138 protein-coding genes, 2 tRNA genes and 5 pseudogenes (2 of these 145 running past the window's edge) are annotated in these 113,980 nt (G+C 34.2%); 73 read left to right on the plus strand and 72 right to left on the minus strand.

What is annotated here, in order from left to right:
* The 3 genes in view from lsrF to NKOR_RS06430 are tightly spaced (at most 40 nt apart) and all read right to left on the minus strand, a layout consistent with a single transcriptional unit that may run on beyond the window.
* Positions 1-60, minus strand: partial view of a 3-hydroxy-5-phosphonooxypentane-2,4-dione thiolase gene (gene lsrF, locus NKOR_RS06420; RefSeq protein WP_014963553.1) — the start only. 885 nt of this gene lie to the left of the window's left edge; 60 of the gene's 945 nt are visible here — the first part of the coding sequence; the start codon lies at positions 58-60; its stop codon lies beyond the left edge, outside the window.
* Positions 61-98: 38 nt separating this feature from the next.
* Positions 99-1,127: a zinc-dependent dehydrogenase gene (locus NKOR_RS06425; RefSeq protein WP_014963554.1), complete on the minus strand. Its 1,029-nt coding sequence runs from the start codon at positions 1,125-1,127 to the stop codon at positions 99-101.
* Between the two features lie 40 nt (positions 1,128-1,167).
* Positions 1,168-1,461 carry a V-type ATP synthase subunit F gene (locus NKOR_RS06430; protein ID WP_014963555.1) on the minus strand — a complete coding sequence of 98 codons (294 nt, stop codon included), beginning with the start codon at positions 1,459-1,461 and terminating at the stop codon, positions 1,168-1,170.
* An 89-nt stretch (positions 1,462-1,550) separates the two neighbouring features.
* Between NKOR_RS06430 and NKOR_RS06435 the strand changes: the two genes are divergently transcribed.
* A complete protein-coding gene (locus NKOR_RS06435; RefSeq protein WP_014963556.1) occupies positions 1,551-1,850 on the plus strand; it encodes a hypothetical protein in 300 nt (99 codons plus the stop codon).
* A gap of 2 nt (positions 1,851-1,852) precedes the next feature.
* Here NKOR_RS06435 and NKOR_RS06440 read toward each other — a convergent pair whose 3' ends face one another.
* Positions 1,853-2,104, minus strand: coding sequence for a hypothetical protein (locus NKOR_RS06440; protein ID WP_014963557.1), 252 nt, complete (start codon positions 2,102-2,104; stop codon positions 1,853-1,855).
* Between the two features lie 48 nt (positions 2,105-2,152).
* Entirely contained in the window at positions 2,153-2,455 is a 303-nt protein-coding gene (locus NKOR_RS06445; protein WP_014963558.1) for a hypothetical protein, read from the minus strand.
* A gap of 34 nt (positions 2,456-2,489) precedes the next feature.
* On the opposite strand from NKOR_RS06445, the pseudogene NKOR_RS06450 reads away from it, so the two are divergent.
* Positions 2,490-3,238 (plus strand): annotated as a pseudogene (locus tag NKOR_RS06450) (metallophosphoesterase).
* A 3-nt stretch (positions 3,239-3,241) separates the two neighbouring features.
* Here the strand turns inward: NKOR_RS06450 and carB are convergent.
* From carB to NKOR_RS06475, 5 genes are all read right to left on the minus strand, one after another.
* Positions 3,242-6,484, minus strand: a complete 3,243-nt coding sequence (gene carB, locus NKOR_RS06455; RefSeq protein WP_014963560.1) for a carbamoyl-phosphate synthase (glutamine-hydrolyzing) large subunit — start codon at positions 6,482-6,484, stop codon at positions 3,242-3,244.
* Positions 6,485-6,488: 4 nt separating this feature from the next.
* Positions 6,489-7,649: a glutamine-hydrolyzing carbamoyl-phosphate synthase small subunit gene (gene carA, locus NKOR_RS06460; RefSeq protein WP_014963561.1), complete on the minus strand. Its 1,161-nt coding sequence runs from the start codon at positions 7,647-7,649 to the stop codon at positions 6,489-6,491.
* A gap of 62 nt (positions 7,650-7,711) precedes the next feature.
* Positions 7,712-8,905, minus strand: a complete 1,194-nt coding sequence (locus NKOR_RS06465) for an AAA family ATPase (RefSeq protein ID WP_016939276.1) — start codon at positions 8,903-8,905, stop codon at positions 7,712-7,714.
* A 10-nt stretch (positions 8,906-8,915) separates the two neighbouring features.
* Complete coding sequence (locus NKOR_RS06470; RefSeq protein WP_014963563.1) at positions 8,916-9,407, minus strand: hypothetical protein; 492 nt, start codon at positions 9,405-9,407, stop codon at positions 8,916-8,918.
* Positions 9,404-9,940, minus strand: a complete 537-nt coding sequence (locus NKOR_RS06475) for a hypothetical protein (RefSeq protein WP_014963564.1) — start codon at positions 9,938-9,940, stop codon at positions 9,404-9,406. The genes NKOR_RS06470 and NKOR_RS06475 overlap by 4 nt, the downstream gene beginning before the upstream one ends.
* A gap of 177 nt (positions 9,941-10,117) precedes the next feature.
* Here NKOR_RS06475 and NKOR_RS06480 point away from each other — a divergent pair, with 177 nt between their 5' ends.
* The 4 genes from NKOR_RS06480 (at position 10,118) to NKOR_RS06495 (ending at position 12,526) form a co-directional block, all read left to right on the plus strand.
* The gene (locus tag NKOR_RS06480; protein ID WP_014963565.1) at positions 10,118-11,278 is read left to right on the plus strand and encodes a TrmB family transcriptional regulator; all 1,161 of its coding nucleotides are present in this window, start codon (positions 10,118-10,120) and stop codon (positions 11,276-11,278) included.
* A 27-nt stretch (positions 11,279-11,305) separates the two neighbouring features.
* Complete coding sequence (locus NKOR_RS06485) at positions 11,306-11,761, plus strand: RidA family protein (protein ID WP_014963566.1); 456 nt, start codon at positions 11,306-11,308, stop codon at positions 11,759-11,761.
* Positions 11,762-11,802: 41 nt separating this feature from the next.
* On the plus strand, positions 11,803-12,000 hold the full coding sequence (locus NKOR_RS06490; protein WP_014963567.1) for a hypothetical protein: 198 nt from the start codon (positions 11,803-11,805) through the stop codon (positions 11,998-12,000).
* 157 nt (positions 12,001-12,157) lie between these two features.
* Complete coding sequence (locus NKOR_RS06495) at positions 12,158-12,526, plus strand: PPOX class F420-dependent oxidoreductase (RefSeq protein ID WP_014963568.1); 369 nt, start codon at positions 12,158-12,160, stop codon at positions 12,524-12,526.
* A gap of 33 nt (positions 12,527-12,559) precedes the next feature.
* Here NKOR_RS06495 and NKOR_RS06500 read toward each other — a convergent pair.
* Positions 12,560-13,740, minus strand: a pseudogene (locus NKOR_RS06500) (DHHA1 domain-containing protein).
* Between the two features lie 47 nt (positions 13,741-13,787).
* Positions 13,788-13,979, minus strand: a complete 192-nt coding sequence (locus NKOR_RS06505; RefSeq protein ID WP_014963570.1) for a hypothetical protein — start codon at positions 13,977-13,979, stop codon at positions 13,788-13,790.
* Between the two features lie 119 nt (positions 13,980-14,098).
* Here NKOR_RS06505 and NKOR_RS06510 point away from each other — a divergent pair, with 119 nt between their 5' ends.
* Complete coding sequence (locus tag NKOR_RS06510) at positions 14,099-15,262, plus strand: citrate synthase (protein ID WP_014963571.1); 1,164 nt, start codon at positions 14,099-14,101, stop codon at positions 15,260-15,262.
* A gap of 2 nt (positions 15,263-15,264) precedes the next feature.
* Here the strand turns inward: NKOR_RS06510 and NKOR_RS06515 are convergent, their stop codons facing one another.
* Positions 15,265-15,471 (minus strand): hypothetical protein, encoded by a 207-nt coding sequence (locus tag NKOR_RS06515; protein ID WP_012215483.1) that lies wholly within the window; start codon positions 15,469-15,471, stop codon positions 15,265-15,267.
* Between the two features lie 76 nt (positions 15,472-15,547).
* On the opposite strand from NKOR_RS06515, the gene NKOR_RS06520 reads away from it, so the two are divergent.
* Positions 15,548-15,895 carry a hypothetical protein gene (locus NKOR_RS06520; RefSeq protein ID WP_014963573.1) on the plus strand — a complete coding sequence of 116 codons (348 nt, stop codon included), beginning with the start codon at positions 15,548-15,550 and terminating at the stop codon, positions 15,893-15,895.
* 296 nt (positions 15,896-16,191) lie between these two features.
* A complete protein-coding gene (locus tag NKOR_RS06525) occupies positions 16,192-16,824 on the plus strand; it encodes a plastocyanin/azurin family copper-binding protein (RefSeq protein ID WP_014963574.1) in 633 nt (210 codons plus the stop codon).
* A 19-nt stretch (positions 16,825-16,843) separates the two neighbouring features.
* Here the strand turns inward: NKOR_RS06525 and uvrC are convergent, their stop codons facing one another.
* The 5 genes and pseudogenes from uvrC to NKOR_RS06545 form a co-directional block, all read right to left on the minus strand.
* Complete coding sequence (uvrC, locus tag NKOR_RS06530; RefSeq protein WP_014963575.1) at positions 16,844-18,430, minus strand: excinuclease ABC subunit UvrC; 1,587 nt, start codon at positions 18,428-18,430, stop codon at positions 16,844-16,846.
* A pseudogene (gene uvrA, locus NKOR_RS06535) lies at positions 18,427-21,245 on the minus strand (excinuclease ABC subunit UvrA). The gene uvrC and the pseudogene uvrA overlap by 4 nt, the downstream one beginning before the upstream one ends.
* Positions 21,232-22,464, minus strand: coding sequence for a helicase-related protein (locus NKOR_RS10595; RefSeq protein ID WP_274513107.1), 1,233 nt, complete (start codon positions 22,462-22,464; stop codon positions 21,232-21,234). Before NKOR_RS10595 ends, uvrA begins: the two are co-directional and overlap by 14 nt.
* Entirely contained in the window at positions 22,461-23,186 is a 726-nt protein-coding gene (locus NKOR_RS10600; RefSeq protein ID WP_274513108.1) for a DEAD/DEAH box helicase family protein, read from the minus strand. The genes NKOR_RS10595 and NKOR_RS10600 overlap by 4 nt, the downstream gene beginning before the upstream one ends.
* A gap of 46 nt (positions 23,187-23,232) precedes the next feature.
* Positions 23,233-23,856, minus strand: a complete 624-nt coding sequence (locus tag NKOR_RS06545; RefSeq protein ID WP_232202952.1) for a pyridoxamine 5'-phosphate oxidase family protein — start codon at positions 23,854-23,856, stop codon at positions 23,233-23,235.
* A gap of 69 nt (positions 23,857-23,925) precedes the next feature.
* Here NKOR_RS06545 and NKOR_RS06550 point away from each other — a divergent pair, with 69 nt between their 5' ends.
* Together NKOR_RS06550 and NKOR_RS06555 are read left to right on the plus strand one after the other, a co-directional pair.
* Entirely contained in the window at positions 23,926-24,144 is a 219-nt protein-coding gene (locus tag NKOR_RS06550) for a hypothetical protein (RefSeq protein ID WP_014963577.1), read from the plus strand.
* A gap of 206 nt (positions 24,145-24,350) precedes the next feature.
* Positions 24,351-24,860: a hypothetical protein gene (locus NKOR_RS06555; protein WP_014963578.1), complete on the plus strand. Its 510-nt coding sequence runs from the start codon at positions 24,351-24,353 to the stop codon at positions 24,858-24,860.
* Here the strand turns inward: NKOR_RS06555 and NKOR_RS06560 are convergent.
* The 3 genes from NKOR_RS06560 to NKOR_RS06570 form a co-directional block, all read right to left on the minus strand.
* On the minus strand, positions 24,764-24,994 hold the full coding sequence (locus NKOR_RS06560; protein WP_014963579.1) for a hypothetical protein: 231 nt from the start codon (positions 24,992-24,994) through the stop codon (positions 24,764-24,766). The genes NKOR_RS06555 and NKOR_RS06560 overlap by 97 nt on opposite strands.
* Positions 24,995-25,052: 58 nt before the next feature.
* Positions 25,053-26,159, minus strand: a complete 1,107-nt coding sequence (locus NKOR_RS06565) for an LLM class flavin-dependent oxidoreductase (RefSeq protein WP_014963580.1) — start codon at positions 26,157-26,159, stop codon at positions 25,053-25,055.
* Between the two features lie 94 nt (positions 26,160-26,253).
* Positions 26,254-27,198, minus strand: coding sequence for an iron-containing alcohol dehydrogenase (locus NKOR_RS06570; protein ID WP_014963581.1), 945 nt, complete (start codon positions 27,196-27,198; stop codon positions 26,254-26,256).
* 52 nt (positions 27,199-27,250) lie between these two features.
* Between NKOR_RS06570 and NKOR_RS06575 the strand changes: the two genes are divergently transcribed.
* The 3 genes from NKOR_RS06575 to NKOR_RS06580 all read left to right on the plus strand — a co-directional run bounded on the left by NKOR_RS06575 (position 27,251) and on the right by NKOR_RS06580 (position 28,825).
* Positions 27,251-28,246 (plus strand): glycerate-2-kinase family protein, encoded by a 996-nt coding sequence (locus NKOR_RS06575; RefSeq protein WP_232212278.1) that lies wholly within the window; start codon positions 27,251-27,253, stop codon positions 28,244-28,246.
* Between the two features lie 8 nt (positions 28,247-28,254).
* Positions 28,255-28,527 carry an MOFRL family protein gene (locus NKOR_RS10385; protein WP_232212279.1) on the plus strand — a complete coding sequence of 91 codons (273 nt, stop codon included), beginning with the start codon at positions 28,255-28,257 and terminating at the stop codon, positions 28,525-28,527.
* A 61-nt stretch (positions 28,528-28,588) separates the two neighbouring features.
* Entirely contained in the window at positions 28,589-28,825 is a 237-nt protein-coding gene (locus tag NKOR_RS06580; RefSeq protein WP_016939283.1) for a hypothetical protein, read from the plus strand.
* On the opposite strand, the gene NKOR_RS06585 is transcribed toward NKOR_RS06580, so the two are convergent.
* Positions 28,818-29,783: an MBL fold metallo-hydrolase gene (locus NKOR_RS06585; protein ID WP_026089976.1), complete on the minus strand. Its 966-nt coding sequence runs from the start codon at positions 29,781-29,783 to the stop codon at positions 28,818-28,820. The two genes, NKOR_RS06580 and NKOR_RS06585, sit on opposite strands and share 8 nt — an antisense overlap.
* 76 nt (positions 29,784-29,859) lie before the next feature.
* On the opposite strand from NKOR_RS06585, the gene purN reads away from it, so the two are divergent.
* Positions 29,860-30,477, plus strand: a complete 618-nt coding sequence (gene purN / locus NKOR_RS06590) for a phosphoribosylglycinamide formyltransferase (protein ID WP_014963584.1) — start codon at positions 29,860-29,862, stop codon at positions 30,475-30,477.
* Here purN and NKOR_RS06595 read toward each other — a convergent pair.
* Positions 30,474-30,794: a cupin domain-containing protein gene (locus tag NKOR_RS06595; protein ID WP_014963585.1), complete on the minus strand. Its 321-nt coding sequence runs from the start codon at positions 30,792-30,794 to the stop codon at positions 30,474-30,476. The two genes, purN and NKOR_RS06595, sit on opposite strands and share 4 nt — an antisense overlap.
* Before the next feature lies 1 nt (position 30,795).
* A complete protein-coding gene (locus NKOR_RS06600) occupies positions 30,796-31,071 on the minus strand; it encodes an antibiotic biosynthesis monooxygenase family protein (protein ID WP_232202938.1) in 276 nt (91 codons plus the stop codon).
* Positions 31,072-31,172: 101 nt separating this feature from the next.
* On the opposite strand from NKOR_RS06600, the gene NKOR_RS06605 reads away from it, so the two are divergent.
* Both NKOR_RS06605 and NKOR_RS06610 read left to right on the plus strand, forming a co-directional pair.
* Positions 31,173-32,042, plus strand: a complete 870-nt coding sequence (locus tag NKOR_RS06605; RefSeq protein WP_014963587.1) for a bifunctional 5,10-methylenetetrahydrofolate dehydrogenase/5,10-methenyltetrahydrofolate cyclohydrolase — start codon at positions 31,173-31,175, stop codon at positions 32,040-32,042.
* On the plus strand, positions 32,026-32,589 hold the full coding sequence (locus tag NKOR_RS06610; protein ID WP_014963588.1) for a 5-formyltetrahydrofolate cyclo-ligase: 564 nt from the start codon (positions 32,026-32,028) through the stop codon (positions 32,587-32,589). Before NKOR_RS06605 ends, NKOR_RS06610 begins: the two co-directional genes overlap by 17 nt.
* On the opposite strand, the gene purD is transcribed toward NKOR_RS06610, so the two are convergent.
* On the minus strand, positions 32,580-33,842 hold the full coding sequence (purD, locus tag NKOR_RS06615) for a phosphoribosylamine--glycine ligase (protein ID WP_016939284.1): 1,263 nt from the start codon (positions 33,840-33,842) through the stop codon (positions 32,580-32,582). The genes NKOR_RS06610 and purD overlap by 10 nt on opposite strands.
* Before the next feature lie 86 nt (positions 33,843-33,928).
* On the opposite strand from purD, the gene ileS reads away from it, so the two are divergent.
* The 6 genes from ileS (at position 33,929) to NKOR_RS06645 (ending at position 40,580) form a co-directional block, all read left to right on the plus strand.
* Positions 33,929-37,126, plus strand: coding sequence for an isoleucine--tRNA ligase (ileS, locus tag NKOR_RS06620; RefSeq protein WP_014963590.1), 3,198 nt, complete (start codon positions 33,929-33,931; stop codon positions 37,124-37,126).
* A gap of 168 nt (positions 37,127-37,294) precedes the next feature.
* Positions 37,295-37,882, plus strand: coding sequence for a DNA protection during starvation protein (gene dps / locus NKOR_RS06625; protein ID WP_014963591.1), 588 nt, complete (start codon positions 37,295-37,297; stop codon positions 37,880-37,882).
* A 108-nt stretch (positions 37,883-37,990) separates the two neighbouring features.
* Complete coding sequence (locus NKOR_RS06630; RefSeq protein ID WP_014963592.1) at positions 37,991-38,320, plus strand: hypothetical protein; 330 nt, start codon at positions 37,991-37,993, stop codon at positions 38,318-38,320.
* 40 nt (positions 38,321-38,360) lie between these two features.
* On the plus strand, positions 38,361-39,467 hold the full coding sequence (locus NKOR_RS06635; RefSeq protein WP_014963593.1) for a succinate--CoA ligase subunit beta: 1,107 nt from the start codon (positions 38,361-38,363) through the stop codon (positions 39,465-39,467).
* Positions 39,464-40,381, plus strand: coding sequence for a succinate--CoA ligase subunit alpha (locus NKOR_RS06640; protein ID WP_014963594.1), 918 nt, complete (start codon positions 39,464-39,466; stop codon positions 40,379-40,381). Before NKOR_RS06635 ends, NKOR_RS06640 begins: the two co-directional genes overlap by 4 nt.
* A gap of 31 nt (positions 40,382-40,412) precedes the next feature.
* Complete coding sequence (locus NKOR_RS06645) at positions 40,413-40,580, plus strand: 50S ribosomal protein L40e (RefSeq protein WP_014963595.1); 168 nt, start codon at positions 40,413-40,415, stop codon at positions 40,578-40,580.
* 2 nt (positions 40,581-40,582) lie between these two features.
* On the opposite strand, the gene NKOR_RS06650 is transcribed toward NKOR_RS06645, so the two are convergent.
* Entirely contained in the window at positions 40,583-40,831 is a 249-nt protein-coding gene (locus tag NKOR_RS06650; RefSeq protein ID WP_014963596.1) for a hypothetical protein, read from the minus strand.
* Positions 40,832-40,925: 94 nt separating this feature from the next.
* Between NKOR_RS06650 and NKOR_RS06655 the strand changes: the two genes are divergently transcribed.
* Positions 40,926-41,020 (plus strand) — tRNA-Val (locus NKOR_RS06655).
* 33 nt (positions 41,021-41,053) lie between these two features.
* Here the strand turns inward: NKOR_RS06655 and NKOR_RS10605 are convergent.
* A complete protein-coding gene (locus tag NKOR_RS10605; protein ID WP_255348564.1) occupies positions 41,054-41,188 on the minus strand; it encodes a hypothetical protein in 135 nt (44 codons plus the stop codon).
* A 386-nt stretch (positions 41,189-41,574) separates the two neighbouring features.
* Positions 41,575-44,322, minus strand: a complete 2,748-nt coding sequence (locus NKOR_RS06660; protein WP_014963597.1) for a fibronectin type III domain-containing protein — start codon at positions 44,320-44,322, stop codon at positions 41,575-41,577.
* A gap of 468 nt (positions 44,323-44,790) precedes the next feature.
* On the opposite strand from NKOR_RS06660, the gene NKOR_RS10610 reads away from it, so the two are divergent.
* From NKOR_RS10610 to NKOR_RS06680, 5 genes are read left to right on the plus strand one after another with little or no spacing between them, the layout of a single operon-like run.
* The gene (locus NKOR_RS10610; RefSeq protein ID WP_012215556.1) at positions 44,791-44,922 is read left to right on the plus strand and encodes a hypothetical protein; all 132 of its coding nucleotides are present in this window, start codon (positions 44,791-44,793) and stop codon (positions 44,920-44,922) included.
* A gap of 49 nt (positions 44,923-44,971) precedes the next feature.
* Complete coding sequence (locus NKOR_RS06665) at positions 44,972-45,391, plus strand: hypothetical protein (protein WP_014963598.1); 420 nt, start codon at positions 44,972-44,974, stop codon at positions 45,389-45,391.
* 57 nt (positions 45,392-45,448) lie between these two features.
* Positions 45,449-45,988 (plus strand): inorganic diphosphatase, encoded by a 540-nt coding sequence (locus NKOR_RS06670; protein ID WP_014963599.1) that lies wholly within the window; start codon positions 45,449-45,451, stop codon positions 45,986-45,988.
* A gap of 1 nt (position 45,989) precedes the next feature.
* Positions 45,990-46,247, plus strand: coding sequence for a UBP-type zinc finger domain-containing protein (locus tag NKOR_RS06675; protein ID WP_014963600.1), 258 nt, complete (start codon positions 45,990-45,992; stop codon positions 46,245-46,247).
* Between the two features lie 32 nt (positions 46,248-46,279).
* Positions 46,280-48,052, plus strand: coding sequence for a M3 family oligoendopeptidase (locus NKOR_RS06680; RefSeq protein WP_014963601.1), 1,773 nt, complete (start codon positions 46,280-46,282; stop codon positions 48,050-48,052).
* 115 nt (positions 48,053-48,167) lie between these two features.
* On the opposite strand, the gene NKOR_RS06685 is transcribed toward NKOR_RS06680, so the two are convergent.
* Positions 48,168-48,740, minus strand: a complete 573-nt coding sequence (locus NKOR_RS06685; protein WP_014963602.1) for a hypothetical protein — start codon at positions 48,738-48,740, stop codon at positions 48,168-48,170.
* 146 nt (positions 48,741-48,886) lie between these two features.
* Between NKOR_RS06685 and NKOR_RS06690 the strand changes: the two genes are divergently transcribed.
* The gene (locus NKOR_RS06690) at positions 48,887-50,029 is read left to right on the plus strand and encodes a hypothetical protein (protein WP_014963603.1); all 1,143 of its coding nucleotides are present in this window, start codon (positions 48,887-48,889) and stop codon (positions 50,027-50,029) included.
* Here NKOR_RS06690 and NKOR_RS06695 read toward each other — a convergent pair whose 3' ends face one another.
* Together NKOR_RS06695 and NKOR_RS06700 are read right to left on the minus strand one after the other, a co-directional pair.
* Positions 50,030-50,581 (minus strand): pyruvoyl-dependent arginine decarboxylase, encoded by a 552-nt coding sequence (locus NKOR_RS06695; RefSeq protein WP_014963604.1) that lies wholly within the window; start codon positions 50,579-50,581, stop codon positions 50,030-50,032. It abuts the gene before it with no gap.
* Between the two features lie 106 nt (positions 50,582-50,687).
* Positions 50,688-50,918 (minus strand): hypothetical protein, encoded by a 231-nt coding sequence (locus tag NKOR_RS06700; RefSeq protein WP_014963605.1) that lies wholly within the window; start codon positions 50,916-50,918, stop codon positions 50,688-50,690.
* 117 nt (positions 50,919-51,035) lie between these two features.
* Between NKOR_RS06700 and NKOR_RS06705 the strand changes: the two genes are divergently transcribed.
* The 4 genes from NKOR_RS06705 (at position 51,036) to NKOR_RS06720 (ending at position 53,667) form a co-directional block, all read left to right on the plus strand.
* Positions 51,036-51,110 (plus strand) — tRNA-Thr (locus NKOR_RS06705).
* 63 nt (positions 51,111-51,173) lie between these two features.
* The gene (locus NKOR_RS06710) at positions 51,174-51,968 is read left to right on the plus strand and encodes a DsbA family protein (protein ID WP_014963606.1); all 795 of its coding nucleotides are present in this window, start codon (positions 51,174-51,176) and stop codon (positions 51,966-51,968) included.
* 100 nt (positions 51,969-52,068) lie between these two features.
* A complete protein-coding gene (locus NKOR_RS06715; protein ID WP_014963607.1) occupies positions 52,069-53,385 on the plus strand; it encodes a DEAD/DEAH box helicase in 1,317 nt (438 codons plus the stop codon).
* Between the two features lie 48 nt (positions 53,386-53,433).
* On the plus strand, positions 53,434-53,667 hold the full coding sequence (locus tag NKOR_RS06720) for an Lrp/AsnC ligand binding domain-containing protein (protein ID WP_014963608.1): 234 nt from the start codon (positions 53,434-53,436) through the stop codon (positions 53,665-53,667).
* Positions 53,668-53,744: 77 nt separating this feature from the next.
* Here NKOR_RS06720 and NKOR_RS06725 read toward each other — a convergent pair whose 3' ends face one another.
* The gene (locus NKOR_RS06725; protein WP_016939286.1) at positions 53,745-54,230 is read right to left on the minus strand and encodes a cupredoxin domain-containing protein; all 486 of its coding nucleotides are present in this window, start codon (positions 54,228-54,230) and stop codon (positions 53,745-53,747) included.
* 82 nt (positions 54,231-54,312) lie between these two features.
* On the opposite strand from NKOR_RS06725, the gene NKOR_RS06730 reads away from it, so the two are divergent.
* From NKOR_RS06730 to NKOR_RS06745, 4 genes are all read left to right on the plus strand, one after another.
* Positions 54,313-54,597: a hypothetical protein gene (locus NKOR_RS06730; RefSeq protein ID WP_014963610.1), complete on the plus strand. Its 285-nt coding sequence runs from the start codon at positions 54,313-54,315 to the stop codon at positions 54,595-54,597.
* An 84-nt stretch (positions 54,598-54,681) separates the two neighbouring features.
* Complete coding sequence (locus tag NKOR_RS06735) at positions 54,682-54,972, plus strand: hypothetical protein (RefSeq protein ID WP_012215567.1); 291 nt, start codon at positions 54,682-54,684, stop codon at positions 54,970-54,972.
* Positions 54,969-55,658 (plus strand): hypothetical protein, encoded by a 690-nt coding sequence (locus tag NKOR_RS06740; RefSeq protein WP_014963611.1) that lies wholly within the window; start codon positions 54,969-54,971, stop codon positions 55,656-55,658. The genes NKOR_RS06735 and NKOR_RS06740 overlap by 4 nt, the downstream gene beginning before the upstream one ends.
* Before the next feature lie 46 nt (positions 55,659-55,704).
* A complete protein-coding gene (locus NKOR_RS06745) occupies positions 55,705-56,469 on the plus strand; it encodes a DUF3426 domain-containing protein (protein WP_016939287.1) in 765 nt (254 codons plus the stop codon).
* On the opposite strand, the gene NKOR_RS06750 is transcribed toward NKOR_RS06745, so the two are convergent.
* Entirely contained in the window at positions 56,432-56,890 is a 459-nt protein-coding gene (locus tag NKOR_RS06750) for a hypothetical protein (protein WP_014963612.1), read from the minus strand. The two genes, NKOR_RS06745 and NKOR_RS06750, sit on opposite strands and share 38 nt — an antisense overlap.
* Before the next feature lie 71 nt (positions 56,891-56,961).
* Here NKOR_RS06750 and NKOR_RS06755 point away from each other — a divergent pair, with 71 nt between their 5' ends.
* On the plus strand, positions 56,962-57,297 hold the full coding sequence (locus tag NKOR_RS06755) for a hypothetical protein (protein WP_014963613.1): 336 nt from the start codon (positions 56,962-56,964) through the stop codon (positions 57,295-57,297).
* A gap of 193 nt (positions 57,298-57,490) precedes the next feature.
* Positions 57,491-57,811 carry a hypothetical protein gene (locus tag NKOR_RS06760; RefSeq protein WP_014963614.1) on the plus strand — a complete coding sequence of 107 codons (321 nt, stop codon included), beginning with the start codon at positions 57,491-57,493 and terminating at the stop codon, positions 57,809-57,811.
* On the opposite strand, the gene NKOR_RS06765 is transcribed toward NKOR_RS06760, so the two are convergent.
* Positions 57,808-59,835 (minus strand): thioredoxin domain-containing protein, encoded by a 2,028-nt coding sequence (locus NKOR_RS06765; RefSeq protein ID WP_014963615.1) that lies wholly within the window; start codon positions 59,833-59,835, stop codon positions 57,808-57,810. The genes NKOR_RS06760 and NKOR_RS06765 overlap by 4 nt on opposite strands.
* A gap of 39 nt (positions 59,836-59,874) precedes the next feature.
* Complete coding sequence (locus tag NKOR_RS06770; protein ID WP_014963616.1) at positions 59,875-60,108, minus strand: hypothetical protein; 234 nt, start codon at positions 60,106-60,108, stop codon at positions 59,875-59,877.
* Positions 60,109-60,188: 80 nt separating this feature from the next.
* Here NKOR_RS06770 and NKOR_RS06775 point away from each other — a divergent pair, with 80 nt between their 5' ends.
* Genes NKOR_RS06775 through NKOR_RS06780 form a run of 3 tightly spaced genes read left to right on the plus strand, consistent with a single transcriptional unit; the run spans position 60,189 to position 61,663 of the window.
* Positions 60,189-61,223 (plus strand): alcohol dehydrogenase catalytic domain-containing protein, encoded by a 1,035-nt coding sequence (locus NKOR_RS06775; protein WP_014963617.1) that lies wholly within the window; start codon positions 60,189-60,191, stop codon positions 61,221-61,223.
* 21 nt (positions 61,224-61,244) lie between these two features.
* Complete coding sequence (locus NKOR_RS10060; protein WP_016939289.1) at positions 61,245-61,397, plus strand: hypothetical protein; 153 nt, start codon at positions 61,245-61,247, stop codon at positions 61,395-61,397.
* 32 nt (positions 61,398-61,429) lie between these two features.
* The gene (locus tag NKOR_RS06780) at positions 61,430-61,663 is read left to right on the plus strand and encodes a hypothetical protein (protein ID WP_014963618.1); all 234 of its coding nucleotides are present in this window, start codon (positions 61,430-61,432) and stop codon (positions 61,661-61,663) included.
* Here the strand turns inward: NKOR_RS06780 and NKOR_RS06785 are convergent.
* A complete protein-coding gene (locus NKOR_RS06785) occupies positions 61,653-62,144 on the minus strand; it encodes a hypothetical protein (RefSeq protein ID WP_014963619.1) in 492 nt (163 codons plus the stop codon). The genes NKOR_RS06780 and NKOR_RS06785 overlap by 11 nt on opposite strands.
* Positions 62,145-62,263: 119 nt before the next feature.
* Here NKOR_RS06785 and NKOR_RS06790 point away from each other — a divergent pair, with 119 nt between their 5' ends.
* Positions 62,264-62,512 carry a hypothetical protein gene (locus NKOR_RS06790; RefSeq protein WP_014963620.1) on the plus strand — a complete coding sequence of 83 codons (249 nt, stop codon included), beginning with the start codon at positions 62,264-62,266 and terminating at the stop codon, positions 62,510-62,512.
* A gap of 3 nt (positions 62,513-62,515) precedes the next feature.
* Here NKOR_RS06790 and NKOR_RS06795 read toward each other — a convergent pair whose 3' ends face one another.
* On the minus strand, positions 62,516-63,202 hold the full coding sequence (locus NKOR_RS06795) for a hypothetical protein (protein ID WP_014963621.1): 687 nt from the start codon (positions 63,200-63,202) through the stop codon (positions 62,516-62,518).
* A gap of 245 nt (positions 63,203-63,447) precedes the next feature.
* Here NKOR_RS06795 and NKOR_RS06800 point away from each other — a divergent pair, with 245 nt between their 5' ends.
* Positions 63,448-64,926 (plus strand): hypothetical protein, encoded by a 1,479-nt coding sequence (locus tag NKOR_RS06800; protein ID WP_232202939.1) that lies wholly within the window; start codon positions 63,448-63,450, stop codon positions 64,924-64,926.
* Positions 64,927-64,963: 37 nt separating this feature from the next.
* Entirely contained in the window at positions 64,964-65,173 is a 210-nt protein-coding gene (locus tag NKOR_RS06805) for a hypothetical protein (RefSeq protein ID WP_014963623.1), read from the plus strand.
* On the opposite strand, the gene NKOR_RS06810 is transcribed toward NKOR_RS06805, so the two are convergent.
* The 4 genes and pseudogenes from NKOR_RS06810 to pth2 all read right to left on the minus strand — a co-directional run bounded on the left by NKOR_RS06810 (position 65,170) and on the right by pth2 (position 68,664).
* The gene (locus NKOR_RS06810; protein ID WP_014963624.1) at positions 65,170-65,400 is read right to left on the minus strand and encodes an Lrp/AsnC ligand binding domain-containing protein; all 231 of its coding nucleotides are present in this window, start codon (positions 65,398-65,400) and stop codon (positions 65,170-65,172) included. The genes NKOR_RS06805 and NKOR_RS06810 overlap by 4 nt on opposite strands.
* Positions 65,401-65,466: 66 nt before the next feature.
* Positions 65,467-66,661 (minus strand): annotated as a pseudogene (gene truD, locus NKOR_RS06815) (tRNA pseudouridine(13) synthase TruD).
* Complete coding sequence (locus NKOR_RS06820; protein WP_014963626.1) at positions 66,658-68,265, minus strand: NHL repeat-containing protein; 1,608 nt, start codon at positions 68,263-68,265, stop codon at positions 66,658-66,660. Before NKOR_RS06820 ends, truD begins: the two are co-directional and overlap by 4 nt.
* A 45-nt stretch (positions 68,266-68,310) precedes the next feature.
* Positions 68,311-68,664 carry a peptidyl-tRNA hydrolase Pth2 gene (gene pth2, locus NKOR_RS06825; protein ID WP_016939291.1) on the minus strand — a complete coding sequence of 118 codons (354 nt, stop codon included), beginning with the start codon at positions 68,662-68,664 and terminating at the stop codon, positions 68,311-68,313.
* A gap of 66 nt (positions 68,665-68,730) precedes the next feature.
* On the opposite strand from pth2, the gene NKOR_RS06830 reads away from it, so the two are divergent.
* The 5 genes from NKOR_RS06830 to NKOR_RS06850 are packed head-to-tail and all read left to right on the plus strand — an operon-like array spanning position 68,731 to position 72,865.
* Complete coding sequence (locus NKOR_RS06830) at positions 68,731-69,867, plus strand: NAD(P)/FAD-dependent oxidoreductase (protein ID WP_014963628.1); 1,137 nt, start codon at positions 68,731-68,733, stop codon at positions 69,865-69,867.
* A gap of 53 nt (positions 69,868-69,920) precedes the next feature.
* Positions 69,921-70,103, plus strand: coding sequence for a zinc finger domain-containing protein (locus NKOR_RS06835; protein ID WP_014963629.1), 183 nt, complete (start codon positions 69,921-69,923; stop codon positions 70,101-70,103).
* Between the two features lie 4 nt (positions 70,104-70,107).
* Positions 70,108-70,389, plus strand: coding sequence for an elongation factor 1-beta (locus NKOR_RS06840; RefSeq protein WP_014963630.1), 282 nt, complete (start codon positions 70,108-70,110; stop codon positions 70,387-70,389).
* A gap of 8 nt (positions 70,390-70,397) precedes the next feature.
* Positions 70,398-72,566 (plus strand): CDC48 family AAA ATPase, encoded by a 2,169-nt coding sequence (locus NKOR_RS06845; RefSeq protein WP_014963631.1) that lies wholly within the window; start codon positions 70,398-70,400, stop codon positions 72,564-72,566.
* A gap of 2 nt (positions 72,567-72,568) precedes the next feature.
* On the plus strand, positions 72,569-72,865 hold the full coding sequence (locus tag NKOR_RS06850) for a hypothetical protein (RefSeq protein WP_014963632.1): 297 nt from the start codon (positions 72,569-72,571) through the stop codon (positions 72,863-72,865).
* A gap of 2 nt (positions 72,866-72,867) precedes the next feature.
* Here NKOR_RS06850 and NKOR_RS06855 read toward each other — a convergent pair whose 3' ends face one another.
* Positions 72,868-73,755, minus strand: a complete 888-nt coding sequence (locus tag NKOR_RS06855) for a heme o synthase (protein WP_016939292.1) — start codon at positions 73,753-73,755, stop codon at positions 72,868-72,870.
* 98 nt (positions 73,756-73,853) lie between these two features.
* Here NKOR_RS06855 and NKOR_RS06860 point away from each other — a divergent pair, with 98 nt between their 5' ends.
* A complete protein-coding gene (locus NKOR_RS06860) occupies positions 73,854-74,948 on the plus strand; it encodes a cupredoxin domain-containing protein (protein ID WP_016939293.1) in 1,095 nt (364 codons plus the stop codon).
* 2 nt (positions 74,949-74,950) lie between these two features.
* Positions 74,951-75,343: a M67 family metallopeptidase gene (locus NKOR_RS06865; RefSeq protein WP_014963635.1), complete on the plus strand. Its 393-nt coding sequence runs from the start codon at positions 74,951-74,953 to the stop codon at positions 75,341-75,343.
* Here the strand turns inward: NKOR_RS06865 and NKOR_RS06870 are convergent, their stop codons facing one another.
* The 3 genes from NKOR_RS06870 to NKOR_RS06880 form a co-directional block, all read right to left on the minus strand.
* Positions 75,344-75,727, minus strand: coding sequence for a cyclophilin-like fold protein (locus NKOR_RS06870; RefSeq protein WP_014963636.1), 384 nt, complete (start codon positions 75,725-75,727; stop codon positions 75,344-75,346).
* 146 nt (positions 75,728-75,873) lie between these two features.
* Entirely contained in the window at positions 75,874-76,095 is a 222-nt protein-coding gene (locus NKOR_RS06875) for a hypothetical protein (protein ID WP_014963637.1), read from the minus strand.
* Positions 76,096-76,101: 6 nt separating this feature from the next.
* Positions 76,102-76,563 carry a CBS domain-containing protein gene (locus NKOR_RS06880; protein WP_014963638.1) on the minus strand — a complete coding sequence of 154 codons (462 nt, stop codon included), beginning with the start codon at positions 76,561-76,563 and terminating at the stop codon, positions 76,102-76,104.
* 114 nt (positions 76,564-76,677) lie between these two features.
* Here NKOR_RS06880 and NKOR_RS06885 point away from each other — a divergent pair, with 114 nt between their 5' ends.
* The 5 genes from NKOR_RS06885 to NKOR_RS06905 are packed head-to-tail and all read left to right on the plus strand — an operon-like array spanning position 76,678 to position 78,790.
* Positions 76,678-77,103, plus strand: a complete 426-nt coding sequence (locus NKOR_RS06885; protein ID WP_014963639.1) for a universal stress protein — start codon at positions 76,678-76,680, stop codon at positions 77,101-77,103.
* A gap of 28 nt (positions 77,104-77,131) precedes the next feature.
* Positions 77,132-77,845: a proteasome assembly chaperone family protein gene (locus NKOR_RS06890; protein WP_016939294.1), complete on the plus strand. Its 714-nt coding sequence runs from the start codon at positions 77,132-77,134 to the stop codon at positions 77,843-77,845.
* 4 nt (positions 77,846-77,849) lie between these two features.
* A complete protein-coding gene (locus tag NKOR_RS06895) occupies positions 77,850-78,230 on the plus strand; it encodes an Hsp20/alpha crystallin family protein (protein ID WP_014963641.1) in 381 nt (126 codons plus the stop codon).
* Between the two features lie 50 nt (positions 78,231-78,280).
* Positions 78,281-78,538: a DUF2024 family protein gene (locus NKOR_RS06900; protein ID WP_014963642.1), complete on the plus strand. Its 258-nt coding sequence runs from the start codon at positions 78,281-78,283 to the stop codon at positions 78,536-78,538.
* A gap of 57 nt (positions 78,539-78,595) precedes the next feature.
* Positions 78,596-78,790, plus strand: a complete 195-nt coding sequence (locus NKOR_RS06905; protein WP_014963643.1) for a hypothetical protein — start codon at positions 78,596-78,598, stop codon at positions 78,788-78,790.
* On the opposite strand, the gene NKOR_RS06910 is transcribed toward NKOR_RS06905, so the two are convergent.
* The 3 genes from NKOR_RS06910 to NKOR_RS06920 all read right to left on the minus strand — a co-directional run bounded on the left by NKOR_RS06910 (position 78,777) and on the right by NKOR_RS06920 (position 82,574).
* Positions 78,777-80,816: a sodium-translocating pyrophosphatase gene (locus NKOR_RS06910; RefSeq protein ID WP_014963644.1), complete on the minus strand. Its 2,040-nt coding sequence runs from the start codon at positions 80,814-80,816 to the stop codon at positions 78,777-78,779. The two genes, NKOR_RS06905 and NKOR_RS06910, sit on opposite strands and share 14 nt — an antisense overlap.
* Before the next feature lie 35 nt (positions 80,817-80,851).
* Positions 80,852-81,229, minus strand: a complete 378-nt coding sequence (locus tag NKOR_RS06915; protein WP_026089977.1) for a hypothetical protein — start codon at positions 81,227-81,229, stop codon at positions 80,852-80,854.
* Positions 81,230-81,362: 133 nt separating this feature from the next.
* On the minus strand, positions 81,363-82,574 hold the full coding sequence (locus NKOR_RS06920; protein WP_014963646.1) for a hypothetical protein: 1,212 nt from the start codon (positions 82,572-82,574) through the stop codon (positions 81,363-81,365).
* 152 nt (positions 82,575-82,726) lie between these two features.
* Here NKOR_RS06920 and NKOR_RS06925 point away from each other — a divergent pair, with 152 nt between their 5' ends.
* A complete protein-coding gene (locus tag NKOR_RS06925) occupies positions 82,727-83,830 on the plus strand; it encodes a hypothetical protein (RefSeq protein ID WP_014963647.1) in 1,104 nt (367 codons plus the stop codon).
* Positions 83,831-84,790: 960 nt separating this feature from the next.
* Here NKOR_RS06925 and NKOR_RS06940 read toward each other — a convergent pair.
* The 4 genes from NKOR_RS06940 to NKOR_RS06955 form a co-directional block, all read right to left on the minus strand.
* Positions 84,791-86,707: a hypothetical protein gene (locus tag NKOR_RS06940; protein ID WP_014963650.1), complete on the minus strand. Its 1,917-nt coding sequence runs from the start codon at positions 86,705-86,707 to the stop codon at positions 84,791-84,793.
* 63 nt (positions 86,708-86,770) lie between these two features.
* Positions 86,771-87,010, minus strand: a complete 240-nt coding sequence (locus tag NKOR_RS06945; RefSeq protein ID WP_014963651.1) for a hypothetical protein — start codon at positions 87,008-87,010, stop codon at positions 86,771-86,773.
* A gap of 178 nt (positions 87,011-87,188) precedes the next feature.
* Entirely contained in the window at positions 87,189-87,653 is a 465-nt protein-coding gene (locus tag NKOR_RS06950; protein WP_026089978.1) for a GTP-dependent dephospho-CoA kinase family protein, read from the minus strand.
* A 41-nt stretch (positions 87,654-87,694) separates the two neighbouring features.
* Positions 87,695-88,804 carry an Mrp/NBP35 family ATP-binding protein gene (locus NKOR_RS06955; protein ID WP_014963653.1) on the minus strand — a complete coding sequence of 370 codons (1,110 nt, stop codon included), beginning with the start codon at positions 88,802-88,804 and terminating at the stop codon, positions 87,695-87,697.
* A 149-nt stretch (positions 88,805-88,953) separates the two neighbouring features.
* Here NKOR_RS06955 and NKOR_RS06960 point away from each other — a divergent pair, with 149 nt between their 5' ends.
* The 3 genes from NKOR_RS06960 to nadC are packed head-to-tail and all read left to right on the plus strand — an operon-like array spanning position 88,954 to position 90,596.
* Positions 88,954-89,550 carry a DNA-directed RNA polymerase gene (locus NKOR_RS06960; protein WP_014963654.1) on the plus strand — a complete coding sequence of 199 codons (597 nt, stop codon included), beginning with the start codon at positions 88,954-88,956 and terminating at the stop codon, positions 89,548-89,550.
* Between the two features lies 1 nt (position 89,551).
* Positions 89,552-89,740, plus strand: a complete 189-nt coding sequence (spt4, locus tag NKOR_RS06965) for a transcription elongation factor subunit Spt4 (protein WP_012215619.1) — start codon at positions 89,552-89,554, stop codon at positions 89,738-89,740.
* A gap of 40 nt (positions 89,741-89,780) precedes the next feature.
* A complete protein-coding gene (gene nadC / locus NKOR_RS06970; RefSeq protein ID WP_014963655.1) occupies positions 89,781-90,596 on the plus strand; it encodes a carboxylating nicotinate-nucleotide diphosphorylase in 816 nt (271 codons plus the stop codon).
* Here the strand turns inward: nadC and NKOR_RS06975 are convergent.
* The 7 genes from NKOR_RS06975 to NKOR_RS07000 all read right to left on the minus strand — a co-directional run bounded on the left by NKOR_RS06975 (position 90,593) and on the right by NKOR_RS07000 (position 95,018).
* A complete protein-coding gene (locus NKOR_RS06975) occupies positions 90,593-91,195 on the minus strand; it encodes a hypothetical protein (RefSeq protein ID WP_232202941.1) in 603 nt (200 codons plus the stop codon). The two genes, nadC and NKOR_RS06975, sit on opposite strands and share 4 nt — an antisense overlap.
* 93 nt (positions 91,196-91,288) lie before the next feature.
* Positions 91,289-91,693: a tetratricopeptide repeat protein gene (locus tag NKOR_RS06980; protein WP_014963657.1), complete on the minus strand. Its 405-nt coding sequence runs from the start codon at positions 91,691-91,693 to the stop codon at positions 91,289-91,291.
* A gap of 5 nt (positions 91,694-91,698) precedes the next feature.
* Positions 91,699-92,076, minus strand: a complete 378-nt coding sequence (gene nadA, locus NKOR_RS10615; RefSeq protein ID WP_274513109.1) for a quinolinate synthase NadA — start codon at positions 92,074-92,076, stop codon at positions 91,699-91,701.
* Positions 92,077-92,081: 5 nt separating this feature from the next.
* Positions 92,082-92,654: a quinolinate synthase NadA gene (locus NKOR_RS10620; protein ID WP_274513110.1), complete on the minus strand. Its 573-nt coding sequence runs from the start codon at positions 92,652-92,654 to the stop codon at positions 92,082-92,084.
* 93 nt (positions 92,655-92,747) lie between these two features.
* Complete coding sequence (locus tag NKOR_RS06990; RefSeq protein WP_014963658.1) at positions 92,748-93,566, minus strand: aspartate dehydrogenase; 819 nt, start codon at positions 93,564-93,566, stop codon at positions 92,748-92,750.
* Positions 93,567-93,725: 159 nt separating this feature from the next.
* Complete coding sequence (locus NKOR_RS06995; protein WP_014963659.1) at positions 93,726-94,268, minus strand: DM13 domain-containing protein; 543 nt, start codon at positions 94,266-94,268, stop codon at positions 93,726-93,728.
* A 159-nt stretch (positions 94,269-94,427) separates the two neighbouring features.
* Positions 94,428-95,018, minus strand: coding sequence for a PEFG-CTERM sorting domain-containing protein (locus NKOR_RS07000; protein ID WP_014963660.1), 591 nt, complete (start codon positions 95,016-95,018; stop codon positions 94,428-94,430).
* 123 nt (positions 95,019-95,141) lie between these two features.
* Between NKOR_RS07000 and NKOR_RS07005 the strand changes: the two genes are divergently transcribed.
* The 7 genes and pseudogenes from NKOR_RS07005 to NKOR_RS10405 all read left to right on the plus strand — a co-directional run.
* Positions 95,142-96,089 (plus strand): hypothetical protein, encoded by a 948-nt coding sequence (locus NKOR_RS07005; RefSeq protein WP_014963661.1) that lies wholly within the window; start codon positions 95,142-95,144, stop codon positions 96,087-96,089.
* Between the two features lie 65 nt (positions 96,090-96,154).
* On the plus strand, positions 96,155-96,595 hold the full coding sequence (locus NKOR_RS10395; RefSeq protein WP_014963662.1) for a hypothetical protein: 441 nt from the start codon (positions 96,155-96,157) through the stop codon (positions 96,593-96,595).
* A 5-nt stretch (positions 96,596-96,600) separates the two neighbouring features.
* Positions 96,601-96,990, plus strand: coding sequence for a DNA double-strand break repair nuclease NurA (locus NKOR_RS10400; RefSeq protein ID WP_232212284.1), 390 nt, complete (start codon positions 96,601-96,603; stop codon positions 96,988-96,990).
* Positions 96,987-98,519 (plus strand): ATP-binding protein, encoded by a 1,533-nt coding sequence (locus NKOR_RS07015; protein ID WP_014963663.1) that lies wholly within the window; start codon positions 96,987-96,989, stop codon positions 98,517-98,519. Before NKOR_RS10400 ends, NKOR_RS07015 begins: the two co-directional genes overlap by 4 nt.
* Positions 98,519-99,661 carry a metallophosphoesterase family protein gene (locus tag NKOR_RS07020; RefSeq protein ID WP_014963664.1) on the plus strand — a complete coding sequence of 381 codons (1,143 nt, stop codon included), beginning with the start codon at positions 98,519-98,521 and terminating at the stop codon, positions 99,659-99,661. Before NKOR_RS07015 ends, NKOR_RS07020 begins: the two co-directional genes overlap by 1 nt.
* Complete coding sequence (locus tag NKOR_RS07025) at positions 99,658-101,415, plus strand: AAA family ATPase (protein WP_238535960.1); 1,758 nt, start codon at positions 99,658-99,660, stop codon at positions 101,413-101,415. The genes NKOR_RS07020 and NKOR_RS07025 overlap by 4 nt, the downstream gene beginning before the upstream one ends.
* Before the next feature lie 52 nt (positions 101,416-101,467).
* Positions 101,468-101,767, plus strand: a pseudogene (locus NKOR_RS10405) (AAA family ATPase); the annotation flags it as partial.
* Between the two features lie 9 nt (positions 101,768-101,776).
* Here the strand turns inward: NKOR_RS10405 and NKOR_RS07030 are convergent.
* The gene (locus NKOR_RS07030) at positions 101,777-103,033 is read right to left on the minus strand and encodes a cupredoxin domain-containing protein (protein ID WP_232202942.1); all 1,257 of its coding nucleotides are present in this window, start codon (positions 103,031-103,033) and stop codon (positions 101,777-101,779) included.
* A gap of 1 nt (position 103,034) precedes the next feature.
* Positions 103,035-103,523, minus strand: a complete 489-nt coding sequence (locus tag NKOR_RS07035; RefSeq protein WP_014963666.1) for a HEAT repeat domain-containing protein — start codon at positions 103,521-103,523, stop codon at positions 103,035-103,037.
* Between the two features lie 97 nt (positions 103,524-103,620).
* Between NKOR_RS07035 and NKOR_RS07040 the strand changes: the two genes are divergently transcribed.
* On the plus strand, positions 103,621-104,286 hold the full coding sequence (locus NKOR_RS07040) for a TlpA family protein disulfide reductase (RefSeq protein WP_014963667.1): 666 nt from the start codon (positions 103,621-103,623) through the stop codon (positions 104,284-104,286).
* Positions 104,287-104,524: 238 nt separating this feature from the next.
* On the opposite strand, the gene NKOR_RS07045 is transcribed toward NKOR_RS07040, so the two are convergent.
* The 9 genes from NKOR_RS07045 to NKOR_RS07080 all read right to left on the minus strand — a co-directional run bounded on the left by NKOR_RS07045 (position 104,525) and on the right by NKOR_RS07080 (position 110,806).
* The gene (locus NKOR_RS07045) at positions 104,525-105,313 is read right to left on the minus strand and encodes a CFI-box-CTERM domain-containing protein (protein WP_014963668.1); all 789 of its coding nucleotides are present in this window, start codon (positions 105,311-105,313) and stop codon (positions 104,525-104,527) included.
* Between the two features lie 31 nt (positions 105,314-105,344).
* Positions 105,345-105,800: a 50S ribosomal protein L15e gene (locus NKOR_RS07050; RefSeq protein WP_016939303.1), complete on the minus strand. Its 456-nt coding sequence runs from the start codon at positions 105,798-105,800 to the stop codon at positions 105,345-105,347.
* Positions 105,801-106,065: 265 nt separating this feature from the next.
* Positions 106,066-106,200: a hypothetical protein gene (locus tag NKOR_RS10625; RefSeq protein WP_016939304.1), complete on the minus strand. Its 135-nt coding sequence runs from the start codon at positions 106,198-106,200 to the stop codon at positions 106,066-106,068.
* Between the two features lie 107 nt (positions 106,201-106,307).
* Entirely contained in the window at positions 106,308-106,754 is a 447-nt protein-coding gene (locus tag NKOR_RS07055; protein ID WP_014963670.1) for a GNAT family N-acetyltransferase, read from the minus strand.
* A 251-nt stretch (positions 106,755-107,005) separates the two neighbouring features.
* Positions 107,006-108,535, minus strand: a complete 1,530-nt coding sequence (locus NKOR_RS07060) for a thrombospondin type 3 repeat-containing protein (protein ID WP_238535963.1) — start codon at positions 108,533-108,535, stop codon at positions 107,006-107,008.
* Between the two features lie 502 nt (positions 108,536-109,037).
* Positions 109,038-109,505: a universal stress protein gene (locus NKOR_RS07065; protein WP_014963672.1), complete on the minus strand. Its 468-nt coding sequence runs from the start codon at positions 109,503-109,505 to the stop codon at positions 109,038-109,040.
* A 4-nt stretch (positions 109,506-109,509) separates the two neighbouring features.
* Positions 109,510-109,656 carry a hypothetical protein gene (locus NKOR_RS07070; protein ID WP_232202944.1) on the minus strand — a complete coding sequence of 49 codons (147 nt, stop codon included), beginning with the start codon at positions 109,654-109,656 and terminating at the stop codon, positions 109,510-109,512.
* Positions 109,657-109,783: 127 nt separating this feature from the next.
* Positions 109,784-110,506, minus strand: a complete 723-nt coding sequence (locus NKOR_RS07075; RefSeq protein ID WP_014963674.1) for a hypothetical protein — start codon at positions 110,504-110,506, stop codon at positions 109,784-109,786.
* A 96-nt stretch (positions 110,507-110,602) separates the two neighbouring features.
* On the minus strand, positions 110,603-110,806 hold the full coding sequence (locus tag NKOR_RS07080; RefSeq protein WP_014963675.1) for a hypothetical protein: 204 nt from the start codon (positions 110,804-110,806) through the stop codon (positions 110,603-110,605).
* Positions 110,807-110,987: 181 nt separating this feature from the next.
* On the opposite strand from NKOR_RS07080, the gene hsp20 reads away from it, so the two are divergent.
* On the plus strand, positions 110,988-111,425 hold the full coding sequence (gene hsp20, locus NKOR_RS07085) for an archaeal heat shock protein Hsp20 (RefSeq protein WP_014963676.1): 438 nt from the start codon (positions 110,988-110,990) through the stop codon (positions 111,423-111,425).
* 150 nt (positions 111,426-111,575) lie between these two features.
* On the plus strand, positions 111,576-111,758 hold the full coding sequence (locus tag NKOR_RS10065; protein WP_187146194.1) for a hypothetical protein: 183 nt from the start codon (positions 111,576-111,578) through the stop codon (positions 111,756-111,758).
* 511 nt (positions 111,759-112,269) lie between these two features.
* On the opposite strand, the gene NKOR_RS07090 is transcribed toward NKOR_RS10065, so the two are convergent.
* Positions 112,270-112,797, minus strand: coding sequence for an Lrp/AsnC ligand binding domain-containing protein (locus tag NKOR_RS07090; RefSeq protein ID WP_014963677.1), 528 nt, complete (start codon positions 112,795-112,797; stop codon positions 112,270-112,272).
* Between the two features lie 621 nt (positions 112,798-113,418).
* Between NKOR_RS07090 and NKOR_RS07095 the strand changes: the two genes are divergently transcribed.
* Positions 113,419-113,751 carry a winged helix-turn-helix domain-containing protein gene (locus tag NKOR_RS07095; protein WP_014963678.1) on the plus strand — a complete coding sequence of 111 codons (333 nt, stop codon included), beginning with the start codon at positions 113,419-113,421 and terminating at the stop codon, positions 113,749-113,751.
* Here NKOR_RS07095 and NKOR_RS07100 read toward each other — a convergent pair.
* Positions 113,737-113,980 carry the 3' portion of a hypothetical protein gene (locus tag NKOR_RS07100; protein WP_016939309.1) on the minus strand. Its footprint extends 92 nt past the window's final position, so the window shows 244 of its 336 coding nt (coding positions 93-336); its start codon lies beyond the right edge, outside the window; its stop codon occupies positions 113,737-113,739. The two genes, NKOR_RS07095 and NKOR_RS07100, sit on opposite strands and share 15 nt — an antisense overlap.

Genomic DNA, 113,980 nt, shown 5'->3' on the forward strand with positions numbered 1-113,980 from the left:
TGCACGATTATTATGTGGTTTAATTATTCTTGATAACCTATTTTTTAATCCCCAATCCATATCTTTTCGAATCTGAAAATGCCTTTCTTAAGCCTTTCTCATTTTGTTATGATTATTTTCATAGCATTTTCACCACTTCGTGCATGATCAAATGCCTTTTGTGTATCAGTGATTGGATATGTATGTGTGATTAATTGTTTAACATCGATTTGAGATGATTCTATAAGACGTAGTGCTTCTTTGGTGTCGTTATCAGATGCTGCATAACTAGTAACAAGCATAATTTCTTTTGAATATATTTTACTCATATCCAAATCCATTTTTGCTCCTTTTGAAGGAACACCAAACATCATTACAGCACCACCCTTTCTGACCATATCAATGGCATCTTCAAGAGCCTTAAGACTACTAGTTGCAACTATTGCGACATCAACACCTCTCCCATCAGTGTGATCCAAAATTTTTTGTTTACGTGAATCATCTGCAGAATGTATAGATTCAGTAATATTGAATTTTTTTGCAAAATCTAATCTAAAATCATTTACATCAAAACAGAAAATTTTTGAGAATTTTTTTGCTTGAGCTAACATAACGTGCATCATTCCAGTAGGGCCAACACCAAAGATTGCAGCACTGTCACCTTCCTGATGATTGTATTTTGTCCAAGCCCTAACACAACATGCGAGGGGTTCAATCATTGCAGCTTCTTCAAAACTTAAGGAATCAGATATTTTTAAGACTCCACCATGAGAAACATTCCATGCAGGAACAACAAATTGTTCAGATAGACCACAAGGAGACAGATTAGTTTCATAGTATTTTTTACACATTGTTTCATTACCATGATTGCAAAAATGACAGTCATAGCAAGGAACATGATGGTGAGTAAACACTCTGTCGCCTTTTTTGAATTCAGTTACATCAGAACCAACATCAACAATTACACCAGAAGGTTCATGTCCTAAACGCATAGAAGGTTGCCCATATTGGCCAAATACCTTTTCCAAATCAGAGCCACAGATTCCACATGCATGCATTTGAACTAATATATCGCCAGACTCTAAAGAAGGATTTTCTGTCTCAGTAACAGAAATTATTGCAGGTTCTTTAACAGATGCAGTTTTCATGATTTGACTTTAGGAAAATGAGTATAAGTAGATTAAAAAATTAAACACCAAGAATCTTTTTCAGCATTACCCGGTAATCAACTTCAGATTTTTCACTGCCAGTTGCAGGTAGTGCAAATACCAAAGTATCTTTTTCAGCTCTTAATGCAGTTAATTCGTCATTAATTGATTCTGTAATATCATCACTTACCAAAACTAGCCCTACATCAGAATCATCAGTTAGTTTCTTAATGTCATCTAAAGCCTTTTGAGGAGATTCTGAAATAATACCTGGAACGCCAGCTAATTGAAAACTAGTTACAAACGATTTGCTTCCTACAGTGAATATTTTCACAGATTCAATTCTTGCCCATTCTAATTTAACCCTTTTTGGAAGAGATTAGATCAGGAAAGATTGATTTAGTTTAAAAAATTAGTAATTTCATGGCAGAAATCGATGCTCAAAAAGATGTCTATCTGTTCTTACATGGAAAAATGGATCTTAGAGAAAAGGCAACAAATGCACTTACTGCAAAAGGATTTGCAGCTGAAAAAATAACAATGGCCTCACCAAACAAAGTAGGAAATGTAGGGGATTACATGGCAATGTTATGGAGACCACCCACACCGGATCAAATCAAGATTCAACAAATAACCAAGGTTGAAGAAGTAGAGCCAGAGGGAATGATAGGACTTTGGAAAGGGGTTTCACAAGAAGATATCGAGTCTATTCCATTAGAATAAACTCAACTAAATCCAGCACCAAAATCGGAACCTTTGTCTAATAGGTCTCCAGAATCTGAACTTTTTAGTTTTCTAAACAACAGAGTCTCATAAACCAATTTCATTGCATCGTCATCATTTAGATTGCAATCTTCTTTAATTTGGTTCTTGTATTTCTCTAGTTTTACAGGATCTTGTTCATCAAGGGAGACACCGTCATGAACCATTAGATTAGCAATTTTTTCAATTTCAGAATTTTGTTGCTCCTCATCCATGATTGTCAATAAATTTTCTGCTTATTAATACATTCTAGCAAAAGATCATTACAGATCTGAAAGTAATCCTGAAAGAAAATCAGAAAACTCATCGTCAGAAAAAATGATTTCTTCTACTTTTTTTTGATTTTGAGCAAGTTTTACAGAATCCAAATGATAGCATGTCTCTTTTCCATTTAATTTTCCAAAATAAAACCCAGGACAAGAACAATAAACACCATCAGGATCAACCCAATGTTCTTCTCCCTTACCGACAACAGTCCAAATTTTCCTTTGACTGGGTTCAAAAACATGGAGTTTTACTCGCTTTTCAGAAACCAGAGATTCTATTCTATCATGTTCTTTGTTCACAAGGGTTTAATCACATATCTGCAGTATAACTTTGATGCTGCAAATGAGAATCATACCATCAAAACCAGCATTACTTTTGGAAGGAGAAAAAAACAACTAGTAATTACAGATTTACACATAGGATTTGAAAGTAGTATGGCATCAAATGAAATTTTTATTGGCAAAAATTCAACAACTAAACAAACAATTCAAGAATTAACAGAGATAATAGAGTCTGAAAAGCCTGACTCTCTGATTTTGCTAGGAGATGTAAAGTCAAGTGTTAAAGTTATCTCAAAAAACGAATGGGATGAGGTTCCATTATTTTTTGAAAAAATTAAGGAAAAATGTGACGTGATATTAATTCCTGGAAATCATGACGCAAATATTCAGAAATTAGTCCCAGAGGGAATAACAATGATAAGTTCAACTGGAATGGTTGAAGAAAACACATTACTAACTCACGGGCACACAATGCCATCTAAGAATTTCTCTCATGTGGATAGAATAATTATGGGGCATGTTCATCCAGTTTTTTTTCAAGAAGGTTCCATAATAAATGGACAAAGAGTTTGGATTTCAATGAAAATAGAAAAAGAGATGATGTTTCCAAATAAATCCGGAGAATTAGAAATTACAATAATTCCCTCATTTAACAAGTACTTTTATGCAACTCATAGAAAAAAATACAAAAAATCAATTTCTCCAATAATTGACAGAATAAAATCAGTTGCAAAAGCAAGGATTGTTACACTTGATGGAACTATTATCGGAAATGAATCAATTATTGATCAAGTCTTATGATAATCATTCAACAGGATCATATGGTTCTATAGGATCTTTTGTTGTTTCATTATGTTGTAACCACTCCAGTGTCTTGACAAAAGAATCCGCTAATTCTAGAGTAGTAAGAACAGGTATTCCTAACTCCAAAGCCTTTCTTCTAATCTGATATTCATCATCAAGCATTCCAACATATTTTTCTAAAGACAGGGTGCTTGGAATGTTAATAATAAAATCAATTTTTTTCTCATAGAGTAGATCAGATATGTTTGGTTTTCGTTCCGGTTCCGATATCTTGTGTACTATCTCAACGTCACCAACTTTTTCTTCAAAGAATTCTGCAGTATGTTCTGTTGCTAAAATTTTGAATTTTAACTGTTTGAGTTTTGCAATAGTTGGCAAAAGTTTTTCCTTGTTTGTAGTACCACCAACAGTAACAAGGGCAGTTCCTTTTTCAGGGAGATTATATCCAACCGAAGTCAGGCCTTTTGATAGTGCATCATAAAAGCTGTTACCAAAACATGCAGCCTCACCAGTTGACTGCATTTCAACTCCTAGAGTAATATCTGCACCATCCAATTGCATAAATGAAAACTGCGGTACCTTAATTCCATAGTTGTGGATCTTTTGCCATTTGTTTTCAGGAATTTTGGGAAGAGGTTTTCCTAAAATAGCCTTGGATGCAAGTGAAATCAGGTTGGTTTTTACCAATTTCGATACAAAAGGCATTGAACGAGATGCCCTAATATTGAGTTCAATCACATAAACATGGTCATCATGAATCAGAAATTGTAGATTAAATGGACCTTTGATATTAAATGTCAATGCAATCTTTTTTGTGTATTCATTAATGGTTTCGATAATTTTGTTGTTTAAACGCCATGGCGGAATACACATCATTGCATCACCAGAATGAACTCCAGCTGAATCAATATGTTCAACTATAGCGCCAATTACAACTTCTTTTCCGTTACTTACTCCATCAACATCTACTTCAAGTGAATTTAACATGAATTTAGATATAACAACTGGATGATCAGGAGAAACGTCTGTTGCGTCTTTAACATATGTTTTTAGTTCATCTTGAGACCAAACAACTTTCATCGCAGCACCAGATAAAACATAGGAGGGTCTAACAATTACAGGAAATCCAACTTCTTGTGCAAAGTTTTTTGCTTCATTGAGATTGGAAAATGCTTGCCATTTTGGTTGCTGTATGTGAAGTTTATCAAGTTCTGCACTAAATTTTGAGCGGTCTTCAGCTCTGTCAACATCTATTGCACTTGTTCCCATAATGTTGATTCCTTTTTGTGCAAGACCAGGAGTTAAATTGTTTGCAGTCTGACCACCAACACAAGTAATGATACCTTTGGGATTTTCAAATTCTATAATGTCAAGAATCCTTTCTTGAGTCAGTTCTTCAAAGTACAATCTTGTACAGATATCATAATCGGTAGAAACAGTTTCAGGATTACAGTTTACAACTGAAACATTTTTCTCGCCATTTTCTTGCAGACCCCATACCATATTGACAGTTCCCCAATCAAACTCCACACTACTTCCAATTCTATATGGACCTGCACCTAGCACGATGATTCCTTTCTCGTCTTTAGGCACATCAATATCATTAGAATTTCCACCATAAGTCAGATAGAGGTAATTTGTAACTGCAGGCCACTCAGCAGCAAGTGTATCAATCTGTTTTACGGCAGGAATCACGCCTAGTTTTTTGCGTATTTCACGTATTTCATCAGGAGTCTTTTCTTTGACCCTAGCAATCTGCTTGTCTGAGAAGCCCATCTTTTTTGCTTCCCACATCATAGATTCATCAAGTTCTGATTCTTTGAGATGAGATTCAGTGTTAACAATATTTTGTATTTTTTCAATAAACCAAGGATCAATTGCAGATAGGTCATAGATTTTATCAACAGAGAGTCCCATCTTCAGAGCAATTGCAACATTATACAGGATTTGATCATCATGATGTGAAAGTTTGTTTTCAATTTCTTCTTCGGTGTATGTTTTTCCATTTGCACGATTCAAAACAAGTCCATCATTTCCAATATCAAGCATTCTGATTGCTTTTTGTAATGATTCTTCAAAGGTTCGGCCAACTGCCATTACTTCTCCAACAGATTTCATTGTAACTCCCAGTCTTCGATTTACTAATTCAAACTTTGAAAAATCCCATCTTGGATGTTTGCAAACAACATAATCAAGCGATGGTTCAAAGCATGCAGTTGTATTTTTGGTAATTCGGTTTACAAGTTCAGATAAATTGTAACCTAGACCAATCTTTGCAGACATGTATGCAAGTGGATATCCTGTTGCTTTACTTGCAAGAGCTGATGAACGTGAAAGGCGCGGGTTTATTTCAATTGCAACGTATCTGTCTGAATCAGAATCTAATGCATACTGTATGTTACATTCACCAACAATACCAACATGTTTTGTTGCACGCAGTGCTGCTGAACGTAACATATGATATTCGTGATTATCAATTGTTTGTGACGGTGCAACTACAATATTATCACCAGTATGCACCTTCATAGAAAGAACATTTTCCATATTACACACAATTACATTATTGCCATCATAGTCTTGCATTACTTCATATTCGATTTGTTTCCAATGGCCAATGTATTCTTCAATTAGTACTTGACCGACTAGGCTTGCTTTTAGACCCCGTTCAACAATCTCATGTAATTCAATCTCGTTGTGGGCAATACCACCACCACGTCCACCAAGAGTATAGGCTACTCGAATTATAACAGGGTATGATAGTTCTTCTGCTATCTTTTTTGCATCATCAAAGTTTGTTACAGTCTTACTTTTGAGCACAGGAACACCTGCCTCAGTCATTTGGTCTTTGAAAAGTTGCCTATCCTCAGTATTTTTGATGCCTTGTACCTGAGTTCCAAGAACATTTACCCCATATTTTTGGAGGATGCCAGCTTCTTCTAGTTTGACACCACAGTTTAGAGCAGTTTGTCCACCATATGCCAACATGATTCCATCAGGTCTTTCTTTTTCAATTATAGATTCAACATACTTGGGGGTTACAGGTAAAAGATACACTTGATCTGCAAATCTTGTATCTGTTTGAATTGTTGCAATATTTGGGTTGATTAATACACTTTTGAGTCCATCTTCACGAATTGCTTTGAGGCATTGACTTCCAGAGTAATCAAATTCTCCAGCTTCGCCAATTTTGATTGCTCCACTACCAAGTACAAGAATTTTCTTCAAAGATTCATTTATTGGCATTTTTTTATTTCTCCATTAATTTTTTGAGTTCTTCAAAAACATACTTGCAATCAAAGGGTCCAGGTGCAGCTTCAGGATGAAATTGTACTGCGATACAATTTTTTGTTTTGTGTTTGATTCCTTCAACTGTTTTATCATCTGCGTTTGTAAACCATAAATTAAATTCTGATTTTTCCAAAGATTCAGGTGTTATTCCATATCCATGATTTTGACTAGTAACATAAACTTGATTTGTTTCCAAGTTCACACATGGTTTGTTTTGACCACGGTGCCCATACTTTAGTTTGTAAGTTTCAGTGTTTCCTGCAAGTCCAATTATTTGAGCACCTAAACAAATTCCCAGTGTTGGAATATTGTTTGAAATTAATTGTTTGGCAGTATCAATTGTTGCAGGACAATTTTGTGGATCACCAGGACCACTACTAAGAACAACACCTTTTGGATTGTAAGACATTATTTTTTCATAAGATGTGTTCCATGGTACAACAATTGCTTTGTATCCAAGTTCTCGAATATTTCTAACAATTGCATTTTTTGCGCCAGTGTCAATTACAACAACTGTGTCATTTTCATCACCATAGATTTTTTCAGTTTTTGTTGAAACAGAATCCATGAATTGCTCTGTATTGTAATCAGCAGCTGCTGCCAACTCTTTTTTGACTTTATCAACATCAATCTCTTCATCTGAAACTACAAGAGCAGCCATCATGACACCGCTGCTTCGAAGTTTCTTTGTGATATCTCTTGTATCGACACCAGATATTCCAGGTACTTTTTCATTATACATCCATTCATCAAGAGTCAGGGATAGATTCCAATGACTTGCAGTAAGGGATAGTTCATGTACCACCAAGCCTCTAATTTGCATTTTGTCAGATTCAAAGAATTTGGGTATACCATCTTCATCAGCAATAGTTGGATCGGGAACACCGTAATTTCCAACTAGAGGGTAAGTTAGTGTCAAAATTTGTCCATTGTAAGAAGGATCAGTTAACGCTTCAGTATATCCAACCATTCCAGTGTTAAAGACAATTTCACCAAAAACAGTTGTAGAATAGCCAAAGCCTTCGCCATCAAAAACAGTCCCATCATCAAAGATCAGCTTTCCATACTTGTTTGCGTGGATTGATTTCTTTGTAGTAATTGTGACCCTCGTAAAGTCCACAAGAAAGCGAATTTAAGTTTTATGTGGATTTGAAAATAGAATTTTTGATCGCAAAAATTTGATTATAGTGCTTGGAACTCTTCGCTCCATTTGTGATATGCACGAATCATTTCAGTTGAAACACTTGGTTTTCTTCTTGCCATGATATCTTTGAAATCAGCTGTAGTGAGTTCTCTTGGTTGAACTGGTTCTTCACCCTCAATTGGTTCATGATAATCAGGAGCATTGAAAATCTCATGGACTGTTTTAATCTGAGCAGCTTGACATATGTCTTTGATGTCACTAGCGCTGTAACCATCAAATAGTTTTGCTAATTCAGAGGGATTAACTTTGTAGTCTTTATTTAGTTTAGCAGTGTATTGTTTGAATAGATTTTCTCGTGCTGCTTGTGTTGGTAATGATACATAAATTCTCTTTTGGAATCTTCTGAGGAAAGGCCAATCAAGACTCCAGGGTTTGTTTGTGGCACCAATTACATACATCATCAAATCTTTCCCTTTACCATTTACACCATCCATCTCAGTTAGGAATTGATTTTTGGTTCTAACTTCTCCGCCAACTTCGCTGTTTCTAGAACCCAACAGAGAGTCAACTTCATCTACAAACAAAATAACAGGCTTGCCTTCTTTTTCAGCATATTGTCTTGCCATAGAGAATAATTTTGAAACATTTTTCTCTGCCTCACCTAACCATTTGCTCATCATAGAAGATGCATCAACATTGATGAAATACCCATCCATTTCGTTTGCCGTGGCAGCTGCAAGCATTGTTTTACCAGTTCCAGGTGGCCCATAAAGTAACATTCCTTTAGGCCATCCCAATGGGAACAAATCAGGCCTTTTAGTTGGATAAACAATAGATTCACGTAATGCGCTTTTAGCATCATCCAAACCAATAACTTGGTCCCAAGTTACATCTGGTTTTTCTTTCATGATTAATTCTTCAAAATCATTTTCGTTTTCTTGTCTTTGAACAGATTTCTTTTGTTCTTCTTCAGAAGCTTTAGGATCCACTGCAGGCTCAACACCATGTGCCTGTTGTAATGCATTGATTCTATTATGATAAGAGTTACATCTTTCTTTGTAAATTTGGTTTAGTTTACTGGTAGGATATAATTGCAGTAATTTTACCAAAGCATCAATTGCATGTTGGTAATGAGCAATTGCCATGCCACGAGCGCCTTGAGAATCGAACTTGATAGCCTCAGAGGCATATTTGCTTGCAGTATTTTCTAATTCTTGGGGAGCCATACTCATCTCATATTACCTACGCAGTATTCTCTAGAGAATTTTGTTGGTATCCTACAGTGTTAATCTCTGTAGCAAAATTGGTTAAATTAATTGCACTTGTTTCATGTTCATTATATTCAGGACCGTCATGATATTTGCTCTTAAAATCAGATTTTTCTGAGATATCCACATGGATTCCCTTTACCTTGCTAATAGAATCCTCAGCGGACATTATCAGTTCAGAGATTTCATCATCCAAGTCTTCAATAGAACCAGCTGCATCTGAAATTACAGACACAAAATACTTGAGAATCGAACGCATCTCTTTTTTATCAGCATGTTTGACTAACAAGAAATCTGCAATTCCTACAATCTTGTTTAAATCTTGTAGTTCTTCTAGGGTTAATTTTTCAATGTTTTTGTCATCAGAAGATTTGGCTTCAGAAATTTTCTTATCAATTTTAGATGAAAGTGATTTTATACGTTCTAAGTCTCTTGTAAAATCACGTTTAGAGTTTAATACATTCAAGTATTACATAATTTAAAAAAATCAACATTAGGATACTGCTTACTTATTTTAGAGTCCACCATCAATTTTACTTTATCAAGCAATGTTGAAGATTCAGTGTTTGATTGACTAAAATCAAAGCTAGCGTGAGTAAGAGCTGCGGAATCAAGTACAATACTACCTAAATGGACAGAAAGTTCTGAGAGTTTTTGGCTAGAATCAGGAACCAATTCATAGAGTTGGGCACTAATTGTTCGAATAAGAGGTATAGAAGAAGGCAAAACCTTAGGGATGGATTGAATGTTTGTAATGCTTTTAGTCTTTCTTTTTGCAATAGTTAAAATCTCAAGTGAAAACGCCATTATTCGTTCAATCTCAATTGCTTGAAGATGCGTCTTGTTTGTCTCATCAAAATCAAAAACCAAATCTTTGTTTGATTGTTTCAAAGCATCTCTTTTTTGAGAAATAACAGACACAATCTCATCAAGTAAAGAAGTAGAATAATCCAATCTAGGAGTCAATGTAACAGAATGAGAAATATTTTCATTATCCATCCTCACACACTTAACCGACATGATGGTTTTCTCTAGATTTTGTATTTGAGGACGATGTCACAATTAATTTAGTAACCACAGTTACACCTGTCTGTAGATACAATTTTGATTTTTTTTGAGTATTTGTGTAAAGGAATTTAGCTCTCAATTTTACCTAATAACAAATTAACCATAATCATGGTCAATGAGCACGCATTAACAGTTAGCCTTGAAGAATTTGGCTTGAGTAAATATGAAGCACAAGCATATGTAGCATTAATTGCTAAAGGTACAATTTCAGCAGGAGAATTAGCATATTATTCAGAAATACCAAGAACCAAGATTTATCCAACTTTACTCAAACTTGAAAACAAGAAGCTGGCAATAATCTCAAAAAGTAAGCCAATAATGTGTACAGCTATTGCTCCTGAAGATGCATTTGATGGAATTATTCATGAGCAAATTAACAAAGTAAATGCAATGAACTCACTAGTATCAAACCTCAAAAAGGCAAGTGAAGAAAGTAGAAAATCAAGAGGATCAGAAGAGAAGAGATATTTTCACATTAGTGCAAATAACGTATTAGAGCAACTTCAAACCATGATTGAAGGAAGTAAATCATCAATCAAAATTATGGCAGATCAATGGGGTTTTGGATTATTGGCAGAATGTAAAGAACAGCTAGTGTCAGTCTTACGTCGAAACTTAGACGTTAAGGTATTAGTTTCACCAGCACAAATCTGCTCAGAATCATACAGAGCAATTCCAGATGGAATAGAAATCAGAGCTTCAGATACTACACAGAATTGTTTTATTTTTGATGAAACAGAATTACTAATGATAAACAATGACAATGGCAAAGCAGCAGTATTTTCATCAACAGATATTCTTGGAGTGAATCAGGAGAAAGTGTTTTCACAGGTTTGGAAAAATGCAACAAAAACAAAAGCACTTGCAGACATGACAAAAGTAGAGGCACAAGAAATTTACAAAATTATCAAAACAATAAACGAGATAGGGTTGACACATATTCTAAACTCTACAATGTTTTCAAAAAAACCAGAATTTGATTTATTCAAACTATTAGAAAAAAATGGTGTTTCTTTAAAATCAAAGTCACTAGATGATATTATTGAAATGATGGATGCAGTATTACAGATTACATGTTCAGGACATGTGAATTTTGAGGCAAACACAAAAAACATCACAGTTGAATCAAAGCTAAATAGTGGTCATTCTTTGCCATGGGTTTCAGTTTTGGATAATTGTCTACAAAAACAAGGATACAAAACAAGAAAAATTTTCCAAAACAACTCAAACAAAGGCGAAAAAGTACACATCAAAATAAGTAAAAACTAAAATCAGACTAAAAAACGCAAAATCGTATTGTCTGAAGAAAAACTCAAAGAATTAGGAATAGAGTTACCAGAAGCACCAGTTCCTGCAGGAAATTATATTCCAGCCATCAAAACAGGAAATTTACTTTTCATATCAGGTCAAATTCCACTAGAAAACGGCAAAGTAGCATATACAGGAAAAGTTTCTGATGACAATCTAGAAACTGCTCAGAAATCAGCAAAAAGTTGTGCCATAAACATACTAGCCCAAATCAAAAGAGAGGTTGGAAGTTTGGATAAAGTAACAAGAGTTGTAAGGCTGTCAGGATTTGTAAATTCAGTTCCAGAATTTTCCCAACAACCAAAAGTGATTAATCCTGCATCAGACTTGATGTTTGAAGTTTTTGGAGACAATGGAAAACATTCAAGAATTGCAGTAGGAGTTGCAAGTTTACCACTTGACTCAATGACTGAGATTGATGCAATAGTTGAGATTTCTGAATGATTTGGAAATTTTCTTAAATACATTTTCAAAGAAAATTCATCATGGTTCAGATGTGTAAAGGATTATGCGAGAGAGCAAAATCAACTTCATTTAGAAATAACCTTCGTTACAAAATCGGACAAAAATGGTGCTCTCTGTGTGCAATATTTTTTCTTACAGAAGAACACACATGTCCATGTTGCAAAACAAGATTAAGATCAAGGGCCAGAAGTAAGAAACATGACTTGCCAAGAATGTAGTCATGAAAAAGGAAAATGTCAATGTTACTGCTGCTGTTCAATTTCCCAAATAGGATGTCCCTATTGCATACCTCCAGTTCTAGCATACAGACAGATAAAAAAATTGATGAGATGACTCAGGAATAAACCTAAATGATTCAAATACCAAGACCGCCTATTGAAGTATTTAGAAGAAATAGAATCTGAAAAATATATCTCAGTTGAGACATATAAGAAAAATGGAACCCCTGTCAGAACTCCAGTATGGTTTACAATTAAGGACAATCAAATTTTTGTGGTGACTCGGGTTCAAACAGGAAAGGTAAAGCGACTTAAAAACAACACTCAAGTTAAAATTGCAACATATACAATCAAGGGCGACATTAAAGGAAAGTGGTTTTCAGGAACTGTAGAAATTTTAGATGCTGAAAAAACCAAAGATGCAATAAAGAGAAGAGACAAAAAATATGGGTTTTTTTCTAAAATGGCAAAATTCTTGACTAAAAGCAAAGGAGAACTGTTGGCATTTTCAATTAAAATAAAATGAATGGTATTTAGTTTTATCAGACACGCAAGAATTTCAAAATACTAAAAAAATCCCAGATATTTTACAATAATTATTTAATTTTTTATTTAATTCTGTAACGAATTTTTTATTTTTGGTTTTGGTATCACTGCACCACATGCTTTATCATGTCCACCACCAGAGCCGCCAAGATCGGTAGCTAACACATTAACAATTTTTCCCAAATGAACTTTACAATTTTTAGAACCACGAACTGAAACTGCATAGATTCCATGATCAACTCTTTCTTTGTATGCAACACCTACATCTTTGCCAGATAAGCCCATTACAAAATTCACAGCACCACTAGCACCAGCATCAGTAATCTCCATGTATCCAAGATTTTTCATGGTTTTCATACCTGCTTTTACTTTGGCAATCATTTGAGAAAGTTTCTCGACTTGAATTTGTGCAAACTCAAAGGTGTTGGGAATATCATGAGGGAATTTAGATTCGGCTAATTCCTCTACCAAGTATAATAGATAATCAGGTTCCTTTTGATGACCTACAATATTGTAGGTTAAAACAGTAGCACTGATGAGTGCAAATTGTCTGTCATACATTTGAAGTAATTTTGCACCCAATGGTCTATCTTCCATATAATCAGTAATGGCAGCACATGTTGCAACAAAAGTTGCATGTTCATTTAATTTTGATTTAAAGGCATTGTAAACTTGAACAGTAGTACATTCATTTATGTCATGGATCACTTTGACTTTGATTTTTTGTAGCGATTTTACAACATCAGGATCAATATCATGATGATCAATATAGGTAATGGAGACCTTATTTTTTCTCAAAGATTTCATAATATCAATAAATTCATCTTGAGTCTTTTTACTTAGACCCAAATCACAAATGTATAATGATTTTAGTTTTTCATCGTTAACTACTTGTTGTAATGCTTCCATTTGTCCTGGATAGTCTACTAATATTGCATCACCACCAAATGCTTGTCGAATTAATGCTGCAGAGCTAATACCGTCAGCATCTTCTTTATGAGAAATACAAATTACTTTAGTACGCTTTAATGTTTTTTTTGTAGTTGTTTTTTTAGGTGTTTTTTTTGCAGTTTTGTTTTTTAGGTTGTTTTTTTGTCAGTTGTTTTTTTAGGTGTTTTTTTTGTCAGTTGTTTTTTTAGGTGTTTTTTTTGCAGTTGTTTTTTTGGTAACAGATTTCTTTGTTTTTTGATGCAGCCAACATCAAGAAAAATTACAATCCCTCATTTAAATGAAGAATGATGCTAAGATTTTCTAGATGGTTTTTTGATACTTTGATTTATCAGAGAACTTGAATCAAGATATACTTCATAAAGGGAAAGACCTTCCATCTGGTTTTGATGATCAATTTCTTGAATTTTTTTCAATTCATCATCAGATGCATTAAGTACTAGATCATCAAGTTTTTGCAAATTTTTACGCTCATCAGGAGTCATTTAATTTTTGATTAAAAATTCTCATTTAGGGTCAAAAGTTGGTATATTAGACTAATTACTAAATTTCATAGACACCGTTTTAGCTAAAATATAATAGAAGAATTTTTGCTAGGCTTAGTATGGAGACAAAAAACATAGGTTTGAGAGGAATAGAGGTTGCAGATACAAGAATTTCAAACATTGATGGTGAAAAAGGCAAGTTAATTTACAGAGGATTTGATATTTTAGATCTTACAAAAAATTCAACATTTGAGGAAACAGCGTATTTACTGCTGTATGACAACCTACCAACAAAAGCTCAACTAGACGAATTTAATTCAAAACTTGTTGAGGCAAGGTACATTCCAAAACAGATGCAAAAAAACATGGGAAATTGGAGAAAAGATGCCGATCCTATGGACATGCTTCAGGCATTTGTTTCAGCACTTGCAGGATATTATGATGAAGAGTTTTCAAATAAAGAAGCAAGTTATGAAAAGGCAATCAATCTAATTGCCAAGGTACCTACAATAATCGCAAGTTGGCAGAGGATTAGAAACGGATTACCAATTGTAGACCCTGATTCATCTCTAAGCCATGCAGCAAATTTCCTGTATATGATGTCAGGAGAAAAACCAGATCCTGAAGTAGAGAAGATTTTTGATGTATGTTTAATTTTGCATGCAGACCACACATTCAATGCATCAACATTTACAGCTAGACAGGTTGCATCAACAAGGGCTCACATGTATTCAGCAGCCAGTGCCGCAATAGGAGCATTAAGTGGAGAATTACACGGAGGAGCTAACACAGAAGTCATGAAGATGTTATTGGAAATTCAAGAAATTGAAAAAGTTGAGCCTTGGATTAAAGAAAAAATGAGAGCAGGTGAAAGAATCATGGGAATGGGTCATGCAGTGTATAGAACATATGATCCTAGAGCACAAGTACTAAAAGAATTATCAAGAAAACTTGCTGAAAAAACTAAAGAGCCATGGTTTGACATGACAGAAAAAATTGAAACAACAACTATTTCTGAAATGAAATTACAAAAAGGAAAAGATATCTATCCAAATGTGGATTTGTATAGTGCATCAATTTACTATATGCTAAAAATTCCAGTTGATTTGAATACACCGATTTTTGCAATATCCAGAGTTGTCGGATGGGCAGCCCATATTATAGAAGAAAAGTTTGCAGAAGCTGCACCAAAACCAGCACTATACAGACCAAAAGCAACGTATGTTGGAAAATATTGCGGTCCAGAGGGTTGTGAATACAAAACACTAGACTTGAGAAAATAATTTTAGTTTCTTGTACTAAGCCAATCTTTAGCTTTAGAATTTACATCATGTTTGTACAACACTTCAAAAACCATATCATAAAATGTGATTCCTTTTTTTTGTGCCTGTTCATCAAGCCACTTTATTCCATCTGCTAATTCAGGATCATATTCAGAAAATTCTACTAATTCATCGACCATTTTTGAAAAGAAGGCGTGAGATTCAAGCATAACTACACCTTTCAATCTTTGATCATAAGTGGGGGATTCAAAATATATTGACAAAGAACCACTTTTTGGATGACAATTGAACCATATTTTTTATTTTGATGGAAATAGCGAAAAAATTTCATGGACTGTAGAAACTAGTGATTCTGTTGTTAAACAAGATAGAGAACATGTTCAAATGTACAAAAACAAAGTGACAGATTTACAATCAAAATACATTGCATTTCATGTGGGTTTGTTTTGGGCAATTGGAACATTCATCATAAAAAATGAAGACAGTATCAAAGTAAAATGTAACGAAAAAATATTGATTGATCATTTTGAATCTAATCAAGAACCAGATGATAATTTTATCAAAAAGAGAATGCAATTCATAAAACAATTAATTTCGCAAAGAAAATTAAAAATAAAATTTGAATTAATGTAATCAGAAAAAATGCAAAAGAGCTTAAGACCAAAAACGAGTAGTTACTTGGTGACAGCTCAATTGCGTTGTATGATGTTATTACATTATAGAATCATAAAAGAAATAATTGTTCAACTTCATTGACAATAGTCAATGTTGCATTAGAGCGATCATGTGGAATTTTCAATGAATTTTCAGAAAATTTGAAAAAATTTGAACAAAAATCAAATATCAAATTTTGAAAACGGAAAATAAAAAATATTTCAGTAATAATGAAGACTAGATTTATTTAGTATACATCGAATTTGAGATCAATTATGGCAGGTATAGACAAAGCTGCAATTGGATGGTCAATTGCGATTGTAGTCATAGGAGTAGCTATAGCATTTGCAGGTCAATCAGGTCAAGATCTAAGCATTGCAGTAAATACACCTACGATTGTAAAAGACACAGCATCTGAAATGACATCAGCAACAAAAGAAGTTGTTGATCCATTTGCAGATATTGCAGCTAAAGTAAAAGAAAATCCTAAAGAAGTGATGAAAGAAGCTGAAAAAGCAACCTCAGACATAGCTAAAGAAGCTGAAGAAGTTGTTGAAGACATAGGTGAAACTATCAAAGAAGAGACTGAAAAACACGCACCAGGTCCAGAAACTCACACAGTTAACATTCCAGCAGGAACTTCAGTTCCAGGATGTGAAGAAACTAACGCATGTTACTTACCAGCAGACATCATAATATTTGCTGGAGACACAGTAGAATGGGTTAATGGAGACACAGCAGCACACACAGTTACTGGCGGAAGTCCAGCAGATGGACCATCTGGTGTCTTTGACAGCAGTCTAGTAATGGGTTCAGCATCTTATTCATTCACATTCAATGATGCAGGAAGTTATGATTACTTCTGTATGGTACATCCATGGATGGTTGGAAACGTTCAAGTGAACTAACCAAAATTTTCCTTTTTTCTTATTTTATCTGATTTTTTCTTATAGTTCTGTTATATGCCACACCAAATCTATGAGTCTCATCTCTAACATGTTGTAAAATTTTCAAAGAAGGTTTATTTTTTGCAATAATAACAGGTTTTTTGTTTTTTGGAACATAAACTTCTTCATTTTCTTTTGCCAAAGAGATGCAAGGAAGTTTCAGACCAAGTGACTGTAAAGACTTTGTAGCAGCACTAAGTTGTCCTTTACCACCATCAATTACCACCAAATCAGGTAATTCAGAATTTTCTTCTAATAATCTATAATATCTTCTTTTAATGACTTCGCCAATCATGGCAAAATCATCTCTACCAGATACTGTTTTAATTTTGAATTTTCTATATCCTGATTTGTGTGGTTTACCTCCAACAAACCTAGCCATTGATCCTACAGCAAAGTCTTCACCATGATTTGAAATGTCAAAACATTCAATGATGTTTGGTGTTTCAGGAAGATTGAGAATTTCTTTTAGTTCAGCTAGTCCAGGTTCACCTCCTTTTGAATGGATAAGTTTGATATTTTTTAGAATCAGATTCATGATATCTTTTTTCTTACCTTTGTTAGGAGTGGAAATTTTTACAGAAAACCCAGCTTGCTCCGAAAGTAAAGATTCTAAAAGTTTTTGATTTTCAGGAAGTTCACTAACAATAATGAATTTTGGGATTTTATGTGTAGAATAGTATTGATAAAGAAAATTTGAAAAAGAATTATCACCAACTAAATCAAAAAAGAATTTGTCGCTATCTCGAATCACACCATTGATCATTCTAAAATTCATTACAGTGGCAGATTGTTCTTGAATCCCTATACCAAAATATTCTTCATCAGAATTTTCAACATACTCCATTTTTTGTTTTGTTTGGAGACTACCTAGTCGAATCAAGGTGTCACGGATGTCTTTTGCACGCTCAAATTGTTGCAGATCAGCTGCCTGATGCATCTCTTCTTCTAATTTTTTGGTAAAAATTTTGGTTTGATTTTTTCCTTTAAGCACTTCTTCCAAGGCAGCAACATGTTTTGAGTATCGGTCTTGAGCAGCCTTAAATTCACATGGGCCTTCACAGTTTCCCAAGTGATATTCAAGGCAGACTTTTTTTGGCAGAGTTTTACAAATTCTAATTTGAAATGCCTTACGTAATGCACCTATTGTAAGTAATTTAGAACTACCCTGAGTAAACGGGCCAAAAGTTTTTCCCTTGCCCAAGAATTTTCCATCCCTAGTACGTCTTGCAACCAACAACCTAGGGTATTTTTCATCAGAAATTCTAAGGTAGGTGTATCGTTGTTGATCTTTTAATTCAATATTAAATCTTGGACGATACTTTTTGATCATATTTGATTCTAAAAGAAATGCTTCACTTTCATTATCAGTCAGAACAAATTCAATATCAGAAATATTTTGAACTAGTTTTTGTGTTTTGTAGTTTTGATTTTTTAAAAAATATGACTTTACACGCTTTTTGAGATTTTTTGCTTTTCCAATGTAAATTATTTTTCCATCAGAATCTTTCATCAAATAGATGCCAGGATCAGTAGGAATTGTAATCTTAGAAATATCAAAAGTCATTTTTTCACTAGTTTTTTGAGATATTTTCCAGTATAACTTCCAGGAGCTTTTGCAATGTCTTTTGGAGTACCAGTAGCAACTATTCTGCCGCCTTCATCTCCACCTTCAGGACCTAAGTCAATTATCCAATCTGAATTTTTGATGACATCCATATTGTGTTCAATTACTACAACAGTGTTTCCAAGATTTACCAATCGATTAAGAACATCCAGTAATTTTTGTACATCTGCAAAGTGAAGTCCAGTTGTAGGCTCATCTAGAATATACATTGTCTTTCCAGTGCCTCGTTTTGATAATTCTGAGGCTAATTTTACTCTTTGAGCCTCACCTCCAGACAGAGTGGTAGAGGATTGTCCAAGCTTAATGTATCCCAATCCGACATCAAAAATTGTTTGTAATTTTCGTTTGATAGCAGGAACATTTTCAAAAAAGTTCAGAGCCTCATATACAGTCATATCCAAAACATCAGAAATATTTTTTCCTTTGTATAGAACAGATAAAGTTTCAGAATTGTAACGTTTTCCTTTACATTCATCACACTTTACATAAACATCAGAAAGAAATTGCATCTCAATTTGTTTTACTCCATCACCATCACATGCAAAACATCTTCCATCTGCAACGTTAAATGAGAATTGTCCAGGTGCGTATCCACGTTCTTTTGATAATTCAGTATTTGCATATAATTCTCTAATAGGTGTAAATGCACCAATGTATGTTGCAGGATTTGAACGAGGGGTTCGTCCAATTGGAGATTGATCAATTGCAATAACTTTATCGATATTTTCCAAACCAACAATCTTTTTGTGATTTCCAGGCTTTACATTAGATTTGTAAAAATGGTTTTCTAATGCCTTGAGCAAAATATCATTAATTAAAGTGGATTTTCCAGAACCTGAAACTCCAGTTACAGATACAAAAAGACCCAAAGGAATCTCAACATCAATGTCTTTAAGATTATTTTCAGATGCTTTTTGCACGACAAGAGAGCCAGAATTATTTCGAATTTTGTCTTGCAATGTAATTAACGAATTGTCTTTAAGATAATCACCAGTCACAGATTTGTGGCCATCAAGTATTTGATTGACTGTTCCTTCAAAAACTACACTTCCACCATTTACTCCAGCCCCGGGACCCAAATCAACCATCCAATCTGAATTTCGTATAACTTCTTCGTCATGCTCCACTACAATTACTGTATTTCCCAGATTTCGTAGCTTATTTAGCGTTTTAATTAGTCTTGCATTATCTCTTTGATGAAGACCAATAGTAGGTTCATCAAGAACATACAAGACACCAGTAAGATTAGAACCAATTTGTGTGGCAAGTCTAATTCTTTGAGATTCACCGCCAGACAATGTTGAACTTAATCGATTCAGTGTAAGATAATTCAAACCAACATTCATTAAAAATTCAAGTCGTTCTTTAATTTCTTTTAGAACATCTCTTGCAATGTATTGTTCATTTTCAGTTAACTTTAATGTAGAAAAGAAATCATAACAATGATCAATTGATAAATCACAAACATCCATAATTCCTTTATCATTAATTTTAACGGCAAGAGATTCAGGTTTGAGTTTTTTTCCATTACAAGCATTACATGGAGTATCTCTCATGAATTGTTTTAACCATTCACGTTTTGATTCAGAATCAGTTTCCATAAAAACACGTTGAAGATTAGATAAAACTCCTTCAAAGGCATTGGTATATTGCCATGACGAGTCCCCGGATTTTGAACGATAGTTAAAGTCAATTAAATCATCGGTTCCATACAAAATAATTTGTAGGTGTTTTGATTTTATTTTATTCATAGGAGTCATCAAGTCAAAGCCAAACTTTTTTCCAACTGCTCTTAATGCTTGTCGCCTAAATGATGAAAATCTTCCACTCCAAGGAACAATTGCCCCATCCAAAATGGATTTTGTTTTATCTGGAATAACCAAGTCAGGATCAAATTCCATTTTAACACCAAGACCGTTACATTCTTTGCACAAACCAAATGGTGAATTAAAAGAAAAATTTCGAGGTTCTAATTCACCTACAGTTAACCCACAGTAAGGACAAGCATTGTTTTGAGAGAAAATTTTTTCATCCTTCTCAGATGCAATCATGACATCTCCTTTGGATGCCTTGATTGCAGTCTGTATAGCCTCAAATAATCTTGAGCGCTCTGATTTTTCAGTAGTAATTCTGTCTACTACAATCTCAATATTGTGCCATTTTTGCCTGTCAAGTGGAGGAATCTCCTCATCTAGGCTCAAAATATCACCATTTAGGCGCATTCTAGAATATCCATCCTTTTTGATTTGTTCAAATAATTTTTCATATGTTCCTTTTTCCTTTGAATAATAGGTGATAAAACTAGGATTTTTTTTCCGGAAAATTCTCTTAGAACAGAATCACAAATAGTCTCGACTGACTGTGTTGAGATTTTTCGTCCACAATTAGTACAATAGGGGATACCAATTCTTGCATAAAGCAACCTCATGTAATCGTAGATTTCAGTAGTAGTTCCTACAGTGGAACGGGGATTTTTGCTAGTAGTTTTTTGTTGTATTGAAATTGCAGGAGACAAACCTTCAATTGAATCGACATCAGGTTTATCCATCATTTCTAAAAATTGGCGAGCATATGCAGAAAGGGATTCAACATATCGTCGCTGGCCTTCAGCATAAATTGTATCAAATGCTAAAGTAGATTTTCCAGAACCAGACAATCCACTAATTACAACTAATTTGTTTTTGGGGATATCAATATCAATATTTTTCAGATTATGGTGACGCGCACCACGAATTTTTAATTTATTTTCGGTCATTTTTTAGTTGAATCTCCTTTTCCAGTCTTTTTATTCTATCCCTACACTCAATTGCACGTTCAAAGTCCAATTCTTCAGAATATTTTTTCATCTGAGATTCCAAATCAATAATATCAGCTGCAATATCATGTGTTGATTTTAATTTTGAATCATCTAGTGTTGTTACCTGTTCTGGAACAGATTTGATGATTGTCTTTGGGGTAATGTTATGATCTTTGTTGTATTTGATTTGTTTTTCTCGACGACGTTTGGTTTCATCCATTGCATTTTTCATAGAGTTAGTAATATTATCAGCATACATGATTACATTTCCATTTTCATTTCTTGCAGCTCTACCAAATGTTTGAATCAAACTGGTAAAATTTCTAAGAAAGCCTTCCTTATCAGCATCCAAAATGGCAACTAGTGATACTTCAGGTATATCCAACCCTTCCCTAAGCAAGTTTATTCCAACTAGAACATCAAATTCTCCAAGACGCAATTGTCGTATTAACTCTGTTCTCTGCAACCCTTCGATTTCAGAGTGCATGTATCGCACTCGTACTTGTTTTTTAGATAGATATTCAGCCAAATCTTCGGCCATCCTTTTAGTCAGAGTGGTGACCAAAACACGCTCAGAGTTTGCTACTTTTTTGTTGATTTCTTGTATTAGGTCATCCATTTGGTTTTTTGTAGGCCTAATTTCGACTTTAGGGTCTAACAATCCAGTAGGTCTGACAAGTTGTTCTGCAATTTGCGTAGAAATTTTCTTCTCATAGTCGGCAGGAGTTGCTGAAACAAATATGGTGTTTTGAATATACTTTTCAAATTCTTCAAATTTCAATGGACGGTTATCATATGCACTGGGTAGTCTGAATCCATAAGTAACTAATTCTTTTTTACGAGAATGATCACCTTTGTACATTCCATGTAATTGTGGTAATGTAACATGAGATTCATCAATTACCAGCAAATAATCATCTCCAAAAAAATCCATCAAACAAAATGCTTTTTCTCCAGGTTTACGTCCATCAAAATGTCGAGAATAGTTTTCAATTCCAGAGCAATATCCTAATTCCTCAATCATTTCCAAATCATATTTTGTTCTCATTTCAAGTCTTTGTTTTTCTAATTCGTTTAATTCAGGTAGACGTTTTTTTAGTTCATCTTTAATTGATTGTACTGCCTTTTTTCTAACATCTTTTGCAATAAGATAGTGTTTTGCAGGAAAAATCTTCATTTGATTAATTTTCTTTTTTCTTTTAATGAAACATGATCAAGTATAGAGATCTTTTCAACTTCATCACCAAACATAGAAATTCGAATAAGATCTTCAGAATATGCAGGAGTAATGTCAATAGTGTCACCTTTTACCCTAAAATTTCCAGGGGCCACTTCAGTATCATTTCTTTCATATCTAGCATCAATTAATTGTCTAATGAGTTCATTTCGTTTAATCTCATCACCAGAATTAACAGTGATTGCTAAGTCTTCCCAATCTTGTGGATTTCCAAGAGAGTAGATACACGAAACAGTTGAGACGATTATTGTAGGCTCACCTGAAAGCAACATCGCAGTTGCCTCCAACCTTAGTTTTTCAATTTTTTCATTAATTTGAGTATCTTTTTCAATATAGGTATCAGTTTGAGGAAGATAACTTTCAGGTTGATAATAGTCATAATATGAAACAAAATATCCAACATTGTTTTTTGGGAAGAATTGTTTTAGTTCTGAATACAGTTGGGCAGCAAGAGTTTTGTTATGAGATATGACTAGAGTATTTTTGCCTGTTCTTGCAATAACATTTGCAACAGAAAATGTCTTACCACTACCAGTAACTCCCAATAATGTCTGAACAGTCTTGTTTTTAACACCTTGAACTAATTGGTCAATTGCCTGAGGCTGATCACCTGTAGGTACATACTCAGATGCTAATTCAAATTGAGTTGTTTGTTCCAACATGTACAATCCCTGAAAACTGAATTTAAAGCAATGGTGATATCAAAAACTACCAAACAGGTTCATCGACCATTTTTAGACCATCGGGTGTTTCTTCAAAACCCATTATCTTTAGAGTTTGTTTAGATGAAGGAGAGTTTCTTTCTAGGATTTTTTTGGCCAAAATCAATCTAGAATCAGACCTTAAATGTTGTCCAATTTTGTATTTTCCTTTAATTGACTCTGGAATTATTTTGATTACTGCTACCTCATCTAAAACTAAATCATTGTTCTTTATTGGAATGTAATTGCCTTCAGGCTGATATTTTTCCATTAATCCATTGAGTCCAAGAGCCTTTTCATCATCATCTTCAACAAAAACTGCTTTTCCCTTGATTACTACACTAATGTACAAAGTATCAGCTTGAGACGCATCAGTAGGGTGTGAAAAATATGACGGTAAAAATTCCAGTTCCCTATCTACTTCGAATCCGACTTTTTGATTTCGTGAAATATTATCTAATTTTTCTCCTCTAGTATACGAATGCATGTAAATTGAGTCATTAACAAATGCAAAATTCATAGGAATTATTTGAGGATAGCCGTTCTCATCAATGCTTGCTATACGACCAACATGTTCTTCAGAAAGAAATTCCTTTATTTTTTCATAAGACTTTATCTCAAGACGGCCCACTAGTTTCAAATCAGTTGTGATTTGAAAATTGATCTAATAAACTAAATGTAACAAAGTACACCAAAAACTATGCGTGACCCATACCTTGATGAATTAAAAAGTGATTTTGCAAATTACACAAACAATTTAAAAAAATTAAAAAAGAAATTACTAAAAACAGATTCCCCACAAGAACAAGAAAAAATCATCAGACAGATAGACAATATTGCAAAACAAATGGAAAATAATCAAAAACAGTCTACAAAGGTTACAAAATCAAGAATAAGAGAAAGACGGACAAAAAAATAACCTAATCTTCCTCATCAAGTTCTTTTGCCAATGCCTTAATTTCTAAAATTTTACAAGACAGTTCATTGCATTCAATTTCATAATTATTCATACGAACAAATTGTAAAAAATATCAAAAAAATACAAACGTCCTAAAACTTGACTTTATTCATTTAATTTTTTTATTAAATAAAATCACTTAATTTAAGAGAAAATAGACAATAGTTATGGTTGAGTTTGATGAGGAACGAGAAGAAGCTACCAATCAAGCATTAAAAGTTCTTGAAGAATGGGGAGCAGAATCAAAATTCATCTGGTTTAGAGAATTACACAGAATCACAGATATTGACAAAGGTTTGTTACGAAATATCATCAATGACTTAAAAAAATCAAAAGAGATCAAAGAGATGCATGGAACAAACAACAGGATATTTTTCTGTCTTAGAAAATACTACATCAAGTGCAGAGATGTAGAGTTTAGATTCAAAGGAAAGGAAATAATGCTAAGAGATGGAAGTAAAACAAAGATTATTGCAGGCGCAACAAAAGCAACAGAACGTACCAGAAAAAGATTAGAAAAACAGAAGAATAAACGTAGGGCAAAATCATTTACAAAAACAAAAACAAAAGACCTCACAAATCATAAAAAATCTTCTGCTTGTCTTCTTGCAAAATTAGATTCAGCTCGTTTTAGTTTTGCAGATTCAGCAACATCTTCAGTCATATCATATAGTTGATGTAATTCCATTTCAGGAGTCAAAACATCTTCTTTTTCATCTTCTAATTCCAATTCAAGATTGGCCAAAATTTCGACATTTTCTTCTAAAATGTCAAGACATTTTTTTACAGATTCAGGAAGGTCGTCATCCATGCATATTGTAAAATGTAGTAAAGTAAATGACTTTCTGTATGTTATAGAATAAAACGCCTTATTGTTTGGCTTTTTCTCTTAGAGCAGGCATTACATGACTGGCAAATTTATCAATAGAGCCAAAGTAATTCTTACCCCAGAATCTAATTACAAAGTGATTAACACCTGCATCCATGAATCTTTCAAATGTTGGAATGATATCATCAGGAGTTCCAACTGCCGTTGAAGAACGTGCAACAGGTTCAGGTATTTTGGTTGCAGCTTCTCTCATCTTTACAATCCAATCTTGATTAGACATTGAATATTCTGTAAAGTATTTTCTAAAGTCAAAACCTTCAATTTCTTTTAGACCGTGAACACGAAGAATTTCTGGTTTAAACAAACTGACCTTGACTGCCTCTTTCATTCTTGCCCAGGATTCTTCTGCGTCTTCAGAAAAGTAGACATCAATATCAAGTGCATATTGGAAGTTGTCTTTTTCTTCTTGAGTTCTATTGTTTTCATCCATAGATTTTTGAATTTGTTTTGCATGGTCTTCAAAGAGTTCTGGAGTGTAACCGATTGGCAACCAACCATCTCCGAGTTTTCCTGTTAATGCAAGTGTACGGGTACCGCCTGCTGCCATGTAAGTTGGAGGACGGGGTTTTCTAATTGGAGGTGCTTGCAGACATGCACCTTCAAGTTTGTAGTATTTTCCATCATAGTTTACAGTGTCATCAGGAGTGGATTTGTATAAAGTATGAATAGTTTCAATTTGTTCTTCCCATTTTGAAACTGGTTTTTCAAATGGAATGCAAAATTCTTTTAGGTTTTGAGCCTCACCAGCACCAATTCCAAGAATTGCTCTGCCCTTTGAGACCCTATCAAGAGTAATTGCAGCAAGTGCAATGTTTGATGGGTGTCTTCTAATAGCATCAGTTACACAAGTTCCAAGTTCAACATTGTTTGTAACTGCAGCAATGGCTGAAAGCATGACCCAAGGATCTAATACAATAGCATTTTTCCATTGAGGAACATTGGTGTGGTCCATATAGAAAATAGAATCATAACCAGTTTTATCGGCAAGCATACATGCAGTTAAGATTTGATCTTCAGTATATCCGGCTCTTGCAACATTTAGGCCGTTTTGAATACCAAATTTGAGTTTATTTTGAGTCAAGTACATTTACGTTGAATCATTAGAATAAAAAGTTTAATCAAGCTGCCAATTTCGCAACTATTCAAGAAAATAGAAAAAAGGTAAAAAATTTATGAATTTTTTACAAATTGCCTGCTTTGATATCTTCAAGACATTTTATAACATCGTCTTTTGATATTGGAATTGGATTTGGATCCAAATGTCCTTTATCAGTCATTACGACATCAGCAGCTTCAGAAACATCGGCTTTGAGTTCTAATTTATCAAATCCTAGTTTATCCATTGCCTCTTTGAATCTGTCATAGAAGATAGATTTGTTATGTTTGTGAGCAACTGTGGTACATGATGAAAGGGAATAACCATGTGGCACACCCTCATTTGAGAATACATAGGACAAAGCATGTCCAAGGGTTGTAGAACAATTACCAAATCCCATACCAGACAACATTGAACCATAAGGATAGTTTTCTGGTTTGTCATTCATAATTGCATCATAAAGAATCTCAAATGCTTGTTTACATAGAGTTCTAGTCAAGTCATTACCAAGTTTGCTATCATAGCCTTCAGTAGCTTGAGCACATGCATCACAGACAGAGTTTTTGATGACTTGTTCAGGAGTTCCATCCATGAAATATGAATCGACTACTGCCATGTCAGCTAAGAATCTGTCTTCACGTAACAATTTCTTTTTGCCATCAAATTTGAGAACACAATAAGTTGTCATTTCTGCTCCGGTTCCGAAGGTTGTTGGAATTAAGATCTTTTCTTTTTTCATCTCAGGTGCAGCATATTTTACTACATCCATTGAACTTCCACCACCCAATCCAATTAAGACAGAGGGGTTTTTGTCTTTGAATTGTGAAATAACAGCATTGACATCATCAATTGATGGTTCAGGTTTTACTTGGTCATACAGCATATAATCCTGAATTCCCATTCTTGCAATCCATTTGTCAGATAGTTCTGGAGGAACTGTTGTGACAATTAGTGCATTTTTAGGATATTCTGTTTCACCAAGTGCATTTTCTCCAAAGTTGATAACTTTTGGAATGCGTACTGTTTGCATAGATCAACAGCATCATTGATTATTATTATATCTTGCATTATTGAGAAAGTACATGAGCATTCAAAATTTTGAAGAGTTGGCAACAAATGACAAGAAAAGAGAGTGTTTAGAGATTTTAGAATCAGGACTCAATGCAGCAAATCCTGAAAACATTATCTCAAAGTATGTAACACCTGAAAAAATCAAGATTAATGGTAAAACCATCGACATTACAAAATATTCTAACATTTACTCTGTTGCATTTGGAAAAGCGGGAGATTCAATGACAAGAGCGCTTAATACCATAATTCCAATTAAAAGTGGAATCATAGTAATTCCCAAAGGCTCAAAGTCAGTAATTAAGAGTAAAAAATTCCAAATATTCAATTCTAGGCATCCAGAACCTGATCAAACCAGTGTAAAAGCAGCAAAAGAAGTAATGAAATTTGTACAAAACAAAAAAAGTGATGAACTAATAATTTTTCTAGTTTCAGGAGGAGGGTCATCACTTTTGGCCATGCCAAATGATATAACATTAGATGACAAAATCTTTGTTACAAAATTACTACTAAAATCAGGAGCAACCATTCAAGAATTTAATTGTGTTAGAAAACATCTCTCAAAAATCAAAGGTGGAAGACTAGTTGAAAACATGAAATGCCAAGGAGTGAGTTTGATAATGTCAGATGTTGAAGGTGACGATCTTTCGTCTATTGCATCAGGTACAACATACATGGACAACACAACATTTTCAGATGCGTTAGAAATTTTAGAAAAATACAAGTTAAAAAGAAAAACCCCAATTGAGGTTTTACAGGTTTTAGAAAAAGGATTAGAAAATGAAAAATTAGAAACTCCAAAAAAATACAAAATTGAAAACCAAGTAATAGCAAATAATGGAGATTGCCTCAAAGCAATGGAAATACAAGCAAAAAAGAAAGGGTACAAAGTCAAAACAATACAAGTTTTCGGAGATATTAAAGAGGCAGTAAAAAAATTCTTGAGAATATTTCTGAAGAGCAAAAAACATGTCTGCTTTTTGGAGGAGAAACAACTGTCAAAGTTTTAGGAAAAGGAATGGGTGGAAGAAATCAAGAATTAGTTCTAAGACTTTTGAAGAACACTCAAAAATTCAAAAAAATAGTTATAGCATCAATGGGAACTGATGGGATCGACGGGAATTCAGTATTTGCAGGAGCAATTACTGAGAATGTCAAAGTAGACCTAAACATCATGAAAGAATTTCTAAAAAATAGCGATTCAGGTAGGTTCTTCCAAAAACAAAAGGGGAGCATCATCACAGATTTTACACATACAAATCTCATGGACATAGGTACGATTTTGAGATAAATCACAGATTGGGACAAATGATCTTTTAATATTATAATGACGCATTATAACCAGAAAACCCTTGCTTGAAAAACAATTCAACCCAGATGTATTGTATAACAGAGTGGTTCATTTCTATATGGACAAAAAAGGATACACTAAGGAAAAAGCAAATGAGATTGCACAATCAGTGGTTCAAAAAGAAGCTCAAAGAAGAATTTGTAAGAATGAAAAATGTAAACATTTTTCCCACGATCATATTAGAAATTCTGAAACCTGTCTAGTTGGCGATTGTGACTGTCATGAATTTATCAAGTAAAATCATCTAAAGAATTTTCCAGTAATGGTTGAGCGCTAATTCCAAGTTTTTTCTTTAGATGTTCTGCAAATTCTTCAACAAAGCCATGTATTGTGTAGACTTGTTCAGCACCGGATTGGATTACCATATTTACAAGTTCATCAAAATCACAATGATCACTCATAGGAATTGAGTAGTCTGTTCGTCTGCCAAAAGAAAACTTTGTTGATTGGGCCCAGCCACTAAAACCAATCGTTACTGCACCATATTTTAATTTCATATCTTGAATGAATTTACTTTTACTTGACATCATAGGTGCAACCATTATCCACGGTTTTTTATCCAACAATCCATTTTTTTGAGCCTCAGAATGCCCAACTCCATCTTTTAGAGACACACCAAATTTTTGATGCAGAGTGTTCATCTCTTTTACAGAATCATGAAAATAAAGAGGTCCCCAATGTCCAAAGAGTTGAGTGATAGTTTGCGCCTTGCCAAGTTGATATCCCATCAAAATAACAGGGATACCTTTACCATATAGTTCTGAAATTAATTCATTTACTTGTTTTTGTATTTCATCCATTTTAGGAAATACAAATTCGGGTAGACCAAATGTACATTCAGTGATTAGTGTTTTGCATTTTGGAACTTTTGCACCTTGAAGAAATCCCCTAGTACGTGTACAGATATCTCCGGTGTAAAATATGTCATCAAAAAGAAGTCCCTTTGCTCCAAGGATATGCCCACTATCAATTAATGAAAAATCATCAAGATATTCAACATGGTTTTTCATTTTAAATCCGCGCAAATTAGCAATTTCACTTGTTTCGATAGAAGCCAGAATTGTTCCGCCATTTTTTGAAGGAACATGATCGGCATGAGCATGAGATACAAAATTTATTCCTGTGGCATCAGCGTTTTTTGGATCTAAACAAACACGTCTATCATTTACCTCACACAGGATTCCATTTTTTGTCATCTTGACTTTTCTAGGCAATGAAAATGAAGAAAATAAGATTTGATATAAATTGCAGGTTTGATCTACTATTGACTAGTTGCTAAATCTTGGAATTTTAATCTCAGGTCGTGGAAGCAACATGGAATCTATCCTAAAGGCAATTAAGAAAAAAAAGATACCAATTAACCCAGCAATAGTAATTTCAAATAAACCAGATGCAAAGGGTCTAAAAATTGCACAAAAACTTGGAATCAATACAGAAGTTGTTGAAAGTAAAGGGTTCAAGGGAAACAGAGCAGAATATGATGAAAAAATCATGGAGGTCTTGACAAAATATGGAGTTTCACCAAGAAATGGGCTAGTGTGTCTAGCAGGTTTTATGAGAATAATTAGTCCAGAATTTGTAAAAAAATACAAAAATAGAATAATTAACATTCATCCTGCACTTTTGCCTTCATTTCCAGGACTAGATGCACAAAAACAGGCATTAGATTATGGTGCAAAATTTTCAGGATGTACAGTACATTTTGTAGATTCAGGAATGGATACAGGCCCAGTAATAATTCAGTCAGTTGTCAGAGTAAAAGAAAATGATACTGAGCATTCACTATCAAAAAGAATTCTAAAAGAAGAACACAAAATTTACCCTGAGGCAGTGAATCTATTTGCAAGAAAAAAGATCAAAGTACATGGTCGTAAAACAAAGATCGGTTAAGAATCAGGGCCACCAAAAAAATACAATACCTTTAGTTCTTTTGTGTTACCATGAAAATAATGTTCGATGTCTTTTGCAACAAAAAATAGTTTGTCTTTTGAAACCTTGTAATCATTATCTTTAATTCGTAAAAATCCATTGCCAGATATTACATAATAAACTTCATCACTTTCATGAGGGGTTTGAGTATCTTCTTCTCCAGGTTGTAGTGTTAAAACACCAACAGCTAAACTTTCTCGATTAATAAAAGTATAAAAATAATCACTGCCGTTTTTAGTTTTTTCTAGATATTGGTTTAAATCAAATTCTAGTTTCAATTTATTCAGCAGCTACTGTGTATGTTTTTCTTTGAGGGGGCTCACTCATGTAAGAATGTCCTTGTGGGTGAAGTTTTTCATGTTCGGGACTGTTATGCATTTTGATAAATGTCTCCTTGCTTTCATGCTCTACAACAATTCTATAACTCCCATCAGTTGATTTTAGGAATTTTCTAGATATGAATCCAGGAAAGTTTGCTAGAACTTTATTTGATTCTGAAAACCAATTTTTGAAGTCATCTTCAGCGCCATCTTTGAGTTGAACGTCTGCTATCATTACAAACATATCATCACTAGAAAAAAATGGCGTTAAATTTCTTTTCTAAGATTCCAATAGTGGAATCCAAGAATTAAATATCTACAATTCAAAAACATACTATGACAGGGACCAAAATTGATGGCAAGATAATTGCACAGTCAGTCAAAGACAGGGTGAAAAAAGCAGTAGAGGAATTAAAGACTCAAGGAATCAACCCATGCCTAGCAACGGTTCTTGTAGGCAACAATCCAGCTTCTGCCACCTATGTTAGAAACAAACACAAGGCGTGTGAGGAGGTAGGAATTGCTACAAAAGATCATAAACTTGATGCAAATACAACCCAAGTTCAACTTAATGAGATTATTGAAAATTTGAATAATGATAATTCAGTACATGGTATTCTTGTTCAATTACCACTACCAGAACAATTAGATGAATTTATCACAACATCAAGAATTTCCCCATTAAAGGATGTTGACGGATTGACCCCACACAATGCAGGATTGTTAGCAATGAAAAAAGCTGCTCTTGTTGCATGCACACCATCAGGAGTAATGGAGATGTTTGATTATCATGGAATAGATTTGGAAGGAAAAAATATTGTATTAATTAACAGAAGTAATCTTGTAGGAAAACCACTATATCATTTGCTATTAGACAAAAATGCAACAGTCATTACATGTCATTCCAGAACTAGAAACTTGACAGAGTTGTGCAAATCAGCAGACATAATCATTACAGCAGTAGGAGACCGAAACAAATTCACATTAACATCAGACATGATAAAAGAAGGGGCAGTTGTTATTGACGTTGCAATATCAAGATTTCAAGAAAAATTAGTTGGAGATGCAGACTTTGAAGATATTATTCAAAAGGCATCTTTTGCAACACCGGTACCAGGTGGAGTTGGTCCGATGACAGTTGCAATGCTTTTAAAAAACACAATAACTGCAGCATCATTGAGTAGTCAAATTGGACGACAATCCTGAAAAAAAATCAATTCGTAGTATTCTTTTAGAAAAAAGAGACAACACATCATTTGATTTGATGAAGATTGCAAGTGAAAAAATCAACAAGAAATTAAAAAAAATCAAGGCATTTAGTGATGCACAAAAAATTGGTGTGTATTATCCAATTGGAAGTGAGATCTTTACTCAAGACATCATCCAAGAATTACTTAGCAAAGGAAAAGAGGTGTATCTCCCAAGAGTGTCAGAAAACAATATAGATTTCAAGAAAATTACTGATTTTTCGAGCCTGGAAAAGGGTAATTTTGACATAATGGAGCCAAAAATAGTATGCGAGACAGAGAATAATCTGGATGTAGTTTTAGTACCAACAGTAGGAATAACCCCAAAGGGAGTCAGATTAGGATACGGACATGGGTTTTATGACAGATTTCTAGCAAAACACAAAACCACCACAATTTCTTTGACTTTGGAAAAACAAATTGTAAAAAATATTCCAAAATCAGAACATGACATGTTAATTGATTGGATTGTAACTGAAGACAGAGTTTTAAAAACTCAAAGATAATCTAGTCCTTTTTTGCCAATATCTTTTCTGCAAAATTTGTGTGGCCAAGATATTTTATCACATGCAAGGTATGCATTTGTAATTGCAGATTCTAAAGAGTCACCTAAAGCAGTAACCCCCAAAACTCTACCCCCATTTGAAAGAATTTTTCCATCATCTTCTTTTGTTCCAGCATGAAAGACATATGCATTATCAGGAATTAAGTCAAATCCTACAATCTCTTCATTTTTTGGATAAGATTCAGGATAGCCTTCAGAAGCTAAAACAACACATACTGCGTATTGATTTTTCCAAGATATAGGTGGTAATGAAGATAACTCACCATTTGCACTTGCAACAAAATAATCATACAAATCAAAATCCATCCTCATTGTAATTGGTTGACATTCAGGATCACCCATTCGCACATTATATTCTAAAACATATGGTTCTCCATCTTTTAACATAATTCCTGCGTAAAGAAATCCTTTGAAAACTATACCCTCCTTTTTCATAGATTGAATGGTTTTGTCAATAATTTTTTCTTGTATTCTTTTTGCAAGATTTTCATCTATTATTGGTGTAGGAGAGTATGCTCCCATCCCTCCAGTGTTAGGACCTTTATCATCATCAAAAATTCTCTTATGATCTTGACTGGAAGCCATAGGAATGGCAACATTTCCATCTGATAGTGCAATGTATGATGCCTCAATGCCATCAATTCGTTCTTCTATTATGATTCGATTTCCAGCATCTCCAAATGTTTTTTTGATTAGAATTGTCTGGATTGCAGAAATTGCCTCATCAGAACTATTACAAACAATAACACCCTTGCCTGCAGCCAGGCCATCTGCTTTGACTACGACATTATAGTCAAGGGATTTTACATATTCTTGGGCTTTTTGAGCATCATCAAAGATTTCAAATCTAGCAGTTGGAATGTCATTTCTTTTCATGAAGTTTTTTGCCCAAATTTTACTTGATTCAAGTTGGGCAGCATCTTTTGATGGACCAAAAATTTTGAGATTTTTTTCATTGAATTTATCAACAATCCCCATAGCCAAAGGGGCTTCAGGCCCAACTACGGTAAAACAATTATTTTTTTCAGCAAAATCTGCAAGGCCATCTAGATCATCAACTGGAATAGACACATTGTTTTTTGTCCCACCGTTTCCAGGAGCAGTAAACACAGTATCAACATTTGAGCTCTGAGACAATTTCCAAGATAATGCGTGTTCTCTTCCTCCAGAACCAATCACCAGTACATTGACCAACACAAATTATTTTTTGCTCAATTATATAATCCAAGTCTCACAAAACCAATTTAGCTTTATAATGCCACAGATCTACCAAAAGCCAGATGGAATTATCCACAAAGTTTGATGCAAAAGCAATTGAATCACAGATTAGAGAATATACAGAATCAATTGATTTAGAAAAGCAGATTTTTGCATCAGACAAACCTGAAAAAATTAGATTCATTGAAGGCCCTCCAACAATGAATGGAATTCCACATGCAGGACATCTCAGAGGAAGAGTCATCAAAGATTTGTGGTACAGATACAATACACTACAAGGAAAGAAAATAGAATTTAACGGAGGATGGGACACTCAAGGACTTCCTGTAGAATTACAGGTGGAAAAAGAGTTAGGAGTAACAGGTGGAAAAACAGAGGCAATAAAGCAATTTGGCATAGAACGAATTGTGTCAGAATGTAAGAAAGTTGTCCAAAAATATAACAAGACATGGGTGGAAGTTGATAAATTACTTGGAATGTCATTTAATCATGAAAAGGCATATTGGACTTTTCGAGATGAATTCATTGAAAGGGAATGGCAAATACTAAAGAAAGCACATGAAAATGGAATCTTAGAAGAAGACTTTACAGTAATTGCATATTGTCCAAGTTGTCAAACGTCACTTAGTCATGCAGAGGTCAATCAAGGATATGAAGAAGTGAAGGATCCGTCATTATACTATAAAGTAAAACTGGTTGATGAAGACGCGTTTTTGATTGTATGGACTACAATGCCATTTACACTAGTTACTGATGCAATGGTGGGATTGCAACCAGAAGAAGATTACGTGTATGTCAAAGCAGAAAATGAAACATGGGTGGTTGGAAAAACAAGATTAGAAGAATTCATGGCAGAAGTGAAAATTGAAAATTATAAAATTGAGAAAACAGCCAAAGGTTCAGAATTTGAAGGTAAAAAATACATTCATCCATTATTAGATTCAATTCCTGAATTAAATGAATGCTCAAAAGAAGATAATTTCCATGTGGCAGTATCAGAATCATTTGTAGATGCAAGTACTGGAAGCGGTCTTGTGCACCTCTCTCCTGCAAACGGTGAAGAAGACATCAAAATTGCCAATAAAAGAAAAGTCAAAATTTTCAGCCCCATTGATGATGAAGTAAAGTTCACATCACAAGCAGGAAAATATCAAGGAATGTTTGTCAGAGATGCAGACAGACTAATTGTAGAAGATCTAAAGGATTGTGATGCCCTAGTAAAAATTGGGAAAATTAAGCACAAATATCCACTGTGTTGGAGATCACACCATCCAATTGTATGGCTTGCCAGAAAGGGGTGGTTTTACAAATTAGACAGATTAGATAACAAGGCAATTGATGCAGCTGAAAGCGTGGAATATTTTTTTGAGCAACCTAAAAACAGATTTTTGGGAATCATCAAAGAAAGACATCCTTGGTGTATTTCAAGAGAGAGAATTTGGGGGTGTCCATTACCAGTATGGACATGTGAAGAATGTAATGAAAGAAATTGGTTTTTTACAAGAAAAGAGATTGTAGAATCTGCAGATAATCTTCCTGATGGTCCAGACTTTGAACTACACAGACCATGGATTGACAACATTACAATAAAATGCAAAAAGTGTGGAAGTACAAAAACAAAAAGAGAAGAGTATGTCTTAGATACTTGGCACAACAGCGGCTCTGCGCCATATTCATCGTTAACTGATGAAGAATATTCCAAAGAAATTCCAGCTCCGTTTTTTACTGAGGGGATTGATCAGACCAGAGGATGGGCATACACTCTACTTATTGAAAATGTAATCTTAAACAACGGACCTACCCCACCATACAAGTCATTTTTGTTCCAAGGACACGTGCTTGATGAGAAAGGAGGAAAGATGAGTAAAAGTAAAGGAAATGTTTTGGAAGGAATGGAACTTTTGCAGAAGTACCCTGCAGATTTAATCCGATTTTATTTCATGTGGAAAGCAAGCCCAATTGAACCGCTAAGTTTCAGCACAGATGAGTTAATGTCAAGACCATATCAAGTAATTAACACACTGTTCAATTTGCATTTGTACTTTAAACAAAATAGTCAGTACGATAATTTTGAAAAATCAAACACTGTAGAATGGGCAAAACAAAACGACTTGCTAACATCACCAGATATTTGGTTATTATCAAAACTTCAAAAATTGATTCTCAAAATCACAGATAAAAATAATTCATGTAGATTCCATGAGAGTGCAAAAGCAATTGATGATTTCATCATAAACAATCTCAGTCAAATCTACATTCCAATCACACGGGGGGAATTATGGGATGAAGATGAGGAGAAAAAAGACAGAAGGCTTGCAATTTATGCAGTACTGGAAAAAGTTCTAAAAATATTAGATATTTTGATTCACCCATTTTGTCCATTTACGAGTGAATACTTGTATCAAACGGTTTTTGATGGAAAACAAAGCATACTACTTGACAAATGGCCAGAAGCCCAAGAATCACTTGTCAACGAAGAAATTGAAGAATCATTTGACATTATGAAAGACGTAGTGTCTGTTTCATCAGCTGCAAGAATGAAAGGTAAACTGAAACGAAGATGGCCATTAAATGAAGCAAGAATTTGTGTTAAGAAGGGTCAAAAAGCCAAGCTAGAATCATTATCAGAGTTATTGCAATCTCAATTAAACGTAGAAAAATTCAGCATAGTTGAAACAGAAAAAGAATTAGGATTGGAACAAATTTTAGAACTAAAGGAATTAGGATTACCTGTAAAACCAATTATCGAATTAGAAAGAAAAAGAATCGGTCCCAAAGCGAAACAACACATGGGAAAACTTGTAACAAAGTTTTCTGAAACAGATCCTGAAGAAATAATATCATCATTACAAAAAGATTCAAAATTTAATTTTGACATAGATGGAGAAACTATTTCACTGGAAAGTGAAGATTTTGTTGTAGATTTTGATACATCAGAAAACTTTGCAGTATCAAAGAGAGATGATTATGTAGTGTTTATTTCTACTTTAAGAAACAAAGAGATGATGGCAAGAGGATTAATCAAAGATGTTGCAAGAAGACTTCAAACTCTAAGAAAAGAAAGAGGATACAATCCAACTGATGTTTTAGGGGTTGCGTCAATTCTTGATCTAGATGAAGAATCACTTGGGATGATAAAAGAAAAATCAGATGATCTGGCGTTTTTGGTCAGAGTAAAACAAGTAAACTTTACAGAATCATGTAAAGAATACAAAGACGACGATATTGATGGTCAGAAAATTAGGATTTCAGTAGAATAGTTTTTAAAAAAAATACGAGTGCAGTGCAAACTCACTTTTTATTAATCAAAATGGGAAATAAATCACATCGCAGAAGAGATTGGGTTCAGATCCCCTACCAGTGTTTTCTCAATCTCTTCTGAGTGATTTAATGTAATATTTTTATTACAATCATACTGACGTAAGGAAATGTCCGAATCAAAGGCACCAAATGTTGTTGGAATTAATGTTCTAAAACAAAACGGTCTTGATGTGGATGAATTGGTAAAAGAACTGATAAAAAATGCAGCAGTGGAATTTACTGCATACTACTATTTTACCAATCTCAGAGCACATTGTACAGGCTTGGAAGGAGAGGGACTAAAAGGAATTATCGAAGATGCAAGGCTAGAAGATCTTAGCCATTTTGAGTCATGCATTGAGAGAATATACCAGCTAGGAGGTTCACTTCCAAATGATGCAACAGAATTTATCAAAATTTCTGGTTGTGAGTTTTTACAACTTCCAGCAAATCCAACAGATCACAAAGCAATTCTAGAAAAATGTCTCAAAGCAGAACAAGGAGCAATTGTAAACTGGGATAAAATTTGCAAAATGACACTAGGCAAAGATCCTGCAACATACGATATTGCAAAAGATATTCTAGCTGAAGAGATCGAACATGAGTCTTGGTTCTTAGAGTTAATTTACGGAAGACCATCAGGACACATGAGAAGAAAATATTCTGGAGAAAGACCACACACCAGAAAACACTCTAGAGCACTAGATATGGCATAATGCCAAATCACTCTTTTCTTTATTCTCAAAATATTGGTTTTATTGACGACAAAGTGTGAAGAGGAGTTGTTTTACCACGGTTAAATAGAAAAATCACGTAATTATATCATGGTAAAACAAATCAGTCTTGATGCATGGCAAATTCAACACTTATCAGATTTGCTTGAAAAAGGCTCAAAGATTGTAGAGAAAACCAATCGACCCATTGTTCTGTACAGACAGACACTTGAGGAAGAAGAAGAATCCTATGAAGAGATTGTATGCACACTTACCAAAGGATATGTAATTGAACAAATGGTGACATCAGGAGGTGTTCTAGTCCCAAGTTTTCACCAACAGTTTGTGTTTACCATTGAAGAGTATCCACAAGAGTTACTGAGAAAAAGTAAAGATCGCTTTTTAGAAATGATTGATTTTCTAGATGAGCAATTAAGATAACATCATAGTTAATAAAGACCGTAAAATTCAAGATTTTTGCATGCAATTATTAGAATACCAGGCAAAGGAATTATTCCGTGAATACGGCATCAACCTATTAGACAGTATTTCATCTACCAATATTGAAGAGGGTAGAAAGCATGCAAAAGAGCTAGGATATCCATTTGTGATCAAAATTCAGGTTCCAGTAGGAGGTAGAGGAAAAGCAGGAGGAATCCAAAAGTGTCAAAATGATGATGAATTTGAGATAAAATATCCTCAAGTTATGGACTTGACAATCAAGGGAGAAAAAGCAAGAGCAATTCTTCTTGAGAAGATGGCAGATATCAAAAAAGAGCTTTATCTTTCAATATTTTTGAATCGTTCAAAAAGATGTTACACAATTATTGCATCTGCTGAAGGAGGAGTTGAAATTGAATCAGTGAAAAATCAGATTATCAAAGAGATAGGATTAGGGGAAGTTTCAGACGAACTTGCAAAAGAAGTAGCAAAAGAAATGGGATTAGAAGGAAAACATGCAGAAGGAGTTATAGATACATTGAAAAAATTATCAAAACTCACAATCGAAAAGGAAGCAGAACTTGTAGAAATTAATCCACTAGCAATCATGCAAGATGACACAATTATGGCATTAGATGGAAAATTTGTTACAGATGACAATAGTAATTTCAGACACCCAGAATTAGAAAAATATCAAGAAAAAACAGCAATTGAAGAACAAGCTGAGAAGAGTGGATTTTCATTAGTAGAATTAGATGGAGATGTCGCAGTTGTTGGAAATGGTGCAGGACTTGTAATGTCTACACTAGATATGTTATCAGACAATGGAGGAAAACCAGCATGTTTCTTAGATGTTGGTGGTGGCGCAACAACTGAATCAGTATACGAAGCATTAACTTTGATTAGTAAATTAAACAGAGTAAAAGGAATTTTAGTAAATCTCTACGGTGGAATTGTGAAAACAACAGTAGTTGCTGAAGCATTTCTAAAGGCATATGAAGACAATGTAATTGATTTGCCAGTATTTTGTAGATTAAAGGGAACAGAATCTGAAAAAGCAACAGAAATGCTACAAGGTTCTAGAACCAAAATTTTTGGCACAGTTGAAGAAGCAATTAACGCAGCAGTGATGGGTGTAAAGAAATGACAGATATTTTTGAATTACTAAAAGGAAATCCAGGAGATCCAGATTATGAGAAAAAAGGAGTGATAGTTCAAGGAATTACTGGAGCATATGGTTCACTCCATGCAAGAAACATGATTGCATATGGGACAAACGTTGTTGCAGGAGTCACTCCTGGAAAAGGCGGTCAAAAATTTGATGGAAAAGTTCCAATTTACAATACAATGAAAGAAGCAGTAGATGCAACAAATGCAAAAATTTCAATAGTTTTTGTACCAGCAAAATTCTTCTTAAGTGCTGCAAAAGATGCATTGGACGCAGGAATCAAACTTTTAGTTGCAATTCCAGAACATGTTCCAATTAGGGACACAATGGAAACATTAGAGCTTGCAAAACAAAAAGGAGCAATAGTTATTGGTCCAAACACCCCAGGAATAATGATTCCAGAATTAATCAAAATTGGAATAATGCCACCAATGCCTTTCAAAGCAGGAAAAATCGCAGTACTATCAAAAAGTGGAACATTACTTTATGAGATTTCAGATGCATTAACTAATGCAGGATTTGGACAATCAATCACAATAGGTATTGGAGGAGACCCAGTTAACGGAACAAGATTAATTGATGCATTTGACATGGTAAAAGACATTCCAGATTTGGAGGGAATGGTAGTCGTAGGAGAAATAGGAGGAGATTCTGAAGAAATGTTAGCTCAAAGAATTATGGATTCAGGATTTAACAAACCAACTGTTGCATATATTGCAGGAAGAGCAGCCCCAAAAGAAAAGAGAATGGGGCATGCAGGAGCAATTGTAATGGGAACGTATGGTTCAGCAGAATCCAAAGTATCAATGTTTAACAAAGCAAACATCCCAGTCGCCAAAAGACCTGCAGAAGTACCTGTTTTATTAGCTGGAAAGATGGAAAAATCCGATTAGAATAAAAGAGAGGGATTGAGGAGAGAATCAAATGCCAATTACAGACCCAGAAAAGAAACGAATTGCACAACAAGCAAGATTAGTTATGCGTATTTGTTTTAATTGTGGTTGCAGAAACGACATAGACGCTACCAGATGTAGAAAATGTAGAAATCCATACTTGAGATTAAAGAACAGAAATCTCGGCGTAAAGAAATAGAATCAGAAATTCATCAATCTTTGCCTATAATCAACTATTGCAGATTTTATGTTAGAATTATATCGCATCACAAAGGATTTTGCCAAATCAGGATTATCCAGTTCATCCAGGTCAATCTGAAGATCATCAGGCAGTTGTTCATTCATCTGAAAAAGGATTTTTGCAGCGTCAACGTATTGTCCTAGATTTTCTGCATATTCAAAGGCCAATTTCATTCGGTCAATTAACGCATCAAATTCCTGTAAGGACATAACAAAATTACGAAAAAACAGTACTAAAGGCAATGGTAATTACAAAATATTCACAATCTAAAGACAAAAAAGCTTGTAGTTTTGTAATTTTGTTGGACCGGTCGTCTAGTTTGGTTTGGATGACGCACTCACACTGCGTAAGAGATCAATTCTCCGCAAAGGTCGTGGGTTCAAATCCCATCCGGTCCATCCCTCTAATCTTGTAAGGTCCAAAACAATTCATCAATACATGCTTTTCATTCGTTTTTTCTTTCTCATATCCTTCTCATGAAAAGATGATTTTACAGAGTAGTCATAATCAGGAAAGAGTTGTTCAAATCTTTCTTCCAGTATATGATCGGGTATTATGTCAGACAAGAATCTCATTACCATCCTTGTGTTGGATGACAATCACACACACATCCATTAGTGCAATGCATTCTACGACAATCTTCACAATGTTTACTTATTGTATGACCCATTTTTCCACCAGAATTTTTTATTGATATTATAGAGATCTGAAAGAAAAACAACGATAAACTTGATTTTGTCTTAGATGAAGTCAACTCATCAATATCTTAAATAGTTGAAATTAATTGGTCAACCTATGAAATGTCAATGTACAACCGATGTGCCATGTATGTTTCATTACATTATGGCAAACCCTAGCTCCATAAAGCCTAAAAATTGAGTATGATATTTTGTTTGAATGCATACTCAAAAATTCTATCAAATGCAATCCAAACTAATTGTTGTGCCAGTTATTAGTTCCAAAAATTCCACCAAGAAGTAGATTTTTCAACTTTAATGACGGTACATACACCGTCAATTAATTTAGTGCCAGAACCACAAAAACCATACTCTTTTTGAGAAGGTTTGGAATCATCATAATCAACTGCCTGTTTTATTGAAGAATATTCAGGATAGTTTTCATCAAACCATTTTTTGTAATCTGAATCAATATTGTATCTAGCCACATAATAGTATGGGTCCTTTGCTTCATCTACAAAGTCTGCAGGGATTTGTGGAGGTTTTGATATTCCAACTGCCTCATATATTGAAGAGTATTCAGGATAGTTTTCATCAAACCATTTTTTGTAGCTTGGTTCGTTGTTGTATCTGTCAACATAACTTTGTGGGTCTTTAGATTCATCAACAAATGGAGCTATTCCCAATTCTTCAGATTCTGTATTTACAGGTGTTTCTGTAGGCTCTGATTCTTTTGTGGAGTCATTTACGGTTACAACAATGGTCTGAGAATCAAACAATTCATTTTTTCTAACCTCTACGACAAAATTGTATGTCTTTCCCCCATCAGAAATAGAAGGAGTCCAAGTAAACATACCTGTGTTTGAAATAATTTTTGCTCCGGATGGGGCATTCTTTAAGCTAAACACAGGATCTTTGATGGTGTTATCAGTTAGCTTTACTGCAAAGGAAAGCAGTTGTCCTTCATTAATTGTTAGTTTGCCAATTGGTGCAATCTCTAGTCCTGTAATCTTTGCAACAGCAGATGATTCATTTGAGGGTTCACTTGTTCCCACCATGTTTATTGCAGAAACTCGATAAGTGTACTTTGCATCCTTTACAAGTCCAGAATGAAGATATGTTTTTGAAGTGTTTTTTGTATCATCTATAACTGTGCTAAAAGAATCATTGTCTTTTTTTGCCTCAATCTTGTATCCAGTAATAGGAGAGTTTCCATCATCAACAGGAGCACTCCATGTGAGATTTATTGAAGTAGAAGTTTTTGCAGATGCAACTAGTTTTATCGGAGGGCTTGAGACACTCATATCTACTGCAGTAGATGTTATTGGCGTCTCAGAAGTGTCTTCAGAATCAGTTCGAGGGGTTGCAGACGCCGTGTTTGATTCTTCTGTTTCTCCAAAGCCTATTTTTGCAGTGACTGCATATGTGTAAGTTTTGTCAGTTGCCAAATTTGAAACAACATAGGTCAGAGTTTGTGCATTGGTATTTCCAACAACATCATAAACTCCTGGGACAACCTCACGTTTTATGTCATATCCACTGATTGTTTGCCCAAAAGTTTGAGAGGGAGCAATCCAAGAAAGTTTAATCTGACTAGGAGAAATAGCAGTTGCAGTCAATGCAACAGGGGTTGTAGTATGTTCTGGTTTTGTTGTGGCAACAGAGGATGCACCACTAATACCTGCTGAATTAATAGAATAGATTCGGTAACTGTATGTTTCAGATTCAGATAGTCCTTGATGGATAAAAGAAGTAACAGTACTGTCAGTGTTTGGAGTAATTGTAATATAATCATCTGAACCTGTTTTGTATTCAATCTTGTATCCAGTAATTTTTGGAATTGATTCTGCTTGTTCAGGTTCATCCCATGTAAGCAGTATAGAAGTTGGAGATATTGGAGAGGCATCAGGATTGGCGGGTTTTACAGGAGTTTGTACCGTAGGTTCAGAATTTAATTCAAATGCTTGTATTCTATTGTTGTTTGAGTCTGCAACATATAACAAATTATTTGAAGAGTCAAATGCAATTCCTTTAGGAGTATCAAATTTACCATCTGTTGTTCCCAACGAACCAAATTCTTCAACAAAACACACACCATCTATGATTTCTTCAGTATTACTTGGACATGTTGTACCATCAACAATTTCAAAAATTTGAATTCGATTGTTTTCAGAATCTGCAACATATAACAAATTATTTGAAGAGTCAAATGCAAGATCATATGGATTATCAAATTCACCAGCATCATCTCCAGAAGAACCAAATTCTTTGAGATAACATATTCCATCAACGGATTTAACAGTGCCACTTGGACATGTTGTACCATCAACAATTTCAAACATCACAATTCGATCATTTCCAGAATCTACAACAAATAAAATATTATCAGAGTTGTCAATCACCATTCCATTTGGATTTCTAAAGTCATCATTCCCGTTGAAAAAATTAAAATCAAATAGAAAATTCCCTAATGAGTTAAAAACAGAAATAGAATCATTTTCAGTGTCAGACACAAAGATATCTCGTGAAGAGTCTTGAATCACTACACCATTTGCACTTCCAAGATAGTCATCATCTCCACTGTCAGATGAACCAAACTTGAATTGAAATTCTCCATCATCATCAAAGACCTGTACTCTTTCATTATCAGTATCCACTACAAAAAATCGTCCTAAAGCATCAATTGCAATTGATATAGGATCATTGAATTGTCCATCACCGTCTTCATCTGCTCCATCTGCATCAGCATTACAGTTTTGAATTTGGGCAGTATTACAAAAAGAGCCATATACAAATTCAGGATTCCCATCATCATCAAAAACACTAATTCTTTCGTTATTGTTATCTACAACATAGATGTCTCCTCCATTGACATTAACCACCACATCTGTGGGATTATCTAATTCATCACTACCAGAACCAAGTGTGCCAAATTTGAAAGAAAACTCGGCATCAGCATACACTGAGGGGATTACAATAGCAATGAAAGCCGCCAGTGCAAACAAAACAAGATTTTTTTTCAATTTGTAGTTAAATCATTATTATTTTTAATAAATTAGAATAAAACTTTCACCACTCTTTTGATCAATTTGGATTAACCTAAAAATGGAAAATTTCATTAAAATTTACGACTATGAACAATGGATTTACTTTGGATCATACTCAGCAACAAGCAAAGATAGATGATGTTAGTCGGGTCAAGAACTGACCCGACATGGAAGTGCTATGGTCGGTTATACGCACTGATGAAATGACTCCTTTCATCGGTATGATACAGATTAATGCAAATCTGCTTATAATGCTCACTAAGAAATTATTCATATAATTTCTCAGTATTTGCTAAATACTAATTTCATAGAATGAAATACAGAAACTGTCACCAAACAACTAATCGTTGTTGGTCTTAAGTTTCAATTTTGACTATTTCATCTCTGAAAAATAGGGTTAGTTTCATCCCACTACTTAAAATTAGATAAGATTTTAAAAGAAATATGAAAGCAAGATTTCCAGGAAAATGTGTAGAGTGCGGAGAAGCAATAAAAGTAGGCAAAGAGATTTTAAAAAACTCCAAAGAGCAATGGGTTCATGCAGCATGTTCTGACTTGGAAGATGAATTACCATAGTACAAATTTGTGATAAATTTTTTAAGTAACTTTCAGCGAATACACACAAATGAAGACAAAATCAAGTATTTTTCTAGCAGTTATTGCATCATTTGCAGTTCTGATGTTCCCATCAGAAATAATTGCAGATACTTCTGAAAGTACAACAATCACCCCAATTAATGAGGAGATAAGTCTCAAGAAGACAGTCACTACAATGATTGTTCCTGAGGACAATACACTGCCATGGGGATTTGTTACAGGTAGCCCTTCAGAATATGTTGAAAGACATCCAATAATCATTCAGTTCTTTGATGAGGGAGATGAGATGGTACATGTTGCACAAGTAGATGTCAAAGGAGACGGCTCTTATGAATACAAGTTCAGAGTAGCCAGTATTGATGAAAATGGGGATGTGCAAAAAGCCTTTGACGGAGAATATACAGTCATTATATACAGAGTCATCCCTAACCAAGACCAACTGGTCTAAACTTTCTTTATTTTTACACAGAATTCATATACTATTTATGAAAATGCAAGCTAGAAAATGAGTAAAAACTTTTGGCATGACATAGAATCAGGAGCAGATATTCCTGAAATTATTAATGTAATAGTTGAGATTCCCAAAGGTTCCATGAACAAATATGAATACGATAAAAAACACAACATGATCAAACTTGACAGAGTGTTATTTTCACCATTTCACTATCCAGGAGATTATGGGCTAGTTCCACAAACACTTTCTGAAGATGGCGACCCACTAGATGCACTAGTACTTGTCACAAACCCAACATATCCTGGAATTTTGATTGAAGCAAGACCAATTGGATTACTTCAAATGAAAGATGCAGGAGATCTGGATGACAAAATTATTTGTGTGTCTACGAATGATCCTAGATATTTACATACAACAGATATTTCAGATATAGAAGATCACTATCGTTCTGAGATTGCACATTTCTTTCAAGTCTACAAAGACTTGGAAGGGAAGAAAGTTGAGATCCTAGGATGGCAATCAGCAAAAGAGGCAAAAAGCATTATTGTTGAATCAATAAAAAGATACAAGAACACGTTGAAGAAATTCTAACATGACAACAGAATGCAATCATTTTGTAGAAGAAAAGAAAGGAATTACACCCAATACAGTAAGTTGTGAAGAGTGTGAAAAAGAACATCTGCCAGTTGTCGCAATACGAATGTGTTTGACATGTGGTCATGTGGGATGTTGCGATTCATCTATTGGAAAACATGCAACAAAACATTTTGAAGAGACAGGACATCCAGTAATGAAAGCAATTCCAGGAGATATTTGGAAGTGGTGTTACCACCACAAGGAATACTATTGATTTTTTAATAGTTAGAAAATTACGGCTAGTGTATGCATCAGTACCAATTAGGAACATGGGATCTTTCAGAATTAGCCAAGAACCCAAAAAGTCCAGCATTTCAAAAACAGATTCAAGAATTGGAAAATCAGGCTAAAAAATTTGAGAAAGTTAAATCAAAACTAGATCCAAAAATGACATCCAAAAAATTCATGGAGATATTAAATCAGGTAGAAGAGATTTCAGAAAAAATGAGTAAAATTGGAGGTTATGCATCTCTTTCATATTCCTCAGACACCCAATCAGATGAGGCAACATCATTAATGACTAGAATGTCAAAACTAGGTTCAGATATTTCAAATAAAATTTTGTTTTTTGACTTGTGGTGGAAAACACAAGTTGATGAAAAAAATGCAAAAAGACTCATCAAAGATGCAGGAGAACTTTCAGAATATTTAGCACATAAAAGATTGATTGCAAAATATTCACTAAGTGAACCTGAAGAGAGAATCATAAACACATTAGATGTTACAGGAATTTCTGCACTTGTAAAACTATACGATAAGATAACTAATGCATTTGAGTATCAAATGAAAATTGGAAACAAGACAAAAAAGATGACAAGAGAAGAACTAACAAATTATGTTAGAGATGTAAATGGAAAAATTCGAGAAACAGCATACAAAACAATCCTTGGAAAATACACTGAGAACAAGGGAGTCGTAGGAGAAATTTACCAAAATATTGTACTTAATTGGAAAGATGAGGGTATTGAAATTCGAGGATACAAAACACCAATTTCAATGAGAAATATTGGGAATGATGTAGATGACAAAACCATTGAATCACTTCTCTTAGTATGTAAAAAAAATGCGCCTGTATTTCAGAAGTTTTTTGTACAAAAGGCAAAGATGTTGAAAATGAAAAAACTTAGAAGATATGATATTTACGCACCAGCTGCCGCAAACATTAAAGAAAAAAATTATTCATATAACAAATCCGTGAAATTAGTTTTTGAATCACTTGGCAAATTTAGCAATACATTAGAGGATTTTGCCAGAAAAGTTTTCAATGAAAATCACATTGATTCATCTGTAAGACAAGGTAAGAGGGACGGAGCATTTTGCAGTACATTGACTCCTAAAATCACCCCATATGTGTTGGTGAATTTTACAGGAAAATCAAGAGACGTGTTTACATTAGCACATGAATTAGGTCATGCAGTTCATAGTCAGGCTGCTCAAGACAGATCAATTCTAGTACAAGATGCACCATTGCCATTGGCTGAAACGGCATCCACATTTTCAGAATTACTACTCTATGACAATATTTCAGATAAAATTTCGGATGATGAAAAGAAGATAATGTTATCTGAAAAAATAGACGATTTGTATGCAACAATCCTGAGACAGTCATTTTTTACAATTTTTGAAATAGATGCCCACAAGCAAATTGGCAATGGAACAACCATAGATGAAATTTCAAAAACGTATCTGCAAAACTTGAAACAACAGTTTGGAAAATCAGTTGATATTTCAGATGATTTTGCAATAGAATGGAGTTGTATTCCACATTTCTATCACACGCCATTTTACTGCTATGCATATTCATTTGGAAATCTACTTGCATTGTCATTATTCCAAAGATACAAAAAAGAAGGACAAGATTTTGTTCCAGCGTATATTGATATTCTTGCTGCAGGTGGTTCAAAAAAACCGGAAAAACTTCTTTTAGAGCACGGGTTAGACATCAGATCACCCAAGTTTTGGCAAGAAGGTTTTAACTATGTCAATGAGCAAGTAAAAGTACTCTCATCATTAAATTAGATTTTTAATAAATGGGGCTGACAGTCCAACGCAAGGACTGCCAGCTTTGTTCCCCGAACGGTTTGAATTCGATGTCAAGACATCATCACAAATTATCTGATTTAAACGTTTGAAATCATTTTAGGTCCAGTTTTTTAGGTTTTATCTTCCTGATAGTACCACCCAGAATACCTATTGTAAATCCAAGTTGATATAGAAAATACAATAAAACTTCAAATGTACTTGGAGTAAGATCTGTAAATCTACTAACTCCTGTCAACACCAACAAAAGTGAACTGAAAAAGAATACAAATAATTTTACAACCCCGTGCATATTTGTAAATTTTAAAATAACAAAAGTCATTACAGTTACAGAAATTGCCAATACTGTTAGAAATCCAGTATTCATCCCAAATATAAGAAATAAAGTTGAAGCAATCTCGCCTAGGCTTCCAGGAGTTAGACTAGAAAGTTCAATTTTTTCAGGAGATGCAAAACGAGGTACACTCAGGATTGCATTTGCCAAAAATAAAATAAACAAAGAAATTGACACGGTTTTTAAATGATTTTGTAATCTAGGAAACCTAACAAGGATTGCACGTCCCAAAATCAGTCCTTGAAATAATCCAATCCCAAATGTAACAATTACTGTAAGAATGGAAAAAATTGGATCTTGGAATATATCAACAAGAAATGGAATAAGGGCCAATACTAGTTATGATGTCATACAAGATAGGATATTAGTTAGTAGATAACAAGTTTTCGTATTAAAATAAAAAAAATTAATCAAAAAATCATTTAGAAAATATATGCATAAGAGTAAAGTTAATAATTTCACCGCAAGAGGGACAACCAATGCAGAAAATACTTTGGGTTTTACTGTTAATTGCAGTTATTGGGTTTTCAGTAAATCTTTCATACTCACAAGAGATGGGATTGGCAACTTTTCAGGAAACTGCACAGGTATTCATAGACAGGAGCATATCACAAAACGTTACTGCATCAATAACTCTACAAAGTACCAGCATACAAGAAATTAGAATTCCGGCAGAATTAGAACAAAAACTTAGAGAAGATGAACGAGTTCAGGCAGTAATCATTACAAATCAAGAGCAATGTGTCTTAGGGGTATTTGATGAATCATGTATAATGATTAATGTGCAAAGAGACCCATCAGCGAAAGGAATTATTGAAATTCAAGATGCCGCTAAAGAAGTTGCACAACTATACATCGAGGATGTCAACCGCATAGTTGACACTAAAGCAGAACTTCATTCGGTTTTTGTGCATAGCGATGATCAGACTAACAAAGCACTTGAAACATCAGGAATCATTTCAGGCAGAGGAATGGTTTCGGTAGTGTACACAATGCCTCCAGAAGACACAAACTCCATGTATGAAAAAGTATCAGCAATTCTGATTCCAAAAATAATCAGAGATGGGGGAGGATTTTATGAAGTTGCCAAAGAATTATCTTTTGAAGAAAATGCAAAAATGACATTTTCAATAATACCTTTAGAATCAAAATCACTTTTACAGCTCAAGTTGTCAGTGGATTATCCTAACATGGCTTCAACAATTTCAGAAGTGAGTCCTTTAGATTTGTTAAAGACAGACAGAATTAACAGATCAAATTATTTTTCTACAGGATTTTATCCACTTAATTCAATCATCCAAGTAGTAATATTATCACCTGAAAATGAAATTATTTCAAATATCAAAGGCAACATTGTTCCAACCCAAATAATAAATGATGAGAAAATTCCAACAGACGTATCAAAAGAAGGATGGGTTTTTGATCCTCAAGAAGGACAAAGGATTCAAGGAAAATATATTTTTGGAGAAGAGACATCAATTAACAAAGACAAATTGAAATTTTCATTAGGGGACACACAGACAACATCAAAATCACCAGACGAATCACTTGCAGTTATCATAATTATTTCAATAGTTGCAATTGCTGCAGCTTTATTCTATCTTAAAGGATACAGAAAATAATCACAGCAAAAGGACAGCAGCTGCAAATACAGTAGTCCATTTACCATCTTTGTCGCCACGTGTTGACTGAGTAATGTTACGAGTATTGTAAATTTCACCAGATATTTTCCACTGTTGTCTTTTTTCGTCCCAGTTTTTATCAACATCAAATGGAATTCCTAATGAAGAGGCCAACATTTGGGCTGCAATATCCTCAGCGTAATCACCTGCCTGAGTTTCATTTTGTCCAAAAGACTCGTATTCAGAAAGATATCCATATCGTGAAGTATCTTTTGGCTGTGCAAGTCCCACAGATGCAGCACACATTCTATGAGGTTCATTTGTTTGATTCTTGGAATAAATTGTAAACAAAATTTGCCCTGGTTTGATTTGTTTCAATCCTTCTTTTCTGGAAATTAGTTTTGCCTTTGGAGGAAAAATACTAGAAATCAAAACAAGGTTGGTCCCTGCAATACCTGCATCTCTTAATGCGTATTCAAAACTAGTTAACCTGTCTTCATGTATACCTTTTCCTTTGGTAAGAAATAGTTTCTTGGCAACTAAATCCAGCATTTCTGAATTTTAGAAAATGCATTATTATTTAACTTTAATCAATATGTATCAGCCGAATTTTTGAAATCAGTATTGTAGAGATTTGGAAAAATTAATTTTTAAAAGATCAATCACGTTTCTTTTTCTTTTTTCTTTTATCAGGAGCTTTTTCTGCTTGAGTCAAAAGAATAAACGTAAAGAATGCCCCCAATCCCACATTAACCACGCCCATAAAAGTGATAATCATTTTTGTTGATGGAGGGGCCACAGGAGACAAACCGATTACAATACCAAGAACACCAGTTGCAAAGAACATCATCATCAGAACTTTTACTCTGGTCGGTTCAATGTATCTCATAACAGGTATCAAAAAACGGCATTATTATAAACTGACGGTTAAGAAAATTCTTCAGAGATCACTCCAAGAGGAACACAGGTAACACTTTAAACCTTCAAAAATTTCATTTTACTTCGTGCCAATGTAGCTCAGCCTGGCTAGAGCATTCGCCTTGTAAGCGAAAGGTCATGGGTTCAGATCCCATCATTGGCTTTAAAATTTCAATTAACAATTTGGCAATACGGTTAAGTATACTGAATTTTGGATCAATGTCACATGAGTTTTGAAGACGAGGTTAAGCAAAAGGAATTTGCTCAAAATAAATCAAAACCAAACAGCCTTGTCATCGGATTAGTTATTGCAGTAGGAGTTGCATCGTTTTTTGCAGGAATGTACGTATCAAACATGAATTCAAATCAGATTTCACAAGAGGATCTGGATAATGCAATTGCCAAACTAGAACTCAAAATATTGCAAAACCAGATTCCTACAAATCAGCCATCACCTCCAGTAAAAATTTCAGCAGACGATGATCCAATTATTGGAAATCCAGATGCGCCAATTACAATAATAGAATTTTCAGACTTTCAATGTCCATTTTGTGCAAGATTCTATACACAAACACTACCATTACTTCTTGATCAATACATAGAAGAGGGCAAAGTAAAATTGGTTTTCAGAGACTTCCCAATACAGAGTATTCATCCAAATGCACTTCCAGCTTCAGTTGCAGCAGAGTGTGCAAATGAACAAGGAAAATTCAAAGAGATGCATGACATATTATTTGATAATCAAGTTCAATGGAGTAATCAAGAAACAGTTGATGCATTGTCCATGTTTAGTCAATATGCAACTCAAATACAACTAGAGCAAGAAACATTTGATTCGTGTCTTACGAGTGGAAAGTATGTTGAAGAAATAAGAAATGATCTTGATGATGGACGAAGTTATCAAGTTACAGGAACACCAGGATTTTTCATAGGAAATGATGAGATAGGCTATGTAGAATTAAAGGGCGCACAACCTTTTGAAAGTTTTAAAAAAGTCATTGACGCACAGTTAGCCCTTTAAAATAACAAGCGTTTATTAGACCTAAATTGCGACTTTATGCATCGGAATAATGACGTCTAAGCAATGAGCTTTTCGTCATTGCTTAAGAGAAGAAAATAAAATGACAAAATTTCAAGAATTAGGATTAAAAGAAGATATACTAAAAGGGATTAACGATCTTGGATTTGAGGAAGCATTTCCAATTCAAGAAGCAGTGATTCCAGTATTACTTACAGGAAGAGATGTTGTAGGACAAGCACATACAGGTTCTGGTAAGACTGCAGCTTTTTCATTATCAATGTTGCAAAAAATTCAACCAAAAAATGGCATTCAAGGGTTGATTATGGCACCCACAAGAGAACTTGCAATGCAAATTACAGATGAGATTAAAAAATTTGGAAAATATACAGGAATTAGAGTAGCTACAGTTTATGGCGGACAAGGAATGGGAGTCCAATTTGATGCCCTTGAAAGAGGAGTAGAGATTGTCGTAGCAACACCAGGAAGGTTAATTGATCATCTCAAAAGAGGTTCAATAGAACTCAGAGACATATCCCACATAGTTCTTGATGAGGCAGATACAATGTTAGATATGGGATTTATTGATGATATTCAATTTATTTTAGATCTTGCACCTGAAGACAGAGTTATGTCATTGTTTTCAGCAACAATGCCAACAGAGATTCTCAGATTATCTGAAGAATATTTGAAAAACCCAAAGCAATTTTTGTTGGATGCAGATGATCTTAGCGGAGAGGGTATTGACCAATCATATTTAGTTATCAAAGACAGAGACAAATTCAAGTATCTAATTGACTTTATCAAACCAGTAAAGGGGCAATCCATTGTATTTTGTTCAACCAAATACAGAACAAGAGATGTGGCCAAATTCTTACACCAAGAAAAATTTGATGCCGTAGCAATAGAAGGAGACATGTCCCAGCACAGAAGAGAGCAATCCATGGGAAAATTCCGTAGCGGTAAAGCAGACATTCTCGTAGCAACCGATGTTGCATCAAGAGGAATAGATGTTCCAAGAGTTGAATTAGTGATTAATTATGATGTTCCAAACCAAGAAATGGCATACTTTCACAGAATTGGAAGAACTGCAAGGGCAGGTGCAAAAGGAAAAGCAGTGACATTTGTTTCATATTCTTCTGTCGGAGATTGGAATCTAATCAAACGTCAAATCAAAGTTCCAATCACAGATTTGAACAAAGAAATGGGAATTGAAATTGCTATTCCAGATCCTCTAAAAAGACAAATGCCATCAAGAAGGTATGGGGGTCAATCAAGATCAAACTATTCCAGAGGAGGTCGTTCTGGAGGATATGGTAGATCAGGAGGTAGACGAGACTCTAGAGACGAGAGAGGCGGAAGAAAAAGATACAATGATAGAGACAACCGAAATAGTTACGGTGGTCGCAGTAGATGGTAACTGTAAAACTTAAAGACCTGAAATACGTAACTAAATCAAGGTAAAGTAATGCATAAAGGATTCATTTTATTAAATTGTGATCTCGGGGCTGAAGAATACATTGCAGATGAATTAAATCAGATGCAAGATGTAAAAAACGCGTATCTTACTTTTGGCGCATATGACGTTATTGCAGAAATCGAAACAGAGAATCAAGAAGAGTTTGAAAAAGCAATTGCCGTGATCAGAAAATTATCCAGAGTTGTAAGTACAATGACATTGAATGTAATTCGTCCCGAATAATTGATCTAAGTTAGATTGTCAATAAAGTCATTGTAAAAACGATCAAATTCAATTACGAAAGTTAGATTTTTTGTAAATCAAGAAACAGTGATTTGCCCCCTCATTTCTGGGTGAATTGAACAATAGTAATCAAATGTGCCAGATTTATCTGCCAAAAAAGTAATTGATTCACTTTGAAAATAACCAAGATCTTTGGTATGTACATTAAATTCATCAATGTTTAGATTATGCTTAGAAGGATTTCCAGGTTGATTCTTTTCTTCATTGATTAAATGAATTTCAACAAGATTCCCTTTTGAGGCAGAGATATGAGGAGAATTACCTGCAGAAGTAGGGAGTGATTTGCCGCCCTTAGTATGCATGTAGTGATAGCTACCTTGGGCAGACTTTACTGCCTTAAGAAATATGTTAGATGGTGGAGCAAACACAAGACTATCAGAATTAACTGGACTGAAAGAGTGAAGGATTGCAATTCCAACCAAAATAATAATTCCAGTAAGTACAGTGATTGAAATTACATTTGTACGAGATAATTTAGATGATTTTGTTATTTTTTTATTCAATAAGTAGGGATAATTTTCAGAGATATATACAATAATTAACATTGGTAACCAATACTTATACAACATTACTGCAATCAGGAATATGAAAAATCCATTTAGTAAAAAGAATGATTGTACCCAATGCGATGCAAAGTTTTCTAATCATGAAGATTTAGTGACTCATGTTAGACATGAACACCATAAAACTATTGTAAAATGCCAAAAATGTGGTAAAGAGTTCATTCATGAAAAAGATAGACTTCATCATGCAAGAAAAGAACATGAAGAAGAAATGAGAGAAAGATCTCATAAAGAATCATACCCTGATGAATATAACACTCAAAACAGAGTTGACAGATTCAGATCTAGATTTAGTGACAAACTCTAGTATTTTTGATAAATTTTTAATTTTTAAACAGGTTTGGTTTTGATGGAATAATTGTTATATGAGATAATTTAGGATTCTTTAAAATTGCAGAAAATTGATTATGAAGCACCAGTATGGGTACTAAATTACAACAATCCCAAACCACTTTTAGATCATGCCATTCACATGTTAGAAAGACATGGCGTAAAACGTGAAGACATGGAAATTACAGAAACACCTACTGCAAAAATAGGCTCAATTGTGGTTGAAATATGGCCTTATGAACTTGTAATAGGAAGGGTGAGATCAACACGTAACGACTCTTTTATCAGCGGAACAGAGTTTACAATTGAATTAAAATTAGACGAAAATGGAAATTATATAGATTATCTTTGAAAAAAAAGAAAATTCAAAATATCATAATTGTCGCAATTGCAATTAGTATTATTGGAGCAATAGTAGGATACAATTATTCAGTAGAACAAAACAAGCAGAAAGGATTACAGTTTGGAATAGAATTAGAACAGATTCAACAAGATGTGAAAGATTTACAAACAAAGTTTTATTCTGAGAAAACAAGATGGAAAGAGGGAGATATAACAAAAGAAGAGTTGTTAGAGTTTTACGACAATCACTTGAAAGAATTCAATGAGACAATTTCAAAATATGATGATCTTTCACCGCCAGAAATATTTGAAAGTTCAGTAGAATTACTAAAAATTTCATCAGAGACACAGTTGTTAAGTGATTCAGAATATATCAAATGGATAAAGACAGGGGATGAGTCAGCTAAGGTTCGTTCAGACACACAATTCCAAGAATCAGTAGAATATGAATTACAAGGATTAGTTGAATTTTATTCAGCAAAAACAGGGATCAAAAATTATGATGAAGATGCAAAATTTGAAGCCCCACAAAGTGGATTAACACAAAAAGTCATTCAAGTTGCAGAAAATATGGCAAGTAAATGTGATGAAGAGTTCAAAAACGAGTTAGGAGAATTTGATTCAGATGAAATAGAAGTAGAGTGGTTTAACTGCACAAATGAGGCTAAAAAATGGAAAATAGACCATCTTCCCTAGTTGAAAATTAAAATCACAAAAACTACTTTAAAGAACCATACAAAGAATGATTGTGGAGAAAATTTTCATCATAGGTATTATTTTTGCAAGTATGGTACCAATGATATTTGCTGATGTCTACATACAAAATGACCAGCAATACATTGGAGACGATGGTTCGTTTCACATAGTTGGAGAAATTGTGAATAATCTGGAAGTGCCACTGAATCAAATTAGCGTACAAATTTCATTGTTTGATGAAAATCAGAAAATAATTCAGAAAAAAGAGACAAAATCATTAGTAAACACAGTCATGCCAGGAATGAAGGGACCGTTTGATCTAATTCTAACAAATAATGAAGCAAAGGACATAAGATCATACTCTCTAGAGTTAGACTATCAGGCTAGCTCACCAAAAAACCAAGTGATTGACATTACTGATTCAAAACTAACAAGAGATAATCACAATAATCTAATGATTACAGGAACTGTTGTCAACAACGGAGAGATTACAGCAAACACAATATCAGTGATTGCGACACTTTATGATAAACAAGGAAATGTGGCAGCAGTGTCAAAAGCAAATCCCGAACCAGATTATCTAAGAGCAGAAGACAGTGCATTCTTCTTATTATCAGTTTCAGACAAAATCCAGACTAGGGAAATTAACGATTATACTTTGATTGCAGAATCAGAAGAGTATGCAGCAGTACCAGAATTTCCCATAGGCACAGTCATTTTGTTGATTCTAACATTATCAGCATATATTGGAATTACAAGGTACTCAGGCAGAATCATAACAAACCTCTTTTCTGCAACAAATCTAAAGTAGGAAAAAGTTCTTTGACTAATTCTTCTTTTTTAAGAGAAGTGGGTTGAGAAAATAAAATAGGAAAAGTGATAGTCAGCATATCTTGATCAGTATGTGAAATTCGAACAGAATGAAACTCACAATTTATTTCAGATAAAACAGAATTCCATTTTTGTATGTGTGTTTCTACTCTAGATACATTTTCTTGTACATTTGAAATATTAGTATCTAAATCTCTATCAAATAGTCCAAATTTTACTAGAGGTACCATTATCATCCCTCTGGAAATCTTATCATGGTTTTTTAACATAGATGAGATAATTTGTTCAGCATTTTCTTTTAGATATATATCACCATAATCAGGATCAAAATAACCAGCAATCATTTTTTTTGAATCATATATACGAAAATATTCTTCATCAAGTTCCAGCTTCCACAACATCTAAAAATCAATCCATGAATAAATAAACGATTAACCAAAGATAGTTAAATAAACAAAAAATAAAGAAAGGCATGGCAATCTCAAAAGAAAATAAAGATTTCATCGACAGTTTAGTTGATTACTACATCAGCGAATCAGAAGCATACACTCAGATTGCAGAAAATTTTGTTCCCGAAGTAGAATCCATACCAGATACAACTTTTGGAATCATCACAGGATGCGTATATTCAGGATTTTTACAGGCATATCAAAACCAACAACAAACCCCAAGTTTAGAAGACATGAAAGAATTTAATGAAATAATAAAAAAACGAGCAGCATTAATAAAAAAGGCAATAATTGAACCTAAAAAAACAGAAATCAACAATGAGAAATCAGATGCAATAAAAGACGTTGAAGATAATTGAGAGAATTAAAACTTAGATAGTTATTTTGAAAAACAATACAATTTAATGCTGTTTATCAATTGTATAAATATGAAAGTAGATGGAAGCAAGTTAATTTTTTGGGCAGGAACAGCTTCTGCAATAATTACAGCAATAGTAGCACTGTATTTTTCAATTCGTTAAAGATAAATCATAAAGAAAATCTAACAAAGCATTGTCAGCAACAAATGAATTCAGAATAACCCAAATTGTGGATAACGGTCAAGTTGTACAGTTAACATTAATTGAAAATGTTTCGACTGAACCAATTTCTCAAAAACAAATGATCATCGAAAATGTTTCAAAAAAACTCGATTCAGAAACAAAAGAACAGGTAATGCCATTGTTAGAAGCAATACTACAAGCACAGCCAACTGTTAATATCAAATCATATCAACAGACACAAATCACGATTGCAATGCCAAAATCAAGATATGATGGGATGGGAAGACCACAAGTGGGAAACACTATAGAAGTAAACTTGAAAAAAATCTAAAGATGGGAATTTACTTCATCGATTGTATGTAATGGTAAAGAACAAGTAAAGTTTTTGCAAACAAATACAGAAGTTTTGTCTTCAAAAGATTTTCCAGCAAAGAAAGGATACTGAGACAGTGCAGACAGCTGATCAGGGTTTTGAATTGTAACAACAATTGAATTTGGCAAATACTCCAAAAGAATCGATTTGCACAATGGAGAGTTTTCAGTGTTAATAATTGTAATTTCAATGGGTTTTTCCAAATAAATAGAAATTGTGTTTAACAAATATCCAAACCCAAATGGATTTTCAGCAGCCATTTGTGCCTGAGATTCCATAATTTTTTCAGTTATTTCTAAGAATTTTTTCTCTTGAGATAGATGGAACAATCGAAGCATGGCAAATGCAGATACAGAGTTGCCAGAGGGCAAAGACAAGTCATAGTTGCTCTTTGGTCTGATGATTAGTTTTTCATGATTATCAGAAGTCATAAAGAAACTATTGTTTTCTGAATCCCAAAAATGATCCACAAGATGATGGCCTAGTTTGAGGGCAAGTTTTAGATATTTGGGGTCAGGTTCAATCTCAAACACATCCAAAAGACAGTTAACAAAGTAAGAATAGTCTTCAAGATAGCCATCGATTTTTGCAGTTTTGTTTTTGTATGTTCTCAATAATTTGTCACCTGAAAACAAGTTATCTTCAATAAATGAAATACAAGTTTTTGCAGCATTAAGATATCTAGAATCATTTGTAACACGACATCCTTTTGCAAATGCTGTAATCATCAAAGCATTCCACGAAACAAGGATTTTATCATCTAATCCAGGCGCAATTCGTTTAGAGCGAACATCAAGTAATTTTTTAGAACAAGATTGAAGGATTTCCCGTACCTTTTCTTCTGTAATTCCGAAATTAAATGCAACTGTAGATATATTCAAATTATTGCAAAGAATGTTGTTTCCTTCCCAATTTCCACCATCAGTAACATCATAGTAAAGGCAGAAAATATCAGAGTCATCACCAAGAATTTCTTTGATTTCACTTTTCTTCCAAACATAGAATTTTCCTTCCACTCCTTCTGAGTCCGCGTCATATGCAGAATAAAACCCACCTTCAGGAGAGGTCATTTCACGTAAGACAAAGTCCAAAGTTTTTTTCAAAATATCAAGATAGAAAGGATCTTTTGTAATTTGAAACGCTTCAGCATAATTGACAGGTATTAGAGCATTATCATAAAGCATTTTTTCAAAATGAGGTACAAGCCACTTTGCATCTGTAGAGTATCTATGAAAACCACCCCCAATCTGATCAAATATTCCTCCATTGGCCATTTTTTTGAGAGTTTTGAGTCCAAATTCGGTAAATTTTGACAGTCCTGAAAGTTTTGCATAACGAAATAGAAATGAAACGTTTGCAGCATTAGGAAATTTTGGTGCAGACCCAAATCCACCATATGTAGAATCTCCCAATTGGAATAGATTCATGGCTGCCTCATCAAGTATTGTTCTCTCTAACTTGGACGGAGTGGAAATTTTTTCAGTTTTATTTAGTGCATCAAGAAAATTGTTGGCAGATTTTTCAATATCGTGTGGTTTTTCTTTCCAAGCTTGTGCAAGTTGTCTGCAAATACTTCCAAACCCAGGGCGTCCATAAGAATCCAAGACAGGAAAATATGTTCCAACATAAAACGGCTTTTGATCAGGAGTTAGGAAAATACTCAAAGGCCAGCCACCTTGACCAGTTGCTATTTGGCAAACTTTTTGATAAATATCATCAATATCAGGGCGTTCTTCTCTATCTACCTTGATGTTTACAAAATTTTCATTCATGAATTGTGCGACTTCTTCATTTTCAAAGGATTCATGGGCCATCACATGACACCAATGACAAGAACTATACCCAATACTAAGAAAGATGGGTTTGTTTTCATCTTTGGCTTTTTTTAGGGCCTCAGAATTCCACCCATACCAATCAACAGGATTGTGTGCATGTTGAAGGAGATACGGACTAGTTTCATGAATCAGATTATTTTCTGCCACAGTTTTTTAGATTTCTTTTGATATTTGTATCTAATTGGTTTATCCCCAAATTCCTCTTCCTTCAGTTAATTCATAAATCCTGACATTGATTTTTCCAAGCAGTTTTACTTTGGACTTGTGGGCTTTTTTATCATGACTGTAATCTTTTTTTTCAACTAATTCTTGTAATCGTTTTAGTTGTTCAAGAGTAAGTTTCTTGAATTCGTTTTTCGAGCTAGATACGAGACGCAGTAGTTCCACTCTTTCTCTATCTTCATCAGTGATTTCAGGCACAGTATTGGATGGTTTGTGTCCTTTATTTTTCTAATGAATTTAGAACAAATATTAAAATTCGTTAAAAAAATTATGAGTTTATGGACAAGATGCGCGCAATGGTACTTGAGAGATGTGGAGCAATTGAAACAAATCCATTAAAGCTAACCCAAATTGACAGACATGAGATTAAAAGGCCAAATGAGATTTTGCTTAAAATTGAAGCATGTGGAGTTTGTCATTCGCAGCTTCACGGCATAGAAGGAGATTGGCAAGATATTGGAATTCCACCACAATTGCCAACAGTTCCAGGACATGAAGTTGTAGGAAAGGTGATAGAGATAGGAAGAGATGTCACAAAATTCAAAGTAGGAGATAGAGCAGGAATTACTCCATTGCTAGAAGCATGCAAAAAATGCCAATATTGCAAAGAAGGAAAAGAGTATCTTTGTGAATCATCTACAATTACAGGAGAATCTTTCAAGGGAGGATATACAGAATACATTACAGTTACGGAAGATTTTGCAACAAAAGTTCCTGAAAATATGAAACCAGAATATGCTGCACCGTTATTTTGTGCAGGAATTACAGCATACAAAGCAGTAAAAGCAGCAGAACCTCAAACTCATAAAAAAATAGGGATTTTCGGAATCGGCGGAGTAGGACACATGGCAGTACAATTTGCAAAAATAAAGGATTGTGATGTGATAGCATTTTCAAGGTCACAAAATCACCTTGATGTTGCAAAAAGATTAGGGGCAGTTGATGCAATAAAATTTTCTGATAATCAAGAAGAGTTTTTAAAAAAATTAAAGGAAAAACACGGAATGCTTGATGCTGCAATCGTTTTTGCACCTGCAGATATAGTCACAGACACAGCTATCAAAGCAGTAAAGAAAGGAGGACTCATAGTACTTGCAACTGTCGGAGAAAATCCACAATTCATGGCATTTGAAGAGAAAACCATTAGAGGGACATTAATTGGTTCGACTGCAGATATGGAAGAAGTAATCAAAATATGCAGTGAAAAAAATATTGAAGTAATTACAGAAACATTCCCATTAGAAAGTGCAAATAAAGTTCTTAAAAAATTAAAAGATTCAGAGATTGAAGCTAGGGCAGTTTTAATTCCTTGAGATTGAAATGGATTTGATGATATGAATTGTAACCGATGCCATCATACAGATGAAGCACACATTCCAAATGAGCAAAGCAATTCATTAATCAAAATGGGAAAATGTCAGATTCCCACATGTACATGCCAACAATATTTGGACCCAATACAAGAAATTGATGAAGAGTTGTTGTAACAGTTCATATATCAAAAATACTTTAGATATTCATGGAAAAGCACAAGCCATCTGATGAGATGATTAAGGAGTTAGATAATTTATTGTCAAAGATTAACGCTATGGAAATTGTTGCCTCAGATGATTTTCAAAAGAATTCAATTAAAATAATGAGGGCTTTAGTAGAAGGTCAGATGCATTCAATCAATGAATTTGGACATTTGAAAAAAGCAATTGACTTGCTTACACTTCAGTTGTTTGACGTTCAAAACAAAGTCAAGAGTTAAGTTTAGTATCACTAATACCGCAACTGCCACATCTATACAGTGTAGATTTTTCAAGGAATTGCTCTGGTTTCATTTCAGAGCCGCAGCATGGACAAGAAAATTTTTCAGTAGAATTATCTGATTTCCTTACAGCATAATCAGGTCTTTCATTAGAAACTTTTTCAACATTGCAAGGAGGATTGTAACGCATTTTGATCTTATTTAAGATACTTTCTCTATGTTCTTTACTTGCTTCAAATAAAGGCAATATTGCAAGATATAGTGATTTTTCAGAGCCAGATTTTTCAACCCAACATTTGAAACCTGAATGTTGAATGAAAAATGACTTGTCATCAGTCTTTTCACAGTCACCAACATAGACAATGTTGAATCTATCCTTATCTCTAGACATAATTAGAAACACCAATTTTTCCATTGGAGGCCCCCATTCATCAAGAGGAATAGGGCCAAGAAACTCATACTGGAGAATTTGAATGCTCAATGACGATATTTCATTAAACCGTCTTTTCTTCTTTTCCAAAAAATTACCAAGTACGATAAAATTGATCGCAAAATATGAACTTGAAAAGATTAAATTCAAGAGTAATTGATTTTTTGTAAATGAAAGAGCCTCACAATCATGCACAAGTAGGATATGCCATGATTGCAGTAGCAGCTTCATTAGCAGTAATTGGAATAATGGGGCTTTTTATGGCAGATGACGTATTGTTTTCAGACAACATGCAGAGAGAACACACCGCACACTTTAACGAATGCAAGGCAAATGATTTCAAGACAGATGGTTGTGAAAAATACTGGGATAGAATCAACAACCCAATCTCAGGAATTTATGTAGATCTGGAAGAATAGTTTCTAGAATCCATTTGAAAAATCTTCTAGCATATTTTGATTTTTGGTCAATCGATTCATTGCAAAAAACGCACCACCTACAATTCCCGCCTGATAAAAAGTATACAAAAATACTCCCGAAGAGGTAGGATCAGATTTTGTAAAGCTTAGTACTAGCATCGTAAAGAAAACAAAAGTTCCAACAAAAGTCACCAATCTATTTAAGAATCCAGTGTTCAGACCAACAATTCTTTTGGTAGCTGCTGCCATCAATGTAATACTTGTTATGATTAGAAATGTTGCACCGCCATTTGCAATAACAAAACTGTTAACCCATACAAGTAATCCATCCTCAAAAATAGAGACATCAGGCATTATACTACCTCCATTTATTGCAAAGTTTACAGAACTAAACATACCTCCAATTACAAAGAAAAACAAGAAAATTTTCACAATTGAGCGTTTTATAGGACTACGAAGTTCAGAAGGCTTTACTGCTTTTTCGGTAATTCTTACACCATAAAGGAATCCAACGGCCATGGCAGGAATGAACATTATGTTGATTAGAATTGGAGACTGTCTGTTCATTTCGTCAATTTGAGGATGAAATGTTAGGAATAATATTACTGCAAGAGATGCTGAGGCTCCAAACAAAATCAATCCCAGATATTTATGGTTGTTTGATTCATAGGAATCAGCCCAGTTGTACATTTGATAGAATCAACAGAAAATCATTAAAGACCAAATCCAAAAATCATTTGGTCAAATTATCAATTTTAGTTACATGTAATATGGTTTCAGCATATCATTTGTATTCATTTTTGCTGGACACATACTGTTTTTTGGTTAATGCATAAGATAATAGAGGAAATTGTCATTTTTACATATTTTTTAATTATTTCCCCCTCCAATACATGATCAAAGTACTTAATAGAGATTAGACTCACATGTTATGAGTGAGTCGGGTAATTTTACGAGTATTGTTAATTGGAGTTTTGGGTGTTTTGTTTACAGGTACCACTTTTTTGATTCAAAATGCACATGCTACTACTTTTACTAGTATTGTAGCAAATGACCCCGATGATGGAGATACTATATTCAGTAATGACGATACAATCATCATGTCATTTGCGTCAACTAATGCTACAGGGAGTGGAACAATGACAGATACTGAAATTAAAGCAAATTTTACCTCTTCAAACTCAGATCTCTTTGATACTGGTGGAACGTACACAGGATTCTGGAGTTCGGATTCCACAACATTAACAATTTATGTGAACTCTACTACAGGAGTTACAACTACTCCTGTTCCAGATACAACTGTAATCAATTATGATACATCTAATGGAAAGCTAGGTGAATCAGACAATACAGAACTAACAGGTGGGGCCATAACTTTGACAGGGGACTTCGGTATAGCTACTAGTTCTAGTTCATCAAGTGATTCATCTAAGAATGGCTCAGGTTGTGCAGGAGACTGTGAAGAGCCAACAATAGGAATTGACTCTCATGGAAAGCGTCAGGTGAGTGGTGGTTTTTCATACAACGGATATACAGTTGACGTTGAGAGGTATTTCACACCATACCCACTAATCACAGCTGATATTGGAAAGACAAATGTTGCAGAGTTTAAGATCTATGAAAATACAGGAGTTCAGAACATAAGGCACTTTACATTTGCATTTGGAATGGACAAAGGCGATATCATTTCAAATAGCAAAGCAAAGATTGAACTAGATATTGATTTTGATGGAACAGAGACAGTAACAGTAACTGATCCTGAAAATGCACTTGATAACATCAAAGTCACTACAAGCAAGGTTTCATGCATGGAACACTCCACTAACGAGTGCTTGAAGGTGTCAATTCAGCATATGTTCAGAGCACCATTGGACTTTAACATTGTTGGAACAGATGTATGGGACACTAAACGCAGCTCATGGCAAAACTATTACAATCACGGAATCGAGGTGGTTGGAGAATCACTAAACCCTCCAAAGGAATATGACGGAGTAAACAAGGGACATATCTACCACCTGACTGAAACAAGCAAAACTACGGCAGTAGATGAGTTTGGAGATACATGGACATTCCAATACGGAACATGGAGCAAAGACTACATCAAGAAAGAAAGAATTCAAGATGGCCAGAAAATGGTGTTTGACAGGATGCATTCAGAGTTTGGAGCATACAAAAAAGACAATGTAGACAAAGCATTTGGTCAGTTGCTAGAATTATGTCCAACATGTATAGAAGAATTTACAGACTTGGAATATGCAAAAAGTTACGACTATGCAAAGGCCAGTTCAAACAAGCTAGACAGACCAGATATCAAATACAAAATGATCTGGGAGGAAAACAAAGCTCAGAAAATCATGAATCAAATAATGGATTCAAAATTCCATATCAAAGAAGCATATTTTGGCAATCAGTAATTTTTTAAGTTTTTAACATATAGCACACATTGATTTTATGAAAATTGAATTAGTATTAATTGGAACTGGATTTATTATTGGAATATTAGGAATCATCTTTCATTTACAAGGTCAATCAGTTGTGGGGCCTGAATCATCATTCATGTATTCTAATCCAAAGTGGACAACATATGGAATACAAATAGTTGTAATAGGAATCATCATCACATCATCAGGAATAATCATTACAAAAATAAAACGAAACTAGTTAATTGCTCGAAGGGTAATAGTACTCCGAATTTTTTTTAGTTTCCTAATTTTCGATGTTATCACTTCGTTCATCTGTGATTGTGTATCAGTTTCAAATTCAGCAACCACATCATAGCTGCCAAAAGTCACCATACAGTTTTTGACTTCAGGAATATCTTTAAGTTGAGAGTATAGAGATTGCTCTTCTCCAATTTCACAACTAATCAACATGTAAGATTTTTCCATGCCTAAAATATATCAAAAAAACATCAACTTAAACACAGCTAAGAAAACATTTTTCCAGAATTGATCTCAAAAACCTGCCAAGATAGGATCAGAGGGTTTCATTATCTCCCTCAACAAAATTGTTGCAAAAGATCCCCTTGACAACGTAAATTCTACTGAATTATCATGAGACGAATAGTTAGTACAGTGTATTGCAGCTTGTCTAAAGCCACCCTCATTGCTTACTTCTTGCATCTCTTTGATGAAAAAATCTTTAGGAGATATCTCTTCTTGTTTTAGAACTTCAGATATTTGGTAGCCAAATCTAGTTTTTTTATAATAAGAATAACCAACAAAAGGCAATGCCAATTTTTGATCCAGTCCCTTGACAAATTTTCCAATAACACCTTTAAAATCAAAACATACATCACCTGATTCTGCCTCAAACAGATTTTCACCATCGCTAAAAGCCGCACTCAGAGACTGGTTGAAGATAAATGACTGATATGCTTGGATGTAAAATCTTCTCAAAGATAATGGGATTGAACGTATTGCATGAAAGGCATCATCATGCTCAATCATTTCTTTTATAACAATTCTTTCAATATCCATTTGACGTGGAATCTGATCAAAATATTGTTGGAAATTTTGTTTATCAGCAAGTTTTTGACGAATCTCACTGTTTTCTTTTGAATCATATGATGATGTAAAAGATAAAATCAATTCAATTGCTTTCTCAAAATTTCTTTGAACAATCGCTTTTCCTATAAGATGTGTTACAGGTCTTTTAGAGCCAAATCGTTGATACCCATAAAAATTCAAGACTTTATCAAACTCTTCAAAAGAAGATAATCCATCAGAACACTCAGAAATTTTAATTCTAAAATGATTTCCAACCATGTCTTTTTTTGATAGAGGTTTTTTTACAAAACCTATTTTTTTCAGAGAATATTTTTCAGTTGAGAAATCTTCAATTGCTTTTCCCTTGTTTCCAGAACAGACAAATTGTTCAGTAACTGCAGATGCATCCTTTAATCCAAGAGATTTTAATCTGATTCCTTTTTTTCTAAAAACATCAGATAATACATGATTAGTGTCAATTTTTTCTTTTTAGTTTGTAAACTGCATATCCATCTTCCTGATTAATTGTATGTTGTGTTTTCTCTGAAATTTTTTCAAACACTTCAAAATCTTCAGCAGTTGCACGAATTTTTCCACCAATGCCACCGAACTTTGTGCTATAAACAGAAATCCCTATTTTATAATCTAAATCAGGAATCACTCTATTGTCACTGTAACATATTTGCTAACTGCAATGTCTGATGATTGAGTTCCAATCAGAATTTTGTATTCTCCTGTAATTGCATCATCAGATGCTGAAATCATTGTATGAATTGTTTGAGCAGAACCAGTAACCAGTTGGAAAGATTCAGAGTCATTTTCTGCTAGTTCTACATTCAAAAAGTCACGTGTAGGAGACAAGATCAAAGTTCCTCCCAACACCTTATCGGATGATTTTGAAGATAAAATAAAACTGAATTCTTTAGAATCACCAGGACTAAGAGACATTGTTTCAGAGTCTAATTGAATTTCAAAAGGCAAAGGAACAGACGTGTCAACTACCCCAATATTGTTTTCCACCCATTCAGTAAACCAAATTTTCTTCCCATCTACAGCAAAATCAAAGATTTGAGCAAGACCGCAATCAGATACCATCAGACCAGTTCCAGGATCACAATCACCCCAGTAAGGATTCTTGGAAGGTATATGGTATTCTACAAGGGATTGAGATTTTGGATCAAATACAGATATGTTATTTGCATTTTGTTCATTGAAAATAATTCTGCCTTGATCATCAGAGTCAATCCAATACGGTCTGGATATAGGGGTCTTGATAACACCCGTTTGGTTTCCATAAGTACTAAGCAACGGAGTGGCAGTTACATATTGAGTAAATTCTTCAGTTACTGGATTAAAACTAAAAAAAGATGATGACGTGGTGTCTGCTAACCAAATCATTCCATCATCAGACACAACGGCTCCATTTGGAGTTAGTAATTGTACGGGTAATTGATAGATTTCAATAAAGTCAAGTAAAGGTAAGAGTTGTTCATTTGAATTTGCTACAGAGTCAAAATATCCATTTTGGTTAAATTTTACCAAGACACCTCCCTGCTGGAACAACCAATTTGTAAACCAGACATTGTTTTCTGCATCTACTGTAAAATCAGCAGTAACAGAATCATCAACAGGGGAAGGGATGCTAAGATAATTTACATCATCACTTGATTGGTTTGGATCCAAAAAGGTGAGTTTGTTCCCTGTAAAATCATTAATTATGATTTTAGAGCCATCAACTTGTAACCTTTGAGGTAAAGAATCACCTTCAGAAGGATATCCAAGTCGATCATACCTTTCATCAATGGTTGAAAATTTCCATACAGAGTCAAATGTCTCATCAGTAAACCATACAGAACCATCAGGAGCATAATCAATTCCCCACATCATTGAACGGCCATTTTGTGGCCATGTAGGATTGTCATATTCAGTAAATGTTTCAGTTTTAGGATCAAATTTTGCTAGTTTACCAGTATTTGTTTGTGCAAACCAAACATTTCCATCATAATCAGTAACTATTGCAAGAGGATTTGTGCATTCTGTTGGAATTGAATACTCTGTTACAAAATCAGTCGATTGTGCATTTCCAGAACCACAAAATCTAGGACGATCTGCATCAGGAAAATTGTCTGCAGGAGTTCCAGTAATTGTTAGTTCAGGATTATCTTCATCAGGTGCAAGTCCAGGAATCGCAATAACAACTCCCGAAGTCACCATAATACCTCCTAAAAATGCAAAAGCCAAAATTCCTTTGGTCTGTTTTTTCACAAATAAAAAAGCGTATTTTCCTTGTTATATCTTATTCCAAAATATCTAAAGTAATTTCAAATCTCCAGTTACTTTATCAATCAAGTTTTCAGGTGCAGGACCAATAGATATGCATGTAGTAGTTCCAGGAGCAATTTGAGTATGACCAGCATCTGTAACCTCAGACCAGGGCAAATTCAAATCAATTGCATGTTTCTTTACTTCTTGTAAATCCTTAATGCCAGACACTTTGACCACTACTTTTTCTTGTCCACCCCACCACTGTTCATACCATTCAGGATGAGATTTTCGCACATGTTCTGCACCAAGAACACAAGCATGTCCCACTTGTGCAGCAATCTTTCCTTTTCCCATTTCAAGATCAGTTCTAACAACTATTACTTGTTTGATTTCTCCCATAACATTATCTAAAGTAGGCATAATGAAAAACTTTTGAATTAAATAATTGACAAAGAAACAAAAACTGTGTACTTTGATGTAGTGATTGCAGGCGGAAGTGTTGCAGGATTATTATGTGCAAGAGAAATATCTGCAGAGGGTTTTTCAGTACTAGTAATTGAAGAGGATTACGAGATTGGGACCCCCGAGCATTGTGGAGGGCTTGTAAGCATTTCAGGGCTAGAAGAACTTGGAATAATTCCATTTAGAAAAACTTTTGATCACATGATAGAATCAGCTAAAATCACTGCCCCAAACGGCAAAAGTTTTTCGATAAATTCAAAAAATCAAAAAGTCATCGAAATTAGCAGAAGGGAATTAGACAAACAGATAGCTTTTCAAGCTCAAAAAAATGGGGCCGTGATCAAAGTTAGAACCAGTTTTCAAGAAATCACAGATACTGGAATCAGAACCAAAGACGAAAATATTGATTGTAAAATTTTTGTCGATGCAAGAGGTGTATCATCTTTGATTCACAAAGACAGAACAGGAATTTTATCATCTGCGCAGTATGAAATCTATGCAGATTGGATAAAAAAAGGCAAGGTCGAGGTAATTTTTGATCAAGAAAAATATCCAAGATTTTTTGCATGGATAATTCCATCAGGTGATGGAAAAGGTAAAGTCGGAGTTGCAGGAAAAGGAATCAGCGTTACTGAAACACTAGACAAAATTCTTGAAGAAAGAGGAAATTACTCTACAATTAGAAAAATTTTTGCGCCAATTTGGATAAAGGGACCAATTGAAAAATTTGTAGTGGATAATACCGTGATTGTAGGAGATGCAGCAGGTCAGGCAAAACCAACAACTGCAGGGGGCATATTTACTAGTGGAATGGGAGGAGTTTATGCAGGACAAGCGATTTCAAGGTTTCTAAAAACAAATGACAAATCCAAACTAGAAGAATATCAAAGTAAATGGATGGACAGATTTGGAAAGGAATTTGAAAAACAAATTTTTGCAAGGAAAATTTTAGAGAGACTTGATAACAACACAATCAACAAATTGTTTGAATCAATCACACCAGAGATACTCAAAGACATATCAGAAAAAGATGACTTTGATTTTCATACGGGTTCTATTGTAAAGTTATTAGGATTGAAAGGATCAATCAAAACAGCCCAGACACTTATTGGCGGAGAATTTAAAAAATTACTCCGGTAAAACATGCCTAAATTTCAAGGAAGGTATAAATGATGTTTGCAGAAAATCGTGGTATGTCATCATCAACCATATCATTACCAACATGTAGTTGTTGTCACAGACATATTATGCCTAATGATAAATGTGTAAAATTCAATTGTCCAGATTGTGGTGCAGATTTAATTTGGAGATGTCAAAGTTGCAGAGAAGCTGCAAGAAACTATACTTGCTCATCATGTAACACACAGGGGCCTTAAGAAAATGGCACAGTTACTATTTATCACAAAAATTCTTCCAGAAGGAACAGAAGTTGATCTTGACAAACTAGCTGAAAATCTCAAAACTTCATTACCAGAAGGCATTGTGATGAAAAGACATGCAAAAGAACCATTGGCATTTGGATTAGAATTTTTGAAAGCAGAATTTGTTTTAGAAGACAAGGAAGGTCAAAGTGATGCCTTGGAAAATGCTGTTAAAAATACAGAGGGTGTAAGTGAATTTGAAGTCCTCAACATGAGCCGAATGTCAGTAGACATGAAATAGGTGGTTTTTTGGTACGCAAAGAAGAACCTTTGCAAATGCGAATAGGAGAAGCAAAACAAAGAGACGTAGGTAAAAAGCGAGCTCGAATTGGTCCCGAGGCAATGGACTTTCTTAAAGTTACTCCAGGAGATATTGTGGAAGTCATGGGTTCTAGGACTAGTTGTGCAGTAATTTGGCCAGTTGACGAAGATGAGAAATTTCCAGACATCATAAGAGTTGACGGACAAACAAGAAAGAATGTGGGTGCATCTCTAAACGACATTGTAAAGATTAGAAAAGTTACATCAAAGATGGCAAAAACAGTTTCATTAACTCCAGTAAATGACACAGTCACAGTAGACAAAGAGTTTACAGATTTTGTGAAAAACAGATTGAAAGGATTGCCAATTACACATGGTGATGAAATATCAGTAATGATTTTAGGAAATTCCATGGATTTTAAAATTACAAAGACTACACCAAAAGGAGTAGTAAAGATTGACCGCTCCACCACATTAAACATTTCAACTGAAACTGCAGTGGACAGAAAGGTCAGAGTAACCTATGAAGAAGTTGGTGGATTAAGAGAAAAAGTAAAAGCAATGAGAGAGATAGTAGAGCTCCCATTAAAACACCCAGAACTATTTGCCAGATTAGGAATTGAACCTCACAGTGGAATCTTACTTTATGGACCACCTGGTTGTGGAAAGACTTTGCTTGCAAAAGTATTGGCAAGTGAATCAGAAGCTAACATGTTTCCAATCAACGGTCCAGAAATTATGAACAAGTATTATGGTGAGACAGAAGCAAAGCTAAGAGATATTTTCAAAGAAGCAAAAGACAACTCTCCAAGCATTATTTTCATTGATGAAATTGATGCAATTGCTCCAAAAAGAGAAGAAGCTTATGGAGATGTTGAAAAAAGAGTTGTCGCACAACTTTTGGCATTAATGGATGGTCTAAATGACAGGGGAAATGTCATTGTTCTTGGAGCAACAAACAGACCAGACAGTGTAGATCCCGCACTTCGAAGACCAGGCAGATTTGACAGAGAGTTTGAGATCTCAGTTCCAAACGAGGATGGAAGAATAGAGATTCTTCAAATCCACACACGAGGCATGCCAATTGATGAGGATGTAGATCTAAAAGATTTAGCATCAGAATTACATGGATACACAGGAGCAGACATCAAATCATTATGCAGAGAAGCTGCGATGAAATCAATTAGAAGGTATTTGCCTGAAATAGATCTTGAGACAGAAAAGATACCTTCAGAAGTATTACAATCAATGAAGATAAAATTAATCGATTTTTACGATGCAATGCACGAGGTTGTCCCAACTGCAATGAGGGAGTTCTATGTCGAACGACCCAAAGTTTGGTGGCAAGACGTTGGCGGACTAGATGAAATCAAAAAAGCATTAACAGATAATCTGATTTTAGCTATGAATGAACCAAATAAATTTACAAAGATGGGAATCAAACCGCCAAAAGGTGCATTAATTTACGGACCACCAGGATGTGGGAAAACTCTGCTTGGCAGAGCTCTTGCAACTGAAACTGGTGCAAACATGATTTTGGTTAGAGGACCAGAAATTCTTTCAAAATGGGTTGGAGAATCTGAAAAAGCAGTTAGAGAAATTTTCAGAAAGGCGAAAGCATCATCTCCATGTGTAGTCATTTTTGACGAGTTAGACTCACTTGCACGCAATAAATCAGGAGAAGGAGGAGTGGGTGAAAACATCCTAAGCCAACTACTTACAGAGATTGAAGAAGGAATTTCTTCACGTGTTGTAGTTATTGGAATTACAAATAGACCAGATGTGGTAGATAATTCATTGTTAAGAACTGGAAGATTAGATTTAGTTCTGTATGTTTCCCCTCCAGATGAGAAAGGAAGATTAGAGATCATTAAAATTTTGACAAAAAAAATGCCACTAACAAATGATGTAAAATTACAAGAGATTGCAGTTGCAACTCAAAATTATACGGGTGCAGATTTGGCAGCATTATGTAGAGAAGCAGCAGTTCAGGCCATGCAAAACAATGCAACAAAAATATCCAGTCAAGACTTTGCAAATAGTTTGAAACGTGTAAGACCATCAATTACAAAAGAAGTTGATCAATGGTATAATTCAGTGAAGGAAAGTATATCTAACGTGGTACCAAAGACAGGAGATAAAACATTCTACGGATAAAAATGACAATACCAATCAGAAATACAGTGTTTGACAAAATTAAAGAAGCAGGTTCATTAACAGATGTTGAGCTTTACAAAATTTTAACAAAAGAGGGCTTTGCCATTACAGAAGCCAGATTCAACAAGATACTTTTAGATTTAGAAATTCTTGGACTCATCAAAGTATCTTGGATTACAAAAGATGAGCGCAGAATTGAGGTTTTCTTAGAAGAAATTGAAGTCGATGAAGTCGATGAACAAAATAAAGAAATGATGGAAAAAGACTACGAAGCAAGTTTTCCAGGTTTTGAAAAATAATTCTAAAACAAAGGAATATGAAATGCTGCATCTAGTGCAACTGCTACAAAAATTATTGTAAGATACGGAGCAGTAACTTTGTATGCTTTCCAAGCAAATTCAGATGTAGGAGTCTTTGTAAGTTTGTAATGATATGCCAACATCAATCCACCAGACACAGCTGCAATTACAGTATAAACAACACCCAATCCATCAGGGATAAACGAGAGAATTAAAGAATAAGGAAGCAAGATTATCGTGTTTCCCAAAATATACTTTGATGTTTTTTGCATCCCAATTACAACAGGCAACATTGGAACCTTAGCTTGTGCATATTCGTCTTTGATCTTCATTGCAAGACACCAAAAATGCGAAGGTGTCCAAACAAATACAAGAAATCCAACTAAGAATCCCAAAAGATCCATGCTTCCAGTAGCTGCAGACCAGCCAGCCCATGCAGCTGCACTGCCAGCAATTCCACCAATTACAATGTTTGAAGTGTTTAGACGTTTTAGCCAAGCAGTATAGATAATAACGTAAGAGAAAATTCCAACTGCAATAAAGAATGCAGAAACAGCATTTAATGCAAAGAATCCGTAAATTACAGAGACGCAACTAACAACCAATCCATATATCAAAACATGAGACGCTGTCATTCGTCCTGAAGGAATAGGCCGTTTGCTTGTTCGCTCCATTTTAGGATCAATGTCTCTATCATAATAGTGATTTAGGGCACTAGAACCAGCAGATGCCAATGCACCAGCAATAATGATATGCATATATGACCAATAATCAAGTTCAGGAGCACCTGGAACAAGCTTGCTTGCGGCATACATCGAAGTAACCGCAGTAATTACTAGAAGAACAACTATCCTTGGTTTGGATATTTCCATTATCTCATTGAATCCCAATCTCACTCTATCCTAGTCCAAAGCCATTTAATTTCTTCGTCCATTGATCCATAACATTTCAAAAGGAATAAGTATCTCAGCCCTACCAGCTACGTTAAATGAGTAATTGGGACCTCATGATGCCGGGAATGGGACTCACATCCATAGGATTGGCTGGAGTCGTCTTATCATATGCAGGAATAGCACATACATTCATTGATGGAATGCATGCCTTGACTGGTCTTACCATGTTTGTAGGGCTAATCTTCTTATCTGCAGGCATCTTAGATGGAGGAATCTCAACTAGCAATAGAGCAAAAGCAACAGTGTTGGTAATTGCATCTATTGCATTAGGATTTGGAGCATTTGCATTTACAATGAATACTTCTGCATATACAGTCACTATAGCGGGAATTTTAATGGGAATTGCATTTCCAGCAATCATCATAGCGTATCTTGCAATGAAGCATCCACCATACTTGAAGCCAGTAGGCTCTATTGTAGCAATGGCATCAGCCGTAGGAATCATTGCATGGGTCGCATTTGGATTTGTTAGTCCAGACACATATATGATTCCTCAAGAAATTACAGTTGAAGAACCAAGTGCCAAAGAAGTTGCACCAACAGGACCCATCTTTGCAATTGAAATTCTTGAAGGTTCATCCCAAGAAGGAAATCCTGATTTCGATCCTGATGCAGCAGTTGTTCAACAAGGACATGTAGTTAAATGGACAAATACAGACTCTGTTGCACATACTGCAACTAGTGCTGCAGACTTTGGAGAAACATTTGATACAGGGTTGTTAGGAGCAGGCGAATCATTTACACTTGATACTACTAATTTAGAAACTGGCGAGTATGAATATTTCTGTATTGTACATCCTTGGATGGTTGCAACATTAACAATTGAAGCAGCAAAGGAACCAATCAAAGTTGTAATACCAGAAGGTGCAGCAATTCCAGAAGAGGGTAAAATCTATTATGATCCCGAAGTAATTACAGTATCGGTAGGAGATACTGTTCAATGGGAGAATGCAGACAATACAGTACACACAGCAACATCAGGGCAACCACCTACAGATGCAACAGGAGTTTTTGATTCTGAGATGATGTCAGCAGGAGATAGTTTTGAATTTACGTTTACAGAAGCAGGAAGTTATGATTATTACTGTACATTCCATCCATGGATGGTAGGAACTGTTAACGTAGAATAGATTTGCAGAAAATCATCTTATCAAGTTCAGACAAGAAAATTCTTACAGAACATGCTGAAAATGAAAAACCAAACGAATCATGCGCCATACTATTTGGTAAAAATGAAACAGTATCAGAGATATTTTTGACAAAAAATATTGAAGAATCACCAGTAAATTTTACCATTTCAAATGAGCAGCTTATTGAAGGATACAAGACTGCCGAAGAAAAAAACGTGGATGTGATAGGCATTTTTCATTCGCATCCAAATTCAGAGGCATATCCATCAAGTACAGACAAGAAATTCATGCAGAGCAATCCTGTTGCATGGATAATTTACTCTGGCGAAAACAAGGATTTTAGAGCATATAGGTTAGAATCAGAAATTATAGAAATTCCAATTGAGGAAAAATAGTTAGGCCCGTCTAAACGTGGCTCTTGTTCCATCAGCCACATCAAGAATTGATTTGTCAGGAGAAATTATTTTTCCAATAATGTTAACTGGAGATGCAGGAGTTATCTCCCCAGGATTACCAATAGGAGTAGAACCATAAAACAAGCAGATAGCCTTTCCCGTAGGCCAATAGGCCACATCATTTAATTGAACAGGAGACTGGGCATTTTCTTCAGGTTGATTAATTGGAGAATTTGATGAATAGATTTCATCACCCCAAACATTAAGATCCACGGTAAATTGTAATTTTTCAACAAACTCGTTTACTGTTTTTGGGGAATTAGAATCATCTAACTCTAAGATTATTTTTGAGGATTCTATATCAACATGAATTGTGTGTTTCATTATTTTGTAAAGGGTTTGACACACATAAGAATACTTAGTTTATGCGGTCTCGCAACTGATGACAATCACATATGCAACCTTTTTGACATTTCATTCGTTTACAATCAGAACATACATGTCTATCCCAATACGGTGCGGTGTTCATATCAATATCTCTGAGTAATTTTGTATGTTCCTCTTTTCATCAATATAATGATCCTCAACAAAAATACAATCCAAATTCCCATTAATAGAAAATAAAGTATGTCTATGCCAGAAGATTCTGGGATTGGTGGTTCATTAGGTTCTTCAGGCAGATCAAACGTAGGCACATAAGTGATTCCTAAAAAAACAGGAATTGCAATCAAGATTACGATTGGGAGAACCATATCTATCTAATTATATGGACTGTAATTTGTAAAAATCTTTGCCACAGAATGAAAGTAAATGTCTTTTATGTCATCCTCAGTAGATACTGCAAGTAAATTAACAATATCTGAGGCAGTTATGATTCCGACTACAACATCATTATCAATTACAGGCAGTTTTCTGATTCCTCTTTCATGCATTAAATCAGCAGCAGATCTTATGGATTCATCTGAACTTACTGAAAACATTGGAGAAGACATTATTTGTTTTACAGGAGTTGTGATAGGGTAAGCATGGGCAACTATTTTAGCTGAAAAATCTCTATCAGTGACAATTCCTACAGGGGTGTTATTTTCCATAACAATAATTGCGCCAACCTTTGCATCTTCCATCATTTTTGCAGCTTCATTTACATTCATAGATGAATCTACAGATATGACAGATTTTGTCATGACATCTGCAATAGTCATTGTTTTTCCACCAGACATTTTACAATTTTATTACAATAATTCGTTATTTTAGACTCTTCTAGAATATCATGAGTGAAAATCATAAAAGATAATCACAAATTCTTTTAAATTAAAAATTATCTATAGTGCATCATGGTAAGAAAAATTTCAAGCATACTTGTTCCATTAGATGGATCTTCAAATTCTTTCAGAGGACTAGATATGGCAATTCACATGGCAAGAGAAAATCATGCTACAATTACAGGTCTATACGTGCTTGGAATTACAAAACCTAGAACTAATGATCCAATAACACCCGTAGAAAAAATTCTGTTAAAGCATGCACAAAAAATTATGAAAAAAGCAAAGACAACTGCAGCAAAGAAAGGAATATTGTTTTTTGAAAGAGTCTCATACGGAGACGAGAAAAAAAGAATTGTTGAGATTGCTGAAAAGAAAAACTTTGATCTTATCGTTATCGGTTCAAGAGGCATGGGAGCTGCAAAAGAAATATTCCTAGGAAGTACGTCAAATTATGTACTGCATAAATCAAAGAAACCAGTATTAATTGCAAAATGATTGAATTTTTGAAGGGCAATATTTGAAAATGATAAAACCAAACACTCAAGAAAATACATTGCTTGTGGGATTTCCAAGTAACGGGCTTGTAGGAACATTTGCAATTTCATATCTAATTCATTCCCTAAAGATGAGACAAATTGGAGAGATAGAAGTGCCGGACTTGCCATCAACACTGTTTGTAGAAAACGGAGAAATTCTGGCTCCAATTAGAGTATACAATAAAAGAAATATTTTTGTAATAATTTCAGATGTTCCATTTAATCAGTACTTGGCAGAAGGTTTTGCACATGCAATACATGAATTTTGTAGGAAAAACACCATAAAGAAAATAATTATTGTTAGCGGCATGGAAACAGCAAACAAAGAAAAAAATGCACCAAAAATTTTTGGCCTAGTCACCCATTCGATACTAGAAAATACATTATACAAAAATCAAATTCCAAAATTCTTAGATGGTTCGATTTTTGGAACAGACGCTTCAATAATTTCAGTTTTTAGGAAAACCAAGATTCCAGTACTTGTACTATATGCTGAATGTCATCCATTTTTTCCAGATCCTGAAGCTTCAATTGTTGCAATTGAGACACTTGCAAAGATTTTAGATGTCAAAGTGGATATTCAAGATATTAAAAATAAGATAGACAAATTACGAATTCAACATAGGAATCTCATGGAAGAAACAATTCGCACATTACAACAACAAGAGAAACAAGGGAGTACTCCCCAGATATACAGGTGATAAAATGAAAGAAAGTTTTGAGATAAGAACAGTATTCCCATCTATTAGTTCATTAATTGACGATATTGAGCATAGAATTCTATCTCCATTATCATATCTAAAAGAATTTGATAATCATTGGATATTGGAATTAGATCTACCAATGGTAAACAAGAAAGATATCAAGATTACTTTTGATGGAAATGCGATTAATGTGGAGGCAAAACTCAAAGAAGAATACTCGGAAGAAAAACTAGGAAAAATTTCAAAATTTGAATATTTTAAAAAATCAATATCACTTTCAGGTAAAATTGAGATAAAAAAGACAACTGCAAAATTTCAGAAAGGCAGGTTAGTAATTAAAATTCCAAAAAAAACATCAGGTCATTCCATAAAGATCAACTAACGATTGAGACATTCATTTTGAATTAAATATGCCTTTTTTTAATTAAATTTATGGAAATTCACGTATACGACACTTATGTCAAAGCAGCAGATGGTCATACCATGCACTTTGATGTAATCACGGGTGAAAAAGATCACGATAAAGCCATTACATATGGTAAAGAGTGGTTAAAATCAATTGGAGAGGAAAATGCAGTAATGACTCAAAATGAATGTCAGTTCTGCCACTCCCAAGGTGCACCAGAGCCTGTTGAACAGGCAATTAAGGAAAACGGCTACTTTATCCAAAAAATGGAAGGCTGTCCTTAAACACTTTTTCCTTTTTCTATAAGACACATTTTTTAGATTAACAGATATTTGTCACATATGGATGAACAAAAATATTCAAAGTGGACAGTAGAAGGAGACAAAAAAACAAGATGGATTTGTGGTTGCTTTCAGACAGCAGATGATTACTTCAAATTCTGTGATGCACATAATGAAACTTTGAAAAAAGCAATTCAAGCTCAGGTTGACGAATTAGATATGACCTTGATTATTGAAGAAACTAAAGTGCAATGATTGCAACAAATGCAGATACAAACACGATTGCAATTGTATTTAGCAATTTGATTACAGTGTTAAGTGCAGGACCTGCAGTGTCTTTGTAAGGATCACCTATAATATCACCAACAACTGCCACCTTGTGAACTTCAGAACCTTTTTCGCCTTTCATCTCAACTAGTTTCTTTGCATTATCCCATGCGCCACCAGTATTTGCCAAGTGATATGCAAGGAGTATTCCAGTAACCACAGCACCCATTAACAATCCAGCTACTGCAGTTGGACCTAACAAAACACCTAGAATAATTGGAGCAAGGATTGCAACTAATGCAGGTTTGTAAAGTTCTCTAATAGAAGCAACAGTTGCAATATCTACACATTTAGCATAATCTGGTTTTGATTTACCAGTAAGAATTCCTGGATCTGACTTGAATTGTCTTCTTACCTCATCTACCATCTTTCCGGCAGCACGAGATACACCATTGATTAGTTGGCCTGTGATGATAAATGGAATCAGTCCACCAATCAAAAGACCTACAATAATTGCAGGGTTCGTTAAACTATAATCTAAATCTAAAACTCCTTCAAAGATATGAGCTGCCTCAAATTGGAATGCCTGAATCATGGCCAATGCAGCTAGTGCAGCACTTGCAATAGCAAATCCCTTCGTAACTGCCTTGGTAGTATTTCCAACTGCATCAATTTCATCTGTGACTTTACGGTTTTCTTCACCCATGCCAGTCATCTCAACAATACCTCCTGCATTATCTGCAATTGGGCCAAATGCATCAATACTTAGAACAATTCCTGCAAGACTCAACATTGCCATTGCAGTTAGAGCAGTTCCAAAGATTCCATACAATACAGGATCTGCGCCTTCAGGAGCTGCTGCAGATGCAATACTGTAAGAGATAATGATTGCAACAACTAGTGCAATCATGAAAGGGCCTGTTGATTGCATACCTTTGATAATGCCCATTAATGTTAATGATGCATATCCCCACTTTGCAGAATCTGCAATTTCATTTACAGGACCATGCTTGTAACTAGTATAGTTATCAGTAATTTTTTGAATCACAGGTACTAGAATAACACCAATTACGGTTGTCCCAAACAATGCAATTCCTGCAGCGGATTGTTCAATGAATTGTGTGATGAATACATAGTTTAATGCAATTGCAATCCCAGCTGAAACATAGAATGAACGATTAAGCGGTTTCATTACATCAGTTACTCCTTTAGAGCCAACAATGACAACACCAATAATTGATGCAATCATTCCAGATGAGCCGATTAGAATTGGGTAAAGGAAATAGTTTGGAGCACCAATTAGTGCCGCAATTAGTAATGCTGCTAAAATTGTAACAATATAAGACTCATAAACATCAGAACCCATTCCTGCTGCATCTCCAACATTATCTCCTACGTTATCTGCGATAGTTGCAGGGTTTCTAGGATCATCCTCAGGAATATTTGCTTCAACCTTTCCTACCAAGTCTGCACCCATATCTGCAGCCTTTGTGAAAATACCACCACCAATTCTAATGAATAATGCAATTAAACTTGCGCCAATTCCCACACCAGCAATTGTGATGGGGTCAGGGAAAATGACATACAATCCTGCAATTGCCATTAATGCCATTGCAGGTACTGCAAGACCGACAGTTGCACCACCTCTAAAGGCCATAGCAAAAGTCTTTCCAAGACCATCATTGCTAAGATGAGCAGCTCTTACTGCTGCTTTTACTGTAATTTTTAATGAGATAATTCCTGCAACTGCAGACAATGCTGCGCCAACTGCAAACGCAAGACCGTTTGAGGGAGTAAGAAATGCGCCAATAATCACTGTTAATGCAATTGCAACAGGAATGATAATTTTCATCTCTCTTTTTAGAAATGCTGCAGCGCCAACTTTGACAGCATTTGAGATATCCATCATCTCTTTTGTTCCAGAAGGCTGCTTTGAAATCCAAGCAACCAATCCGCCAGCGACTAAAAATGATGCAATTCCTGCGATAAATGGCAGAATCTCAGCGATTTCCATGTTATACTCGCTTGCCCTAGTCTGGGAAATATAAATCAAATAGCGGAGACTCTGATTCTTTTTCTGTATGGCAGAAATGATTTGCCACGCAAACCCTGCCTTACGAGTTTGTTGAATCTCTTTCCATGTGCAAGATATGGGAATCGCATATGGATCAATTCATGAACAATTGTGTTTTCAAGAGTTTTCTCATCAGGAATTTTTCTCACATTAATGAAAACTAAATTGTGTTGAAGATAAGATACTCCATAGTACTTGTAAGCAGATGTACGTCTTCCTTCAGTCATCTCCTTTGGCGCATCTAGAACTTCTTTTGTAGTTAGTAAGATTGTAGGTTCAGGAATAGAGAATCGATTAGCATAGATCCCAACTTTTTCTAAAATTTGCAATTTCAATTCAGGATCAAGCTTCACATAATCCAATCATACAATCTATGTTTATCTTGGAATGTCAGTATTTTGTATCGGTAAAATAAAACGCATTTGACAGATTTTGTGACTAAAATAAGAGCTTTGAAAGTACGAAATATGTCTAAAATAAGGTCAATTATCCATAAAGAATTGCCATATGGACTGGACCGCCATATTTCATTCCCTTACTCCCCACCATATTTCCAGCAGAAACAAAAATTTCAGCTGTGAATTTAGTAGAAAAATGTTCAATTCCAAACAGAGTCTTTAGTATTTTTAACAAATATCCTCTTGCAACTCTTTCAGCATCCCATAATCGATTTTTAATTTTCTCTCTTTCGGATTCGGTAATGGTGTAACTATTACCATGAGCAATCTTATGCCTAAGATTATAGAGGGACATATCTTCAGATTGTTTTTCAAACAATAGTTTGTAAGTTTCAGAATCTTTACCATGTAATTTTTCGATATGAGATTTTAGTGTTTGAGTAGAGCCAGTTTCTATACAATTCAGATATGCATTTTTTATGGATTCTATTGGATTCTTTCCAAGTTCACTTAAAGATTGTTCAATGCAATTTTTCATATTTTCTTTACGTTCACTCTTGGTCCTATTGTCTGCTCTAAATTGAATTAATGAAGAATTTTCTTTTGCCTCTTTTTCTATATAATATGCAAGAGATTCAATAGTTAAAATAAAAAATAAAAATTTCGCAGAGGGATCATTCAATCTAAATGATTGAGATAACCAACCAATACTACGATATATAGCATAATGATCTTCTTGTGGAATATTTTCTAATTTTGATGTGATATTTTCTAATTCTTGTAAATGTTCTTCAGTAAATTGATAGGATGAACCATGATCATGAGATTCGTATTTTGGCAACCATTCAAAATAAGTTCCAGTTTTTAAAGAAAATGAAGAAAGGGCCTTGTCTATTTCTTTTAATGATTTTCGAACATTGTCTTCAGACCAATCAGATATTGGCAACCATCCATCATACACAAATCTAGAACGCCTATCCATATCCATAGTTTTTAATCCAATTGGATCATCTTTACTAATTCTATTTCCTAGTGTAAAACATGGAACAAGAGTGATGTTCCCATTAAGAGTTATAGGATTTGTTAATTTTGAGCTTGAAAAAGCAACAAACTCAAACCCATCACAATTTGTTAATTCATGTAAGAAGAACGCTGAACCTTCAGCAGTAGTGAGATCTTTTCTGGCAGCGTATCGAAATGCTTTTTGTGTCTTTAAATCGCTTTCAGAAATTACTATTTTCCGTTCACACCAATTATTGAATTTATTACCTTCAATTTGAGGAAAAATCGAATCAGACATAAAACAAAGTGCTAGTAAGAGTGTAAAAAATGATCAGAGGTATTTGTATTTAAAACTCCTATTTGGGATATTCTAAATTATTTAATACGTAAAATCAGTACAGGATCCTATTTTTCCAAACTTATTTTATAGAAATATTCTGCAATAAAATAATGGCTTCAATAATACTATCTTTTCAAGTAATAATAGAAGATTATGAAACAAAATTTAGACTTCATGGACCATTATTTCATAGATGGATTCCAGATGGTGAGAAAGATGCGCTAATTTTGGATACACGATTTCCACATACGATGCTGAAAATATGGTTTGAAAGAAGAGGATATGTAGAAAGAGGAATGATTGAATTTGATTCTAAACGTAAAGAGGTGGATGAATCAATTATGGAAAAACAAGGAGTATTAGAAGGAGGCAGATTATTTGGCTCATTACAGATAGATGAAGTTACAAAAGAGCAATTTGACGCTCTAAAACAGAATAAAATTGGAGATGAACACTATAAAGAACTAGGAACAAAATTTGCAAAGACAATTTACGAACCAATCTCTCAGTTCTTAGATCTTCTACGGATAAGATATGGACAGTATTGGGTTAGAGACATAAGAAAATGGGATTCATCAAAGGAATCAATTGGTAATTATTGTGAATTATTTTTTGTCAAGTGGTCTGAGGATGAAGGAAAGAGTTGGAATGAGTTTAAACCAGATAATGAACCAAGATCAGCAATAATATATTCATCATCAATAAAAGAAATGAAATCTTTTTTGAGTAAAGAAGATTGGAGAAATACCCCAGAAATATTAAAAAATTATCATCGTAGTTCAGTGGCAGAAAGAACTCTTGTACGAGTACATCAATATTTAGATCAGGGAGATTTTCGTCATGCAATTATTGAGGGAGCAACAGCTGTAGAGCTAGCTACCAGTGAATTTTTTAACATGAAATTAGATTCAGATTCAAAAATAAAAGATGAACTTAATGGGTTTTGGGGAATTTCAGTATCTGGACAATTAGTAGCAATAGGAACAACATTAGGAATACCTGAACAGAAATTACAAGATACAATAGAAGTCATAAAAACAAGACATAAAGTTGTACATGAAGGATTAGATCCAGATGCACAAATTATACAAAAAATTAGAACTTTACTTGAAACCACATCCATGATTCTAGGAGAACCAAAATTCAGATTTCCATCATCAAATCCAGGGAATATGATACAGGAAAATGAAGATTGGGAAAAAGAAAATGGATGACATATTTATTTTGAAAATTTCATGCCTGAATCCCTGTTTTAGAGATAGGTTCTGAGGCTTTGTATGGTTTAACAAAGATATTTTATTGATTTACAAATATCACAAATAAGGAACAAGTCATCTAAACAATCCATTGTTTATAATTATCACATGAATTGATCCAAAAATAAATGTCAATGTAGAAAATGTCACTAATGTAAATGGGTAATCCTTCCATGATTTAGTAAATACAATGCCATGTTTTGCAAGTTGTATTTTTGCATTATATCCGAAAACAGAGGTTGCAAAAGGGAGAAAAAAAGTTGAAAGGATAGATACAATAACAGACAAATTGGAAAACCTATCTGAATCAAGAACGATTTCATTGTGTTGTTCAGCAATCAATTCAAATAACTCTATCATGAAAAAAATTCCATCAATAAAAAAAGACATACCAATTCCCAGAATTGTAAAACCAATTATTGATGCCTGTTTGCGAGAAATTCGAATATTCCAAAATGGACTGAAAAAACGCAACAACGTCAAAATCATCAACATCCAAAAAACTACAAAAGGGATCATGCTTGTCCATAAAAATTCCCGAAAGTCATACATTGTTTGTTCAAAAACAAGTAAACTGGTAATAGAAAGGAAAATACTCCACCATGTGAAAAGATTGTGATAATATTCAGATAGAAGAAAATGTAAGAATTGTTTCATTAGTTAGTCTTAATCTAATTTCTAATTAATTGAAGATATAGATATCTGTGGGATTTACTAGACATCAGTCTTCAAATTCTACTAATCCTTCAAACATTTTCTCCGGCCGGACTATAGAATCATAGTTTTTACAGTAAATTTCAACAAATTCATCCCGGGAGTTGATATTTGAGTAATGTCTCTTGCAATAATTTTTGAAATATGATTTTGTTCAAAAAGGAACGGATTGTATGGTTAAAAATTATTTTTTGGAATTGTTTTTTATCTCAGATTACGAAATTGATCTGGATTTGTGGTAGTTATAGTTATGAAGCTAGTTCCCTGACGCGGTTCACGATCACAAATAACATGTTCCCAGTGATTTTCAGGGATCCAATTTTTTAGTTCTGGATCATAAACGAAATGAATTTTTGCCAAGTTTTTTTCATAGAAAAAATCTATTTTTTCTCTATCAGGTCCTGCAGGATTTCCTTCCGAAACTATTTCGATTGCAAAAGGTTTCAGATTTGTATAATTTGAGTAAAATTTGGGGACGTCCATTCTGTATAGTTTGGATTCATTCCTTTCAATGACTTCTTCTTTATAAAATGCCTCACGTACAAGTTTTACTCTGTCTTGAAGATAATAGTTAGAATTATCAACATTACAGAGTTCTTCATTTAGATACCATGAAGATTTTACAAGGGAATCATATTTCCCAATATTCGTTACTTTAAGATCCCAATAGGTTCCTCCAAGGTCACCATCACGTTTGAATGGATGGATTTCATACTCAAGTTCCAGTTCAAAATCCTGATACAGACTAGCTAACATCAAACCATTACTTCTTTCCAAGGCTTCCAAAATTTTTGACGTAGATTCACTTTCTCCAAGCATTTCTTCAGTTAATGAAACTAATGTTCCAGTAAGACTAAGAATAACAACTGTTGCTATAGCTGTCAATATAGCAGAGCCAACAAGAATTCTTTGAGTCCAAATGTTAGTGTTTTCTAAGGATTGGCTGGATTTTGTTTGAGCAAAACTTACAAGTTCTTTAAGATGTTCAGAAAGAATTTTGTATTGATTATTTAGAACGCCGTATTCTTCATCAATAATTTTTGTATTTTTGTTAACATAATCTAATATATTGAAAAAAAATCCATAGTTTTTGGTAACAATATTTCCTCCAGTTATTGAGATTTCTGGACGTGGGAGTAAATCATGTTCAAGTGCACCTTCAACAAATTTTGAAATGTATCTTGTTTCATCAATAATACTAGAGAATTCTAAGAGAAAAGAGCTTTTTTCAATTAAAGGTGTGGGTCCAAAATCTTTTTTGGACAAAGTAATTTTTTCTTGAAATGTACTAATTTCTTTATTAAAAACATCTAGTTTCGTTTTCCATTTATGTATCTGAGAAATTCTAAAATTTGTCCACAACCACAATAGTTGAGTTTCTAAGCTGTTTTCCATAGAAGATGAAAAAAACAGGTCTCCATCAAACAATTTTGATTCTTGAGAAAACTCTAATTTTATAATCCATGAAAAATCATACCCATAATTAGAAAAAATTGATGCACCCTGAGCAATGACAGATATCTTATTAGCAAAATATTCAGAAATTGAAATTAATCCACCGTAATTGACACCATATTTTCTCATGAAGGGTTTTTCTCGAAATTCTTTTGAAAATTCATCAGAAGTTTTATCATGTTCAAGTTTACAGATTTCATCAAAATCAGGTGCTTCAAAATAGAAATTTACAAATCCACAGCCAGAATCAAACCTAAAATTATCTTTTGAATCAGAAACAGCGCCAATTCCCATCCCTTTCCAAAATGACCAAAATCTCTTTCTCAAGGTTTCAATTTTTGTTCTGCTTTCATTAATTTCGCCAGATTCAATTTCTTCAATAGTTTCTGAGGATAGAAATCCACTCATTTGGATAGTATGCATAAAGGAAAAACGTGCATAATTAATTACACGAATTTTTACTTCACTCATAAAAGAAATGGATTCTGGGATTTCTGTTAGAGACCATTCTTGAAATGAGCCTCCACCCATAGGTCCGGTTTGAATCCAATTTGAGGATTTTGGGACTTCCCCATCAATAATTTGTTTAATAGAATTATCGAGTTTGTTTTTTTCATTTTTGGTAACAAAATCTAAAATTGTGATTTTTCCTTTGCTTAATTTCATATTTGTATGAAAATAATAATAGATTTAACTATTTTTTAAAAATTCAAATTTTCAGTAAAAATGTTAATTTTTTAGTCGCCTAAGAGATTCCCAAACCCCATAATGCTCCAATGTTTCAGTGTCATAGTTTTCTACAATTTTGGTCGAGCCAGTTCTCATATAATCCCCTAAAGATTCGGTGAATTGGATTTGATTTTTCAATAAATGTTGAAGATCAGATACATGGATTTTCAATTCTTCCATTTCAGATTTTTCTACTCGCAGTTGTTGTATGAAGATTTCTTGTATTTGAGAAAAGATCATAGTTAATTATTCAATTTGCGTTTTAATTTACCGATACTTCTGGTATGCGTTTATCTTGGAATGTCAATTGTTGTAAGAAATTTGGTTGATTTTCATTCTTCAGAATTATGAATTAATAGGGTCAGAGGTTTTAGTAGTGTAATCACGAGTCATACAGCCACCGTCTCATCATACCCCGTTATTCCATTAAATCAAGTAGACTTTGTACTTTATTTCTAATTTCTGAGTTAATTTTGACTACCACGAGTCCTTCATTTGGTTGACCGTACAATACAACAGAATTTTCAGGAGCATGAATACAAACGGGCAATACCAAAAGGTCTTCTTCACCAGTTACAAGAATTCGTATTGGAGTTTTCATCAAAAATGCCTTTTTGATTACATCAATACTTTGAGAAGTGATTTCGGCAGGAGGGTTATCAACAGTTATCTCAGTTGCGTTTGCAAGTTTTGGCGGTTCTCGTTTTTCTCTTTTTTCGATACCATCTACAATCTGTAATGATGGAATTAAATCAAAACCAATCATCTTTTCAGTGGTTCTATCACCAACTGTAATGATGTAGGAATTTTGCTCAATATGTTTGAGAATATTTTCTTTGTTTGATTGACTTTCAGGTATAAGAGTACCCAAAGGGATTTTCATTTGTTCTCTTAGAGAGTCAGGTAACTTCACAAAAATCGATTCTAGTTTGTACTTGCCTCTGGAGCAGATTCTTCATTAGAGCCTTCAGACTCTACCTCTTCTTGGAGTTTTGCTGCAAGTATACTGCATTGTGCTGCAATATTCTTTGCGGCAATTCTAAATGCAACAGAACTTGGAGAATCAGGGTTTGTAATCATGATTGGTTTTCCAACATCAGAACCAGACATAATTCCAGAGTTTAATGGAATTTCACCTAAGAAAGGCATGTTAAACTGTTCACTAATTTTCTTTGCACCACCATCACCAAAGATGTAATGTTTTTCATCACAATTAGGACAGATAAAATGACTCATGTTTTCAACAACACCGATAATTGGAACATTTAGTTTTTCAAACATTCCAATTGCTTTTACTGCAACATTACTTGCAACATCTTGGGGTGTAGTGACTACTAAAATTCCGGTAATAGGAATTGTTTGTGCAAGAGTTAATGGAATATCACCAGTTCCAGGAGGAAGGTCCACAATAAGATAGTCCAAGTCAGACCAGTTTGTATCAACTAGAAATTGTTTGAGAATGCCTGAAATAATTGGGCCACGATAAATTGCTGCTTGATGAGCTTGTTCGGCAAAGAAACCAAAGGAAACAACTTTGAGACCATTTGATTCTGCTGGTTGAAGTTTGTTATCTTCAACTTCCATAAAGCCATCTTTCATTCCGAGCATCAGAGGGATACTTGGACCATAAATGTCAGCATCTAGCAATCCAACTTTAGCACCTGTTTGTTGTAATGCCAAAGCTAAGTTCAGTGATACTGTTGATTTTCCTACGCCGCCTTTTCCACTTGCAACACCGATAATGTTTTTGACGGTAGCCATTCCAGTGTCGGCATCAAGTGAGCGTCCTTCCATTACTTTTGCAGTCACGTTCATGTCAAAATTTTTCACGCCAAGTTCATCAATTGCTTTTCTTACATCCTCTTCAATTTCGGCGTTAAATGGACATGCAGGGGTAGTTAATTCTAAGGTAAATTTCAAATTTCCGTCGTTAAGTTCCAAGTCTTTAATCATCCCCATTGATACAATGTCTTTTTTCAAATCAGGATCAATGACAGTACTGAGTTTTTCAAGGACTTGATCTATTCCAACCATTGCGTCAAAAAACCCGTTTACTTTATTTAAACATAAGTCGATGACCAAAAGAAATTGTCAATATTTTTCGAAAATTAGCAAAATCTTTGGAAAAACATGCCCAAATTACCCAAAGATTCATAAATTGAAATTCAAGAAAAACAGCACAGTTGTTTTCTATATCTACCCTAGTTGATGTTGTCAGGATTCCTCCAAGCTTATTTGGAACCACACTCAAAAAGGCAGCTGTAAACATTCTCAAAGAAAAATACGAGAGTATGATTAACGCCGATTTAGGATACATCATCATGATTTTAGATGCCAAAGTCGATGAAATGGGAAAGATGATTGCAGGCGATGGCGGAACATTCCATAGAGTTCAATTTGAAGCATTAACATTTTATCCAAAATTACAAGAAATTGTACAAGGAGAGATTGTAGACATTACAGACTTTGGTGCATTTGTCAGAATTGGTCCAACAGATGCATTACTTCATTTATCACAAGTTATGGATGATTATCTCAAGAGTGATGTGAAATCTGGAATGATTTTAGCTAATCAAAGTGGAAGAACATTAAAAGTTGGTTCTACACTTCGCGCAAGAATTACTGCAGTATCATTAGGCAAAGCAGCCGCAATGGGAAAGATCGGAATCACATGCAGACAACCATTCCTTGGCGCAGACGAATGGATTGAAGAAGAGATTAAGAAATCTTCTGGCGATGCAGAAGAACCAGCAAAAGAAGCTAAAGTAGAGGCAAGTTAAGATGGCACGAGAAATGGCATGTAGAAAATGCAAGTATGTGACAGTGGGTAAAGTTTGTCCAGTATGCAAATCATCAGATTTGACGCCAGATTGGAGTGGGGTTGTACTAGTAGTAGACCCAACAAATTCTGAAATCTCAAAAACTCTAGGCATTACTCAAAAAGGCAAGTATGCAATCAAAGTAACATAAAACTTCTAAATCTTTAAAATCAAACTTACATTTTATCATAATGTTGTCATTTAATTCAAAAAAACAATTATCACAATTTTTAGCAGAAGACATCGGTAAAGGAGATATTACTAGTGCACTTTTACCAAAGAAAAAAGTCACAGTTAGAATAATTTCACGAGAATCCGCAATTGTGGGAGGGGCAACATACGCAAAAACTATTTTCAAAATTAAAGGATGTAATGTAAAAATTTTGAAAAAGGATGGCTCAAAAATACGACCAAATCAAACAGTTATGATCATTTCAGGAGATGCTGGAAAAATTTTGATGTGTGAGAGAACAGCACTTAATCTTTTAACAAGAATGAGTGGAATTGCAACTCAGACAAATGAACTTGTAAAAAAAATTCCAAAAAAAACAAAAATCTATGCCACAAGAAAGACAGCCCCAGGACTACGATACTTTGACAAAGAAGCAGTAGAGATAGGAGGAGGTAAAAAACATAGATTAAGATTAGACGAAATGGTTATGATTAAAGACAATCACATCGCAGTTGATTCTCTAGAGTCACTAATTAAAAAAGCCAAGAAAAAACACAAAAAATTTGAGGTCGAGGTTGAAAACACTACAGATGCAGTACTTGCTGCAAAAGAAGGGGCAACAATAATCATGTTAGACAACTTCTCTCCAAAACAAATCAAAAAGACAATACAGGTTCTCAAAAATCATAAATTACGAAAAAATATCCTGCTTGAAGCATCTGGAGGAATTAATTCAAAAAATATTTCCACATATGGACAAACAGGAGTAGACATCATTTCAGTTGGAAGTATTACAAACTCTGTTAAAGGAATTGATATGAGTTTGGAAGTCTAATCATATCTAGGGAGTTTTCCGAAGTCATCAAAACTGTTCTGAACATTAGAATCTGCAAACCCATATTTGATGTTAAGATCTTCATTAATCTGAATCATCTCAACGCGCGTAAGTGATGCATATTTAACAAATTCTTTTAATGCATCATGATAAGTTCCGCCATTATCAAGAACCATTTGCTTTGCAGCACGTGCAATCTGCACTTTGTTATCAACATAGTTGAATTGATCCCAATAGATTCCATGGTGAGTGGCATTTATGCCACCAAGAAAAGTAGCAAATGCATTTCTTGGCGTATAAGACTCATAATCTTTATTCATCCTATCAAGTTGTTTTCGAAGAATTTCTTGAGAAAGTTTTCGCTGTTCATCAATTGCCAACTGTTCGGGCGTCTTTGTCAGAATCTTTCCTGCTTGAAGTTCTTTTAGAATTTGTTTTGATTGTTTTATTTTTTCTAACATTTGTTTTGCAACAGAACTATTGTTAATCTCGTCACCTGAAATTGATGTATACTCAAACTCAGAGGGATTAGTTTGTGCAAATGCATAGCTACTTGAAAATACCATTAAAGAAAATATTGCAGCAACTGCTAACTGCATTGTAATCTTTTGCCCCACAGATAAAAAAAATTAGAACTTATTTACCAGATACTTGTGATTTCATAGTAAATCTTATTACCTATAATTCAATAATCATGAGATCTTTAACTCAGATAAAAGGGCTGAAACTGACTTGTTTTTTGGATCAACTTCTTGTATTTTTTCACAGCATTGAATTGCTCTTTTGTTTTCACCTAATTTTTGATGCGAATATGCTTTCAAAAGTAGGACATCCACATCATAAGAAGCAATTTCAAGTGCCTTATCGAAATAAGATACGGCAGTTTTGTACTTTTTTTTCAGATAATAAATTCCACCTACAGTAAACAATGCGTCATGATTATTTGGCACCATTCTCAGATATTCTGTACCGGATTTTAGAGCTTCGTCATATTTTTTTTGTTTTGCAAGTTTTTTAAATTCTTTAAATTTTTCAGCATTTCTTTTTTGATTAGGATCCTTAGGAGTTCTACTGAATAATCCAACCAAAATAATCACACAGTTTAGCTTATTGCAAGCATTCTATCAATTGCTAAACGAGCCTTGTCTGCAATTTCTTTTGGAACAGTAACAATATTTTTTTCATTTACAAGTGCATCATACACTTTTTCAAGTGTGATCATTTTCATGTACTGGCATTCAGCTTTTTCTGAGGCAGGAATGAATTTTTTATCTGGATTTTGTTGTCTCATTTTATATAAAATTCCAGTTTCAGTTGCAACAACAAAGTTTTTAGCTTTTGATTCTTTCACATGATTTAACATTCCCTCAGTAGAAAGAATGGAAACTTTTTGATCATCAAAACTTCCATCTGCAACATCATACATCATAGGAGTTGTACAACTACATTCAGGATGAATTACAAATTCAGCATCTTTCATTGAATTTAATTTTTTGTTACATCTTCAGGGGTAATACCGGCATGAACATGACATTCTCCTGCCCATATGTGCATATTTTTTCTACCAGTCATCTTTGCAACATAAGAACCCAAAAACATATCAGGCAAAAATAGAATTTCTTTGTCTTCAGGAATTGCTTTAACTACATTTACTGCATTAGAAGATGTACAACAATAATCAAGTTCTGCTTTAATCTCTGCAGTAGTGTTAACATATCCAACTGCAATTGCGCCAGGATGTTGTTTTTTCCAATCTCTTAATTCATCCACAGTAATTGAATCAGATAGGGAACATCCTGCTTCTAAATCAGGCAAGATTACTTTTTTTTGAGGGCTGATAATTGCAGCAGTTTCAGCCATAAAGTTTACACCACAAAAGAGAATTGTCTTTTGGGAAACATTTGCTGCTTGTCTTGATAAACCTAAAGAGTCACCTGTAAAATCTGCCACATCTTGAACTTCAGGGATTTGATAATTATGAGCAAGAATTACTACATCCTTTTCATTTTTGAGACGTTCAATCTCTTCTTTTATTTTGGAGGTTTGTTGTACGAGCATAAACCATTGAAAATTTGAGCAGTAGGGATTTAAAGAATGGGATCGCGCCCAGAATTCTCATGTATGTTGACAATAGTGGCAATAATTGCCATGTTATGTGCCAATCTGAATATCATTAGAACAGTATGTTTTCAGAGTTTGAATAGCAGATAGAATTGCCAATCTACTAGTTTTGGGATTATTTACATCGGGAATATTTTCTATAGTAAAAGTCATCTTTCCAAATTTTCCTGTAGCCTCGATATGATGAGTATTCTTGTCAGTGTTTGGATCTGCAACGATTTTTACATTTGTTTTTGCGCTACCTAGTCCAATCAAGGATAAAAGTGCTGCAACATTGATGTTTGCAGGGAACAAGGATACTGCTGCTTTTGCAGTTCCTTCAAAAATAGTTGTAGCAGAATTAATTTCATCCAAATTGATGTTAGAAGTTTCAAAGAATTTTGCACCTTTTAGTGAGCGTGGATGTTTTGATGTTGTGATAGATAGAGATTCTAATTCATCTTTAACAGATTTAATTCCATCCAGTCCTGCAATAGCACCTGAAGGAAGATAAATTGTTTTTTTAAAATCTTTGCATGCATCTGACAAAATATCATAGATTGATTCATCAAGTAATGCACCAACACTCATGATCATCAGATCTTTTTTGTTTTGTAAAACACTTAGTGCTACATCTTTTACTGCATCTTGAGATGCAGCTTCTACAACAATATCTATTGGCTGAGAGGACAAAAGGTGAGGATTTTCAACAATTTCAGGTTTGTTTGTTAATTTTTGAACAAGTGATGCAGAAGCATCTTTAGACGCATCATAAACATGAGTAAGAGTTGCAGGAAAAGTCCCAGATTCTATTGCTAATGCTATTTGAGTTCCCATTGAACCACACCCTAGAAGAGCTATTCGTTTCAATCAAAATATCTAGAAAACATCGGTTAATTAATCTAGAATAATCAGGTATTATTTTCCAAACAAATTGTAATGTAGGCACAAAACTACCAAAATCTATCTAATCCAGAATCATCTTTTAGAAATTTTCAGAGGTTATTAAAAAAATAGAAAAAAATAGTGTTAAGATAGTTCTGCACTACCAAACAACACACTAAATGCTTGACACCAAATCAAGACCTTGTTGTATTTTGTCAGATCAGTATCAACAGGGATTTCATAGTTTTGATTTCCCTTGTTTGCTTTGAGTTCACCTAGATTCACAAACTCTGAGGCATCATCATCAGTTGCTAAGTAGACATACAAATCAGGACCATTAGTGGATTTGAAATTCTCTAATCGTAAGACGTTGCCACCATCTGCAAGAGGAATAGTGTATGCATCACCTTGTGCATCATGAATTCCATCACCTACACCGATAAAAGTTCCAGAATAAGAAACAGGAATTGTTTCTTCCATCATAGTTTCTTCCATCATAGTTTCTTCCATCATAGTTTCTTCCATCATAGTTTCTTCCATCATAGTTTCTTCCATCATAGGTTGAACAACTGCATCAGTAGGCAATGCCTCATCAATACTAGATTCTGTAAAATAAGGAGATATTGCAAATACAGATACAGAGCCAATAATTGCTATTGCAATAATTGGTATCAGATATTTGTTCATATAGAAAAGATTGAGTTTTTACTATAAAGGGGGTTTTCCAAATGTGTACCAAATGTGTACCAAATCTTCAAACAACGATTACAATCGAACCTAGCATATTTTTAATAATATTATTTATTTTCAAAATAAATTAATTCGAGAAAATGAGATTGTTATCAGTTAGTCAATTCTAGGGAAATTATTTCCTAAAGAGAATTTTTTAGCAAAAAACACCAATCCTATAATAGAAATTGCCAAAATCAGAGTCACATATGCACCAAATTCAGGAATTACGTTTGTGCCAATGATTTCTACATGTTTTGTATTTTCAGAAATTATCATTCCAATTACATAACCATCAGGCATTTTCATTATATCATATCCAGTGTCCACGCCATCAATCAACACTTGATATTTTTCCTTCTCAGCAGTTAGAACTTCAAAAGGTACCCTTACCCAAAAATCTGTTTTTTCTGGAACTTCTTTAAAAGCAACCTCTATGGATTTGTTTTCTTGATTGATAGTCATTTCTTTGACAGTTGGATCACCTAAGCCCTCAGTCATAGAGTCATCCATGCTTCCATGATAACCATAGTAAACATCATAAGAAATTTCATCAAATTCAAAGACAAATTTTTCAGCTTCTAATTGAGAGATATCAAGATACTGTGCAAATGCTTCAACGCCTAAAACATGTTCAGCATACACATTTGTTGGAAATATGATTAACAGAGAAAACATCATTACAAAAAGAAAAATTTGATTTTTCATAATATTGCTAAAAGATTATCAAATATAATGAATTAGTAAATTTTCATACTTGATTTTCTGAATTGAGGTAAGTAGAATGATTTATCATTAAGTTATTTATGTAAAGAAATTCAAAAATATCCATTGAAAGTTTTGCAGATTTTTTTAATTTGCACAGTATTTTGTATCATTTTCAGTCAACCATCATTTGCAGATCTAGAATCACCAAGAAAACAAATCAAATTTGGTATTGCGCCAGAAAAAATAACATGTAATGAAGGATTGGTTTTGGTGTTAAGAACATCAGGAATGCCAGCCTGTGTAAAGCCAACTACTGCAGAGAGATTAGAAGATAGAGGATGGAAACAAATTATTCAAAAGTTTGAGACGGCAGGAAGAGAAATTGAGACAATCCCTGCATCACAGGGTTCTATTGTAAATTTCTATATCACAGATGATGATCTAAACACAAGTCACAGTGGGATAGACACAATTAGTACAGAGGATCTGTTTGAATTTACAATTAACGGAATTCCGATTAACGGTCCGCCAACAATGATTGAGACAGGACCAGATACAGGAAAATTCTATTTGAAATTAGATTTGCCTAGCGAAATTAATGGAAAGGCAATTACACAAAATGATGTAGTTCTGATTCGTTATCTGGACCAAACAGACGCTGCAGGTGAAAAAAGAGTGGTTACAAAATCAGTTGTACTCAGTCAAACATTTGCCAAAGTTGAGACATCAGGAGGAGGTTCAAGGATTGGACACGAATTTACTTTGAGAATTTACGAGCCGGATGCCAACATAGATTCCAAAGATGAAGACAAGATTTCTCTGAGTCTTTTTGAGTATAGAGGAGATGGAGGAATAAGAACAACACTTGCAAATCCAAAATTTGATGCAAACTCTAGATTTTTGATCGAAACAGGTCCCAACACAAACACATTTGAAGTAAAAATTAAGATCCCAAGAGAGATAGATGGGAAGATAATTCACATAGGAGACAAGTATGAGATTAGATACATCGATAGAAGTACACCATCTGGAACAGAAGAGAAAATAATTTTCAAAGGAAGGATTGGATAGATGGATCAGTTTTGTCAAAGTTCAGTATAACCTAAAGATTTTATTCAAACCAACAAACTATTGTTGTGCTCAATACCGTATACAAAGATGCAATAATCAACAGGGACAAGATGTTATCTATTCTCAAAGGTCCAAAATTTGAGCAGATTTTACAAAAAGCAAGAGAAAATTGGGTGGAATTTACGCCTGTGAAAGAAGAAGCAGTTACAGCAGGAATTGATTCTAGTTTTAACAATACAAAATTTCAAGGGATTGAGCTTTGGGCAACTACAGCAGTTTCCATTAAAGCAGATGGAGAAATATTAGTAGATTTACATGAGTCAGGATTAGGATCAGATACTGATCTTTCAAGAATTGCAAGTAAAATGGAAATTGATGCCTGTGAAAAAACCATAGATCAGGTTGATTTGGTATTGATGGATGGTTCTTTGCATTCCCAGTTTATGACCAGACAATCAGCTTTAGATGCACAAGTTGTCAGAACAATGAAAAAAAAGACAATGTAATTTTTATTGCAAAAACATCAAACACAAAAAAACAATTTGAAAAATTAGGTTCGCTTGCAGGAGATATTTTTTATTATAATCATGTTACAAAAGGTCCAGGATTCAGTAAGTTATTTGTAGAAAAAAAATATGGAACTGACAAAATCATATCATCAACATTTGTAAGATTAAGTGATTCTACACCAATTATCAAGTTAGAATTTCTTGGAGAACAGCATGATGAAAAAGAGATAAAATTAGTCATAAACAAACTATACAAAACAAGTATTGGAGGATATCCATACGCATTAAAACTTGCACATAATAACTGTAAAATATCTGATAAAGAGCTTGCAAAGATGGTTAGTTTGTTAGGTCTAAGTAACGAGATTGGTTCACGTGAGGTACTGGGTTGAGTCTGGGTTTTGTTGTTGGTGAATCCAAACCAACATTTGTTACTGCAATTACACAGAGAGCATTATCAGTTGGAGAATACATCAAAATATCTTCAGATGAAGGAGAGATTTTAGGATTAGTTGAAAAATCAGCAGTGTCTAGTGCTGCCTTTGCAGATGTTAAGAATTTTGATGAAGCATCAGAGAGCACAGAAATTGCAGAGATAAACAAGCGTGACAAAACATTTACTGCACATATTGGAATTTTGGGTTTTTTAGAAAACTTGAGGAAGGGTCAATCAATAATACCTGCAATACCACCAATCCCAGGCACTGAAATCACCCAACCAAGCAAGCAAGACCTAGAAGAGATTTTTAGTCCAAAAAATGAAGGATGGGTAAAGATTGGAAATCTTTTGAGAAATAAAACAATCGATGCGAAAGTAAACTTGGACAAAATTGTTTCAAGACATCTAGGAATTTTAGCGATGACAGGAATGGGGAAAAGTAATCTTGTATCACTAGTTACAAAACAGATTTCAAAACTAAAAGGCACCGTAATAATTTTTGATTATCATAATGATTACACGGCACTAAACATTCCACTAATCAATGTAATAGATGCAAAGATCAATCCAAGATTACTCGATGCAGACCAACTCTCAGAAGTTTTAGAAATTAGAGATGGTGCAAATGTTCAACAACGTGTTTTAAGAATGGCATTCACAAAACATGTCAAAGAATCAAAAGAGTTTTGGAGTAAATTAGAAAACGAGGTAGATTTTATTGTTAATTCAGAAGACAAAAAGCTAAAAGAGATCAGAACGTCAGCATATAGAGTTCAAGACATCATAGAAGAAGCTCAACGTAGGTTTGAAGACATTTTAGATCCTGACATGGGTGATCCGATTAGTTTTATCAAAGAAGGACGTACCAACATCCTAAACATTTCAGAATTATCAGAAAAACAAGCAAATGTTGCAGTTGCATTTTACTTACAACAACTACTCAAAGATAGAAAAGATGCAAGTATTGCAAGACATGGTAAAAGTAAGAGAGAAAGAAGTTACAAATTCAATTCACCAATTTTTGTAATAATAGAAGAGGCACATGTTTTTATTCCAAAAGATCATGATACGAGTGCAAAATACTGGGCCGCAAAAATTGCAAGGGAAGGAAGAAAATTTGGATTAGGATTAGGAATTGTATCTCAAAGACCTAGGAGTGTCGACCTTAATGTTCTCAGCCAGATGGGTTCATTTGCAATAATGAAAATAATTCAAGAAGACGACCAACGCCAAATAGCCTCAGCAACAGAGTCAACTAGCCGTGAGTTGATTGCTCAACTGACATCACTAAATGTAGGTGATGCAGTCCTGGTTGGACAATGGACAAATTTACCATCACTTGTACATGTGGAGGAGGTCAAAGAGAAGATAATGGGAGCAGATCAAAGTGCAGTCAATGCATGGGCCAATGCAGAAAAAATGAAAAAAGTTGCAGTAGAGTCAACACAGGGACTTGTTCAAAAAGATTTGTTATTAGACTGATGCAATTTTCACATATTTCAGACACACATTTAGGATTAGTACAGTACGGTTCAGAGGAACGTGCACAAGACGTCTACGATGTTTTCAATCAATCAATAGATACATCAATTAAAGACCACATGGATTTTGTGATTTTTGCAGGAGACATTTTCCACGTACCAAATCCTAATGGAACGGCAATTGTACAAATGGCAAATGGTCTTAAGCGATTAAAACAAAATAATATTGATTCCTTTTTCATTCTAGGGGAACACGATATTAGTAGAATTAGGACCACGCCAATTCCATATGTTTATCATAATTTAGAATTCTCAAGATATATCGGCCAAGGAAAACCAATTGAATACAAAGGAATACTTCTTGCAGGATTTGATAAAATTAGAAAAGCAGAGATTTCACAATATGAAGAAAAATTTGCCGAAGTTGATAAGATTGCAGAAAACTTTTCAGGTCACAAAATACTAGTTCTACATCAAGGAGTAACAGAGTTTAATAAATTTGCAGGAGAATTACAATCAACAGATCTTCCAAAAAATTTCACATATTATGCAATGGGACATCTTCATGATAAAGATATTAAAAAATTCAATCACCTTAATGGTCCAATTGCATATCCAGGTTCAATCGAATTGACAACCAGTGAAGGAATCAAAGAAACTAAAAAAGGGTTCTTTGAAGTAGATATTTCAGGAAAAGATGCAAAACTAGATTGGATAGAGCTGGATACCAGACCACAGTTTTCGTTTAAAGCACAATATCAAGAATTATCAAAAACAATAGATGAGATTTCTGAAAAAATAGCAGGATTTACAAAAAAACCCATTGTGGAGGTAAACATACAAGGTGAAAAAATAGAGACAGACCACATTCAGGCACAAATTGCAAGGTTAAATTCCATGGTTTTGAGGTGTTTGTGGAGAATCAGTACAAAGAAGATTTCAGATTCATCAGTATTTCTAGACAAGCCAAATGTAATTGATGAGGAGATGTTTAGACTATCAGTTGACGTATTAGGTTCAGAACAATATGCTAGTTTTGCAATCAAAGAGCTACTTCCAGTTTTATCATCAGGGGAAATTCAAGAAGCATCACAGATAATTATTGAAAATTTTGAAAAATTCAAAAAGGAGAGAGAAAAATGATCACATCAATTGAATTAGGAGATTTCTTGGCGCATTCTGAAACAAAACTAGATTTTGATAATGGAGTTACAGTTTTTGTAGGCCATAACGGTGCAGGAAAATCAAGCATAATAGATGCAATCACATTTGCATTATTTGGTCAGCATACAAGAAAATCAAACAAAGGTCTAATCAAACGAAACGCAACACAGGGATTTGCCAAAATAAGCTTTTCAGTAAACGGAAGAATTTTTGAAGCTGTAAGAAAGATTGACAGTAAGGGGGCACTTTCTGCAAAATTCACAGAAATAGTTGACAATAAAAGAGTAGAGATAGCAGCAGGAGAAAGAAAGCAATTTGGCGAATCAATGACACAAGAGATTGAAAAAGTAATAGGTCTTGATTTTGAAAAACTAAAAGTAGCATCAATTGTTCAACAAGGAGAACTTAATGCAATAATCAATGCAAAACCAAAAGAATTCAAGGAGTTGTTAAATGCAATAATAGGAATCGACAAGCTTGATGTAGCTTCAGAATCTATGAAGATAGTAAACAAAGAATTTCGTGAAAATATTAAAAGAAAAATAGGGTATGATGACACACACATAGAAATTTTATCAAGAGACTTGGAAATGTATCAAAAAGAGATCAAAGAGTCAGAACCACAAAAAAATCAGTTACAATCAAAACAAGAGACATTACAAAATGAAGTCAAAAATTTAAGAGAGGAAGTGGAGGCAGAAGCCCCAAAAATTGACAAAATCAACCAACTGGAATTACGAAAAAAAGAATTAATCGAATATGCAAAAGGTGCAATTCATGAAATTCAACATGAAATTAGTGAAAATGAGCGTAAAATACACGATTGTGAGGCATGTTTTGAGCCTGCAAGCCTAAAAGGAGATTTAGAATCAAAAATTCAAAAAATAGAGCAAGCAGTAGAAGAGACTTTAAAAAAAGTTCAAGATATGAGGAACCAGACCGCTTCTCTTAAAGAAAAACAAATTCTTGCATCAAAACTTCAGTTAAAAGACAACAAATGCCCAGTTTGTGATTCCAGTGTAGAAAAATTAAAACCGATATTCCAAGAAGACCATCTAAAACAAGAATTAATGTCATTAGAAGAGCAGATTATTAGAAAAGAAGAAGAACATCAAATGTACAATCAAAAAAGAAAAGAGTTTTCTGAAAAATTACAAGCTGCAAGAGATGCAGAAGCCACGCTTAGAGCACATTCCATAACTTCAAAAGACCAACTAGAAAAAATTCAAGAGAATGTAAGAATCAAAAGACAAAATATCCAAAAAATTCCAGTGGTGAACAGCGGGAATTTGATTGAAATCTCACAGATTGATTCTCATGCAAAAACAATTTTTGAGAACATATCAAAATTAGAATCAGAGACCAATGGTTTTGATGAGCAAGAATTTTTGAATCTAAAAAAATTAGTTAATCAAAAACAGATGGAATTGTCAAGTGTTGATCAACAGATAGGGGCAATACTAGAGAAAATATCAAAAGGAAAAGAACAAATTAGAATTATTGAAAACGCGATTTCTGAACTGCATGTTGTTAAAGAATATGTAACAAATCTTGCTGAAATTCAAAATAATATTTTTAGTAGAGATGGTCCTGTTGCTACAAGTCTAAGATCATGGGCATTAAATGCAATTTCAGCCAAGGCATCAGAATATCTTGCATTACTTAATACAAAAATTCAAAGAATCCAATTGACAGAAAAAGCTAGAGATATTTCAATTAACAGAAAAAGCTAGAGATATTTCAATTATTTGTAATTCAAAAACAGAAGAGTTAGATTTAGAGTCGTTGAGCGGAGGTGAAAAAGTCAGTGTTGCATTAGCCTTAAGATTAGGCATGGCAAGTCTCCTAGGAGCATCAAACCTTAACTTGATGATACTAGATGAACCTACAACACATCTTGATGCAGAAAGAAAAAAATCTCTAGTAGGAGTATTGTCTCAACTATCAAATATTTCAAATTCAGAAACGCCCATGCAATTTATCATAATTACGCATGATTCAGAGATTTTCGAGGATTCTACAGTTGAGCAAATTTACAAATTCGAGTCATCTGAACAAGGTAGCAAAGTGTCATTATTGAATTAGTTTTAAGAATTATTCTACGTGAACTATTCCAGTCATCCAAGGATGAACCATGCAGAAGTAATCATAAGTTCCAGGTTTTTCAAATGTGAATTCAAAAGTAGCACCAGACAGGAACAATCCAGAATCAAACATTCCAGTAGCACCTGCATTAACATTTCCGCTTGTCACAGTGTGTGCAGCAGAATCATCATTACTCCAAATGATTGTTGAATCAACTGGCACAGTTGCTTCATAAGGCAAATAGCATTCGTTAGTTTCATTGCATCCTGGAGCCCCAGACCCTTCAGGAATTGAAATAGTCAAAGATATTGGCAAATCAGACTGAGATTCAGGTAATTCTCTAGGTTCTGCAGTAGGTTCATCCATTAATTCCTCTGTTGGTTCAATTACAATCATTTCAGAGACTTCATTAACAATGACTTTACCAGTCATCCAAGGATGAACCATGCAGAAGTAATCATAAGTTCCAGGTTTTTCAAATGTGAATTCAAAAGTTTCACCTGCCATAAACAAACTTGAATCAAAGACTCCAGTTGCACCATCTTGTATATTGCCACTAGTTACTGTATGAGCAGCCGTGTCAACATTATTCCATTGAACAGCATCCCCAATGAAAATTGTAATTGTATGGGGCAAGTAACATTCGTTTGTCTCTTCACATCCAGGACCGCCAGAGCCTTGTGTAATTTCAACCACATGTTTTTGTGGTGGTGCAGGAACTGCAGAGGTCACCTCACCTAACACTAGAGTATCAGGTTCTTCAACAATTTTTGATTTAGGGGTGACTGTCAGCACATACTCACTGGTTATTGGAGTAGCAACATCTTTGCCATGCCCCAGACCAGTAACTAGAATTTTGATTGTAACATCAGAATTGCCAAGCACACTTGTTTTGTGAACAGGGAATAATTCAATTGCATATCCATCATCGTCAACACTTGTATGTCTATGAGATTCCTCATGGAGGATTTCATTCCCATCTTGGGTTGCAGATATTGTATAATAGACATGGTTTACAATTTGACCATCATCTCCGATAAATTCAGATTCAATTTCTAAAATTTCACCTTCAACTGCAGAAATAGGCAAAAGTTGTGGATTTACAAGGATTTCAGTAACTTCAACTTCCATGCTGGGTGTGACAATGGGCATATTATTCTCAACCACTCTTGGCTCAATAATTTCATCTGGAGACATTGCGATAAATCCAATTGATATTGCTGCCAATACTCCAACTGCAGTTATAATTCCATAAGAAAAGTTCATCTCATCCACCTGTTAACTTTGCAAACTTTTCGTTCTTACTTAACTTTTCCATAAATTCAATATTAGATAGAGCTACAACTGCAGATTCAACAACTGGTTTGTCTGGATCGTTTAATGCTTTTTCCAGAGCATCTTTTGCATCTTTATTTCCAACAACACCTAATGCAATTGCGGCTTCATGTCGTACAAACATACTTGGATCATTTAGAGTTGCATCAGTAAGTGGAGGAACAGAGCTAGAATAACACATTTGACCTAGAGAAAAGGCAGCTTCGTGTCTTACTAATTCATTATCATCATTTTTTAAAACTTTGGCAATATAGTGAACTTTATCCTCTCCACCAAAATCAACTAAGATACAGGTAGCTCTTGTTCGAACCACATAATCAGGATGATCCAAAAGATTTACAAAATATTCAGTATCTTTTTGCTCATATTTTTTTTCCATCTCAGCAAAAAGTGTTAATCGATCATCAGTAACTACTTGCAATGTTTTTGGAGATTTTTGTGTCCTATATTTAGTTAATCAGAAGAAATTCAAAATTTCTGTAGGTATGTATTTAATGGAAAAAATATGATGGTGTTTCATGAGCGCAGTAATTGGTGAAAAAGCACCAAATTTTGGAGTTTCAGAATGGGTTCAAGGTGCACCAACGAATTTTGATCAAGAAAAAGACCATATTGTTTTAGTTGAGGTATTTCAGGTAAATTGTCCGGGTTGTTTTATGCACGCATTGCCTGAGGCAATTGAGATCTACAACAAATACAAAGATGAAGGCGTAAGGGTAATTGGTATTGCTACTGCCTTTGAAGATTTTGATAAAAATACTTTAGACAATTTGAAAATGCTTGCAGAAACTGGAGAGATAGTTGGAGAAACCAAAAAGGCATTTCAGATGAGCGGACAACTTCAGGAAGGCAACAAGCTACCATACAAAATCCCATTCCCATTAGCAATGGATAATTTGGTAAAGACAACAGGGGAAATAAGTCAAGAAAAAATTATGCAGTTTATCTACCCTCAGATTCCAGAGTTTGATTCACAACCAGAGGAATACAAAAAACAGATCATTCAAAGAGTCAAAGATTACATGAAATCAAAAGAATATTCTGCTGAAACCTTTGAAAAGTTTGCACTTCAAGGAACACCATCAACCATCCTAGTTGATAGAAAAGGGATTCTCAGAGATGTTTCATTTGGACAAGTCGGACAAGCAGAATCAATGATTCAGAAATTACTCAATGAAGGTTAGATCATACAAATAAAACAAGAGTGATCGATAGTGCTACAGCTACAACAAATCCTCCAATAAGAGCAATTTTTGAATTATCCACAAAATTTGGTTTTAGATTATGAATTTTAAGGATATTATCAAAAACATTAATTCAAATCAAAAGCATCATTGACTATGGAAGGAGAACAGATCATTGTTCCATTGTTGATTGTGCTTGCGGTAGGGATTTTTGTAGGTACTAGAATCTGGATTATGTTTAAAAAATAGATTTTTTAATTTTCATAATTACAATTGCAGGCAATCCAAAATACATACCAACATTTAGTACAATCAAAGATATTCCAATGGACAATACTTCAGATTCTGTTTCTGCATAATCCATAAGAGACAATGTAGTTATCATAGGAGTAATTCCTGCCTTGATTATCTCATTGAATACAGGGTTTTCTCTTTGATAATCTGCTATTTGCGGACTGAACAGATAATAAAATTTGTTAAAGGAATTCATGAAAGATTTTCCTGATTCTGTTTGCATTAGTTTGTTATCTCTTAATTCTCTTAATTGTTGTACCTGAGGTGCCAGTTCAGAGCCAAACGTTGCAGTTGCAATCAAACATCCACCACCAGACTCCTCATCAGAATAATTTTTTTGATCAGATGTAGGCACTTCAATTTCTTTTACACCAGTCAATGCGTCTGTTCCAATGATGTCAATTTTGTTATTACCAATTCCAGTAAAATTCAAAGTGATAAATGAAATTCTATCATTTGATTTTGATTTTTGGATAGTCTCAACATCGTTGATAAAAAAAGTGAAATTTCCATAAAGTAAATTTTTAGGAATTGTTACTTCACCTAAATTATTTTCCAATCCGCTGTTAATGAAAAGTGTCAAACGTTTTTCATCTTTATCAAATTCATGTTCCAAAACATCAAAGTTTGAAACAGTCACAACTTCAAAAGTATGTCCACCGGCATCCACATCAAGACGAGTCAGCAATCCTGTTCTATCAGATAGTTGACCAAATACAGGAGAGATTATCAATAGTAACGGAATTAAGAAAATTATTTTCAATTTATGCTGTCTGAGATATTCGTTTAGTTAATTCTTTATCTTGTGCAACTCTTGGATGATCTGGATCTGCCAAGATTACTTCAAACCAATAGTGTTTTCCATCTTTATAGATAAAGTAAGAACCCAAAAGTTTCATGTTTGGATATCTTTCACTTACTCTTCGTTCTGCAACAGTTTTCATATTGTCATCTGCCTTGATTCTTGTTACACCAAGATGTTTTGGTCTTCTACCACCAGTAGGTCTTTGTTTTCTCATACCACCAGTACCAACCCTCATTCTAACAACAATAATGCCTTGTTTTGCTTTGTACCCCAATCTTCTTGCTCTTTGTAATCTGCTAGGCTTGTCAATACGAGTAATTGCATTTTGTTTACGCCAACCAACTATACGTTCACGTAGCTCTGGAGCATTTTCTTTCCAGAGTCTGATCCATATTTGGTCTTGACGACTAGGCATATCGGGCATAGTAAAATCCCCTTTAATAACTGATTTCCACATTTGTTAGGGTTTGAATATAAAATAAAAAAGGAAAGAAAATTAGGCTAATTTCCTGAGATTAAATCCCAGATAAAACCAAATAATTCTCTAAACACAGTTTTTTATCTAAAAAATTGTAGATAATCTCAAAACTAAAAATTCACTGACATTAATGGAACAAAATTTCAACCGAATATTCCCAATCTTGTTTTGTTTCATTACATTTGAGACATTTTTTAAGATATCACGGATTAGATTTTACCAAAGAATTCATCTTTCTTGAAAAATAATGTTCAGCCTCATGTCCTTCATACAACAAACATTGGTTTTCATCCACATCACATCGAACAGGACATCTTGGTGGAGGTTGAAAGGGCATGCATGAAAGTAATATACACCATATTTAGATCAATCGCATCTTTGACATGTTTTTGCACAATGTCACAAAATAATTTTACGTTGTATGGTTTTACTGACATTTACTAGTCATAATAAATTCAGACTGAATGATAATCCTGATTGGTCAAATCCCAGTCGTTTGTAAAATTTGTGCGAATCTTTTCTTCTGTTACCTGATTCAAGCCTAATTCTATAACATTTTTTAGATTTTGCTAATTTGACACATTCTAAAATTAGTTTTTTTCCAATTCCTGAATCTCTAAATTCATTTTTTACTACCAATTCCGGAATATACATTTCAAATTTAGCACGGTTTAGTCGTCTAAGAAGAACAATGCTTACCACTCCCACAATTTTTGAATTTATTTCTGCTACAAGAATAAACTTTGAAGAATCTGAAAAATAATCTTTTATTTTGTCTTCAAATACCTTAACTTCCTTTTTATCTATTGGTTCTGGCCTCCCTAACTCGTAAAGTAATTCTAGAATTGATGGGATGTCTTTTTTAGATGCGTTTCTGATTTCTGCTTCCACCAACAATAATTTGTATTTAATATTTTTAAAGAATATGCAATGTTTCCTAGATCATTCACAATGTTAATTTACTAGAACTATTCCATATTTTTTCGTGATAGGTGTTTGTCAAAAATGCCATTGTTCTGGAATCAAGATAGTGAAAACTCCCGTTTTGTTAAGCGAGATAGGGGTAGCAGACTTGCCACTATGTGAAAATTGCAGAAAAACCAACTATTAAAAACAAGTTGAAAATTTTTATTTTATTTTAATCAGGAAACAGGGGCAATCATAGCTGTTCCTGAACTGGTTGGAACAAACTGTATCATTACAACATCTTCTCCCATAAAATTGGGTTCAACTACAAGATCATTGATGAGAATCCCATTGACAGAGACAGCATAATTCTCAGGTAGAAGAAGATTGTTTGGGATGAGTAGAATAACATATTCTGGTTTGTCAAATGAAAAAGTGATCATGCCAATTTCAGACTGGTAATTGAAATTTGAAATGGTTGAAGGTGTTCGGATGTCTACTATATTATCACCTATCCATTGAGGTTGGTATTTTTCTCTAATATCTTCAGTAAGAGGAGATACTTCATACTTTTCTGAATCTTGAATTTCCAGTCTTAATCCTTCTACACAGTAATTTCGTGAAACATCATCTACAATCACATCACATAATTCTTGACCTTTTTGAAAGTCATGGTTGGTGAAAAATGCAAGAGTGGTTCCAGTAGACATACTGCATTCTAAATAATCATTTTTTGCTAGATGTTCGGAATTGCAAAGATTAGAAATTGTTTCTTCAGATAATCCATCTCTAGTTAAAACATTGTCCGTGTACTGCATCATTACACCTTTAACACACAAAATGTTTTGATACAAAGATAATTCATGACAGGATGCTAGCGAAGAATCCAAATCATCGCCAAAGTAATGAACAAAACCATGACCCAATCCATGAACACAGTCTTGGTAGTTGGAAGAGCCAATCAAGTCATCACAAATAGTTTTGTATGAATTTGGAAATGGCTTGTCCAATTCACCAATATTGTGGAAGTAAGATGCCAAAACTCCGTGGAAATATCCACCTCGGCACATAGTACCATCCATCCCCTGAAGACTTTTTGATACATCTCCTGTTTCTTCATAAGCCACATGACCAATCTCATGAGATACGAAATGACAGTCGTCCATGGTGCCCATCTTGGATAATGCTATAGATAATTCAAGTGCATCAGCATTATTTTTCTCAGATTCGGCGAGTCTGCCAAAAAATTCAGAATAACAAACAAGACGTAGTGTACCGTCATTCATGTCAGCACAAGTGCGAATATCTTGGAAGTATTTTGTAGCCAAAGATTCTGAGGGCAACACAGGAACATAGTCATCAATATCTAAAATTCCATCGTTGTCATCATCTGGATCTTGATTTGAACCTATTCCATCAAAATCAAAATCTGCCCAATCTATCGGATCTGTATCAAACTGGTCAAGAGAGTCAGATACACCATCGTTGTCATCATCTGTATCTTTGTTATCACCTATAAAATCAAAATCAGAGTCTGCCCAGTCAGATGGATCTGTATCAAACAAATCAACATCATCATTAAACCCATCATTATCATCATCTAAATCACATACATCTCCTAGGTTGTCTGAGTCAAAGTCTGCCTGGTCAAAATTACTATCTGTCGGACAATTATCAATAGAGTCAATCACCCCATCATTGTCAAAATCGGCAAAAGAAACAGTTCCATTCCATGCCAAAAAGGACACAGTCAGACTAACAGTCAACAAAACAAGCATCAGTTTCATTTTTTTAGTTATTAGTGAAGACACAACAGTATTTTTCAAAATACATTTTATGGTATTTTAACTCATCTACTAAATTATTTGATCTATGGTATAACCCACCAATTACTGTTTTAGATTATCTATGTAAATAAAAAAGAACCAGTCATTACGAAGTGTAATAGAAAACAGGTTCTTTAGTTAATTTGATTTTCATCATTACAGGATTATTTTTTCTTTTTATCCAAGGTGTGGCCCTCCAATGCTTGATTCCAATGAATGTATTTTTACTGTTGAATAGTTATTGTCACCCTGTACGAAATCAACTAGTTAACTTGCTACTGACAGAAATCAAAAATATTTTTTCTTAATACCACGATCAGTATTTCTGGTTAATTAGTAATTAAGGAGGTGCAAAAATGTCAAGACCAAAACGTACTGCAGAAGATTATGATGATTTTGATGATGACGATGATGATTTTGATGATGACTATTACTAGTCTAGTTAAATGTCACCAATGTCTATGAGATAGACAGGGCAGGTCACATGTTCTACAATTTTCCTTGAAACGCTTCCAAGACTAAGTAGTTTCTTTAATCCTTTTAACTTTCTTCGTTTTGCCATAACGATCAAATCAACGTCTCTTTCTAAGACAATTCTCAGGATTTCTTCAGCAGCGTCTCCTTCTACTACTTTAACCTCTATGATAGTCTCGGTTCCCAATTCCTCAATTTTGTCGGCAAGAACTTTTTCCATTGATTGTTTTATTGTCTTGTTTGCATCGTCTATGTTATTCACAAGTTTTTCTCTTTCTGACTGTGATAATGCAAAGCTTGGGGGAATCGGAATACTTTCAACCACATGTAATACGATAATTTTTGCAGAATCTGTTTTTGCAAGATGCATAGCATGTCTTAATGACTCATCTCCTGCAGGGGTTCCACCGTGAGGGACTAGAATGGTCTTGTACATGTACTCAATTCAACTCCTCGTAATTGGTCTCTATTTGTTCAAAGCTTGTACCTTTGCATTGAGGACATTCCGAAATATGTGATACACCTGCCTTTTTTGAAAAAACATTTCCGCAGTTTTTGCATACTCGTAATTCTTCAATTATAACCATATTTGGATACTCTCTGTTGTCTGTTTTAAAATTTTGCAAATTCTCATTCATGATGGAACATCGCAAATCCAAGTCGATTAGATTGTTATTTGTGAGATTATAGTTAAGATTCTAAAACAAATTGTACCTAGAACAAAGATTTTGCTTTTGTCAACTCCATCTTAATAGAGTCAATTTTTGCATCAATCATATCAGACGCATCACCATTTTTTATCATGTTTCGAAGATCTACACGTAACATCAATTCTATTTTCTCCATCAGAGGGCGGTCTTTTTGTGCAATAGCACTTTCAACATACTCATAATTTTCTAAGTATGCATTTGTTGCAAGTGAGAAGGCAGTGTCCTTTTCACCATTTCTATAATTTATTGACACATCATCTAGGATTTTTTCTATATTATTGATTATGTCTAGCACCTGACTTTGTTCGGTAATTGAAGTGCCCATCATGTTTCCCATCATTCCAGAGCCCATCATATGACTGTCCATCATCATATCTAGCATCCGTTGTTGGTATTGAGGATCATTCATCATGGTGTTCATCATTGGTTGCATCATCATGTTCATGTGTTGTTGGTTATTCATCATCATGTTGTGCATCTGTGTCATAGCTTGCGGATCATTCATCATAGTACTCATCCATTGATTCATAGCATCAGGGTTATTCATCATGGTTTGATGCCATTGGTTCATCATATTAGGATCATTCATCATTTGTTGCATTTGTTGAGGTGTCATTTGCATGAAATTATTTTGAGGTGTTGAGGTTTGCATCATGGCATAACCTATACCAATTCCAGCAAAGAATACTCCTACTGCAATTCCAATCATCACGTATTGGCTAACCATGTTTGAATTTCGTCAATGTCAGATATATGTTATTATCCAAAACTCATGTCTGATTATCAATTTGGATTATGGTGAATCTTTAGTTTGATTCTTAGTTTATCTTGATTCAATAAAAATTACATCAACAAGATCATTATTGCTTCTTTTAGTTACAGTATCCCTACTTGCATTGTGGAAATTTTGCAGATGTGCTTTTCTTGTTTTAATTCCATATTCTCGACATAATCTGCAAAAATAGGTCACTTGTCTTTGAGATTTTGGCATCACGTGGTTTTCACATTCTAAAATTGCAGTTTGCATAAGAGAAAACAGAAGAGCAGATATTTTAATATTGTCATATTTATGACATATTGTCAAGTATGTAGAAAATATGCAAAATCTTTATATTTTGTAATCACCATTACACTAATTTGGTGATTAAAAGATGTTTGATGACCAATTCGAAAGAACATTTCGAAGATTGTCGAGTCCCTTTTTTTCAATGGGAGATATCTTCGAAAGCCCAAATGATAGAACAGTCCAGACTTTTGGACCATACTACTACGGTTATGTAAAGACTGTAGGGGAAGATGGCATTCCTCATGTAACTGAATGGGGCAATGCAAAACCAGCTAATTCTCTTGCAGATACTACTGTAAGAGATCCATACGTTGATGTTTCAGTCAATGAACAAGAACGTACTCTCAAGATTGTTTCAGAGATGCCAGGAATTGAAAAGTCTGACATCAAACTCAATGTGTCAGATAAACAAGTATTACTTTCAGCCCAACACGGTGAAAGAAAATATGAAAAGAAAATTCCACTACCATCAAAAGTAGATGAAAACTCTGCAAAAGCCAAATACACAAACGGAGTCTTGGAACTGACAATACATCTTGCCAAGGAAAAACCTCAAGGCAAGTTAGTGTCAGTTGAATGATCTGGAGGTAAAAAAGATGGATTGTAATTCATCCCTAAAACAGGTCAAAGACTCTATCAAATCTTCTGTGGAAAAGGTTTCTTCATATCCTGAGGAAATCATTTCCAAATGGAAGTTTGGTAGGAGAAATTTTCCCTGAGGTGAGAAAAAATGCCAGACACTTTGTGTAGACAATGTGGTGGAGAACTGGATACAGAAAGACAATGCATGCATTGTCATCAACCAGTTCAGCTAGTTTGTACAAAATGTTTGCAGCCCACAGAAGAGAGATTTCACAGTAAATGCATGTACAGTGAGGAGATACTATGTCACACAGTCGCAGCACTTGCATAAGTCATAGATCACCTAGTTTGAACATGTGGAGAGTCCCTTCCTCTCCATATGTTTCAACTTTTGTTGGTCTATGTCATAGATGTTGGTCAAGCAATGTACCAATAACCTTGACTGAATCCTGTGATATATTGTGCAGTAAATGTATCGGAGAGAACTCTAAATGATAAAACAGAGTGCCAGAACGAGCATTGACTGCAAACACTCTATTTTATTAAAAAACTATCAATCAAACAAATACTACTGCATAAAATGTGACATACAATTTAACCTAAAAGAGGAAAAATAAGCCATCCAAGATATTAAGAAGTCAAAATGAATCACTTTCTAACTTGTGATCAGACACAAATCTATAGAGTTTGAATCTAAGTTATCTTGATTCAATAAAAATCACATCAAAATGAGAATTAAAAAAGAAGGATGCCAAATATTTGTGCAATTATTGCTGCGACAACCAAAATTAAAATTTTTATTCCTAATTTCATGTTAAATCATAAATCCATTAGTTAATGTTTCAAGATTCTTGTTCTTTGATAACATTTAATGTCATACTTGAAACAATATGAGGTATTTTTCTAATTGCTTTGGTAATAACATTGTCTAGTATTTCATCACTAGACGATTCAACAATACAAATAACATCATACAGTCCAAAAACAACATCAGCTTCTTTTACTTCAGGAATATGGCTCAGATCTTTCAGTATTGGATATTCTTCTCCTTTTTCACAATGAATAACGACGTAAGCTTTGACAATATTTTGTCCAAGCATTGCTCCAATTAGTTTATCAGATGGTTGAAACAGTTCTCCTGATTCTGAACGAATTAAGGTCATGGTAGAACGAATTTTTGGCATTTTACGAATTTGTTTAGTAACTACTTGTTGAATTTTCTCTTCAGAGTCCAATTCAATTTGTGCAACAATGTCATAAAGGCCAAATGTACCATGAACACCTTTTATCCCTTCCATGTTTTTTAGGGATGAAATGATCTCTTTTTCTGAGCCCAAATTACAATTCATTAAGACATACGCTTTTGCCATTTCTATGAATCTCCTTTCAAAATCAAAAAAACATCAAAAATTATATAATTTTGATCCATCATATTACTCCGACAGGGATAAAGAGAGATTTCAAAGTGACATGTACAATCAATGTTTCAAATTCCATTTAAGATACAGCAATTATAAAGGAAATTCTTTACTTTAACAAAACTGAACATTGTTAAGTATGCCATAAATAGAAAACAAAAAACAGGTATGTTTTGATGAAATTCTTACATCAAAATGAATAAAACATCAGCATTCCAGATTATTTTGTAACCATTACCAATGTTGCAATTATACCAAGTATTGCAATGAAAATCAATGTGTTTCGTATGTAGGATTTTCTCATTAATGTTATTTTTCACGCTTTGGCTTTGAATGAGCCTTTATCATGTGTTTTTTTGTTCTTTCTGGATCGGTAAATTCCATATCGCAAATGGTGCATTTGTTAGAAAACGTTGTTTCTCTTTTCAGGATACTTTTTAGCTTATTTTTGTTAAAGGGTAATCGAGATTTCATAACAAATACAGAAATCAGAGATTATAAGGCATTGCTTAACATTGTTAATTATAACTACTAGGAACAATAGTTAAAGTGTCATTTATTCAATAGTACATAGTGGCCGAGCCAAAAAAATATAGAGATAGAATCTATATTGTAAAAGACATTATTCTTACACTTTCAGAATATGGGGAGTTGAATCAAACTGCATTGTTTAGTTTTTGTGGATTAAATATTTCAAAGCATAAACAAATTTTAGATAATCTAGAACAAAATGACATCATTCAACGAACAGAGAAAGTAGAAGGAAAAAGAGCTGTTACGATTTTTAAGGTCACTCCAAAAGGAATGAATTTTTGCCATGAAATATTGGAACCATATGAAAAACTATTTCCAAGAAGTGGTAAATCCTCGGATTCATTAAATTTTGGATGCTTATTCTTCGTCTAGGTGATATTTTGAGGAGATGGCCTTATCCAAGTTTTCTCTTTTTTCCAGATAATTACAATATCGTTTGTTCCAGGAACTAAGAGATTTGAATTGCCGTATACCTGCAGATAACCAAACACCAGATGTGACCAGAACGACGGTTAACAAAATTATCAGCAATAATGCAAAATCATACTCACTTTCAACCAAATGCAGGAATTTTGGATGAGTGACAAGATATAATGAAATT

Origin of the sequence: Candidatus Nitrosopumilus koreensis AR1 (assembly GCF_000299365.1) — an archaeon.
Lineage (GTDB): Archaea > Thermoproteota > Nitrososphaeria > Nitrososphaerales > Nitrosopumilaceae > Nitrosopumilus > Nitrosopumilus koreensis.

Excerpts from the sequence above, each read along its gene's own strand:
- NKOR_RS06600 (WP_232202938.1), bottom strand. The coding sequence starts at position 31,071 with ATGATAGCAGACGTTCAACTCAAAGATGGCGCTGAAGATGACTTCAAA.
- NKOR_RS10595 (WP_274513107.1), bottom strand. The coding sequence starts at position 22,464 with ATGAAGATTTTTCCTGCAAAACACTATCTTATTGCAAAAGATGTTAGA.
- NKOR_RS10610 (WP_012215556.1), top strand. The coding sequence starts at position 44,791 with ATGAAAGCAAGATTTCCAGGAAAATGTGTAGAGTGCGGAGAAGCAATA.
- NKOR_RS06955 (WP_014963653.1), bottom strand. The coding sequence starts at position 88,804 with ATGGTTGGAATAGATCAAGTCCTTGAAAAACTCAGTACTGTCATTGAT.
- NKOR_RS06490 (WP_014963567.1), top strand. The coding sequence starts at position 11,803 with ATGGTTCAGATGTGTAAAGGATTATGCGAGAGAGCAAAATCAACTTCA.
- NKOR_RS06875 (WP_014963637.1), bottom strand. The coding sequence starts at position 76,095 with ATGGTTCTCCCAATCGTAATCTTGATTGCAATTCCTGTTTTTTTAGGA.
- NKOR_RS06550 (WP_014963577.1), top strand. The coding sequence starts at position 23,926 with ATGCGTGACCCATACCTTGATGAATTAAAAAGTGATTTTGCAAATTAC.
- NKOR_RS06565 (WP_014963580.1), bottom strand. The coding sequence starts at position 26,159 with ATGTACTTGACTCAAAATAAACTCAAATTTGGTATTCAAAACGGCCTA.
- NKOR_RS06925 (WP_014963647.1), top strand. The coding sequence starts at position 82,727 with ATGGCTTCAATAATACTATCTTTTCAAGTAATAATAGAAGATTATGAA.
- NKOR_RS06750 (WP_014963612.1), bottom strand. The coding sequence starts at position 56,890 with ATGTTGTGGAAGCTGGAACTTGATGAAGAATATTTTCGTATATATGAT.
- NKOR_RS06585 (WP_026089976.1), bottom strand. The coding sequence starts at position 29,783 with ATGACAAAAAATGGAATCCTGTGTGAGGTAAATGATAGACGTGTTTGT.
- NKOR_RS06695 (WP_014963604.1), bottom strand. The coding sequence starts at position 50,581 with ATGCTGGATTTAGTTGCCAAGAAACTATTTCTTACCAAAGGAAAAGGT.
- NKOR_RS06665 (WP_014963598.1), top strand. The coding sequence starts at position 44,972 with ATGAAGACAAAATCAAGTATTTTTCTAGCAGTTATTGCATCATTTGCA.
- NKOR_RS06910 (WP_014963644.1), bottom strand. The coding sequence starts at position 80,816 with ATGGAAATCGCTGAGATTCTGCCATTTATCGCAGGAATTGCATCATTT.
- NKOR_RS06605 (WP_014963587.1), top strand. The coding sequence starts at position 31,173 with ATGACAGGGACCAAAATTGATGGCAAGATAATTGCACAGTCAGTCAAA.
- NKOR_RS06755 (WP_014963613.1), top strand. The coding sequence starts at position 56,962 with ATGGCAATCTCAAAAGAAAATAAAGATTTCATCGACAGTTTAGTTGAT.
- NKOR_RS06645 (WP_014963595.1), top strand. The coding sequence starts at position 40,413 with ATGCCAATTACAGACCCAGAAAAGAAACGAATTGCACAACAAGCAAGA.
- NKOR_RS06810 (WP_014963624.1), bottom strand. The coding sequence starts at position 65,400 with ATGGAAAAATCTTACATGTTGATTAGTTGTGAAATTGGAGAAGAGCAA.
- NKOR_RS06465 (WP_016939276.1), bottom strand. The coding sequence starts at position 8,905 with ATGAGTATGGCTCCCCAAGAATTAGAAAATACTGCAAGCAAATATGCC.
- NKOR_RS06570 (WP_014963581.1), bottom strand. The coding sequence starts at position 27,198 with ATGCAAACAGTACGCATTCCAAAAGTTATCAACTTTGGAGAAAATGCA.
- dps (WP_014963591.1), top strand. The coding sequence starts at position 37,295 with ATGTCCGAATCAAAGGCACCAAATGTTGTTGGAATTAATGTTCTAAAA.
- NKOR_RS06780 (WP_014963618.1), top strand. The coding sequence starts at position 61,430 with ATGGAAAAGCACAAGCCATCTGATGAGATGATTAAGGAGTTAGATAAT.
- NKOR_RS06555 (WP_014963578.1), top strand. The coding sequence starts at position 24,351 with ATGGTTGAGTTTGATGAGGAACGAGAAGAAGCTACCAATCAAGCATTA.
- nadC (WP_014963655.1), top strand. The coding sequence starts at position 89,781 with ATGTTGTCATTTAATTCAAAAAAACAATTATCACAATTTTTAGCAGAA.
- NKOR_RS06835 (WP_014963629.1), top strand. The coding sequence starts at position 69,921 with ATGTCATCATCAACCATATCATTACCAACATGTAGTTGTTGTCACAGA.
- NKOR_RS06720 (WP_014963608.1), top strand. The coding sequence starts at position 53,434 with ATGCATAAAGGATTCATTTTATTAAATTGTGATCTCGGGGCTGAAGAA.
- NKOR_RS07025 (WP_238535960.1), top strand. The coding sequence starts at position 99,658 with ATGATCACATCAATTGAATTAGGAGATTTCTTGGCGCATTCTGAAACA.
- NKOR_RS07050 (WP_016939303.1), bottom strand. The coding sequence starts at position 105,800 with ATGCCTAGTCGTCAAGACCAAATATGGATCAGACTCTGGAAAGAAAAT.
- NKOR_RS06900 (WP_014963642.1), top strand. The coding sequence starts at position 78,281 with ATGGAAATTCACGTATACGACACTTATGTCAAAGCAGCAGATGGTCAT.
- ileS (WP_014963590.1), top strand. The coding sequence starts at position 33,929 with ATGGAATTATCCACAAAGTTTGATGCAAAAGCAATTGAATCACAGATT.
- NKOR_RS06650 (WP_014963596.1), bottom strand. The coding sequence starts at position 40,831 with ATGTCCTTACAGGAATTTGATGCGTTAATTGACCGAATGAAATTGGCC.
- NKOR_RS06475 (WP_014963564.1), bottom strand. The coding sequence starts at position 9,940 with ATGGATAATGAAAATATTTCTCATTCTGTTACATTGACTCCTAGATTG.
- NKOR_RS06715 (WP_014963607.1), top strand. The coding sequence starts at position 52,069 with ATGACAAAATTTCAAGAATTAGGATTAAAAGAAGATATACTAAAAGGG.
- NKOR_RS06670 (WP_014963599.1), top strand. The coding sequence starts at position 45,449 with ATGAGTAAAAACTTTTGGCATGACATAGAATCAGGAGCAGATATTCCT.
- NKOR_RS06680 (WP_014963601.1), top strand. The coding sequence starts at position 46,280 with ATGCATCAGTACCAATTAGGAACATGGGATCTTTCAGAATTAGCCAAG.
- NKOR_RS07040 (WP_014963667.1), top strand. The coding sequence starts at position 103,621 with ATGAGCGCAGTAATTGGTGAAAAAGCACCAAATTTTGGAGTTTCAGAA.
- NKOR_RS06795 (WP_014963621.1), bottom strand. The coding sequence starts at position 63,202 with ATGTACAACTGGGCTGATTCCTATGAATCAAACAACCATAAATATCTG.
- pth2 (WP_016939291.1), bottom strand. The coding sequence starts at position 68,664 with ATGGGAGAAATCAAACAAGTAATAGTTGTTAGAACTGATCTTGAAATG.
- NKOR_RS07065 (WP_014963672.1), bottom strand. The coding sequence starts at position 109,505 with ATGTACAAGACCATTCTAGTCCCTCACGGTGGAACCCCTGCAGGAGAT.
- NKOR_RS06505 (WP_014963570.1), bottom strand. The coding sequence starts at position 13,979 with ATGACTCCTGATGAGCGTAAAAATTTGCAAAAACTTGATGATCTAGTA.
- NKOR_RS06560 (WP_014963579.1), bottom strand. The coding sequence starts at position 24,994 with ATGGATGACGACCTTCCTGAATCTGTAAAAAAATGTCTTGACATTTTA.
- NKOR_RS07000 (WP_014963660.1), bottom strand. The coding sequence starts at position 95,018 with ATGAAAAATCAAATTTTTCTTTTTGTAATGATGTTTTCTCTGTTAATC.
- NKOR_RS06440 (WP_014963557.1), bottom strand. The coding sequence starts at position 2,104 with ATGGATGAGGAGCAACAAAATTCTGAAATTGAAAAAATTGCTAATCTA.
- NKOR_RS06525 (WP_014963574.1), top strand. The coding sequence starts at position 16,192 with ATGGCAGGTATAGACAAAGCTGCAATTGGATGGTCAATTGCGATTGTA.
- NKOR_RS06710 (WP_014963606.1), top strand. The coding sequence starts at position 51,174 with ATGAGTTTTGAAGACGAGGTTAAGCAAAAGGAATTTGCTCAAAATAAA.
- NKOR_RS06885 (WP_014963639.1), top strand. The coding sequence starts at position 76,678 with ATGGTAAGAAAAATTTCAAGCATACTTGTTCCATTAGATGGATCTTCA.
- NKOR_RS06945 (WP_014963651.1), bottom strand. The coding sequence starts at position 87,010 with ATGATCTTTTCTCAAATACAAGAAATCTTCATACAACAACTGCGAGTA.
- carB (WP_014963560.1), bottom strand. The coding sequence starts at position 6,484 with ATGCCAATAAATGAATCTTTGAAGAAAATTCTTGTACTTGGTAGTGGA.
- NKOR_RS06890 (WP_016939294.1), top strand. The coding sequence starts at position 77,132 with ATGATAAAACCAAACACTCAAGAAAATACATTGCTTGTGGGATTTCCA.
- NKOR_RS10385 (WP_232212279.1), top strand. The coding sequence starts at position 28,255 with ATGGGTGGAAGAAATCAAGAATTAGTTCTAAGACTTTTGAAGAACACT.
- NKOR_RS06805 (WP_014963623.1), top strand. The coding sequence starts at position 64,964 with ATGAAAATTGAATTAGTATTAATTGGAACTGGATTTATTATTGGAATA.
- NKOR_RS07030 (WP_232202942.1), bottom strand. The coding sequence starts at position 103,033 with ATGAACTTTTCTTATGGAATTATAACTGCAGTTGGAGTATTGGCAGCA.
- NKOR_RS06630 (WP_014963592.1), top strand. The coding sequence starts at position 37,991 with ATGGTAAAACAAATCAGTCTTGATGCATGGCAAATTCAACACTTATCA.
- NKOR_RS06860 (WP_016939293.1), top strand. The coding sequence starts at position 73,854 with ATGAGTAATTGGGACCTCATGATGCCGGGAATGGGACTCACATCCATA.
- NKOR_RS06730 (WP_014963610.1), top strand. The coding sequence starts at position 54,313 with ATGAAAAATCCATTTAGTAAAAAGAATGATTGTACCCAATGCGATGCA.
- NKOR_RS07075 (WP_014963674.1), bottom strand. The coding sequence starts at position 110,506 with ATGGTTAGCCAATACGTGATGATTGGAATTGCAGTAGGAGTATTCTTT.
- NKOR_RS06425 (WP_014963554.1), bottom strand. The coding sequence starts at position 1,127 with ATGAAAACTGCATCTGTTAAAGAACCTGCAATAATTTCTGTTACTGAG.
- NKOR_RS06635 (WP_014963593.1), top strand. The coding sequence starts at position 38,361 with ATGCAATTATTAGAATACCAGGCAAAGGAATTATTCCGTGAATACGGC.
- NKOR_RS06975 (WP_232202941.1), bottom strand. The coding sequence starts at position 91,195 with ATGCAGTTAGCAGTTGCTGCAATATTTTCTTTAATGGTATTTTCAAGT.
- NKOR_RS06700 (WP_014963605.1), bottom strand. The coding sequence starts at position 50,918 with ATGAGATACATTGAACCGACCAGAGTAAAAGTTCTGATGATGATGTTC.
- nadA (WP_274513109.1), bottom strand. The coding sequence starts at position 92,076 with ATGAAAGATGCTGAATTTGTAATTCATCCTGAATGTAGTTGTACAACT.
- NKOR_RS06675 (WP_014963600.1), top strand. The coding sequence starts at position 45,990 with ATGACAACAGAATGCAATCATTTTGTAGAAGAAAAGAAAGGAATTACA.
- NKOR_RS06640 (WP_014963594.1), top strand. The coding sequence starts at position 39,464 with ATGACAGATATTTTTGAATTACTAAAAGGAAATCCAGGAGATCCAGAT.
- NKOR_RS06745 (WP_016939287.1), top strand. The coding sequence starts at position 55,705 with ATGATTGTGGAGAAAATTTTCATCATAGGTATTATTTTTGCAAGTATG.
- NKOR_RS06575 (WP_232212278.1), top strand. The coding sequence starts at position 27,251 with ATGAGCATTCAAAATTTTGAAGAGTTGGCAACAAATGACAAGAAAAGA.
- NKOR_RS06940 (WP_014963650.1), bottom strand. The coding sequence starts at position 86,707 with ATGAAATTAAGCAAAGGAAAAATCACAATTTTAGATTTTGTTACCAAA.
- uvrC (WP_014963575.1), bottom strand. The coding sequence starts at position 18,430 with ATGACTTTTGATATTTCTAAGATTACAATTCCTACTGATCCTGGCATC.
- NKOR_RS06840 (WP_014963630.1), top strand. The coding sequence starts at position 70,108 with ATGGCACAGTTACTATTTATCACAAAAATTCTTCCAGAAGGAACAGAA.
- NKOR_RS06790 (WP_014963620.1), top strand. The coding sequence starts at position 62,264 with ATGAAAGAGCCTCACAATCATGCACAAGTAGGATATGCCATGATTGCA.
- NKOR_RS06895 (WP_014963641.1), top strand. The coding sequence starts at position 77,850 with ATGAAAGAAAGTTTTGAGATAAGAACAGTATTCCCATCTATTAGTTCA.
- NKOR_RS07070 (WP_232202944.1), bottom strand. The coding sequence starts at position 109,656 with ATGGTTATAATTGAAGAATTACGAGTATGCAAAAACTGCGGAAATGTT.
- NKOR_RS10060 (WP_016939289.1), top strand. The coding sequence starts at position 61,245 with ATGAATTGTAACCGATGCCATCATACAGATGAAGCACACATTCCAAAT.
- NKOR_RS06690 (WP_014963603.1), top strand. The coding sequence starts at position 48,887 with ATGCAGAAAATACTTTGGGTTTTACTGTTAATTGCAGTTATTGGGTTT.
- NKOR_RS10625 (WP_016939304.1), bottom strand. The coding sequence starts at position 106,200 with ATGCCCTTTCAACCTCCACCAAGATGTCCTGTTCGATGTGATGTGGAT.
- NKOR_RS06775 (WP_014963617.1), top strand. The coding sequence starts at position 60,189 with ATGGACAAGATGCGCGCAATGGTACTTGAGAGATGTGGAGCAATTGAA.
- NKOR_RS06995 (WP_014963659.1), bottom strand. The coding sequence starts at position 94,268 with ATGAACAAATATCTGATACCAATTATTGCAATAGCAATTATTGGCTCT.
- NKOR_RS07080 (WP_014963675.1), bottom strand. The coding sequence starts at position 110,806 with ATGCAAACTGCAATTTTAGAATGTGAAAACCACGTGATGCCAAAATCT.
- NKOR_RS10620 (WP_274513110.1), bottom strand. The coding sequence starts at position 92,654 with ATGCTCGTACAACAAACCTCCAAAATAAAAGAAGAGATTGAACGTCTC.
- NKOR_RS06850 (WP_014963632.1), top strand. The coding sequence starts at position 72,569 with ATGACAATACCAATCAGAAATACAGTGTTTGACAAAATTAAAGAAGCA.
- NKOR_RS06950 (WP_026089978.1), bottom strand. The coding sequence starts at position 87,653 with ATGAAAATCCCTTTGGGTACTCTTATACCTGAAAGTCAATCAAACAAA.
- NKOR_RS06510 (WP_014963571.1), top strand. The coding sequence starts at position 14,099 with ATGGAGACAAAAAACATAGGTTTGAGAGGAATAGAGGTTGCAGATACA.
- NKOR_RS06435 (WP_014963556.1), top strand. The coding sequence starts at position 1,551 with ATGGCAGAAATCGATGCTCAAAAAGATGTCTATCTGTTCTTACATGGA.
- spt4 (WP_012215619.1), top strand. The coding sequence starts at position 89,552 with ATGGCACGAGAAATGGCATGTAGAAAATGCAAGTATGTGACAGTGGGT.
- NKOR_RS06870 (WP_014963636.1), bottom strand. The coding sequence starts at position 75,727 with ATGAAACACACAATTCATGTTGATATAGAATCCTCAAAAATAATCTTA.
- NKOR_RS06480 (WP_014963565.1), top strand. The coding sequence starts at position 10,118 with ATGGTCAATGAGCACGCATTAACAGTTAGCCTTGAAGAATTTGGCTTG.
- NKOR_RS06905 (WP_014963643.1), top strand. The coding sequence starts at position 78,596 with ATGGATGAACAAAAATATTCAAAGTGGACAGTAGAAGGAGACAAAAAA.
- NKOR_RS10065 (WP_187146194.1), top strand. The coding sequence starts at position 111,576 with ATGCCAGACACTTTGTGTAGACAATGTGGTGGAGAACTGGATACAGAA.
- NKOR_RS06515 (WP_012215483.1), bottom strand. The coding sequence starts at position 15,471 with ATGCTTGAATCTCACGCCTTCTTTTCAAAAATGGTCGATGAATTAGTA.
- NKOR_RS07020 (WP_014963664.1), top strand. The coding sequence starts at position 98,519 with ATGCAATTTTCACATATTTCAGACACACATTTAGGATTAGTACAGTAC.
- NKOR_RS06880 (WP_014963638.1), bottom strand. The coding sequence starts at position 76,563 with ATGTCTGGTGGAAAAACAATGACTATTGCAGATGTCATGACAAAATCT.
- NKOR_RS10600 (WP_274513108.1), bottom strand. The coding sequence starts at position 23,186 with ATGTTGGAACAAACAACTCAATTTGAATTAGCATCTGAGTATGTACCT.
- hsp20 (WP_014963676.1), top strand. The coding sequence starts at position 110,988 with ATGGGAGATATCTTCGAAAGCCCAAATGATAGAACAGTCCAGACTTTT.
- NKOR_RS07090 (WP_014963677.1), bottom strand. The coding sequence starts at position 112,797 with ATGGCAAAAGCGTATGTCTTAATGAATTGTAATTTGGGCTCAGAAAAA.
- NKOR_RS06920 (WP_014963646.1), bottom strand. The coding sequence starts at position 82,574 with ATGTCTGATTCGATTTTTCCTCAAATTGAAGGTAATAAATTCAATAAT.